The sequence below is a fragment of the Fibrobacterota bacterium genome, assembly GCA_019509785.1.
GTDB lineage: Bacteria > Fibrobacterota > Fibrobacteria > UBA11236 > UBA11236 > Chersky-265.
Map to the genome: position 1 here is coordinate 173015 of JAEKLQ010000024.1, position 87232 is coordinate 260246.

The following is an 87232-nucleotide window of genomic DNA, read 5'->3' on the forward strand; positions in this document are numbered from 1 at the left end:
GAGCGGGAAGCGGGTTCGGGGGAGGGCATGGGGCCAATATAAAACCTATTATCCTGGTGCTGACTTATGCTTGCGCTTCAGCGAGTTCATCGCCCGATCCAATTGCATCAGGAATTCCCCGCGATCCTTGGGCTGGAAAGGCGGAGGGCCGCCGCGCATCCCCATTTCACGCAATTCCTGGGCGAGCTCGCGGGAAGCGAGCGCGTCCCCGATGTTCTCTTCGGTGAAGGGGCGGCCCGTATTCCCCAGCACGAAAGCCCCTTGCTTGAGGCTGCGTCCCGCCAGGGGAATGTCCGAGGTGACGACGATATCCCCCGGCCCGGCATGCTCGACGATCCAATCGTCGGCGGCGTCGAATCCGTCCGAAACCACTTCCAGGCGGATGGCGGGATCGTAAGGCATGCGCATGGCGGCATTGGCGACAACGATAACCGGCCAGGCGTGGCGTTTGGCGACTTTATAGCATTCGTCCTTGACGGGGCAGGCGTCGGCGTCGATGTAAAGCGTTAGCAAAGGGAATCCGCCTTTAAAATCCGAATCTCATCCCAAGGTAATTCATTACAAAGTCCCGGATTGTTTTCCGGGATCGGGCCTTCCCTCCGTTTTCCCCGTAGCCGAAAGTTCCGCGCGCAATCCTTCCAACTTGGCCTGGAACCCTCGGGTTTCACCGTAGTTCATGAACGAATCGTAGCGCGCGTGCGGGTCCTTGATTTTCGCCGCGTGTTTTATCGGGCACCAATATTGTTCCGTTCGCGCGAAGACTTCCCGGGTGAACGCGAGCAGCCCGTTGGCATACCCGCAAAAGTCGCAGTTGATTTTTTCCACGATGTTCAAGTATCCCAGCTTATGCCTTTTGACATGGAAGTAATCGGATCTTTTGACTCTTTGGATGCCATAGATGCGGAAGCAGAAGCCCTGGTAAATCGACATGCTGATATCCAGGAAGAGCAAAGGGAAAATCATGCCGTAGATAAAAGGCCAGGTCAGGACATTCTTGAATTCCCAGGATAAGAACCAGGTAATGAATTCCCGCACCGAACGGATCTCGCCGATATCGTCGGTCTTTATCTTCTGCTTATACTCCTGTTCGAACTTCGCGATGATATCGTCGCCCATAGCACCTCGCAAAACGACTCATCTAGAATTTTATCGGGGATTTCCGGGGAACTCAATCAGGCGCTCCGTCGGTAGCGCGCGCCGCCCCAAAGCGTCGGTGCCACTGATTTCGGCTCGCGAATTCCCGGCTTCGATCCGGTCTCCGGAGGTACGCCCCAATGCGGTCGTCGTCGTCCCCAACCCGTAGTTCACGGCGGCATCGAACAACTGAATGCCCTCGGGTGTGAAAAGGGTGGCGGTGCCCGTTTTGTTGTCGTCCTCGACGAAAAAGCCGATGCGTAAGCCCGCCGCCGTGGTCCCATCGAAAAGCTTGCTGCCTTTTTCATAGGTGTAGATGGCGGCGCCGGAGGGATCCGAAGCGAGGGTGGCTATCACGTGGGCGGTTGCCGCGACCTTGCCCCAGTTGATCTCCTTCAACGCGCTGTACACATGTATCTGCCCATGCAGCCCGGCGGCCAGGGGATGGGAGGAATCCTTGATCACGATGTCGGCCGCGCTGTCCACGACGCCGTAAGGGCATTTCGAAGGCGGACCTGGATCGCACGAGGTCCCCGTGGCGGTCATGCCCATGTCGTCTTGGATCATGGCTTCGCAACTCATAATGGGGACGGGAGTGGTCTTCAGCTTGTCGGTCAGGTAGGCGGATGTCGTCGATTCCAGCACCATCACCAGATCGGAGCTGTCGGCGGCGGCCAGCATCTGCTCTTTCGAAGTCTGATCCCACATGAAGCGGACTTGGTGATGCAGAGAGGTTTCCAGGCGCTGTTTGACCCAGGCATCCCCGAGCGAATAGCTGCCTTCGTTCACCGTACCGTTGCTATTGCCGTATATGACGAGCACCTTCGCGGCCACGGAAGGGCGGGCCGTCCAGAGTACCAGACCCAACGCCATGGCCAAGTACGTGATCCGAATCGGTTGCTTGCGGGATCTGTCCATAAGTGCCTCCGGATATCTTTCCGAAACCTTCGCTTCGGAATGAATCTATATCGAAGGGCGCGGTTCGGACCGGAGAATCGCGCTTGGGAGGATCAACGCGCCAGCTTAAAACCGAAATCCGCCCGTCCCGGGCCTTCCAAGGAAGACAGCGACACCTTGGCCAGAGAGAATCCCAAGGGAATCTTCTCCCCATCCCAGCTGGCCGAGCCAAGCCCCGGATTGAAGCGGGCGCTTCGCGTCAGCAAGGTTTTTCCCGCCACCGAATAAATCTCCACCTTGACCTCGGTGCGACCCCATGCCGAGGGAATCGCATATGGCAGACGTAACGTTCCCGCTACCCCGATGGGCCGCCCCGCCCAGGCCCGCGTTTTCGCCGCCCCGGATTGGCCATTTCCGTTGATCCCCAAGGTGCCGCCGCCCAATTCCACTTCATACCAGAGGGTGGTTCCGGGCAAATCCGCATAGAGCCGGTCCCCTTGCGAACGCAAAGGCAGGGCCGCGCGGCGGTTTCCGCGCGGGTCCAGCGGATAGAGGGCGAACTTCCCGGGTTCGCTGGGGGCGAAACTTATTTGGCCCGTCACCGGTTCGCAAATGGCCGTATCCCCGGGCAGGTCCCAGGTAGCCAGCGAGGTGGCGGAGGCGTTCCATGCCGTGGATCGGTTCTCGACCCGGCCGGAGGTGAGCAAAACCAAATGATGGCTGGCGCTGATGGGCAGGGAATCCAAGGCGATGAGATGCACGGCGGCGAAGTCGCGGTTGGCGGTGGTTTTGATATTGCTGAGCGCGTAGGCGGGAAAGACCGGCTTCGCCGATCCCAGGTAACCGGTGATCCCCTGCCAGGACGGAGAGCTCACCTTAAAGAGGCCGTCGGCGCCATCCCAATCCAATTCGCCCGTGGAAGAGGTCACCTTGTCGGTGAATTGCGGCCAGGCCGCCGTAACCGTGGTGGCGGGAGCATGGAAATCGCGGTAGGCGATGGGATGGTGCATGGGATACAAAGGCGACATGCCGTCGGCGGTGTTGAGGACGTGGCTGTCCCCGAACTTCTTAGGCGACTTCAGGGTTTCGGAAAAGGTGAAATCGACGGGGGTGGGATCTTTGGCGGGTGCGATGTCCCCTTTCAGGAAAGCCTTGCCCAACAGCATCTGGGTCATGAGCACGGGATTGGTGCCGACCGTGAAGAAATCCCCTTGATAGGTTTGCTGGTAATGTAGGGAATAGTCGTTGTAGGCATGCCAATAGGCGCCGTCCGCATCGAAGAATCCCAGGTAGCCGAAGAAGAAGGCGGGGGCTTCGCAGAGATAGGAGTTGGGGAAGGGATGGTTGTACTCGCTGACCACGAAGGGCTTGCCGGCCACACGGCTCAAGGCCATTTCCAGGATGGTGCCGGCGGCCGGGCTTTTGACCATGGGCTGATTGCGGATGGTGAAATCCGATGCCGACCAGCCGTGCGGAAAGTTGGGATGATCCCAGTAACTATGGGCATCCATATAGTCGGCGCGGGATTGGGACACGATGGAAGCGAGACCATAATAATTGTTGGTGAAGGTGACGGGGACCTTGACGCCCAAGGTGTCCTTGAGAAAGGCGGTGAGGCCCGCGATATAGCGGCCCTCCACATCGTAGTAGAACTCGGCTTGATCGGAGACGCGGGCATCGGTAAAGCCGCCCACATCCGTCTTCTCTAAGCGCTTGACCTGAGTGGACAACGATTCGCCCGCCAATAGGCCGTCCCCTTGGTATTCCCGCATTTCCACCGAGTCCACCCAATAGGTGACGTTGGCGGCATAGCTCAAATCGAAATTGAAACGCAAGCTGTCCTTAAGCGTTTCCGTGGCGCTGAAGAAAACGCGATAGGCCTTCCAGCCCGTATCGGCTTGCAGCACCTTGTTCCCGTACCAGGTCCACACCGACTCCTTCAGGAATTCGACGGCGAAGGTGGCCGGCGCGGAAGCGCGCAGGTGGAAGGTGAGCGCGTAGCTTTTGCCTTTGGCGACCGTCAGCCCCAGGCAGGCGAGCTGCACCATATACGGGTCCTTCCCCGCGCTAAGGACCTCCACGCGGGCGGAGCGCTTTCCGGATACGGAGACGGTGGAATCGACATCGCTCCGCATGTCGGCCCCATCGGCCTTACTGGCCCAAGCGAACCAGCCGGAAAGACCGGTTTCGAAGGACGGATTGCTGACCAGGTTGGCGGCGGAGTCGGCGCTCCCGTTCCCCGCGCCGGACCAAGCCCGGCCCAATGCGGAGTCGGTCGCGTACCTGGTCTTCAGCCAGTCCCGCCACAGCGAATCCAGGTAGGTTCCGTAATAGGGATCCATGGAGCCCGCGGCGCCCGGCTTGAATTGGTCCGCTCCCCAGGAAAGCCAGCCCAGGAACAGGGAATTTTCGTTGGTGAGTTCGGTGAAGGCGATGAAGGGATCCGCCTTGTAAGCCAAGCCCGTATACGGGTTCACGTGGTTGAACAGGGTGCGGGCATAGTCCTTTTGCAAGGCGATGAGGCGGGGATGGAATATCGTCGCGAACTTGCTCTGCGCATTGGTAATGGGCGCGGGAAGGCTATCGCCAGGGGCGAAGACGCGGCCCACGTGCAGTCCCAAGTCGACGTAGATGCCGCGTTGCTTAAGGCAGTTGAAGAAGAAGTCCATCTTATCCCACCGATCCGGATCGATGTCGCGCGTATTGACGGTCCCATGGCTGAAGAGGCCATAGCCGTCCACCACGTCGAGCAGGTGGATGCGCAGGATGTTGACGCCGAACCGGGCGAGGCGCGCGGCGACGGCGGGGGCATCCTGATGGGAGGGGAAATTGGCCTGCGCCACGCTGACGAATCCGGTGAAGCGGGCCCGCTCGCCGTTGTCGTGGAATTTGAAGTGGCCCCCGGCTATGTCCAGAAAGCCGTACTTGCCTGCGGGCGCATCCAGATTGGCGGAAAGATCAGTGACGTTCTTGCTGGAGTCGTCCCAGGGCATGTAGAACGGGAACCAGCCGGCATGGTCGGAAGTCTGGCCGGAAAGCCGTGCGGCAAATATCAGAACGAGGAAAAAGTACGGGCGGATCGGGCTAAACCGCATTAAGCCTCCGACGCTTTATACGCATGATGCTTTGTGGTGTTTGATCGCAAAGGCGTTTGAAACGGCATCCATGAAACGGCCGGAGCTCCGGGCAAATGCGGGGGCGAGTCCTCGGCCCCCGCCGCGCGAGGGGGACGCCGCCGCCCCCGGTATCGAGACCCGCTGGATGCGGATGCTCGAACCCGGAAAATCGCGTAACGGATTATTCCGAGGTGAACGCGGGCTTACTGCAGGACCTGGACCCCGGGATTGGGAATGTTCACCAGGGTGTTGTATTGGTTACTCGCGTTCGTTTTCCACACCAGCGGATCGCCGCTGCAGGTTCCGAAAAACCAATCGCCATCGCTGCCCGAGTTCAGCTTACATGGCATGTAACCGTCCTCATCGATCATTTTCTGGGTGACCAGCATTCCGATGGTGTAGGGCCAGAGCAGCTTGTTCGGCGCGGGGTGGGGCGATTGAAGATCCGAGGTCGTCATGCCCGCGTTGCAGAAGGTGTCGCTGGTCGGGAGCGCGGTGCCGCCATCCACGGTCTTGTTGTAGAAAACCGCGCAACGGCCTACGAAATTCCCGGAAAGCGAACCGATCGCGCCCGCGCGGGCCGGCCCGCTGGTAGAGGCGACGTCGCCGATATAGACGCCTTTGTGGAACTCGGTGGGTAGGTAACTCGGGTCGTCGTTGACCACGCGGCCTACGATGCCCCCGGGCCAGCCGCGGCCCTTGACCGGGCCTACCGCGTAGATATTCTTGATCACCGTGCCTTGGGCCAGCCCGACGACGCCGCCGGTGGGCACATTGGAGTTGTTGTAAGAGGGGTCCGGCGGGGTGGCGTTCACGTTCACGTTGGTGTAGACCTCGGTTATGGTCACCCTCGGTTCCGTGCCTGTCGTTCCGTAACCGTTGGCTTCTCCGACGAAGCCGCCCATGGACAGGGCTACGCCGTTGATGCTCCCGGTCGCATAGCATTTGCGGATTTCGGACGAGGTCCCGGCGACGCCAACGGCCATTCCCAAACCGTACCCCGAGCTGAAGGTGCTGGTGGACCCGGAAACCGTCCCCCCGTCAATGTAGCTGTCGGTCAACAAGGTATTGATCATGGACCCGACGATGGCTCCCGTCTGCGCTTCGCCCGCGACGTTGACATTGGTCAGGTGGATCTTCCTCAGGATGGCGCCGTTCGCGATTCCGAACAGGCCCCGGTAATAGCCCGAATTGCCCGAATAATTCACGGTGCGGAAATTTTTGATGGCGAACCCGTTGCCATCGAAGGTCCCGCTGAAATAATCGAAGGGCCCTCCGATCGGGGTGAATCCCGCATCGCTGGAGGTCATGGTGATATCCTTGATCAACCGGTAATTCCCGGTCAGGGACATGGCGCGGAGCTGGGCCAGGGTGCTGATATCCGTCGGGGTGGCGATCGTCGATCCCCGCGCCGCGACAGCGACCTGGGCATGGTCGGATCGGGTTTCCGCGCCACCGGTCACTTCAGTACAAGATGTGCCCATGAGCGCGGCGGTCGCCAGGATCCCGGTCGGTACCGTAACGCTCCAAATCTTTTCCCATGCGCCTTTGGCTTTTCCCTTGCTATTCGGCATCGTCGCTCCTCGCTGTGGATGGATTAGAAGGTCGCGATCGAAGGGACCGGCCTACCAGAACCATTGGACGCGGGTCTGGAAGGGATTGTGTCTTTTAATATGAAGGGCTCTCGACGAGGTCGCGATCAGCAGAATTCCTTACGAACCAAGGAGGCCGCTCCCTCGGTTCTTTCGGTCACTTGCGCACGAGCGGGGCCTTTGGTCCGTGCCCTATCGCGGCTACTTACGGACCAATGGCTTATACTTGATCCGATGCGGCGTCTCCGCATCGATCCCCAAGCGCTTCTTCCGGCTCTCCTCATAGCTCGCGTAATTCCCTTCGTACCACACCACCTGGCTATCGCCTTCGAAGGCCAGCATATGCGTCGCGATGCGATCAAGGAACCAGCGATCATGCGAGATCACCACCACGCAACCGGAGAAATTCAGGATGCCCTGCTCCAGCGCCTGCAAGGTTTCCACGTCCAAATCGTTGGTCGGCTCATCGAGCAGGATCACGTTGCCTTGCGACAAAAGCAACTTGGCCAGATGCACGCGGTTGCGCTGCCCGCCCGATAGGGTTTTCACTTGCTGTTGTTGGTCGCTGCCGCTGAAGTTGAACTTGCCCACGTAGGCGCGCGCGTTAATTTCCAGCCCGCCCACCTTGATGGTGTCCACGTCGCCGGTGATTTCCTTGAACACCGTGTTCTCGCCGTTCAACGAATCGCGGCTCTGATCCACGTAGGACAGCTTCACCGACTCACCGACCGAGAGCTTGCCCGCATCGGGCTTTTCCTGACCGGTAATCATCCGGAAGAGGGTGGTCTTGCCCGCGCCGTTGGGCCCGATGATGCCCACGATGCCGGCCTTGGGAAGATCGAAGACGAGGTTTTCGAATAAAAGCTTGTCGCCATAAGCCTTGGTCAGTCCCTCGGCCTTGATCACGTTGTCGCCCAGGCGCGGGCCGTTGGGGATGGCGATGCTGGTGCTGCCCAGCTTCTCCGGGGCGGTCATCTCTTGCAGCTTCTCGTAGGCGGCGAGACGCGCCTTGCCCTTGGCCTGGCGGGCCTTCGCGCTCGTCCGGACCCACTCCAATTCCTGCTTGAGCTGCTTCTGCCGGCGGCTTTCCTCTTTCTCTTCCTGCCCCATGCGCTGGGTCTTCTGATCCAGCCAGCTCGAATAATTGCCTTCCCAGGGGATCCCGCGGCCGCGATCCAGTTCCAGGATCCAGCCCACCACGGTGTCCAGGAAATAGCGATCATGCGTCACCAGGATCACGGAGCCGGCGTATTCCTTAAGATGCCGTTCCAGCCAGGCCACCGATTCGGCGTCCAGATGATTGGTAGGCTCATCGAGCAGGAGCAGGTCGGGCTTCTCCAAAAGCAGCCGGCACAGGGCCACGCGGCGCTTTTCGCCTCCGGAGAGGTTCTTCACGCTGGCGTCCGGGGGCGGCAGGCGCAGGGCGTCCATGGCGATCTCCAGGAGGCGATCCAGATTCCAGCCGTCCACGGCGTCGATCTTGTCTTGCAGCTTGGCTTGCTTCTCCATCAGCTTGTTCATCTCGTCGTCGCCCATGGGCTCGGCGAACTTCAGCGAGAGGGCGTTGAACTCGTCCATCAGGTTCTTCACGTCCTTCACCGCCAACTCGACATTGCCCTTCACGTCCAAGGTCTCGTCCAGCTTGGGCTCCTGGGGCAGATAGCCCACGGTGCGGCCGCTTTCCAGCCAGGCTTCCCCCTGGTAATCCTTGTCGATGCCGGCCATGATGCGCATCAGGGTGGATTTGCCCGAGCCGTTGTAGCCAATGATGCCGATCTTGGCCCCGTAATAGAAGGAAAGGGAGATTTGCTTCAAGACTTCCTTTTGGGGGGGATAGGTCTTGTTCAGGCGGTGCATGTAGTAGACGAACTTCTCAGCCATGGAATGTCCTCTTAAGGATAGGAGAGGGGTAGGAGAGCGATAAGGTAGCTATCGGGGCGAGGAGAAGCCCAAAAAACGCCGATTTGGCCGATTCGGATTGGCGACGGAGGAATTGCTCTCATTTTCTACACTACACTTATTCCGTTTTAATCATAAAATCGCTTTGATTTGTCCTAAGTCTAGGCTATAATTCCTTATCAGTACACTACACCGGCTGGCCAGTTCGGCTGAGCTTGGAGGAGGCCCCAAATGCATGCGCGCGCCGCTCTCATACCCTCGTTCTTGGCCCTGGGTCTCACTGCCGTTCTGGCTTCGGCACAGACGCTTACGACCTTATCCGTCACGCCCAATCCCGCGCCGGCGGGCAAGTCCTTCATCCTCTACCTGCAAGGCGTTACCCCGGCCGATTGCCATACCACCTTCGCACGCGAGACCGTGACGGTGATCGGGACGCGCATCAACCTGCGCTACACCACCCAAACCCTGGTGTACGCGACCAATCCCCCTCCCCTCGGAACCTGCCCATTGCCCGTGGACACTACGGCAGGAGGGACCTCGGTCGTTCCCATCCCCATCGTCGCCACCGTCCCGACCTTCACCATGCCTGTCCTGGCCGCGGGGAAATACGAAGTGTGGGCCTCTAACGTGCCGGCGTGCCTTCTCTCTCAGCCTTCGTGCCTGATAGCGGAGCCCGCTCCCGTCAGCGCGGGCACCCTCGATGTACAAGCCTCCACGGAACCCGCCTATACCTTCACTCCCACGTTCGCTCCCGCGGGCCAAGGTTTCGGTTTGCATCTGTTGAGCTACGGCTTCACATGCGCCACCACCTACCAGAACCTTGCGGTAAACGTGATCGACAAGGTGATTACCCTGTCCTTTTCCACCACCGAGCCGACGGGGGTAGCCTGCCCGGCCGTATACATGCCCTACGGTCCCACTTTCACTATTCCCGCGCTGGCGGCCGGAACCTACCAGGTCCGCGTCAATGTCAATGCGAAGAACGCGGAGGCAGCCGCCGGCACTCTGCAGATCACGGGAACGGTCGCGCGCAAGGGCTGGTATCTGAAAGAGAAAACCGCGCTGTCGGATGCGCCTTTCCAAATGCAGTTGCTCAAGGACAGCCTGGCGGCCTGCACCAATTTCTCCAATTTGAGCACGGTGGTCTACGCTTCCGGCATCACCGCCTCCTTCTTGGTGCAAACCGGGAAGTGCGCCCTGATTTCGCAGGAACCCATCGGGCCGCTCTTCAGCATGCCGGCCCTGCAACCGGGCATTTATCCGGTCCACGCCAACGAATTGCTGCCCTGCGAGGTGTCACAACCCGTGTGCGTCCTCGAAAAGGTGATGCCTATGGCGAGCGACACCCTCGTGGTGACCAAAAGCCTGGCGGTGCGGATGTCCGTCTTGCGCGCGGGCGCGCCCAAGGTGGATGTGCTCGGGAATACGGCCTTCTTCGCCCTGCCGGAAGGCGATGCCGGGATTTGGCGCGCCGAACTGATGACCTTGGACGGGCGCCTGCTGGCGGGGAAATCCCTGTCGGGAGCGACGGGAGACCGCGTGTCCGTGCCGGTGGACCGGGCGCGCGCCAACGCGGTGAGCCTGTTACGGCTGACCTCGCCCGCGGGGACGCAACGCTTCCTACCCATAGTACGATAAGGGATGCGGATCAATGAGCTACCGGAAAGCATCGAAAGAAAACCTGCCAGGAGGAACGCCATGATCGCCCTTACCCTGACCCGACCCGTCTTACTCGCTCTCGGCCTGGCCGCCGCGCTCGGCGCGCAAACGACCCCGGTCCTGTCGGTGACTCCCAATCCGGCCCCGGCCAATAAGGCTTTCCAATTGCTTCTGCAGGGCGTCGCCGCCAATTGCAATACGACTTTCACCCGCGAGTCGGTGACGGTGAGCGACGCCCGCATCGATCTGCGCTATACGGCCTTCTCTTCCGGGATCGTGATGGACCCGGCCTCGGGGAACGTCGTTTGCCCTATGGCCGCCACGGGACCCAGCGCCGCGAGCCTGCTGGCATCCATGCCCGTATTCGCCATGCCCGCGCTCAAGGCGGGGAAATACCAGGTCTGGGCCACCTCCATGCCGGAATGCCTTTACTCCGAACCCTCGTGCAAGATCGCCGTGCGCCCCGATAGCGTGGGAATCCTGGTGGTCCAAGGCGACGTGCCCATGAGCTACATGCTCAACCCTTCCGCGACGCCGGAGGGCCAGGCCTTCGCCTTGCAACTCCTGAGCTACGGTTTCACCTGCGCCACCGCGTTCGACAGGCTCTCGGCGGTCGTCTCCGACGGTGTCATCACCCTTTCGTTCAGCGATCAGGAGCTGCCCAAGGGCTGCATGGATGCGTACAATCCCTACGGTCCCACCTTCCAGATGCCGGCCTTGAAAGCGGGATCCTACAAGGTTAGGGTCAATCGCCTGCAACTGAATGCCGTGGTGGACGCGGGGATATTGCTGGTCACGGGCGCGACGGCGCATACGGATTGGTATTTGAAGGAGCACTCGGTGGCGCCGGACAAGGCATTCAGCATGCAGCTCTTGCGCGACGACATCGGCAATTGCCAGACCTCCTTCTCCAATGAAAGCGTATCCGTCCTCTCCGGCAGCATCTATGCCTCCTTCGTGCTGGAAAGCCATCCGGATCGCGTCTGCGTCATGGACCTGCGGCCCTTCGGCCCTTCCTTTTCGGTGCCGGCCCTGAAGGCGGGCATTTATCCGGTCCTTCCCGAACAACTCGCGCTCTGCCAGGTGACCCAACCCATGTGCCTCCTCCCGGTCAAGGCGCCGGTGGCGACGGATACTTTGGTCGTGACCAAGACCGCCGCCCTCTTGCTTTCCGAATTGCGGTCCCGAGGCCCCAAGGTGGAACTGCGCGGCCAGACGGCCTTCTTTACCTTGCCGGCCGGAAGTGCCGGGAGCTGGCGCGCCGTCTTGACTACTTTAGATGGCCGGATCTTGGCCGCTGCCCGCATCGCGGGTTCGCCGGGGGACCGGGTGTCCATTCCGGTTTCCCGGGCCCCGGCCCATTCCCTGAGCTTGCTGCGCTTGATCTCTCCGGACGGCGGGCAGAATCTGTTGCCCATTTTACGGTGAGGAGGACGCCATGAAGATCCGCACCCGCCTGGCTCTGCTCCTTCCCATCTTGGTCCTGGCGGCCGGCCCGGTCTCCGCCCAGACGTCCGGCTACTCCTTCACGCCCGCCACGGTCTTGGCCGGCCGCGGTTTCGATCTGCATCTGTCGAGCAGGGAATTCAACTGCGCCACCGGCTTCAGCAACTTGAAGTCGACCGTGACCGGAACCGTCATCCTGCTGGAATTCCTGCCCCAGCAAAGGCCCGCCATCTGCGTGGATACGACCACCCCTTATGGTCCTTCATTTTCGATCTCCGGTTTGCCCGCAGGCACTTATTCGGTCCAGGTCGGACGCCTGGACATGAACGGGATCATATCGGCGGGTTCCCTGACGGTGGTTCCGGCGACGCATCCCGATTGGTATTTGAAGGAGCATTCGGTCGCATCGGGGCGTCCGTTCACCCTCCAGCTTTTGCGCGACGACATCGGAAATTGCCAGACCGGGTTTTCGTACGATAGCCTGCGCGTCTACGGCAACTCCATCTTCGTTACCTTTCTCAGGGAGACCGATCCCAATCGGGTCTGCGTCATGGACATCCGCCCGTTCGGGCCGAGCTTCGCCGCGCCCGCCCTCGATCCGGGAATCTATCCCGTCCTGCCGCAAGAGCTGGCGGCATGCCAAGTGGCCCAACCCCCATGCGTGCTTCCGGTCCTGGCGCCGTTCCCCACCGATACCCTGGTGGTGACCCACACCCTCGCCGTCTCGCTGTCCGCCTTGCGGGCCGCCGCGCCGAAGGTGGAACTGCTCGGGAAGAGCGCCTCCTTCGCCCTGCCGGAAGGGAAGGCGGGGATCTGGCGGACCGATCTGATGTCCTTGGACGGTCGCATTCTCGCGACGGAATCCTTCCCCGGAGCGCCCGGGGAGCGCGTGTCCGTGCCGGTGGGGGATGCGCCCGCGAACGCAGTGAGCCTTTTGCGTCTGACCTCTCCGGACGGCCTGCGGAGCCTAATGCCTGTCATAAGATAAAGGAATCCCCTTATGCGAATCCAAACAGCAAGCAAAGTCTTGGGATGGGCCGTGGTCGCGGCCGGCATGGCCGCCTTGCCTGCGCGCGCGGCGGCCACCGGGTCCATCACGCCCACCTGGGCGGAAAGCCATCATCCCTTCACTTTGGCCCTTTCCGGCCAAAGCGATAAGTGCGCGCCGGTGTTCTCCCATCAGTCGTACCGTCTAAACGCAGGGAAATTGGTGTTTTCGGTTTTGGAACAACAGCGTCCCGGCGTCCTCTGCACCACCGATACCGCATGGGCCTACCGGACCGAATTCGATGCGCCGGCTTTGGATTCGGGCGAATACCCGGTGCAAGTGCGCTGGGCCCAGGCCTGCGAGTTCGACGCGACGCCCTGCCCCGTGGCCTACATGCCCCAGGACGTGGGTAACCTGCGCGTTACCGATTCGGCCGCCCTTCCCTATTCCTTCACGCCCCGTTCCGTACGCGCCGGCCAGGATTTCCATATCCGCCTACGCGGCACCTTCAATTGCGGCGACCTCATCAAATCCGCCACGGTGGATACGGCCCGCCCCACTCTCCGCCTGAACTTCCTGATCGAACCGCATCCCGAGGATCTTTGCATCGCCCCTTTCCCCGGCATCGACTTCGCCGTGCCCGCCTTGGGGGCCGGGGGATGGGAAGTGTACGCCTCCCGCGCGCCTTATTGCCCGCCCTCGAACATTTGCCCGTTAGCCCTGATGGCTCCGCAATTGGCCGGGGCCCTGGAGGTTTCGCCCGTGGTCGAAACGGTGGTTCCGCTGCGTCCGGAAACCCGCGCGGGGCCCGCCGGCGCGGGCCATCCCGGCTTCCGATCGAAGTGGAACGGCTTCTATTACGATGCGGCCGGCAAGGCCATGCTGCCTTAATCCCCAGGAGAGGAAGATGCCCGGTCAAACGAATAAGCGCATTTCCATCGGCCTGATCCTCGCCTGCGTTTCCGCGCATGCGGCCACGGTGTCCTTGGATCCGCCGGTGGTGGAAGCCGAACTCCGATCCGTGATAACCGTATCGGGCCATAGCCAATACTGCGCTCCCATCATCAGCCATGTCCAGGCGACGGTCGCGGGAACGACCCTCAACCTTTCCGCCGCCTTCGAGGACAATCCCGCCGCCGATTGCCTGCCCGGTCCCGTGCCCTATGCCGCCGACTTCCCCTTGCCGCCCTTGGATTCCGGCGCCTACACCGTCCTCATGCGCATCCTGCCGGCCTGTTCTTATTCGGCCACGCCTTGCCCCTTCGCCGCCCCCATCCCGGATACCGGCCGGCTTTACGTCCAGGATCCCGCGGCCTCGCATTACCATGTCGATCCCAATCGCTCCGAGGCGGGCCATGCCCTCCACGTGAAGATCACGGCGGCGGAATTCCAATGCGGGTCGGGCTTCGATTCCCTCAGCGTGGAAGCGCGGGGCGGGCGCCTTTCCCTCGGGTTCCAGCACCACCCGCATCCCGAGGCCTTGTGCCCCGGGGGCGCGGGGTTCGGCCCCGTCTTCGACCTGACCGGACTGAACCCGGGAATCTACCAGGTGTTCGCGACCGAGAAGATTCCTTGCGACCGCGGCCTCTGCGCGATGGTCCCGGGGCCGGCGACCTTCGCGGGGGCCCTGGTCGCCGACACCTTCTCCACCCGGCCGCTATGGGTTTCCCCGCGCTTCGTAGGCGCCGGCACCCCTTCCGACATAGGGCTAGGCGGCGTCGGCTTCGCCTGCGATGACTCCCTTATGGAAAAGCGGGCGGAGGTGAAAGACGGAGCCATCCATCTGCATTATACACTGACCCGGATGCCCCACAAGCCGGAGCGATGCATGGTGGATACCCTCTTCTCCGGGTATGCCGCGTTTTCCCTGCCGGCCTTGCCCGAAGGGACTTTCCCTGTCTTCCTCGATGCGGGGAATTGCGGCTATGCGAGCGCCCTCTGCGCGTCCAGCCTCGCTACCCTTCCCGTGGATACCCTGGTCTCGACCGCCTCTTCGGGCCTGCGTCCGCAGGGCGTTAGGATAGGCGCCCGCCGCCTTCAGGGGCCGGGAGCGGCGCGGGTCATCTTGCCATGGGAAGGCCGGAAGGTGGATTTTTCGGGACGCGCGGTGGATCCGAAAGCCCGCTGAAAGCGCGAATCATCCGGTCCTTTGAGGGGAGGCCCGCGGGTGGTATCTTGGATCCATGCGCAAGCTCTTCGTCACCCTGGGGGATCCCGCCGGCATCGGCCCCGAAGTCATCGTCAAATGCCTGGCGGGCATTTCCCTCGAAGGCGAGGTGGAGCCCGTGGTGGTGGGCGAACGCGAAATCCTGGAAGAGACCGCCAAGGCGCTGGGCCTCCACGTGCGCTTCTGCCCGGACGATTCGCCCCGCCATGGCCGCATCAAGGTGCGCAGCTTGGGGCTGCTCGGCCCCCGCGACTTCGAACTCGGCAAGCTCTCGGCCCCGTGCGGGAACGCGGCCTACCATTACTTCGCCCATGCCGTGGAAGCCTGCCTGGCCGGCGAGGCCCAAGGTATCGTCACCGCTCCGCTCAACAAAGAGGCCATGAACCTGGCCGGCCACCATTACGTGGGGCATACCGACATCCTCGAGAAGATGACGGGGGCGGAAACCGTCATCATGGCCTTGGTACATCCCAAGCTCATCGTCAGCCACGTCACCGATCATCTGCCGCTCCGTAAGGCCTTGGACCATATCACCGTCCCGCGCATCAAGGAAGTGGTGAAGCTGACCTGGCGCACCTTGGTGGCCACGCGAACGCCCACGCCGCGCATCGCCCTGGCCGGGGTGAACCCGCATGCGGGCGAGAACGGCCTGTTCGGGCGCGAAGAGATCGAGGTGCTCAAGCCGGCGATGGAAGAATTGAAGGCGGAGGGCTTTCCCGTGCACGGGCCTTTTCCCGGCGATACCGTGTTCCTGCAAGCCTTGCAGGGCCGCTTCGACGCGGTGCTGGCCATGTACCACGACCAGGGTTTCGGGCCCATGAAGACGGTGGACATGGCCAACGGGGTGAACTGCACCTTGGGACTGCCCTTCGTGCGCACCTCGCCCGATCACGGGACCGCCTTCGAGATCGCGGGGAGCGGATTAGCCGAGCCCGATTCCATGCGGGCGGCGTGGGAGCTGGCGGTGAAGCTGCTTCCGCCGGCTATTTGATCAGCAGCATCTTGCGCGACTTCACGTAGCGCCCCGCCGTGAAGCGGTAGAAGTACTGGCCCGAAGGCGCTTCGATGCCGCCCTCGTTGCGGGCATCCCACATGACGCTGTACTTGCCAGCCGCCAAAGCCTTATCGGGCCGCACCAAGGTCCGCACCACGCGGCCGCGGGAATCGTAGATGATGAGGCTCACCTTCAGCTTCTCGCGTAGGGAGAAGCGTAAGGTGGTGATGGGATTGAAGGGATTCGGGTAGTTGGGCAAGAGCTCGGTGGTGAACGGATTGCCGGGGCGCCCGGCGCGCGGGCCGTAGAAGACGCTCCCGCCGTTGAAGTCCACCGCTTCCAGAAGGTACTGGTACGCGCTCCCGAACGTCGCCGTCCGGTCCAGGAAGACGTAGTCCCGCGTGCTCGCCGAAGATCCGCCTTGGGCCCCGGGAATGGGCTTAGGCGTGATGCGGACATAGCCCAGGCCGGCCAGCTCCTTCGAGCTCAGCGAGGCCGAAGGCAGGGTATCCGGCGCGTTACCCTCGGCCGAGGCCTTCCCTGCGGGCGCTTGGGCCGGCCCGGCAGATGCCTTGGCCGCCGCCAGCCGTCCCGCGTAGGCGAGGCTATCCTTGGCCACGATGGAATCGGCGGCCCCGGAAGGGACATAGCGGCGCCAAACATAGAAGCCGAGATTCTCGAATTCGCTTTCCGTGGTCCAGGCCAGGGAATCCACGCCATCGCCACCGGTGGCTTCGAAGCGGTTGAGCTTGACCGCCAAGCCCGACTTCTGGCTGATGAAGAAGACGTGTGTGCCGGGGGCCAGGGTTTTGTTGAATTGCATGACCACTTCGTTGCTGGCCGTATTCAGATAAGCGTTGTAATGGTATCCCCTAGTCAAAACCTGATTATCGAGCACGACGAAATCGGGCAGGGTGCCCTGCGTCCACGAGCTGATGCGGAAGGCGGGATAGAAAGAGGTTACCGTGTTCACGAACCTGAAACTGGCGATTCCGCTGGAGGCTGCATAGGTGTAGGCCCCGTCGCCTTCGGCGAAATTGTCGGCGTTGAAATCGAGGGCATCGTTGGTGACGCGGGTGCCGGTGATGGCGGTGAGGACGGCGGGGATCTGGGAGTCCTTCAAGAGGCTGTCGGCTGTGGCCGAGTCGGCGAATTTCTTGGAGAAATCCATCATGTAGTTGACCGTAACCGGCTTGTTGGCCGAGGTCCATTGCGAGAGCGGCATGTAGAATTGCAGCGCGCTCTGTTCGCTGGAGCCGGTCTGTTGGGAGTAGAAGGTGCTGCCGCCCGTCAAAGCCGCCGAAGTCGAATAGGTGGAAGTGGCGTTCTTGACGCTCAGGATGGCCATGCCGATGGGGTGGAAATTGAGGTCTCCGCCGAGCAAAGCCCAACGGGCATTGGCCGTGGCCGTGGTGGTCGACCACGATGCGGTCGCATTGTTTCCATCGTAGCCCGCGCTGAGATCCAGCCGCGGCGTGTCGAAATTGATGGATTGATTCCTGACCTGGTAGCTCACGAATACACGTCCTGTTGGGTAGAAGGTGAAGCGCTTGGTCACCGCCGCGGTGCCCTCGCCGGTGAGCGAGTCGGTGCTGAGGGTCAGGGATAGGCGGGTGGAAGAGCTGTCCACTAAGGTATAGGTGTTGGTCGCCGGCGATAAGTATCCCAGGCCGCTGGCGAACATTTCCGGAGAGGTCGCATCCAGCTTCAGTGATGACAAAACACGACCCGATTTGTACGAGTATCCGGCCAACTGAAAGGCCGAAGAGACGGCCACGTTGGGGCTCACGGCCGCGGCCTTCCATTTCATGATTTCTCCGAAGCCGGAGTCGAGTGTGGTTGACGGCGTGCCGGTAGGCGTGGTCCATCCCTTCAACCCGAGCTCCATATACCACTGCCCGCTGGACGCGCCGGAAAAGACGGTGTCGGTAAAGTTCTTGATGGCGATCTTGCCTGATGTCGACGTGATGGTCAGCGACTTCATGGCCGTGGCCGTGCCCATGAACCCGGTCGAATCGTCGTCGTCGATGAACAAGGTCTGATCGGCGCCGGTCAGGATCTTGTTCAACTGCAATGTCAGGTAGTTCCCGGAGTAGGCGGTGGAAATCGAATCGACCACGTAATCGACATTGGTCTTAAGCTTGGTTCCGTTGAGGAAGACGTACTTGGGGTCGCGCGGCCCGAACCAGTTGGAGATGTAGAAGGCCGGCTGGACGCGCGTTTGCGCCGCGCCCCCGTTGATCAAGGCCACCACGCGGTTGTTGTTGTCGGCCCGCAGGGCGTAATGGCCGTAGCGCGACGAGAAGCCGAAATCGTAAACGGATTGCACGTCCGAACCCGGCAGTTCGCGGTTGTAGATACGCACGTCGTCCAAGGTCCCCTTGAATTTGGCATTCGCAATCGCTCCGGATGCGTAGCCGAACACCAGGTTGGCGGAATTGCTGGTGGCCGTAGCGGCAGCGGTAGACGCGGCGGTCTGAACCCCGTTGACGTACATCTCCAACTGCCGATTGCTTCCCGCATCGGCCACCACCGCGATATGCGTCCATGCTCCGTCCGTTAATGTCGGGCTGGTGACCGTGGCCGCGCCCATGGTGAAGATCACCTTGTTGACGCCGGTAACCTTGCGGCAATACCAGCCGTTGGCATTTGAGAGGCCCTTACTGAGAATAAGCGCCGTATCCCCCATGGTGAAGTCGGGCTTGAGCCAGAACATCACCGTGAATCCGTTGGCCGGATTCAGCACGCTGGTGCTGGCTACGTAGGCCGAATCGGTGGTCGTGAAGAGCACGCCCCCGCCCACCTTGCCGGTGGTCCATTTGTAATTGGCCCCGCCCAAGGTGGCGTTGTTCAGGTTATTCACCGACTTGTCGCGCGCGGTCGATCCCGCCCCGTCGTCGAAGGTCCAATGCCCTTGGATGAGATCCTGCCAGGAACGCTCGCCGATGAGGGTGCCGGCGCTCATGGAAAGGGTGCTGGGCGTATAGGCGTCGGCGTTGATGGCCGCGGCCTTGTCGAAGGTGAGGGAATTGTCGCCGACGTAGAGCAGGAAGTCGTGCCGGCGCACGGTGTTCTGCGACAGGTTGGCCAGGTCGGTGGTGTTGAAGAGGACGGTGCCAGGCGAGCCCGAGGCGGCTGTGGAAGTCGCCCAGGTTTCGCTCCCCGAAGCTCCCCCGTCGAGGTTGCGGGTCACCGAGAGCAAGGCGCCGCGCGAAGAGGTGGTCAGGTAGCCGAAGCCGTTATTTGTCCCCGCCGAAGTATAGGCCGCCGTGGTCGTGCCCAGTTTCAACGTGTAGTCGACCGTGCCCACCGTCGTGGTCGAAGCCGCCAGGTTCGACAGTTCCGATTCGATATACACGTGGCCGGAGGAGTAGACGCTGTAATAGATGTTCAGGTCGAGGGAGGCGGAAACGGGCAGGCGCTGGCGTATGACCGCCCGGGCGCGGGTGCCTTCGATCAAGGAGAGGACCGGTCCGGCGGTGGTCTGCGATGAAGCCGTGTAGGAATCGATCTTGGCGTCGAAAAGCAGGCTGTTGCTCGCGAGCAGGTTGGCCGAACTCGTGACCTTGTCGAAGAACTGGGTGATGCCGGCGCCGCGGGCCTGGTCCCAGATCAGCTTCCATTTCGAATTCTGTACCGTGATCGTCGTCGCGGTGCTTGTAACGGCCAAGGTGTCGAATTCGCCGGAAGGATTGGGCGTGTAACCGGTGCCTTCGTAGAGGCCGATATCGGGGGCCGTCCCGAGGGGCCGGGCGGTGCCGAAGTAATCGGCGGGAGTGCGGCGGGTGCACGCCCCCGCCCCCGAGCCGTAAGTCGTAGTGCCCGCATCGATGGCGGGCGAACCGGGAAGGAGCTTGAAGGCGTTGCGATCCGTAGGCGTGGTGTTCGCGAAAAGGGGGTCCGCCGTGACCGAACCCGTACAGGTGGTCGTGGTAGTATTCTGTCCCGTGGTCACGCCGAAGAACAGGTTGTTCGAGCAAGAGCCGATATTGGCCAAGAAGGATGTGATCCCGGTACCCCAGTTGTAGAAGATATTGTTCGACACGGTCGCATCGGTGGCGGAGGCGTTGACGAACTGAGAGAATCCGACGGTGGTGCCGCCCGACCCCACGAATACGTTGTTCACCACGTTGAAGGAATTGTCGTTCTCGGTCAGGATGCCATAGTAGATTGGCTGGTAAATGAGATTGTTGGCGATATGGTGCTGGTTGTTCGTGCCGCGCAACTCGATTGCGTCACCGTGCTTGTTATTGCTGGCGGTGTTATAGATGCGGCAACCTTCGACAAAGACATTGTCCGCGCCGGTGACATAGACCCCCACATCGCTGTTGATGAGGCATTTGACGTCCAGATTGCGGATCCCCATGTTGCCATAGAGCACCAAAGTCCATAGACGGGCCCCGCCGTCCAAGGTCCCGGACCCATGGCCAAACATCACGGCGCGCGAATTGTTGTCGAAGGAAGTGACGATGGACGGCTTGGTGGTGATGGAGAAGACGCTGTCGGTATAAGTTCCCGGCATGACGCGCACCACCAGGGTATCCGTCGCACTGGCCCCGCAGGCTAGCGCATCCTTGATCGTCTTCTTCGGCGTGGAGGGGTTCTGGGCGCTCGCGCAACTGTTCGCCGCTAAACCGGTTGCGGAGTCTACATAGATGGTATCGGGCATGGTGACGCCGACCAAGGTGGCCGAATCCGATGACGCGGAAGTGAAGGGACTCCATTTCCCGGAGGTATCCCGCACGGCCAGGGCGAAGTAATAGGTCGTGGGATAGGTCGCGGGGTAGTTATAGGTGGTATCGGTTTTGATGAGCTTGGCCACGAAAGTAGAGCCGCTGCCCACGCTGTCGGGATAACCCGAATACTTCACCCATATGCCCACCGAATCGGCCTTGGAGGAGTCGGAAACGGCCGAGGACCAGGACAAGCTGATGTTGCTCGACGAAGTGGCCGTGGCGGTGAGAGTGGCTTTATTGTTCGGGCCCGCGCGGCTGTTCCAGAATTTGTTGCCGGTGGCCCGCTGGGTTTCGTAATCGAGCTTGATCCAATCCGCCGAGCGGACCGTCTGGCTCCAACGGACTTCGTCGAAATAGCCGTTCCAAGGGTTTATGTTATTGGTCGACCGGATCCCGATGCGTGCGGTGGACGTATTTCCCGCGAATGACAGGGTTTGACTGCTATAGGTGGAATCGAGCGATCCATTGACGTACAGCTTGTAGGTGCCCGACCCGTCCCAGGTCCATGCGGCATGGTACCAGGTGGCAGTGGAGAGGACGGTGTTTCCCCGGACCGTGTTTCCGTTGATGTAGGGTTCCACGCGGTTGGAGCTGCTCACTCCGCTGGCGGCGAGACCGAAGGCGGTCGCCGAAGAATCGGATTTGGTGATGGTAAACATACGATTCCCTCCGGCGGATCCCGAGAAGGAGGTGGCGTTGAACCAGGTGCTCAGCGTGACCGGGGTGGAGGTGGCGGGTAGGAAATTACTCGACGCCACGAGTTCGACATAATCATTGCCAGAGCCGAACTGATGGCCCCGTCCGATGACCCCGTTCCGCCCGGTCGCGCTGATCATGTCCGTACCATGGTAGGCGTCGCCGGTGGCGTCCTTATAGACGCTCGCCGTACCCGTTCCGGCGGTTTCTTCGCTCAAGTGCCAGACTCCGGTATGCGAATCCGAGGTCGAAAACACGCAGCTCCCGCATTGCCCGTCGGCGACGGTCACCCCGTTGGCCTGGTAATACAGGGTGATGAAATCATGATCGCTATTGCCGTCCACCTGGGGCACGAGCACCCAGATTTCGGCGGAATCGATCCCTCCGGTGCGGTCCCATCTCTCCACCTGGTAGTTGAGCCACGTCGTGCCATCGCCGTCCAGGAAACGGATATCGGTCGGAGCGGTGGTGCCGCTTCCGTTCACTCCATACGCGGCCAGTCCCGTCAGCCGGACCAGCATCGGATAATTGGCTACGTTGCCCGTTACGTTCGCGCCCGTCTTGGTCGTGTTGAAAACCAGCTTCTGGGTGTATTTGAAATCGGAGGGCGAAGGATTGAACAAGGGGGTGGAATCGCGGCGCTGGTTCTGGTAGCAGAGTTTGATCCAATTGGAATCGCGCGCGACATTGGCGATGGCGATCTCGTCGTATTTCCCCTGGTAATACAAGTCGGTACCATAGTTGGATTTGCCCAGGTAATTGTTGGTGCGCGTGACGTTGCGTAGGCTTTGGGAGGAGGTTCCGCTCCCCGCCAGCACGCCGTTCTTGTAAAGTTTGAGCGCGGTCCCGTTTATGGTGAGGGCGAAATGGCCCCATACCCCTGTGGCTATGGCTCCGGTGGCCGTCTTCACGCCTCCCGCGGTCGTGTTGTTCACGATTTCCGCGTAGGAAGTCGTCGAGGTTCCCTGGCGACCATAATAGAGGTTGTCCACCCCGGAGCCGTTGCCGAAATCGAACAGGCGGGCGCCGGTGGCCGTGCTGGACCAATAGGCCCAGCCCGTATAGGTGAATCCGTTGGACCAATCGGCAAGCCCCGAAGCGATGCTCAGGTACTGGTTGCTGCCGTTGAGGCTGTCTGCCCCCGCGATTACCCCTCCCTTGAATTCGCTGCCGCTATAGTTGTTAGTGGTCAAGGAACCCGCGCTGCCCACCGCATCGGGGCGCGCCCCGGTCCCGCTGGTATTCAAATGCCAATCCCCGATGAAATTGTTCGAGGTTTGGAAAACGCAGCTGGCGCATTGCCCATCGGCCATGGTCCCGCTCACGCTCGCCGCCTGCTTGTAATACATCGTGATGCTATGGCCCGCGTAATTGCCTTCCACGGTGGGCACCCTGACCCACACCTCCCCCGAATCGATCCCGCCCGTTCGATCCCAGCGCTCGATCTGGTAATCCAGCCAGGTGACCCCATCGCCGTCCAGGAAGCGGACATCCGTCGGAACGGTTGTGCCCGAATTGTTCGCGGCGAGCGCGGTCACGCCCGAAAGGCGGATCAATACTGGAAAATTGGTGACATCGGCCGCGATGTTGGCGCCCGAGGCCGTGGTATTGAGCTTAAAGGTCTTCGAGTTTTGGAAAGATGCCGTGGTATAGGCGGTCAGAAAGGTGCTGGTCGTTTTCTGGGTTTCGTAGGAAAGCTTGATGAAGTCGGAAGAGAGCGCGGTGGCGGTATTGCCGATGCGCACCTCGCTGATGTCCCCGTTGAAACCGGTTCCGAGGCCCCCCGCATTTTCCCCGATGTAGAGATCGGTATCATTGGTGGTGATGCTGGGGGTCAGGACGGAGGCGGTTCCGTCCCGGGCTCCGTCCACGTATAACCGCGTGCTATCGCCCGCGAAAGTGCCCACCACGAGATGCCAGCTTCCGTCATTGACGTTCACCGCCCCCCCTGACGCTAAGGTCGCGCCGGTCTTGTTGCAGGCGAAATACATGAAGTTGGTGGTATTATGGCGGGTCAGCCGAAAGGTGCCGCCTCCCTTGGTCACGATGGCCTGGTAAGCCTTGTTGAAGGTGCCCACCTTGATCCAAGCCCATACCGATATGTTCGTGGTCAAATCGTAATTCGATTCATTGGGCACGTCGATATAGCTGCTCGCGCTTCCATCGAAGACGGCCGCGTTCTTGCTGACGATACCTCCATTGGCCAGATTGGGCAGGTTGGAGACGAAGGTTCCGTGGTTGGCGAGGGTGGTGGCATCGTACGCCTTGGCCTCGGGCGCGTTCAGGTGGAACACGCTTTTGAAGACTCCGAACACCGAGTCGGAGCGCGCGTATGCGTTGGTGGTGCAGGAATCGCAGCCATAATACAGCGTGATGTAGTCGGTGGCGGAGTTGCCATCCACCTGGGGCACCTTCACCCAGACCTTGCCCGTTTGGTTGGGCTTATCCCACTCCACCACCTGGTGTTTCAGGGTGGTGCCATCCTTGTCCACGAAAATGAGGTCGGTACCGCTGTCACTGGTCGCGCTGAAGGTCAGGTTCGACGATGTGAAGCGGAGGAAGAGGGGAAAATTGACGACATTGCCCGACACGTTCGCGCCCGATGAGGTCGTATTGAAGTTGAGCCGAACCGATTTGGTGAGATTGGACAGGGTGGCCGGCACGCTGAAAAGCCAATTGGTATTGCTTTTGGCGTTATAGCTATGGGTGGCGACGCCTTTTGAACCCCCCGAGGCATCGCTACCATAAATCGTGGCGTAATCGGCCGTGAGCGTCCCCGCCGTCGTGATGGTCCATGCCCCCAGGTTCAGATCGACCAGGTTCCCGGCCGATCCCGCGAAGCTGGCGTTTCCGCCCACCGTAAGGGTGCGCCCCGTGAGATTGGTGAATGCCGATGCGTTTCCGTTGGTGAGGGTGAAATTGCCCGTGGTAGTGACGTCTTCGCCGTTGAAATCCAGGACGCCGGCGGTTTGCGCGTAGGAAAGGCAATTCAAGGTATTGGTGGAAAGCTGCAAGGTCGCGGCGCCGGTACTAGTGATAGCGGGAAGCGAGATTCCCGAGGGAGGGGTAAGCACCTGGATGCCGGAGCTTCCGGTCATGGCCAAGGTTCCCGTTCCCGGCGTCACCGCGGTCAGGCTGCGGAGGTTGGCGTCCCCTGTGGTAACTTGCACGGTACTGGAGCCGAAATCCATGGATCCCCCCGAAGTCGAGATGGAGGCGATCGAATGAGTAAGCCCGGTCCCCCATTGCCACGTGCCGGCGCTCTGGGTGAACGCGCCTGTCGTGAGACCGTTGGTATTCACCAGAACGGTTCCCCCGGTTCCGGATTCCGTGATGGTGGGTAAAGTGGCTCCGCTCTTGGGCGTAAAATTCTGGGTGCCCGAGGTGCCGGTGAAGGCCAAGGTGCCGGTCCCCGCGGTGACGGTCATCCCGGAATAGAAGGTGGCATCGCCGGTGCTGATTGAAAGGGTTGAGGACCCGAAGTTGAACGTCCCCGTGTAATTGGTGAAATCGATGGAGGCGGCGGTATAGGCCGCGCTCATGGTCGAGTTGGCATCGTCGTTGGCGCTCGTTCCGTTGAAGGACAAGTTGAGGCCGGAGGACAGGGTGGTGCCACCTTGGAATTCGTCGAATACCACGGTAGACGTGACGCTGGACGTATGCGATGTAACGAACAGGGCGATTTGCGAATTGGCTCCGGTGCTTTGCGGAGTTTGGGCGGTCCCGACTTGCGTCCAGGCGCTCGTGGTGGCGGTTCGGTAATACGCGGTGACCGAGGTACCGCTTTTGACCATGCGTAGCCAGCAGGGGAAGGTTACGGAACCGGTCGAGGTAAAAGTTTCGAGTTCGCCCACATTGCCGGAAATGTCGTATTGGAAGTGAAAACCATTCGAAGGCGTTACCGACAATGCGGCATAGCCGCCATTGGTCAGGGTTGCGATATTATCGGCCATCATGATGCCCGCCTTGGACCAGGGGTCGGCGGCGCTCTGGGATACCATCTTCACGGAAACATCGAAATCGCCCGTGATGTCGCTTCGGTAGGCGGCCACGAATTGGTTGGTCGCCCCCGAAATGTCCGAGCCCCGGCCGCGAAGGGTGAGCTGGTCGGCATTATCCGTCAGACTGTAGTAAGGGGTTTGGGTATCGGCATAGCCATCGTTATCGTACATCGTCCAAGCCGCGTTCTTGGTATCGGAGGTGAAATCGTCATCCGTTCCCGATGCGGCCATGCTGCCCGTTCCGTCGGCCTTGGTGGTCCAATTGTATGCCTTGTTGAAATCGGTACTCGAGGTGAGTACGGCATTCCGGTTCCAATAAACGGTAGGAGCGGCGGTGGCGCTGTAGGTGACGGCGGTTTGGCTGCTTTTCTGGGTCTGATAGTTGAGCTTGATCCAGTCCGCCGACCGGGCGGCATTGGAGATTTCCAACTCGTCCATCTTGCCGTTGAAATCGTTATTGGATTCTCCCGCGATCTTACGGCCGATGAATAAGAGATCGCCGGTGTTGTCGGTGCCGCCGGTAAAGTTGCTGAACGTAAGGGTCTGCGAGGTGCCGTCGATATAGACCTGCTTGACCGGTCCGGTGCTGTTGTAGACGTAGGTGACCTGGTGCCAGGCATCGGTTCCCACCGCGGTGTTGCCAGCGATGTACGCCCGGGTGTGGCCGACAAACGCCGGATAGCGTCCTTGCTCGTTCGAATTCGTGGTATTGTCGCCGAAATAGAAATTCGATTCCTGGCTGGACCAGGTGCCGTCGTTCCCCTTGGAGAATAGGGTTCCCGGACTGGCCACGCCGCTGGACAAGTAGACCCAGGCCGAAGCGGTGAAGAGGGTTCCGAAGCCGACCTGATTGAAGGCGCCGGTCTGGAAATAATCCCCGGTTCCATCGAAGGTCTGCCCCGTCCCGATGGCGCCGGTCGTGCTGGCGGCATTGCCGTTGCGCGTGCCGCTCAGCCCGTTCGAGGTGGCATCCGTGATGCTGCCCGAGGTTTCGCCGAGATGCCATACGCCTTGGAAATTATTCCCGGTCGTGAACACGGAGGATGCGCTGGAAGCATCGGTCTGCCCGCTCTTGCCCCAGTATATCCGGATGTCCGTGCTGGCATTGCCCGCTATCGAGGGCACCAGCACCCAGATGTCCGCCTCCGTCGCGCCCCAAGACTCGATCTGGTAGGGAAGCGCCGTAGCCCCGTCCGAGCTGGAGAAGCGCACGTCGGCCCCGTTCGCCAAGGCGTCGCTCAAGACGTCGCTGGCATTGGCCGTCAGCAACCGTATGAGGATGGGATAGGTGGTCTGCGTGCTGGTTACGTTGGCGCCGCCGCCCGAGTTCGTCGTATTGATGGTGATGGTCTTGTACGTGGCCCAGGTGTCGTAGGGACCTGCGTGGGCGGTGGCGGCCAGCAGCAGCAGAGCCGCGCAAAGCCTAAGCCCGGCGCGGATCGCCAGCGGCGGTCTCATTCCGGATATGGGTCGCGGCGCGGATGCCGGATCGAAGTGGCGGTCCATCGTTTAAGCGGATTCCTCTCGGGGCGGGCCCCGTAAAACGCTTTACGATTATAGGACTCGGCCGGGTCCGGCGACCCGGATGATGGGCTTTAATGCTTTGGGGGATTTGGAGTATTGGAGGCGGGCGCTTCCTTCGGCATGAGCCCGGGCTCGAGGATCCTGCCGTCGGCGGAATGAAGGGCTCCCCCTTCACCGGTGAAGAGACCGGCGGGCAAGATTTGCGTCGGGGGGTCGCGATCGGACCGTGAACGCGGGCGCAGCGAAACCGGTTCGGGATCCAGCGTTAAGGACAAGTAGCCGATGGGATCGGGCTTGGCCGGGTCCATGACCGGACGATCGCCGAGCAGGAACGGCGCCATGGTATTGCCCAGATCCTTTACCCCTTTGGCCACGCAACGGGCCAGCTCGTAGCCGCCGATCTCGGTGAAATGGGTGCCGTCCATATAGCACTTGTCGGCATCGGCCGCGCCGTAGGCCTGCATGACTTGCATGGTCATCTTGTTCAAGTCGATGCTGGCCACGCCCAGGGCTTTCGCCTGGTTGCGCATCGCCTCCGCGAGCCCGCCGATGGAGGTCTTGGGATCGGTGTCGCCCTCGCGCGCCGTCGGAAGGACGAAGATGGGCACGCATTGCTTGGCCCGGATCTGATCGGCGAAGGTCTTGAGGTTGGCCGGGTAGCCCTCGCTGTCGGCCGGGGTCTTCTGATCGTTGTGCCCGAATTCCACCGCCACGTAATCGCCGGGCTTGGAGTCGGCCAAAAGCTTGGTCAACCGTTTCATCGCCAGGAAAGCCCCGGCGGTGAGGCCCGACTCGGCATAGTTGGCGATGGCCAGGCCGGGCTTGAAGAAGCGGCCGATGTCCTGCCCCCATGCGGTCCAGCCTTCGTTGGCCGAATCGAGTTGGTCCACCACGGTGGAATTGCCGCACAGAAACCAGGTGATCGCTTTATCGTTCCGGACCAGCTCCAGGCCCGCGATGGCCGGCTTGCGGCCCGAGAATCGCAAGGTCAACTTCTCGTCCCAGGTATAATAACCCAGTTCGCGATCCTTCAAGGTCATGGTCACGGTGCCGTCCACGCTCTTGGCCTCGCGCCGGTTCACCGTGATGGTCCTGGCCGCCAGCTGACCAGATACGGTGGTCACGCGATCGAAAAGCAGGCGGCGGTTCTCGGCCTTGACGGTCGTCTCGGAAGCGCCCGCGGGATCGCCCAGGTAGACGGTCAGGTCATAATTGCCTTGCGGAAGCTTCACGGAGAAAAGCAGTTCGCCGTTAGCGGTACAGAAGTCGCCGGTGAGCGGATCCCCGCCTTGGTCCTGGCAGGTGGCGGCCGCGCCCGTTTTTTCGAAGCCGTATCCCGAGGCGGAGGTGTAAAAGGTGGCGGGTCCGACCGGAAGGTAGCCGGCGGGCGCCGCCTTGCCCGCCGGGCCGAAATCGTATTTATAGGTTTGCGCGCCGACCGGGAGCATTCCCATCAGCGCCAGTCCGAGGACCGCCCTCGCCGCCGTTTCGAGCCATCCCCTGCGAAGCTTGTTCCGCTGCATCATATCTTGCATCGATTTCCCCTGGAATGGCACCGCGCTTTCCGGATCCTATAATACTCGCCTTGGTCTCGCCTTAGTCGATCGGATCGGTCACCGCCTCCACCGGCGCGGGCGGCGTTTCGGTTTCTTCCACGTCCCGCCACCAAGGGTCGATCGACTGGACATGGCCCGGCTCGATGGGCTGGCCGAGCCGAGGCATGAGGAGCGGCGCATCGGTCGGCGCCAGCTTCACGAGCATCTCGGCGGGCTCATCCCACGCATGCATGGCGAGATTGAACGTTCCCCAGTGGACGGGCAGGAAAGCGCCGCCGCCCAGCAGTGCATGGGCCTTAAGGCCATTCTCCGGCCCGAGATGGATTTCGCCCCAGGCGGGATGCCAGGCGCCGACCTCCAGCATGACCAGATCGAAGGGGCCGAGCTTGTTCTTGATCTCGCCGTATTCTTCCGTCAAGCCGGTATCGCCGCTGAAGAAGACGGAGTGGCGCGGTCCGCGCATCGCCAGCGAGGACCAGGAGGTGCGGTTCCGATCCGCGACGCCGCGGCCGGAAAAATGCTGGGACGGGGCCGCCGTGATGGTGAGATCCCCGATCCGATGCGACTCCCACCAATCGAGTTCGGTGATGCGATGCGCGGGAACGCCCCAAGCCTCGAGGTGGGCGCCCACGCCCAACGACGTCACGAACGGGACGTCCAGCGGAACCAGCCGCAGGATGCTCGGATAGTCGAGATGATCGTAGTGGTCGTGGGAGATCACGACGGCGTCGAGGCGCGGCAGTTTCCCGATCTCGACCGGCGCGGGGTGGAAGCGCTTCGGTCCCGCGAAGGAGATGGGGGAAACGCGATCGCCCCAAACCGGATCGGTCAAAACCCGCATGCCATCGATCTCCAACACAACGGTGGAGTGGCCGAGCCAGGTCGCCCGCAGCCCGCTCTGCGCGGGCCTAAGCCAAGTCTCGAGCGGATCGACGATGGGCAGGACGCCCGCGGGAACGCGCCGCCGGCCTCCGCACATGTATTCCTTCACCGTCGCGAGCGCCGTTCCCTTCTTCAACCCCGCGCCCACGGGGAAGGTGTTCCGGAAGACGCCATCGCGGAACCGCGACGAGGCTTGCATGCGCTCCAGACGCGCTCCCTGCGCCTTGCTGCCTAATGCCTGCATGAATCTCCTTCCCGAAGGTAGGCGGTGATACGAAGAAGGGATCCCCGCAGGAATCCCCTCTTGTCGCAAGGACCGCGCTAATCCCGCACGGATCGGCGCGTCCGGATTTCGCTTCGAGAGGCCTTAAGCCGCGGCTCCCACGGCTTCCCGCTTCGCGCTTTGCGGCGCATGCTCGCGCAGCCAGCCCATCACTTCGCGGTAGAAGCCGGGATGATCCTGCCAGGTACGGGAGGTGATTAGATTGCCGTCGCGCACGACCTCGCGATCCTCGTACTTGCCGCCGGCGGCGATGGCTTCCCAGCGCACGTGCTCATAGCAGGTGACGCGCTTGCCCTTGGCCAAGCCGGCCGCGGCCGCGATCTGCACGCCATGGCAAATGGGAAAGACGCCCTTGCCGGCCTTGTCGAACTCGCGCAGGATGTTCAAGACTTGTTCGTTGTTCCGCAGATACTCCGGGGAGCGGCCGCCGATCACGATAACGCCTTCGTACTCCGCCACTTTCACCTCGGAAAAGGTGATGTCCGAGCTCCACTTGTAGCCCGGCTTCTCGATGTAGGTATCCCAGCCGGGTTCGAAATCGTGGATAACCAGGTTCAAGGCGCGTTTGGATGGCGCTGCCACCACGGGCACGAAGCCTTCTTCCATGAAACGGTGATTGGCGTAGAGCGTTTCGTAGCTTTCGCCGCCATCGCCGACAATGATGAGGATCTTGCGAGCCATCCTTCCCCCTATATGAATGCAGAAACGGTTCAGTGTTCCGGGGTTTTTCCCCGAGCTACTTCAAGTTAGCCAGGATTCCCCTTTTCCGGGTGGAAGAATTCCGCATTTAGTCGCCATATTTCGACAACCCGCCCCGGGGAAGGGCCCAAAATATTGCGCGGAAAGGTGTTTGGCTCCGGGAATCGGCCTTCCGAAGCGGAAGGGGCCTTCCGAAGCGGAAAGGGCCTTCCAGGGTGGAAGGGGCTAGCCGGGAGGCTTTTTAAGGATTGGAGGGCAGGGTGCGCTGAGGAGCCGGCTGGCGCGCCCGGAAAGCCCGCGGCGAATAGCCGGAGTGCTTTTGGAATTGGCGGGAGAAGTGGCTGGTGTCGTAGAAGCCGGTTTCCCGGGCGATGCGGCCGATAGGGTGGCGGGTGACCACCAGCAATTGCTGGGCTGCCTCCAGGCGGATGCGCTGGATATAGCGCAGGGGCGGCTCGCCGTACTCCTTCTTGAAGTTGCGCTCGAATTGCTTTACCGAAAGCATCGCCATCCTGGCCAGGGCGGGAATCTCGATCTTCTCGGAATAGTTCTCCATGATATAGTCGACCACCGGCGGCAATCGTTGCTCTGAGTCGGGAGGAGCGTTCGCCTTCTTGAGATGGCGGCAAACCCCTTCCAGGCCGGAAACGGTCCCGTCGCCGTCGCGCAGGGGAACCTTGGTGGTGGTGAACCAATCCGCCGTGCGATCGCGTCCCAGCACCAGCTCCACGCGGTTGACGACCGGCTCGGCCATATCCAAGACCCGGGAATCGTCCTTGATGTAATGCTCGGCCAGGAAACGCGGCCAGATATCGTAATCGGTCCTATCCAACAGCTCGGACTCTTGCTTTAAGCCGGCCATGCGGACGAAAGCGGCATTGGCGGCGACGAAACGGCCCTCGCGATCCTTGGCGAAATACCCCGTATCCGGGATATACCGGAACAATGCCAGCCCGCCGCCGCTCAAGGTGTTCGCCATACGGCGAAAGGTACGCTCAGAATCACTTGAAGAATCGGCGTTTCCGGAAGGTAGCAGACAAATTCCCCTCTCTTTTGGATTTTTCCGGGTCCATCGAGGGGGGGCGCCTTGGCGATTCAGACCCATGTAGACATTGATCGCTTGCGCATCGAAGAGTCCGGGACGGGACCGGCCATTTTGTGCCTGCACGGAGTGGGCGGCTGCGGCGCTTGGTTTACCGGCCTGGCCCGGCGCCTGGAGGACCGTTTCCGGATACTCAGCTTGGATCTGCCCGGCACGGGGCAGAACCGCCAGGCCTTCGCACCCTTCTCCATCGAGCGTTGCGCCCGGGTTCTGGCCGAATACCTCGAAAAGCGGGAAACCGGTCCGGTGGCCGTGCTGGGCCATTCCATGGGGGCGATCCTCGGACTGCACCTGGCGGCCGCCGTACCCGCGCGAATGCGCGCCTTGATTTCGGTCGGAGGACTGCCTTCCATTACCGCCGGCACGCGCGCGCGCCTCACCGAGCGTAAACCGCTGATCGAGAAAAACGGGATGGGCGGCCTGGGATGGAAGGTCGCGACCGCCAACTTCTCCAAGGCCAGCTTGGCGCGTAGCCCGGAAACCCTGGCCCTCTTCTCCCGCTTATGGGAGTCGCAGGACCCTTCCGCTTATCTGGAAGCCATGGACTCCTTGATGGCGGCCGAGGCCGAAAGCCTGGCGGCGCATGCGAAGATGCCCTGCCTGGTGCTGCGCGGGAAGGAAGACGGCTATGCGCCGGCGGAGGAATCGCGCCGCTTCGCGGCTTCGCTTCCGGGAACCATGCGCTTCTTCGAACTGGAGGGCTGCGCGCATATGCCCTTCCTGGAAGATCCGCAGGCCTTCGCCGAAGCCATCGCCGCTTTCCCGCGGACCTGACGCGGAACTTAAAGTAATCCCGCGGCTTTTACGCCAATCCTACTAGTTAAGAAATTTCAGCGAATCCTTCCGGCATCCGATATCCGTTAGGCGGGGAATATCCCCGGCCGGGCCGGAAGCCCGCGCGAAAGGAGAAAAGATGATAAACAGTATTCAAGGCGGAAGCCCAGGCGCGAGCACTCCGCTCAAGCATAACCGGCGCTTCGCGAAGATGGATAAGAACGGGGACGGGGGCCTTGACGAAAGCGAATTGGCCGGCATGGCCAAGCGCACGGGCAAAAGCGCTTCCCAGCTCCTATCCGAGATGGATACCAATCAAGATGGTAAAGTCGATTCCGGCGAGATGCGGACCGCCATGGAAAAGCGGAGGGCGGCCTCGGGCCAGGCTCCGGACGCGGCGGGGCAATTCACCACCGCGCTGATGAACATCCTCAAGCAGTTGCAAGGCGGATCGACCGGCGGTAGCGACGGAAGCAGCGATGCCTTTTCCAAAATGGATACCGACGGGGACGGCAAATTGACCCCGGCGGAATTCGCGGCGGGATCGGCGAAGCAGAAGAGCGACGGGGACCAGGGCATGGCATCGGCCGCCAAGGAATTCACCTCGTCCCTGATGAACCTGTTCAATCAATTGCAGGGATCGGGCCAGGGCGGCGGAGCCGCGAATCCGGCCGCAACCGCATCCGCGGGAACGACCGGGCAGGGCGACATGGTGGCCCAATTCCAACAGGCCCTGAAGAACGGCTTCTCCTTCACCCAGACCACCACCACGGAGATGACGACGCTCCAGTCCATCGGCTAACGGCGCCGTCTGGCCGCTTTGCAAGTACCCTCTCGACTCAGGGAAGAGTCGGGATTGTCCGCGAGCCCCATTCACGGCCCTGATTCACGGACACCATCCACCGGACTTAATCGCGAACCAGCTTGAGCGTCCGGCTGCCTTCCGGCCCCGCCACCTGCAAGAGATAGACTCCCGCCACGCGCGCTTCCTTTAGGGTAACCTGCATGCTACCGGACCCGTTCCGCGTGGCCAAAGGCCTTCCGGACAAATCGTACAGGCGGATGACGAAGGCCCCGGCGCTTCTCACGGCCACGGACAATTCCCGGCCCGGCAATACGCCGATTTCCGGACCGCCGCCCGCGCCGCGGGAGGCATGCGCGATCGAAACGGGGAGTTCCAACTTGGGGAGGGCAGGCCGGCAAGTTCCGTTATACTCGATCCGGATGATGCTCGTGCTCGAAGTCACGGACCGGTAACCCGAATAGCTGACGACATAGAAGGCGCCGTCGGGTCCGGTTTGGAAATCCAAGGGCGCGTTTAATTGGATTTTGGTGAAAATGGGATCGTTGGCCGTTATGCTTTTGCCGTCGTCGGTGACGGTGAAGGCATACGCCTTGTTGGCCCCATTGAAATCCGTGACCAGCCATTTGCGATTGAAATGCGGCGGCATCTTGATGGAGGAATTCAGATCGCCGTCATAGCGGTAAATGGGACCGGTGATGGCGCAGGCCCGCGCATAAGCATAAATGGGCGCGATGGCCGGAGGCAAGGTGTCCAAGCCGAGGGTGTAGCCGTTCAAATTGGCTCCGGCAGGGATAACGGGGTGGGCCGGGTCGATTCCCGATTTCGTCGCTTTGGCGCCGGCGAAAAAGGGATAGCCGAAATTTCCGGGCGCGGTGGCCAAGTCGTACTCCTCGGTTTTATCGGTGCCGGCGTTGGATCCGTTCATGGGTTTGCCGTCCATATCGGCGTCATCGGGGCCGACATCGCCCCAGACCAGCCAGCGGCGGACGGGATCGAGGGACAAGGTATACGGATTCCGCGAGCCCATCACGTAGATTTCGGGACGCGTTTTCCCCGCCGGATATTTTCCCGCGGGAAACAGGTTGCCATCGGGAATGGAATAGGTGCCGTCCGGTTTGGGATGGATGCGCAGCACCTTGCCGCGCAGATCGTTGGTATTGGGGGAGCTCCACACGGGGTAAGCATCGCTGCCGATCATGTCGTTTCCGGTGCTGATCCAAAGATCGCCATAGGCGTCGAATTACAGAGCGCCCCCCGTATGCTGGCTGCCGATCTTGATCGGAACGCTGAGCACGACCTTCTCCGAGGCCATATCCATATGCGCGTTGGCCGCATCGAGCGTGAAGCGCGATACCCGCCAACTCGTCTCGCTGGCGCTTTTAAAGGTGTAGTACAGGTAAACCCAATGGTTGGATTTGAAAGCCGGATCCAGGGCGATGCCCATCAGGCCGTCGGAGGAGGACCCATCGATCGTCAGGTTGAATTTGCCTAAGGTCAAGACCTTTCCCGTCTGCGAATCGAACTTGCGCAACTTGCCGAAGCGCTCGGTGAAATAAACGTCCACCTTGCCCTTGGCGTCTTCGCCCGGTTGGGCGAGGAGATCGAATGCCATTTTCATGGGTTCGTCTATCGTATCGGCCGAGCGCGAAACCAGGGTCGTGACCTTGAAATCCGCATCCGTCAAATCCGAACAGCCCGTCCAGGTCAAGGCGGAATGGGCGGGATACGCCGCCAGCCCGACAGCGAGAAAAATCCATCCAAGCGAATTACCAGTATCTCTCATGTTACCCCACCGTATCGGGTCCCGTTCCGCACCCTAGGGAAGCGGGCCCGACTAGGCTTTAATAGCCTGATAATCGCCTTAGGTCAAGCCGTTTCCGCGGGGCCCTGCCGGTTACGCCATATCCTGCATTTCCCAAAAGAAACCCATATCGCTTGCGCAACTATTCGGAATGCGTACGCAACTCACATACGGAGACGGAATCTAATGCAACGTGAACGATAGTTTTCTTCCTGGAACGGTGGTATTCTCAGATGAAAAATGGGCTAAACCGCACAACCTCTTTTCCCGGGTTTCTCATATATTGGCATAAGCCGAACGGGACCTCCCGCGGGGTTTCATCATCACGGGGATTTTCAAATGAATTTAATCTCAAGGGTTTGCCTGGCTTTGCCGCTGACGACGTTCGCATTGGCGATGGCGGATCAACCTGCCATCTCGATTCCCGTAACCAACGCGCCTTGCCAGGATGGCCCGAAGATGAACGGCACCAAGCCCGACACCGTCAACGCGGCGCCGGATTCGGAAGGCTTCGTCTCCATCTTCAACGGGACGGATCTCACGGGTTGGTGGGAAGACTGCCAAACGCATACGACCGATACCAAATCGGGCGGCGTCTGGATCGTCGATCCCAGCCAGCACATCCTCTATTCGCGGGAAGAGGGCGCCAACGGCGACATCCTCGCCACCAACAAGAAATACGACAATTACGAAATCATCATGGACGTCTGGCCCGTTTTCGGGAACGACGGCGGCGTTTTCAATCGCACCACCGCGTCCGGTTCCTGTTGGCAGTCCACCATCGACTACATCCAGGGAAGCAGCGTGGGCGGGAGCTACAACGAAAAATCCTGGATGCCCGGCAACCTGAACGATGATCCCTTCCTGTTCGGGGGCAGCCCCGCCAACCCGTCCATTTCGACCTGGACCACCTTTACCAAGGATTTGAACCCGACCAGCTTCGGCTGCGCCGCCGGAGGCTGCGTCGCGTCCGACTTCGAGAAGGTCTGGGACATAAACGGCTGGAACCAGTTCCGGGTTAAATTCTACGACGGCTTGACCGTGGGCCGCAGCGTCACCATGGAAAATTTCTTCCGCAAGGCGGGCGCGGCGAATTGGGTCCCCACCTATAAGAAAACGCAAGCCCAGGTTACGCCTGCCGGCCCCATCGCGCTGCAAATCCACGGCGCCGGCCGTTGGAAGGCCGGCACCTATAACCTGTACCGCAACATCAAGGTCCGCCCGCTCAATACCGATGGAACGCCGATCATCCCTCCCGTGAGCGCGATCAAGGCCACGGGAAGCGCGGCTCCTTCCCTCAAGCTGGCCAACGATATCCTTACCGGCAGCCTGGACGGCGATTACGAGATCACCTTGTCCGACGTGCGCGGACGGGTGGTGGAAAGATTCCATGGCGCCGCCGGGATTTTCCGGCACGCCCTAAGCAATGCGGCGCATGGCGTCCTGATCGCCGAGTTGAGAAGCAATCGTGGCGTGACCCACCTTCACTTCAGCCGTATTTAATCCCGGCCCCATCCTGATTATTATTACAGGAACGGGAAAATCCCCGCCGGAGCTCCGGATATGATTAAACCGTTACGCTTGCTGGCGGGCTTGGGCATTTATGTCCTGCCGTTCAGCGCTCATGCGGTTTCCCTGAAATTGCACTCCCAGGCCTGGACCGAGGCGGGCCGAATCATGCACTCGACCGACACCTTGCAGGCCAATTTTAATGGTAATTGGGAACAATCCATGGGCATGCAGGTGAACGGCGCCATAGACCTGGGGGAAAACCTGGAAGGCGGATTCGGGTTCGGCATGAACCAGGTTTACCATTCCCTGGGAGACCTGCAGCAGGAAAAATTCACCCTATCGAAGTTCATCAATTACGTCTCCGAGGCCAGGGTGACTTACTCCCTGGGAGAAAAAGCCAACCCGGTTTTCAGCGCCACCCTCGGCGACTTCGCGTACAATTACAATCCCGAAGTCAAGAATCTGGGCCTTTACCTGTTCCGGGGGCCGGTGTATCCGGGCTTCCTGGTCTCCGGCTTCGAGGATTTCCATACCGATACCACGCGCGCGGCCTTTCTGGGGTTGCATCTGCATCATGCGATGGGGCGGTTCCAGCAGGACCTGATCCTTTCCAGCGAAAGGGATTTGCCGCCTAGCTTCGATTGGAGCCTCGGCTACGTGGCCAAATTCCAGCCCGTGGACGGCCTGGAATTCGGGGCGGGCGTCAACTTCTACCACCTTATCCCGGACAATGCCGACATCACCACGCCGAACAACCGCAAGGTGGACGGCCTGTTCAGCAAGGACTCCAACCTGATTGCCGCAGGCGGCCCGGTGGATCCCTACCAACTCCAATACATGGAAGTGGTTTCTCCCGGCGACACCGTCGTGTATACGCATCAAGGCGCCAAGGTGATGGCCATGTTCGATTTCGATCTCAAAAAGGTTTTCGGCCTCTCGGAGGGCTTGGGGAAAAAGGATTTGATCCTCTACGGCGAAGGGGCCATCATCGGGGTGAAAAACCAGGGGACGATTTACTCCCGTATCGGCGACCGCATCCCGGTCATGATCGGGTTCAACCTGCCCACCCTGGGCTCGCTGGATTTCCTGTCCGTGGAAGTGGAACGCTACACCGCCAAATACAAGGCCGATTACAGCAAGCTGGGCTATGATCAATCCTTATACTTCAAGAACATCGCCCCACCGCCGTTGGGGGCCAAGAAGCAGCCCTCCGCGATCCCGATTTCCACCAAGGATTTGGCGGGCGATCGTTACAGCATCAATTCCGACGGCGATTTCGTGAACATCCAGACCGGCCAGGTGATCAAGGTCAAAGGCACGGCCCTGGACCCGGAAAACCTGACCGCGGACGATTGGAAGTGGTCGCTCAACGCCGAGAAAACCGTGGCCGGCCATGTCCGTTTCACCGGCCAGCTCGCCAACGATCATTTCGTGCCGCGGCCCATACGCGGCGGCCTGATCACGGAAACCTCCGGCCTTTCCCAGGTTTTTTCCTCGCTGAAGGACTGGTACGTCATGGGCAGGATCGGGTACTTCTTCTAAAGCCTGGATGAGAATTCGATCATGCGTTGGCAATTGAAATCCATACTTCCGCTTCTGGCGCTGGCCGCGTCGGTATGGACGCAGGGAAACCTGCGGGCGCAGGATTCCCTGGACGTGAAATACAAGGGCGCGGCCTGGCTTCAATTCGGGCGCGTCCAACACAGCACCTATTCCCTGGTCAATGGCGGCGAACCGAACAACATGAACGGCAACTGGGTGCAGGCGGCCGGGGTCCAGGTCGCTTCAACGGCCAAGTTCGGCGACGGCTGGGACGGGGCCATGGCAATGGGCGTCCTCCAATCCGAGAATGCCCGCGGGGACGTAAGCGTGGCGAATAACTGGTACCCCATCTGGAGCACCTTCATGGGCGAGGCCCGGGTTACCTTCACGGCCGAACTCCCGGCCTCGCAGAAAATCCAATTGAACCTGGGGTACTTCCCTTACGATTACAATCCCGATGCCAAGGATCTGGGGCTTTACCTGCTGCGCGGATACGTTTATCCGGGAACCCCGGTTTCCGGTTTCGAGGCCCGGGGGACGACGCCGGCGGCCAATATCTACGGGGGCATGTTCAGCTACGGGATCGGCGCCTGGAAGAACGATCTGCTCCTGATTTCGGAAACCGAAAACCGCCCCTACTTCGATCTGTCCGTCGCCGACGTCGCATCGTGGCAGCCGGTACCGGCCCTGCAACTGGGGGCCGGGGTGAATTTCTACCGCTTGCTGCCGCGCAACAAGAAAAGCGATTCGCCGCGCCAACCGTGCAACAACGTCGCCACCAACTACGTGCAAATCGATGAAATCGACAATGAAGTCTGCTTCATCCAGGACACCATATCCTTCGACCCGGCGACGCAAACCGCCAAGGTGGACACCGTTTACGGATCCCTGTCGGGGACCAAGCTCATGGGCCGCTTCCGCTTGGATCCCAAGCTTTTGCTTGATTTGTCCGCGCCCTTCGGAAAGCAGGATCTGGTCCTCTACGGCGAGGTCGGGATATTGGGCCTGAAGGATTATCCCAAGTACTACAACGATATCAAACGGCGCATGCCGGTGATGATGGGATTCAATCTTCCCGCCTTCGGCTGGCTGGACAAGTTTTCCATCGAGGTCGAATATTACGCTTCCAAGAACTTCGCCGATTACGGCAAGGCCGAAGCGGATTACTCCTGGGTCCCGCGGCCCGTGCCCGACGTGAACAATGCCCGGGACGATTGGAAATGGTCGCTCTATTTCTCCAAGGTTTTGCTCGGCCACCTCCGCCTTTCGGGCCAGGTCGCCAATGACCATCTCCGCATGTTCGGCCCTCCGGATATCGGATTCATGTCCTATGCCGAGACTTTGAATACGCAGAAGGATTGGTACTGGATGTTCAAGTCCACGTTTTTCTTCTAAGGGATGGCCGGAGCAGCATGAGAACCTTTGCTTTCCGAACCGTCGTTATGGCCATGGCGGCCGCGGGCGCTCTGCGCGCGCAACCCGCCTCGCCATCCGGTCCGCAAAAAGGATTGGACTTCCACGGAGGAGCGACCTTCGGGTACGGGGAACTCGTGCATTCGAGCGACACCTCCCAGCTCGACTACTCGGGCAACCGCATCCAAAACGTATCGGCGCGATTCTCCATGCGGGCCGGCTTCAGCGAAAACCTCTCCGTGACCGCCGGCATGGGCATCGTTGAGCGCCATTACCTTTCCGGGCGCATCAGCGATAACGGCGGCCGCACGCCGTTCGTCTGGTCGCCCTTCGTAACCGATGCCAGCCTGGAATACGCGTTTTGGAATGCGGGGGAAAACCGCGCCGCGATAACCGCCGGATATTTCCCGTACACCTACAATCCCGACATCAAGGACCTGGGGCTATACCTGTTGCGCGGGCCCGTCCACCCCGGCGTTCTCGTTTCCGGCTACGATTCCAAGTATACCCAACCCATCGCCAACACCATGGGCCTGCGCGTGCAGCTTGCCACGGGCCCTTTCGAACAGAACCTGATCATCGGAAGCGAAATCGAGAACTATCCGCTTTTCGACATTTCCCCCGCGTACATCGCCAGCGTGAAAATCGGCGCGGCCCTGCGGATCGCGGCGGGCGTGAATTTTTACCACCTCATTCCCATCGACAGAAAGCTCACTTCGCCGGACACCTTCGGAAGCAATGATCTACCCGACAATTTCAACGGGGATCCCAACTCCCGGACCCAGATTTACGTCGATCCCGATACCGCCGCCCACGACACCACCTTCCTATCCTTCGCGGGCACCAAGCTGATGGCCAGCGCCAGCTTCGATCCCAAGGCTTTCTTTTCCAGCGATGTATTCGGCCGCGAGGATTTGAAGCTGTACGGGGAAATCGCCGTCATCGGGCTCGATCACGGCAAAGCGTACGATGCCATATACGGGGACTTAATGCATCGCATGCCGGTGATGGTGGGTTTCAATTTCCCCGCCTTCGGCCTTCTGGATCATCTCTCCCTGGAAGTGGAATGGTACGGGTCCAAGGTGAAGGACGATTTGGGACGATTGCAAGCGACGACGGGCAATTACCAATCGCCCCTTCCGGTCGTGAACAGCGCGGGGTTGAACCTCAGGCGCGACGATTGGAAATGGTGCCTGCAGGCCGCCAAGACTTTCGGGCAATTGCGGATCAGCTTGCAGGCGGCCGACGATCATAGCCGTTCCGGGGGAACGCTCACCTCTCCGGGGTCCGAATGGGAAACTTATTTCGTCACCCCGAAAGATTTTTATTGGCTAGCGAGGCTGGGTTTCTTCTTCTAGCGGACTCCCCTGGAAGCGGATGTTAAATGCGCGCGCATGACGCCTCCCCTCAGGGCGTCAGCATACGCAGAACGGGCATGCCGCCCTTTTCTTCGGCCCCGATCAGATTGAAGTAGTCTCCCGAAAACCGGAACACCGGGGTCGGAAACCCGGAGTTTGCCGGCGAAACCCGAAGCCGCCGATCGGCGCGGGCGGGCGACAGGGATGTCGGTTCCGATAAGAAGGCGTACTTCATTCCCGTGTTGAAATCGGTGTAATGCGTATAATCGCCGTACATCCACAGCAGGGTCCGGCGCGGATTGGTTTGGCCCGGCTCGGTCCAAGGAATGATGGGACGCACGTTGTTCTTGGCCGATTTCGAGGTGATCCCCTCGATGTCCCAGGTGACGCCCATATCCTTGGTGTACCAACGCTCGATTTCGAAAATGCCGCCCACGGTTCCGTTCGGCGGACGCGAGAGAAACACTTCCGAAGGATCCTGGGGATTCAAGATGATGCCGCCGGAATACTGCGGTTCCCGCTCCGTGGTACCCGCGGGCGTTTGCGGGAACCAATGGGCGGCGGGGCACATCTGGTTGACGATCCATTTGGTCCCGTTCCAACGCGCGTAATAATAACGGTGGTCCGAATCCGATGGCATCACGGTGAAGACCATGACGGGCCGGTTTTGCGCATCCAGGGCGATGTCCCAAATCCAGGCCTTGCCCTTGGTGGCGCCGTCATAGACCTTATCCGCTTCGTTCGGCTCGACGGGAATCTGGGAGACGGTCTTGATCTGGGTCCCGTCCGCGTGGTGGAACGCGCCCGCTTCGTAATACATGTAGTAGATGCTGTTATTGGGCACGTCGCGGGGATGCCCATCGGTGAAGCCGAAGTGGATCTTCGAGACCCCGTCGCCGCGGTATCTCACGTAGGGACGCGCCGCGCCGCCGCCTATCCATTGCGCCGGCGTCCCCCAGGTCGCGCCGTCATCGTCCGAAGTCGTCGCCGTGGGATGCCAGTTGATCACGCGATTGAAGAAATAGACCCGGTCGTTTTCCTTGGAAAGGCGGATGGGATTGGCGTAGGTGGTATTGTCCGGAAAGACCCAGGTCCGCTCGGCGCCCCAGGTGCGGATATCCTCCGGATTCACCGTGGTGCGGATGTACACGTTATGATCGACGGTATGGCGCGAATAGAATGCCGTGATACGCCCGTCCTTACGCATGTAAAGCGCGGGCACGTCATGATCATCCTGCTCGAGCCCGACGTGCAGGCTGGCCGTGTCGACGGCGCCGGTCGCGTAATCGTAGGACCAGACGCGCGGGGTTCCCTGCTTGGTCATAAAGCCCAGATAGATTTTCTCGTGCAGGCCCTTGTAGTAGAGACAGCGGGGATCCGTGAAGAAAGTCCAGGCCCCGTTGGCGTCCGCCGTGGGATAGCTTTGCCCGGGTCCGGGCGGAACGGTTTGCGCGAATGCGGCGGAGAACAGAATGGGCAGTAATGGGATTTTCCAGTCCATTCCCCGAAAGTATCCCGGATTCGACTAATCCGCATTCGAGGATGATCTTTTTACTACTAGCCCCGGCCCCAATCCCCCATAATCCTCCACCGGTGAAACGAATTGTTGCGCTGACAGAACGTTATTCGGGGACGGCGGGGAACCGGAAACGGGTTAGATTCAAATCATGAGCCGGAATCCGATATGAGTTATTTGACATTCATTCCCATCGCCCTGCTGGCCGCGGCCCTGCCCGCGCTCGGGCAGCAGCGGTTGACCATCCTGGATTCCGCCTTGGTCTCCAAGGTTTGGTCGGGGCATCCCGTGGATTTCTCCCTCCTGGCGAGCCCGGGCGACTCGATTTACGCCGCCTACTACGATAGCGCCGAGGCCATGACCGTGGCGATGCGGCCCGCCGCCGCCGGGTCCGCCTGGAAGTACAAGAAGCTCCCGTCCCAATTGGGATGGGACAGCCATAATTACGTCACCGCCGCCCTGGACGAACGGAACACCCTGCACGTGAGCGGGAACATGCACGTGGCCGACCTGGTCTATTTCCGCGAGACCGCGCCCGGCGATATCGGGAGCCTGCAAAAGGTCGCCAGCATGGTCGGGACGCAGGAAAATTCCATGACCTACCCGGTCTTCTTCCAGGGCACCAAGAACGAATTGCTTTACATGTATCGCGACGGGGGCAGCGGCAACGGGAACGAATACATCAATCGCTGGAACCCGGATACGAAAGCCTGGACCCGGTTGCTGGGGACCGCCTTGTTCGACGGGCAGGGCCTGCGCAACGCCTATCTGGGGGCCCCCAACGCCGGCCCCGTCTCCGGCCCGGACGGATATTACCATCTTTTCTGGTTCTGGCGCGAGACTCCGGACGCCGCCACCACGCACGACGTCTCCTACATGCGGACCAAGAACCTGACGCAATGGGAGACTTCGTCCGGCGCGGGCCTGGCCTTGCCCATCAATTACGGTACGCCGGGAGTCATCCTGGATTCGGTTCCGCAGCACGGGGGAGTCATCAACCGCGGCCAGATCGGCTTCGACGCCCAGGGCCGGCCCATCGTTTCCTACCACAAGTTCGACTCCAGCCCCAACGGATACACCCAGATCTACAACGCGCGCCTGGAAGACGGGAAATGGCGCGTACGCCAAACCAGCAACTGGACCTACAAATGGAATTTCGGGGGCAACGGTACCTTGGTATTGGAAGTGCAATTCGGGCCGGTCACGCTGAACCCCGACGGAACCCTCACCCAATGGTTCTACCACTATCTTGGCGCCAACGGTCCGGTGGAAACGGGAGTGTGGGTGTTGGACCCCGCCACCTTGCAACCGTTGCGAACCCTTCCGGACGCCTATTGGCCGGCCAATCATGAGACCGCCCAGGTTCAGGGCATGCAGGTGAATTGGGCCCAGGCCCAGTCCAAAGCCGATCCTGCCGTCATCTATGCTTTGCGATGGGAAACCATGCCCAACAACCAGGATCTCCCGCGTTCGCCGATTCCCGCCGCCACGCCGTTGATGTGGTACAAGTTGCGGAACCCGAACGCGGTTACGGCCTTATTCCGATCCGGCGCGCATGCGAAGCGGCTCGTGAATTCCGCATCGCACTGCCCGCTTTGCCATTACTCGCTGACGGGACGGAACCGTACGGTCCGGGCCCGTCAGCCTACGTCGCCGGACCCATAGAGTCCCCAACATAATGATTGCTCGGCTGCGGCCGGCTGCGCGGCGCGTCCGAAGCCGGGTTCAAGGCATGGGAACGAGTCGGCTTCCCTCCGCGGACCGCACGATCAAAAGGCCATGCGGCAGGTTATCGAATTGCATCCAGCCCGGGTTCCTGGATCGCGCCAGGATGCGGCCCTGCAGATCGCTGACGGAAACCTCGGCGGGTTTGTCGCCCCCGAACACCCGCAAGCGGCCGGCGGTCGCTTCCATCCGGAACGGGGCCGCCTCGGTCGGCGCCGCGATCGACGTCGTATGCACGTTGCCCAGGGGATCGGCCGGCGGGGTAAGGTTTCCCGACCAGCCTTTTTTCGACAGGATCAACATCAAGTACCCGCCCGAGACCACGGCGTTGTTGGGAGTGAAATCGGCCATGTTCCCGTCGAAAGTCCAATTCCCGCGGGACCATCTTTGCGTGTCGAGGCTGTTGAAATCATCGACCCATTTCGGCGTGAAATTGGAACCGTTAGGGCCCTGTCCCGGGGTGTAAGCCGAATACGCGATCCAATTGACCGTTTGCGTAACCGGCAGCTTGGCCGGATCCATCGCGCCCGCCCAGTCCGCCGCCGTGCTCGCCCACAGGTTCATGCGATAGGTTTCCGGCATGTCGGAAAGGTCCTTCACCTGCGGGTCGGTAGCCAGGTTCTTACGGACGGTTTGGCCGTCCATGCGGTAGACGATGGAATCGGGGGTCCAGTCCAGCGTATAGGTATGGAATTCCTTGGAAACGTCGGAAGAGGTCTGGAAGGCCTCGGAGGTGGTTCTGGATGCCGCGTTCCCGGTGATCAGGTTCGATTGGAAGCCGTTCGGGTTCTTCCCGATCACTTCGATGTCGATCTCGCGCCAGGGTTCGGGCGAACCCTTGGAGGAATTGTTGTAGTAGGTGAAGAAGGAAGAGACGGAGCCCGGCGTCGCCGCCATGCGCATACGCATTTCCCAACGCCCGAACTTCACGGTTTCATTGGAATAGAATTCAGCCCCGTCCAAGGCGGCGGCGCCGGCGGCGCCCGCGGCCAGGGCGACCTGGCCCAGGGTCAAGCCGATGTAAAGCGTGCGAAGCATTTCTTCCTCCGATTTAATCTCCGGTCCGCGCCGCGAAGCGAGGATACCGGGTCATCCCATTAGTGGATGCCGGGCGCCGGCGGATTAAAAGCATATTTCCACTTTCAAAGCAACCGTACCAGCGTACTAATTCGTAACATAAGGGCGTGGAAGCCAAATTCCTCAACGACTTACGCGCCCTCATCCGGGCGGCCGGAAGCCGGCGCCTTCCCTCGGTGCGGGCGCTGGCGGCGCGTTGGAAATGCTCCCCCACCACGGTCCAAGGCGTATTGCGGAAGGCGCGGGCGCTAGTTTGGATCGAGACGAAGTCCGGCGGTGGGAGCTGGCCGGCCGGGCGGATGCCGGCCCCGGTCGCTCCGCGCGCGCGACGGACCGCCGAGTCCCTGGCCGCCGAACTCAGGGAAGAGATCCGTTCGGGAAGATGGGGAGGCGGGGAGCGGCTGCCCGCGCCTAAGCATATGGCCGCCCGGCATCAGATCCATCCCGCCACCGCGCGCAAGGCGTACGGACTGCTGTCCCATGACGGGACGGTGGAAAAGCAGGGACGCGCTTGGCAGGTTTCGCATCCGCGGCGGCGAAACGACGCGCAACCCGTCCTTTTATGCCTGGGAGCGGGGGAAAAGGACGGTAGCCTGCGCCTCGGCTCGGATCGCGAGTGGGATTTCTGGCGCGAGATCCAGATCGAGGCCGCGCGCAACAACCTGCTGGCCGAAATCCATCCCTGGTCGGGAAAGCTGCCCGAGCTAGGCATGCGGCCCGTGGGCGCGGTGGTTTCCACCTGGCATCTGCCCGACCCGTATCCTCTGCTATCGGCCCTGCACCGCGCCCGCCTTCCCGCCGCGGTGTGGTTGGAAAACCCCGTGCTTTCGCCCGCGCGGCTCTCCATCCGATCGCCGTGGCTCGGCTTCCACGACATGGCCTATGGCCTGGAATCGGGCGCGATCCTGGGGGATCATCCGCTTATCCGGAAGCATGGCCGTATCGCCTGGATCTCCCCCTTCCATGGAGCCGAATGGTCCCGCAATCGGCTGGAGGGAATGCGGAATAAGCTATCCGAGGGGACCGCCCTGCACGAGGCCCTGGGCCCGTGGGTCTCGGAATGGGATTTCCAGGAAGCGGTATGGCACGACCCCGAGGCATGGAAGAGGGTGCGCCTGGATGGCGTGGGAGGGGAGGCGCGTTTCTCCGACCTGGTGCGCCCGTTGATGGAGGCCCTCGGCCGGGATCGCTTGCTGGAAAGCTTTTCCCCTTACCTGGAAAAGGCGCTGGCCTCGCGCTCGAGCCTATGGGTGGCGGCTTCGGATTGGGTCGCCTTGGCCTGCCTGGATTGGTTGGAGGCCAAGGGGGTTCGGGTACCCGGAGATGTCGCCTTGGCCGGGTTCGATGATTCGCGCGAGGCCCTGCGCCGCGGCCTGACCAGCGTCCGCTTCGATGCCCCGATGATGGCGCGGGCGATGGTGCGCCAGGTCCTGACGCAGACCCGGGAGCGCAGGACCATCCATTATGAAGGAACCGTGGTGGCGCGCGGATCGACTCCTTAGGGCCCCCGACTTATACCGCCCTTCGCCGCGCCCGCATCGGCCGGGGGCCGGGCGCTCCCATGGTGCCGCGTGCGGAAAGCCGTGGGGGAAATCCCGGTGTACTTCTGGAATTGATGCGCGAAATGGCTGCTGTCGTAGAATCCGGTTTCGCGGCTGATTTCGGCGATGGGCAAGCGGGTCATGGCCAGCAGCTGGCGCGCGGCGTCCAAGCGGATGCGCTGGATGTAGCGCACGGGCACCTCGCCGTAATCCTGCTTGAACTTCCGTTCGAATTGCTTCACGGACAAGGAGACCTTGGCCGCCAAGGAGGGGATATCGATCTTGCCGGGATAATTTTCCATGATGTATTCGATCACGCTCGCCAGCTTGGGGGCGGGTTCGATGGGCGCCTTCGCCTTCTTCAAGTAGCGGCACACGCCTTCGATGCCGGTGATCTCGGCCGCGGCGTCGCGTAAGGGCACCTTGGTGGTCGTGAACCACTCCGCCGATCGGTCGCGGCCCAAAACCAGCTCGATGCGGTTCAGCAACGGTTCGCCCGAGGCCATTACCCGCGCGTCGTCCTTGGCGTAATGCTCGGCCAGGAAGCGCGGCCAAAGATCGAAATCGGTTTTCCCAAGCACGTCCGCCTCTTCGCGTACGCCTGCCATTTCCAGGAAAGGGGCATTGGCCGCCAGGAATCGGCCTTGAGAGTCTTTGGCGAAATAGGCCACGTCGGGCAGGAATTTGAAGAGGTCATACCCATGCGAAACGGTGGATCCCATATTTCCCGATCATATCCCCAAAAGGTGAAAACTACTTCCAGAGAGTCGGTAAAGAATCGTCACCCGCTTGGACCCTTTGGACGGGACCCCGATAACCCAATGTCCGGCGCCGAAGAAGGAAGGTAATCCGCAGGTTTCCCCCCTAGATTCCGCGAAGTCGAGGGAGGGTTTGAATATGATTCGTAAATCGCTTTTCGCCATCATGGCAATTCCGCTAATCGCAACATCCGTCCGGGCCCAGGCTACGAGCTTCAGGGACGCCGCGGCCAAGGCCGGCATCAACGTGGGCATGGCCAGCAGCGCCGGTTCGCTGAAAGGCACCGGCTCCTACGTCACGCTCGCGAAGACCTTGAATCTATTCGTGTGCGAGAACGATATGAAGTTCCAGCCTACCGAACCTTCCCAAGGGAAGTTCAGCTACAGCGGAGGGGACGGGCTCTACGACTTCGCCAAGGCGAATAACTCGCGCATGCGCGGGCATAATTTCATCTGGCATTCGCAATCGGGATGGGCCGCCACCGTGAACGGCACCCGCGACCAGATGCTCAGCATCATGCGGACGCATATCGATTCGGTAGCCGGCCATTTCAAGGGGAAGATCCTGGAGTGGGACGTGCTGAACGAAATCACCGACGACGGGAACGGGAACGCCCTGCGGAAATCCTTCTGGGACAAAGCCATCGGCGACGATTACCCCGATTCCGCCTTCTTCATCGCCCGTCGCGCCGATCCCTACGGGAAACTCTACTACAACGATTACGGCGCCGACGGCGTGAACGGTAAATCCACCGCCATGGTCAACCTGGCCAAGAAGTGGCTCACGAACAAGGTTCCCATCGACGGCATCGGGCTGCAGTGCCATCTCTCGAGCGGCTTCAAGAAGGAAGACATTTCGGCCAACATCAAACGCTTCGGGGACCTGGGACTGCGGGTTTCCCTGACCGAGATCGATATCAAGGGCAGCAACACGGCCGATTGGACCAATCTTTTAGGTGCTTGCCTGGAGAACTTCAATTGTACCTCCTTCGTGACCTGGGGGATTTACGACGGGGGCACCTGGCTCGGGAGCAGCTGTAACGGATGCCTGCCTTACGACGCCCAATACCAGCCGAAGGCCTGCGTGCAGGCGATGATCGATCTCATGAACAACGCCGATCCCGCCGTGGTGGCGAAGCGGAAGGATTTCACCAAGACCGATCTCGCCGTTCCCGTCATCGCCTTCCCGCGGGAAGTCATGCGGCAGAAGCATGCGGGCGGATACTTGGGCTTGGCTGCGGTCCCGGTCTTCTCCGACGCTTCGGGAATGGTCGATGGCTTGGGCCGGAACCGTTCCGTCGCACCCAATTCCCCTTGGGCCGCGGGCCTCAGCATCCAAAGCCGGTAAACATTTGGGAACCGGACGTCGGCGTCCCTAAAAGGTTAAACACCTCACAAGATTCTGGGCGAGCATGGCTCGCCCGCATCGACTTCTTAAGCCGATATCGACCCTGTAATCGCATACGATCGCGATTACGCGCGGCAAGAAGACGCTTCTTCCTATACATTGCGCAGAGCATGGGGATCATACCTCCGCCCGGGGGGGCGCGGGAAATCCATTACTGATGAAACTGTCGAAGGAGCGCTTATGATTCGCCGTCCTCTCATCGCAACCTTGGCCTTTCCGTTGCTTATCTCCTCGGCGTGGTCCCAGGCTGCCACGAAAATCCGGGACGCCGCGGATGCCGTCGGCCTCAACTTCGGCCTCGCCACCAGCGCCAACCAGGTCCGCGATACCACCAGCGCCTACGCCCAGGACGCGAAGACCCAGTTCAACTTCGCCGTGTGCGAGAACGACATGAAGTTCGACAACACCGAGGGGCCTATCGGCACCTTCAAGTACACGGGCGGCGACGGCCTCTCCGCGTTCTGCGTCGCGAACAAGATGAAGATGCGCGGGCATAACTTCATCTGGCATTCCCAATCCAACACCGCCTCGGGCGCCGTCCACGACCGCACGACGGGGCTTACCGTCATGCGCAACCACATCACCGCGGTGGGCGGGCATTTCAAGGAAAAGATCCTGGAGTGGGACGTATTGAACGAAACCCAATCCGCTGGCTCGGGTTCATTCTGGTATAAGGCGATCGGCGCGGATTACACCGACTCGGCCCTGGCCATCGCCCGTAGCGTCATCGGGACCAGCGGATATCTCTACTCCAACGATTACGGCGCCGACGGCGTCAATGGCAAGTCCACCTCCATCCTGACGCAGGCGAAGAAGTGGCAGACCAACAAGGTTCCCCTCGACGGGATCGGGTTCCAATGCCACCTTGGCCATGGCATCAACAAGGCCGACATCTCGGCGAACATCAAGCGTTTCGGCGACATCGGCCTGCGGGTTTCCTTGACGGAGATCGACATCACCCAGGCGACCGCGGCGGATTGGACCGCGCTGTTAGGGGCTTGCCTGGAGAATTTCAATTGCACCTCCTTCGTGACCTGGGGCCTTACCGATGCCTCGTCGTGGATCGGCTCCACCTGCGGTTGCCTCCTTTACAACGGGAATCCGCCAACTCCCAAGAACGATATGATCTCGGCGGTACTGGCCGCGCTGGCCGCCGCCGATCCTGCCGTGACCGCGAAGCGCAAGGCTTTCATCGCGCTTCCTCCGGGAAGCCTCGGGCCCAATGCCGTGCAGGTGTTGCAACGTCCTCTCGCCCAGCGCGGCCCGGAACTCTTCTTCGGCGCTTCCCCGGTTAAGATCTTCTCGACGCCGAACGGCAACGCCATCGACGTCTTGGGCCGGAACCGGGCGCTGATCCCGGTTTCTTCCAATCTCCCCGGTTTGAGCATCCAGCCTCAGTAACGACCCAACTCGCGGGCCGGCGAAGCGTACGACACATACGGCGCCAGGCCCGCTGACCAGCACAAGGAGCGACCATGAACCGCCATCTGCCTTCGGCCCTTCTCGCCCTCCCGCTTTTCATCTCGTGCCCGTGGGCGCAAACCGCGACGACCTTGCGCGACGCGGCCGATGCCATCGGCCTCAACTTCGGCCTGGCCACCAACAGCTACCAGGTCAGTAGTTCCACTTCCGCCTATGCGGTGGCCGCCGCGGCCCAATTCAACTTGGCGGTGTGCGAGAACGAGATGAAGTTCGAGAGCACCGAGAAACCCATCGGCACGTTCAATTACAGCGGCGGCGACGCCGTCTACAAATTCGTCAGCGCGAACAAGATGAAGATGCGCGGCCATAACTTCGTATGGGGCGGCCAATCCAGTTCGGCCCAGGCGGCCGTGCACGACCGCGCTTCAGGGCTCAGCATCCTCAAAACCCACATCGACTCGGTGGGCGGCCATTTCAAGACCAAGATCCTGGAATGGGACGTGCTGAACGAGATCACCAACGATGGCGGCTCGGGCGGCCTCAAGGGCATTTTCTGGAAAACCAACATCGGGGACGATTACGCGGATTCGGCGTTGGTCTTTTCCCGCCGCGCGATCGGGACCAACGGGTATTTGTATTCCAACGATTACAGCGCCGACGGCGTCAACGCGAAGTCGACCTCTATCCTCAACATGGCCAAGACGTGGATACAGAAAGGCGTGCCCATCGACGGCATCGGGTTCCAATGCCATTTGAGCACGGGCATCAACAAGGCCGACATCTCGGCGAACATCAAACGCTTCGGCGACCTGGGATTGCGCGTATCCCTGACCGAGATCGACATCAAGCAGGCGAAAACGGCGGATTGGACCGCCCTCATGGGCGCGTGCCTGGAGAACTACAATTGCGTGTCCTTCGTGACCTGGGGCCTCACCGACGCCTCCTCCTGGATCGGCAGCAGTTGCGGATGCCTCTTGTATAACGGCAGCACGCCCGCCCCCAAGACCGATTTCATCAACGCCCTCCTGGACGCCATGGCCCACGAGGACCCGGCCATCGCCGCCAAGCGGAAGGAGTTCATCCAAAGGACCCCGGGAACGACGGCCTTATACGCCCGCAGCGCCGCCTTCCGGACCCCGTCCAGCCGCTGGCTGGGAGCCGCCCCGGTACCGCTCTTCTCCAATGGCGCGAAGGGGCCCGTGGACATCCTCGGCCGTAGCCAACCGGTCGCTCCGCGCTCGCCGTGGGCGGCCGGACTCGGCATCTTGCCCCAATAGCCCGCTTAAGGACCCAGCAGGGCTTTGAGGGACCGGCAGGTGCCGGCCACATCGCCCGAACCGAAAATGGCCGTGCCCACCACGGCCACGTTCACCCCCGCCGCCCTCACTTCGCGGATGTTCTGGGGCCCGATTCCCCCGTCCATCTGGATGTCCAGTTCCAGCCCGCGGGCATCCGCCTGCGCCCGTAGCGCGCGCGCCTTATCCAAGACGTAAGGGATGAATTTCTGGCCGCCGAAACCGGGGTTCACGGACATCAGCAGGACCAGATCCAAAAGCGGAAGCACCTGTTCCAAGGCCCCGATGGGGGTGGCCGGGTTCAGGCTCGCCCCCACGCGCAAGGGGATGCCGGCCCTGCTCTTTTGGGCCTTCACCAGCCGCACCAGGGAATCCAAATGATGGGTCGCTTCCACATGTATGGTAATGGAGTCGGCGCCCGCCTTTGCGAAATCCGTCACGAATCGCTCCGGATGGGCGATCATAAGGTGGCAGTCGAGGGGCAGTTGCGAACATTTCCGGAAGGCTTCCACCAGGACCGGCCCGAAGGTGAGATTGGGAACGAAATGCCCGTCCATGACGTCCAAATGCAGCCAATCGGCCCCGCCCTGCGCCACCGCCGCGCATTGCCCCCGCATGTCGGACAAATCGGCATTTAAAATGCTGGGGGCCAGGATTCCGGTTCGAGCCATTTTTTTGCTCCTTATTGAGGGCTGAAAAATAGTTTAATGGGATAGCCATGGGATTTAAGCCATTCTGCTCCGCCTTTTTGAAGCGCATGTTCAGCCCCATGCGGACCCGCGCTATCAAGTCCATGCTCTTCTCGGGCACGCCGGTGCTCGAACGCATCCGCATGGATAGCGGACATGAGGGACCGGTATTCACGCTCTTCTACAGGAACGGCCTAATGCTCACCTTGGGCGAATCCGGCATTCTCGACTACCAGGATCGCAGCTTCGAGGGGTTCCTGGGCGGCGAGAGCCGGGCCACCCACGATCGCGATTTCCTGGCCTCGTTGCATCGGATCGTACTGCAAAGCCTATTGCGTTACATCACCGCGCCGCGCGTGGAAGTCCGCCAGCGCGAACGGGCCGCCGAAGCGGCCTCGAAATTGTACCTGGCCTGCGAGCAGCGTCCCGTCGCCCCGTCTCCGGACCAAGTTTCCTGGTCTCCCGGTTCGCCCCGCGAGCCGGCCCGCTCCCGCTAGCCTCGAATTCACTTCCGGAAGAATTCCGGATCGGCAGCCAGCACCACGTCCATGGCTTCGCGCGCCAGGCTTTCCGGGATCCCGAAGGTCGTTCCCAACGCCTGGAACAGTTCTTCGCGGCCCAGTTTGCGCATCACGCTTGCCTCGGCGGTCCGCACCAGCAGGCTGCGTTTTTGCAGGTAGTACTGCGCACCGTCCCGCACGCGGTTGAGTACGGGGTAGCGCATCATGGGCAGGCGATAGCTCGCTTCCCAATGGGCGAAGAACTCCTCCTCCCCCACCGCCCGCTTCCGGAAATCGAAGCGGTACTTCAAGCCGCCCCCTTCGGGGCGGCCGGTATCCCGGGGGCCGCTCCATAGCCGCCAGGCGCCGGCTTCCGCCTTATCCTCCAAGCGCACGGCATTGGGCGGGATCCACGCTTCCAGCGACAATCCGGCTCCCGGCAGGGGAAGGGGCTCGAAGATGAGATAGCCGGGATCGAGCAGGTAGGCGCGGCCCTCCCAATCCATGCGCAAGGCGCAGTGGATGTTTTGCGATCGGCCCTTGTCGCCCATCAGCAAGGCGTAACCGATGCCCGCCTCCCGGAGCCGGCCCGCCAGCCACCACGTGAGGGAAAAGCAAGTGCCGCCCGCGCCGGTCTCCCGATTGCGTTCGAGCCAGCCCTCCGCCAGGCCCAAGGTAGCTTCCATGTTACCCCCGGCCGCATGGGCGGCGATCTTGCTCAGGTTCTCGTAAGGCAGGATCGAAAGCTCGCGCAGGGCCGTCAGCACGGGGGCGGGGAAGGGGACGGGTTCGGGGGGCATGCGGTCGGCGTTTCCGTTAAGGGCTCTTAGGGACGGAAAAGGTAGTTCGCCCCGCCCCATTCATCGAACCGCAATCCTCCGGATGCAAGTCCGTAATCCCCAATCGGTAATTTGCCTGGCCGATCCCGGGCGGAGCGGGGCTTCACGGCCGCGTTCCGCCCGGGTCGCATCGATTCCCGATCGAACATTCCATTTCCGGAAGGATGACCATGAAGCCCGAAAATACCTTTTCCTTTCCCATCGGCCTGGCTTTGCTCGCCTCGCCCCTGTTGGCCCAAGTCCAAGGGCCCAGCAGCTCGGCCACTCCCTATCTCGTGCCCACGGCGCCGGGGGTGGAGATTACCTCCATCCTTACGGCCGGGGACACGGTCAAGCATTTCAACGGCGGCACCCAGCTTTACCGCATGAGCGGCATACCCGACGGCCTGGGCGCATTCGACAACGATCGCGACGACGAGGATGAATTTTCCGGCGAACGCGGCAACGGCCATGCGCGATGCCATCGCGACGAGGGGACCTTCACCGTGGTCATGAACCATGAGCTGACCAATTCCGATGGCGTGGCGCGCGATCATGGCGGCAGGGGCGCCTTCGTTTCCCGCTGGACCATCCGCAAGTCGGATCTGAAGGTGGTGGCCGGCGTGGATCAGATGCAGCACGTCAGGCTGTGGAACCCGGCCGCCTCGGCCTTTTACGATTCCACCGGCGTCACCTTCAGCCGCTTCTGTTCGGCCGATCTGGCCAAGCCTTCCGCCTACTACAATCCCGCCACCGGGATGGGAACGCGGGATCGCATTTTCCTGAACGGCGAGGAAGTCTCCGGCGGCCGCGCCTTGGCCCATATCGTCACGGGCCGGTATGACGGGACCACCTACGAGTTCACCGGCATCGGCCGCGCTTCCTGGGAAAACCTGCTCGCCAACCCTTATCCCCAGGATAAGACCGTCGTCCTCGGCGATGAAGACGCGACCCCGGGCGGCGTTTACATGTACGTGGGCATGAAGCGGTCGACGGGCAACAGCATCGAACGGGCCGGCCTGATTGGCGGAACCCGTTATGGCGTGGCCGTGCAGGGCATCGCCGCGGAAGATCGCTTCGCCGGCATCCCCGCCGGGACCCGCTTCTCCATGGCCGCCGCGACCGATCCTTCCGTGACGAAATTCTGGCGCCCCGAGGATGGCGCCTGGGATACGCGCAACCCCGATCGCTACTACTTCGTGACCACCGATCGCCTCGATCTTAAGAAGGACGGCCTGGGCGCCACCGAGGGCCGCTCCCGCCTGTGGCGCTTGACCTTCGACGATATCCGGAACCCCGAGGCCGGCGGCAAGATCGAAATGATGCTGGACGGCACCGAGGCGCAGAACATGCTGGACAATATCACCGTGGACGAGAAGGGCAAGCTGATCCTGCTGGAAGACGTCGGCAACGCCGCCCATAACGGCAAGGTGTTCAGCTTCGATCCGGATACCCGCGCGCTGGCGCAGATCGCCAAGCATGACCCCGCCCGTTTCGGCGACCTCACGGTGCCGGCCGGTCCCGGCTTCAATCAGGACGAGGAGACCTCCGGGGTAATCGACATCAGCGAGCTGGTGGAAAACACCCGCGGGTACAACACCCGGAAATACGACTACTTCCTCATCGTCGACCAGGCGCACGCCAACGTGGCGGCGACCGACCCATCCATCGTGGAGAAGGGCCAGTTCCTGATGATCAAGGCGCCTAAGTAAGGGCTCCCGGGCGGCCCGCGTTCAGCCGAACAGACCGACGCGGGCTCGAGGGCGAGGGAAGACTAGAACAGATTTTCCCTCGCCCTTTGCTCCAGGAACAAGTCGGCCAGGGTCAGGGCGGCCATGGCTTCCACGATGACGACCGCCCGCGGCAGGACGCAGGGATCGTGCCGCCCCTTGGCGGCCAGGGTGCGCGGCTTCCCGTGCTTGTCCACCGTCTGCTGGGGAAGCGATATTGTTGCCGTGGGCTTGAACGCGATACGGCACAGGATGGGCTCGCCGTTGGTGATGCCTCCCTGCACTCCGCCCGAACGGTTGCTGGAAGTGCCGATGGAGTCGAGGGGCGAAGCGTCCTTGGCCCGCTTACCGCCCTTCACGATGAAGGGATCGTTGTGTTGGCTGCCCTTGAGGCGAGTGCCGGCGAAGCCGCTCCCGATTTCGAAACCTTTGGTGGCCGGCAGGGAGAGGAAGGCGCGGGCCAGTTCAGCTTCGGCGCGGTGGAAGACGGGTTCTCCCACTCCCTTCGGCGGCCGCGTGACCACGAGTTGGATGACCCCGCCCAGGGAATCCTGGGATTTGCGGGCGGCCTCGATGGCGGCCGCCATCTTCTTCGCGGCCGCCGCGTCCGCGCAGCGCACGGGATTGGCCTCGACCATGGCGAGGGTGGCCTTAAGCGGATCGATGGCCGCGTCGATTTCCCCCACTTGCGATACGTAGGCGAGGATTTCCGTTCCGCAGGCTTCCTTCAGGAGCTTGCGCGCCAGCGCGCCCGCGGCCACGCGGCCGATGGTCTCGCGCGCCGAAGCGCGGCCGCCCCCGCGGTGATCCCGGAAACCGTATTTGAGATCGTAGGTGAAATCGGCATGGGAGGGGCGATACATCTCGGCCATGTCGCCGTAATCGTGCGAGCGCTGATCGGTATTGGCGACCAGCATGCCGATGGGCGTGCCGGTGGTCTTCCCGTCGAAAATGCCGGACAGGATCTCCACCTTGTCGGCCTCGTTGCGGGGCGTGGTCAGCTTGCTTTGGCCGGGACGGCGGCGATCGAGTTCGGCCTGCACCTCGGCCTCGCTGATGGAAAGGCCGGCCGGGCAGCCGTCCAGGACCACCCCGACGGCCTTGCCGTGGCTTTCGCCGAACGTGGAGATGCGGAACAGGTTGCCGTAGGAGGAGGACATGATCTCAAGTATAGGAATTCGCCGTTGCTGGGCTGGGTCTGGCGTGGCCGTGCCTCCGGGGCGGTTCGGATGACTCGCTTTCCCGGGTGGGCGGTCGATCGCCGGCCGGGGGAATGGGGACGCCCGCGCAATGGGGAGCGCGGGCTTTCTATGAGGGAAATCGATCCCCTTCCCCCGGCCGGCGACGCTCGTCAACTCACCGCCCCGGAGGCCCGGACACGCCTACTCCGTTCCGCCACGGCGAACGCCCATCCTTTTGACTGGCGCATGCGATCCTGGCAGTCGGTTTCGCGGAGGCTGGGGGAGAAAGAAGGGGGCTATAGAGACTTTGTGTAGACAATGATTGTCAATACAAAGTCTGTATGGGTGGCAATGCCTACCGCCCCTGGAGGGGCGGGGTGGTTTTTCGTGAGGCTCTGGGAGAGAGGGGGCGGACTAGGCCGGACTGGGGCCCCTTAGATAGGGGGCTCTGCTTTGGCGGTTGCGGGCCTGTCTATGCGAGGTAGGCGTGCTCTGGGGGCGGGCCCCTGCTAAGCGGGACCTTGGAGCTTGGGGTTGTTCTTGTGGCGGTCGGCGTCGCGGGCGGTTTTCTTCTCGAGGTTCTGGGCGAAGGCGGCGGTCAGGTCCACGCCGGTCTGGTTGGCCAGGCAGATGAGGACGAACAGGACGTCGGCCATCTCGTCTCCCAGGTCCTTGGCCAGGTCCGCTTTCTTGAAGCTCTGATCGCCGTAGGTGCGGGCCATGATGCGGGCCACTTCGCCCACCTCTTCCATGAGGATGGCGGTATTGGTCAGTTCGCTGAAGTAGCGCACCCCGATGGTCTTGATCCAGGAGTCCACCTGGGCTTGGGCTTCTTTAAGCGTCATGGCGGATTTCCCCGCCCGGTGGAACTATATGCGCCGGGCAACCGTCCAATCTAGCCAACAATCCGGGATCCGCAAACCGAGGCCGGGGCCGGCGACGGGGCCGGGGATTTTTACCTTAGGGGACCCATTTTGCCATCCGGCGTTGAACCCATGGACATCCTGATCGTCTCCCAAGACTTCCCGCCCGAGGAAGGCGGTATCCAGACTTACGTCCTGGAGCTGGCGCGTCGTTTCATCGCCCGCGGGCACGACGTGCGCGTCATTTGCCCCGGCCTCCCGGATGCGCCCGCCCCGCTTCCCGGCCTCAAGGAAGTCGTGCGCCTACGCATCGGCTCATCCTTCCTGTGGTCGCGCCTGCTAACGTATCTTCCCGGTTACCTCCGCTCCCGCCCTTCCCTCTCCCGCATCCTCTATGCCCAATGGCAAGGGGCCGCCGGCGCGTTCCTCTGTCCCAAGGGCGTCCGCAAGGAGTATGCCTTGGTCCATGGCCGCGAGTTGCTGACTTCCGTTTTCGGCCCCCTCCAGCCCGGCCTCATGCGCAAGGCCTTCGCCCGCCTCGACGGCGCCTTTCCCAACAGCAACGAGGTCCTGCGCCTTACCCGGGCGCATGCGCGGCCCGGCTGCCCCTTGCATCTCATCCATCCCGGCGTCGATCCTCAGGCGTTCCGCCCGGTTGACGCCGCCTTCCTGCGCGCCCGCTATGGCCTGGGGGACGCGCCCGTCATCGTTTCCCTGGGGCGCATGGTCGCGCGCAAGAACCTACGCATGCTCATCGAGTCCCTGCCCGCCGTGCGCCGCGCCTGGCCGGGAACGCGCCTGCTCTTGGGCGGGACCGGGCCCGAACGCGAAAGCCTGATGGCCCGCGCCGGCGAACTGGAATTGGCGACGGGACCGGAAGCGGCCGTGCTGTTCCCCGGCCGCATCGCCGACGGCGAGATGGCCGCCCATTACAGTCTTGCCGACGTGTTCTGCCTCCCGAGTCTCGCTTCCCCGAAGGACGTGGAAGGTTTCGGCATCGTCTATCTCGAAGCGGGCGCCTGCGAAGTGCCGGTGGTGGGAGGCCGCGCGGGCGGCGTGCCCGACGCCGTCGCGGACGGGGAGACGGGCCTCCTGATCGACCCCGCTTCCCGCGGCGAACTCGAAGGCGCGCTGATCGCCCTGCTTTCCGATCGCGAGCGGAGAAGGGCCATGGGCCGGCGCGCGCGGGAGCGCATCCTGAAGGACTTCACCTGGGACGCTTGCGCCGACCGTATGCTGGCATGCATGGCCTGACAATCTATCTTTAGGACCCTTGGCACTCATGGACGCAACCGAAACCGAACCCACCGCCCGCATCGCCACCGCTTTCGGGGCCATCACCGGCCGCGTGACCGCCCTCGACATGGCGTTTTTCCGGCTCTTGGCCGCCGTCAATCTGCCCAAGTCCGTGGCCTATTCCCTCATCCTGTTGGTGCGTAGCGGGGACGGGTGGATTTGGGCCCTCATCGCCTGCGCGCTTTGGCTCTTCCTGCCTTTCGCCGAGATGGAACGCGTGGTGTTGCATTGCATCCTGGCCTTCGCCATCAGCCTGGCCATCTACTTCCCGGTCAAGTTCATCGGGCGCAGGTTGCGACCATACGAAAAGGGACTGCCGATCAAACCGCTGGTGCCTCCGCTGGATAAATACAGCTTCCCCTCGGGCCATACCATGAACAACCTGGCGGTCGCCCTCACCTTGGCCGCCCATTTCCCGGTCTTGTTCCTGCCCGCCATCGCCATTCCCATCCTGTTGGGCGCCTTGCGCGTGCTCTTCGGGGTCCATTACTTGAGCGATATCATCGGCGGCAGCGTGCTGGGCGCGTTCGCTTTCGCGCTCGCGAAGGCTTTCTTCCCGCTTTCCGGCTCCTGATTGGCGTTCGCTTCCGTTTCCATCGGATTCCCCGCGGGATTCCCGCTTCCTTCCTTCGCCTCTGGATAGTAAAATCGGCCTCGGCATCGTTCATCCTGGCATTACCATGAGGGGACAGGTATCTTATACGCGTTCGCTTCCGCGCATAACATGATGACCTACCGCGAAGGATTCCGGGCGTGCAGACGCCTTAGGGCACGGTGGCCTTTTGGCCCCATGCTCGCGTTATGCCTATGCCTGGCCCATCCGCGCCTGGCCCATTCGGCCGCTCCCTCGCCGGATTCTTCCCGGTCCTCCGATTCCGGGAAAAGCAAGGCCGAGGTCGATTCCGATTTGGACGACTCGGACGCGACCGAGGCGGCGGGTCCCGATTCGATCGGCCACCGCCTCTACACTTACATCTCTTATCCCTTCCTCCAAATAGTCACCTTGCCGGTGGAAGTGGTGCTGGTGCCGGCCGTCAAGGCGGTGCTCTATCCCACCAAGCCCCCGCTCCGCTACATGCTCAACCAGAACGTCATCGATCGAACCATTAAGCTGATCAGCTTCGGGAATGAAGGCCAGATCATGGTTTATCCCACCATGAACCTGGCCCCGGGAACGGGATCGTCCACGGGCCTCACCTTGCGCGATCAAACCCTGTTCGGCCGGTCCAGCGAGCGGGCGGTGCTGATGACCAATTTCTTCGTGAACGGCGACTGGAAGATGCGTACCTACGCCACCGCAGCGGACATGGCCGGCAGCGGCTTGAACTCCAAGCTCTCGGTGACCCTCACCCACGCCAAGAACCAGTCCTTCAACATGCCGGGCACCCCCATCTTCTGGTCCTATGCGGACACTTCCACGGCGCTCTCCCTGGGCATCTCCCATCTCTTGTACGAAAGACTCGCCGTGCGCGGCCAATACGTGTTCCGCGACAACCATTACGGGAATTCCCCGACCGATAACAAACCGTTCGTAGAACGCGCGGGCTTCCTTAAGGATGCGAACGATAGCCTTGACGAACAGATGCGCGGCCTGCAATCCAATTGGCACGATCATATCGTGGCGGTGGGCCTCACCCGGGATACCCGCAACAACCAGAACATCGTGCTGGGCGGGAGCGATTTCGATGCGTCCTGGCAATACCATCTCACCGACGCCAACCATAACTTCCATGCCTGGGAGCTTTCGCTCTCCAATTATTTCAAGCTCGGGAAGGAAAAATACGAGATCTCCACGGACGAGGAGCGCAAGGCCGGCGGCCTTTCCATGCAAAAGGTCCTGAAGAAAATGGAATTGGAAAACCTCAAGAAGGAGCTTTTCAACCGCAAGGTCCTGGCGACGCACGTATACGCGGCGCAAAGCTTCGAGGTGCCCGGCAATCATATGCCGGTCTACGGCCTGCAGACCCTGGGCAACGACACCCCTTTGCGCGGCTACAGCGGCAGCCGGTTCCGCGACTACGCCGTCCTGTCGGCGGGGGCGGAGTACCGCTTCCCGGTCATGCGGCTGGTGGACGGGGTGATCTTCGACGAGTACGGCGTGTTCGGCCGCTCCTGGGACCAGATCGACTATTGGGACGGGCTGAAGAACTCCTGGGGCTTCGGCATCCGCGTGCGGCGCCCGGACATCTATCTCTTCCGCTGCCAGCTGGGCTTCCACGGCACTCAGGGCATCGTCCTGAACCTGTCCGTGGACGAACCCTATTAACCTCCTTAACCTCCGCGCGTCCAAAAGCCCGGCTCCGTGCCCGCCCCGGCTGTAGCTGGGCTCTTAGTACATTTCGCCAGGACATGCCGCCCTCCCAGGATCCCCCTCCCGCGGCCGGGCCGGCCGCTTCGGCCCAAGGCCATCGCGAATTCATCAATCGCGGCTCCCGCTTCATGCTTCTGGACAACGTGTCCAAGGCGGCCGAACCCTTGCTCGTGCTCCTCTGCGCCAGGGCCTATGCCGGCGGCGAATGGGGCATGTTCAAGTACTACGAATCTCTCATCCTTCTGCTTACGCGCCTGGGCTCGCTGGGGCTGGACCGCGGCGTAGTGTGGATCTACGCGCGCTGCGAGAACGACGGCGTCTTCGTGCGCCGTTTCAGCCGCTGCGTGAACCTGGTCTTCCTGCTGTCCGGGCTTCTCTTCTTCGGGGCCTTGGCCCAATACGCGGGCTACCTGCCCACCTTCGGATCGTGGACCGCCTCCATGCCGCACTCCCCGGCCTTAACCTTCGCCTTGTTCATGGCCAGCGTGCCGGTGCAGGCCTGCGCCCTCCTCTTCCTGCAATCCCTCCTCAACAAGCGCGTGCTCGTCTTCGGCCTGATGATCCGCAACCTGATCGTTCCCGTGCTCATCTATGGCCCGGCCCTGGCGCTGTCCTACACGCCGCTGAAATCGGTCGGGCTCGCCTTGCCTTACCTGGGCGGCAACCTGGCCGGCTTGGCGCTCGCGATGGTGGGCTTCCTCCGCAATTACCAGGTCAACTGGAAGGACTGGGCCTTCTCCGCCTTCCCTTCGCGGTCCTTGCTCCGCTTCTCCCTGCCCCTGGCCAGCACCGATTTCTTCATGAGCTTCGCCTACCGCTTCGACATCCTGCTCCTGGGCCGCTACTCCGGCATCCGCGAAGTGGAGATCTATTCCGTCATCGTGATGATCTCCAATACCCTGCGCTCGCTGCGCCAGTCCTTCGACGGGATCATGCTTTCGGTTTTCTCCACCGGCGCCGAGGGCGTGGACGCGGGACGCCGACGCAACTTCAATTACGCGACCTGGATGGTCACCACCGTACAGGTCCCCTTCGTGTTCCTCGCCCTCATCTTCGGGCGGGAAATACTGTGGCTCATCTCCCCCGTGTACGCCCCGGGCATGTGGGTATTGGCCATCGCCACCTTCTTCAACCTGGGGGCGACCTTGGGATCCTTCTCCGCGCAACTTTTGATCGGGCTCGGGCGCACCTTCATGATCCCCGTCTCCCAGGTCGCCTTCATCCTCTCCAGCCTGGCGCTCAACTACCTCATCATCCCCCATTACGGCGCCGAGGGCGCCGCCTTCGCCACCGGCGTGGCCACCTTGCTCGGCGGACTGGTCGCGTTCGGCGGGGTGTGGGCCTACGCGCGTTCGCCCGTCCTGCAATGGGAATACCTGAGCCCGCTCCTGACCGGCTCTCTTTTCTATCTCGCGGCGACGGCCCTGCACTTCCTGGCCAAGCCCGGCCTTCCCGCCGACATCGCCGCCTTCGCCGCCGCCAGCGCCGCCTTCGGCTGGCATGCGCGCGGCAAATGGAAGAAGTTCAATGCCCCGCGCCCCTGAAACCGTCTGCCTGCTTGGGCATCATGAGTTGGATTACCCGCGCAACCGTAGCCTCCGCGCGGCGCTGGAAGATGCGGGTTATCCCGTTCTGGACGTGCATTCGCGCGCGCCCTTCCCCTGGCGCCATCTCATCCTCGGGTTCGGTTACCTTAAGATCTTCCCCCGCGTGCGCCGGGTGCTTGTCACCGAAGGCGGCCATCGGCTGGTCCCGTTCATCAAGCTGCTGGCTTGGCTTACCGGGCGCGAGGTCGTTTTCGATCCTTTCCTTTCCCGCTACAATACGCGCATCGAGGATCGGAAGCTGTACCGCCCCGGCGGGTTGCAAGCCTGGATTTGCCGCTGGCAGGATTGGTCCTCCACCCATGCCGCCGATCGCCTCCTCTTCGATACCCAGGAGCATCGCGATTACTTCTTCGCCCAGTACCGGTTGCGCAAGCCTTCCCTGGTGCTTCCCGTAGGCGTCCCGGAAGCGCATTTCCATCCTCGCCCGCCCGGGTCCCTGCCTTCGCCCTATGCGGCCGGCGGCGCCGCGTTCCAAGTGCTCTTCTACGGATCTTATATCCCCTTGCAAGGGGCGGAATGGATCGTGGAGGCGGCGGCGCTCTTGCGCGGCAAGGACATCGCCTTCACCCTGATCGGGAGCGGGCAGACCCGGGCCGAAGTGGAAGCCCGGGCGCGGTCCCGGGACATTCCCGGCCTCCGCTTCCTCCCGAACGTTCCCGAAGCGGAGCTTCCCGCCTACCTGGCGCATGCCGACCTATGCCTGGGCATTTTCGGGGACACCCTGAAGGCGGCGAACGTGGTGCCGAACAAGGTGGTGCAGGCGGCGGCGATGGGCAAGCCCCTCCTCACCCGCGACTCGCCCGCCATCCGCCGTTATTTTTCCGATGGCGAAAACATCGCCCTGGCGCCGCCGGCCGATCCGCAAGCCCTGGCCGACCGCATCCTGGCCTTACGCGGCGACCCGGGACTCCGGGCCAGCCTGGGGGCGAACGCCCGCCAGGTCTTCGAAAACTCCTTTTCCACAAAGGCCCTTGGCCGGCTCCTGCGCGGTTTCCTCGGCTAATTCCGCCTCGCCCTTCGCCCGCCCTCCTTTGCGGGCTTTTTAGGCCCGCAAATCGGGGCCATCACCACGCCTTCTCCTCTTGATTCCCCCCGGAACCTGGCCCTATAATTTTTGAAAGGCGACGGCGAAGACGAGACCCGTCCCGCCGGCCCTGCAAGCGCTTTCGCCGATCGATCAAGGAGTGCCCCGTGCGCGTGCGTAAACTCCTCCTATGCTTAAGTCCCCGCATTCTGTTAGGGACCCTGGGCCTTTTCGGCGTCGCCCCGGTGGCCGCCCAGGTGTACGCTTCCCTTCCCGACAATCCCATCGCCTTCGGCAACTGCACGGCCCGCGTCAAGGTCGATATCGCGCGTTTGCGATCGGGCCCCTCGCTGGACTCCAAGATCCTCGGGGTGCGCAAGCAGGATGAACCGCTACACGTATTGAAGGTGGTGGGCAAATGGGTGCAGGTGGAAACCGTCACCGGCGACACCGCCTACATGGCCGCCTACCTGTTGGCTTTCCCGGCCAGCGATCTTTTGGAACAATGGAAGCGCGAAAGCCCGGCGCCCAGCGTGGGCAAGAAGGCAAGAGTGAAATGGGCCTCGGTGGAATTCCGCAAGTACCCCTCCCGGCTTTCCGCCAGCCTGGGCCATTTCGATCTCGGGGACGAAGTCGCGGTTTTGACCGACATGGGGAATGGCTGGAGTTTCGTCGAAAGCCGCAAGACGGATGGCAACGGCCCCTGCTACGGCTTCCTCGCCAACCGCGCCTTGGCCGCTCCGGACGTTCCCGATCCCCCGGATTGGGCCGCCCCGGTCTCCCAAGTACGCTTAAATCCGGGTCAGCAGCCGGAGGTCAAGCCGGTCCGGGAAAGCCCGAGCCAGTACTGCCTGCGCACCGCCTGGAGCCCGGAGCTTTTCAAGATGGAGTTGAGGGCCAAGACCTCGGAGGCGGAACAGAAAATGTTGGAACAGCGCGTAGCCGCGCGCTGAGGCGAGCGCGCCTTTAGTTGAACGATCCGTCCAGGCTCCCCGCCACGCGGAAGCGGACCGGATTCCCGTTGGGCTGCTCCCGGATATCCGCTCCGAAGGCATGCAGCGCCGCCACCGTCAGCTTCAGTTTTTCCGAAAACAGGCTTTGGGACAAGGAAAATTGGTTCTCCCAGTGCGAGGTTATCTTGAAGACCGGACCCCAATGGCGCACTTCCTTGGGGCCCACGTAGGCGACCTGCCCATCGATGCGGGTCTTGGCCCCTTTCCAGGTCAACCCATAGCCCGACCCGGCGGAAAGCCACCAAGGGCTGGGGAGGAACTCCAGGCTGTCGGCGTCATGGCCGCGGAACCGGCGCAGGCCCGCTTCGGCTTTCCAATTCCCCTGCGGCCCCAGCTCCCCGGACGCGAACAGCCTTCCGCCTGAATTGGCCACCCAGAAATCGCTGCCCACGTAGCCTCCCCGTCGTAGGAGAATGCCGTCTCCGCTATCGAACAGGGAGCCGTGGAACAGGGGCAACTCCCATTCCATGGCGTAATCGGCCGCTAGCCCCGCCTGGAAATGCTTCCGCACCTCGCGGTATTCGGCGCCGGCCACCACGCCCCGGTTCTGCTGACCCGGCTGGAAGCGGCCCACGGCCTGGGAGTCGGCGCTCAGGTACTCGGTGGGGACGGTATAGCCTTTGAAGGCGTAGTGGTAATATCCCTTGAGGAATTGGAGGGGTTGATGGGAACCGAAGGGCTCCCGGAACTCGGTGCCATGCTGGGCCTGGAACATGCCTTCGCGGTAACCCAGCGACCCTTGCGAGACCATGCGCAAAGGCATGGAATCGGGAGCGGTCCAATCCTGCTGGTAACGGAACCGGAAGGGATACTCCTTCTCTTCGAACTCCCCGAAGGCGCCTTGCGAGTTCATCGCCCTCCGCTCATAGCCGATATCGAACTGCCATTTCCAGGTTTCCTCCGAGGAGCCTAAAAAGCTCAAGTCGAGTTCGGAACGGCGCCAATGCGACTTGTCGAATTGGAACGGGCTAGGCGAATCCCATTGCTGCTCCACCAGGGACAAGGTGAAGCCCTCGCCATCCCGGTAATGGAAGTCGAAGTTGAATCCCTGCCAGGGGTACACCTGCCCCGTCACCGGCGAAGCGGTCCACCACCATCCTTGGTTGGCCTGCAGCCCCAGGGTGGCCCCGCGGCGGATGTAGGCCGCGCCCAAGGCGGCCTGGCTGCGGATGGGCCCGTCGCCGCCGAACCAGGCCCAATCGCCCTTGTTCTCCGCCGTGGACATGAACTTGCGCGCGGGCAAGGTGGCTTGGGAATAAAGGGCGTTCTGATCGAGGGCGGCGTGCAGGCGAAGCGCATCCATCGGCGACCAGGCCAGTTCGGATTGGACGAAGGGGGAAGCGCCTTCCCCGGGAGCATTGGCGCCGGTGGCCGAGTAGGAGAAAATGGAACTGTCCGCCTCCCAACGCCGGTCCGGGCCGTAATGCAGGTAGGGATGGGACGGCCACAAGAACGGGAGCACGTCGCCGGCGTTCTGGTAGAACTCCTTCCCGGCCACGAAACCTTCTTCGCCATTCAACAGGAAGTGGTTCTCGGGTTCACGATTCCGATCCAGGAGGAAGGTATTCTCGGCCGGCACGCCGCCCTGCTCCCAAGCCGGCGGCGCATCCGCGGCCAAAGCGGGGAAAGCGGCGCCGGCGGTCAGGCCAGCGATAAATCGGACGGCCATGAGGGCGGGAATGCTGCGGGATGCGGACCGATGCAAGGGCTTCACGAATCGCCTCCGTGCTGGGAGATCAAGAATAGAAAACACGAGGGAGGGGGGCGGCAATCCCTTCATCCGCGGCGGACCAGGCGGGCGGCGAAGAATCCGTCGTATTCCGATTCGCCGGGATGCAGCCATAGGCATCCGCGCTTGATCGCGAAGGCGGGCAGATAGGCGGACGCGTCGTCGAGGCGCCAATCGGGGTGCGCGGCGAGGAAGGCTTCCACCACCTCCAGGGACTCCTCCTCTTCCGGGCTGCAGGTGGCGTAGAGGATGCGCCCCCGCTCGGAGGCAAGGCGGGCGGCATCGGCGAGCAGGCCTTTTTGCAAGGCCGCCAGGCGGGCGAAATCCCCCGGCACATGGCGCCAACGGGCTTCGGGCCGGCGGCGGATCACGCCCAGGTTGCTGCACGGGGCGTCCACGATGATGCAATCGAATCGCCCGCGTAGGGCGGCGTGCGCGGGATCCATCACCACGGGCCGGAGCCGATCGTGCCCGAGGCGCTCGCGGGCATCCCGGATGCGGCGCAAGCGGCGGAAGGAAAGATCGTTGCAAACGATGGGAGCGGCGGATGCGGGCGTTCCGGAGGGAACCGCAGCGACAGCGGCCCGGCCGCCGGCTTTTTCCGCGGCGAGGGAATATTCCAACAGACAGGCGGCCTTGCCTCCGGGAGCGGCGCAGAGGTCCAGCAGGGATTCGGAAGGCCGCCAGGCGGCCAGGCGCGCGATGAGCCCGGCGGCGGGATCCTGGAACGCGAAGGCTCCGCGGGCGAAGAGGTCCGAATGCAAGGCGACCTCGCTCGATCCCATGAGACGCAGGAATAGGGGCGCGTCCGCTTCCGGTTCCGCCGAAAGACCCAAGACGGCGAGGCCGGCCCGGACTTCCGCCACCGCGGCGTCCGCCTTCGAAGCGCGGGCCGGATTTGCGCGGATGAACGCGGGGGCCTCTTCGTTGTTGCGAGCGAGGGTGGTCTTGAGGCGCTGGGCGCCGAGGCGCTTGAGCCAACGCCGCACCAACCATTCCGGATGAGAAAAATTCACGGCCAGGGAGCGGACGGATTCCCCCGGGGCCCGCTTAAGCCCTTGCGCGGCGATCTTCTTGAGGAGCGCGTTGGCGAAGCCGGCTTGATGCTTGCCGGCATGGCGTTTGGCCAGTTCTACCCCTAAGTTCACGGCCGCGAAAGCGGGCACGTCCAGGAAAAGCATCTGGTATGCGGAAAGCCGCAGGATCGACCGCAGGGTGCCGGGCCCCGGAGGCTTCGGCGCGTAAGCGTCGATATTGTAGTCGAGCAGGGAGCGGTTCCGCACGACCCCCAGGCAAAGGGTTCGGACCAAGCCGCGATCGGACTTGGGAAGGTCGTTGGTATGGAGCGGGAACAGATCCTTGAGGAAGGGGCCTTCCTTACTGGGGCCTTCCGATTCCTGCGCGCGCAGGATGCCTAAAGCGGCTTCGCGCGCCGCGTAGCCGGCTACGCTCATTCCGGCCCTCTCACTTCGGCCTTCTCACGACAACCGGAAGTTTTCGCGCTCGGCAGGTTGCAGTCCGTTGACGAAGTCGGGCCCGGACACCCGGGGCTTGCCTTCCCATTGCACTTCGCGCAACATCAGCCAGCCGCGCCCGGTCGCGACGTAAGGATAGCGATCGGTTCCAATGCGAACCGTTCCGGGTTCGGCGCTCTCCGTCGCCGCCGGCGGCTCGTCCACGGGCCGGGTCGCATGCACGCGGAGTACGCGGGCGGAGCCCGCCTGCGCCGCGTAACACACCGGATACGGGTTGAAGGCGCGCACGCGATCGTGCAAGGCTTGGGCGGGCAGGGCGAAATCGAGCTTGCCGTCCTCTTTCTTGAGCTTGGGCGCCGGAGTGCTGGCCGAATGATCCTGCGTTTCGGTCCGGGACCGTCCCGCTTCCAGATCGTCGAGGGCCTGAAGCAAGGTATCGCGGCCCAATTCGCGCAACCGCGCGAAGAGATCCGCCGAGGTTTCTTCCGGCCCGATGGGCGTTCTCGCCCGCGCCAGGACTTGGCCATGATCGATTTCCGCGTCCAGTTGGAACACGGTCACTCCCGTTTCCTTTTCCCCGTTGGCGATGGCCCATTGGATGGGCGCGGCCCCGCGGTACTTGGGTAAAAGGGAACCGTGCACGTTCACGGCCCCGAAGCGGGCCAAGGGAAACAGGGTCGCGGGCAGGATGCGGTAGGCGACCACGACCAGCAGATCGGCGGCTTGGGCCTTGATGAGGTCATGGAACTCCGGCGTCTTGAGCGATACGGGCTGCGCCACCGGGAGGCCCAGGGCGAGGGCCTTTTCCTTCACCGGCGGGGCCGCCAGCTTCATGCCCCGCCCTTTGGGTTTATCCGGCTGCGTGACCACCAGGGAGACTTGGTGGCGGGCCTGCAGGGCTTCCAGGAAGGGGACGGCGAATTCGGGCGTGCCCATGAAGACGAGTCGCATCCCCATAATGGAGTTAATCGCGCCCACATGCGCAAGGCGGGAAGAGGATTATCTTCCCGCACGGAAGGCAATTGACTTGTATGCATCCGGGAGGCATCTTTATGCATATGCGGACTACGATCAATATCGACGATGAATTGTTGCGGAAGGCCTCCGAGGCCACGGGGATCACCGAGAAAACCGCTTTGGTACGGAAAGCCTTGGAAAGCTTGGTCGTGGACGCGGCCTATAAGCGCCTGGCGGCCATGGGCGGGACCATGAAGAACCTTAAGCCCGTTTCCCGCAAGCGGCCCTGGTCGCGCAAGTGAAGGTGCTGGCGGATACCTCGGTGTGGATCCATTTCCTGAGCGCCGGCGAGCCCGGCATGTCCGATTTGCTCACCCAAAAAGCGGTGGACATGCATCCTTTCGTCATCGGCGAGTTGGCTTGCGGGAACCTCGCGGACCGAAAGCGGTTCTTAGCCGAGATTGGCAGGCTTCCGCGCGCTTTGCCCGCGCAAGACAACGAGGTCCTCGCATTCGTGGAATCGCATCGTCTCTACGGCACAGGGCTGAGCTGGACCGATGCCCATCTTCTCGCTTCGGCCCTGATTTCGGGAGATCAGCTATGGACCCGGGATAAAGCCCTTGGCAAGGCCGCTGTGAAGGTCGGGATCGCCTTTAACCCCGGCGCGCATTGATTCGATCCTGGTCGGGTCGGGCCGTCCCATGATTTCGGCTCCGCTTAGAGCCGGTCAGCCCTTCTTCAGGGGCCGCCACCATTTTTCGTTGGCCTTGTACCACTCCACCGTGGACTTGATGCCCGAGTCGAAATCGTGCTTCGGCTTCCACCCCAACTCCCGGCTGATCTTGGAGGCGTCGATGGCGTAGCGGCGATCATGGCCCAGGCGATCTTCCACGTAGCGGATGGAGGTTTCGTCCTTGCCCATCAGGGCGAGCAGCTTGCGGGCGATCTCGATGTTCTCGCGCTCGTTATTGCCGCCGATATTGTAGGCCTCGCCCGCGCGGCCCTTCTCCAGGGCCAGCAATATGCCGGTGCAATGATCTTCCACGTGCAGCCAATCGCGCACGTTCTTCCCATCGCCGTAGATGGGTATCTGCTTGCCTTCCATCAGATTGGAAATCAGCAAGGGGATGAGCTTCTCGGGGAATTGGTACGGGCCGTAATTGTTGGAGCAGCGGGTGAGGACGGTGTCCATCCCGAAGGTGTGGTGGTAGGCCTGCACCAGGAAATCCGAACCGGCCTTGCTGGCCGAGTAAGGGGAATTGGGCGTCAGGGGGGTGGTCTCGCTGAATAGCCCGGTGGGGCCGAGCGAACCGTAAACCTCATCGGTGGACACGTGCAGGAAGCGGCCCACCTTGGCCTTGCGCGCCGACTCCAGCAACACCTGGGTGCCCATCACGTTGGTCTGGACGAAAATCTCGGGCCCGGCGATGCTCCGATCCACGTGCGACTCGGCCGCGAAATGGACGACCGCATCCGGATTGGCCGAGAATATCTCGCTCATGAGGGCGCTGTCGCAGATATCGGCCTTGAAGAACTTGTAGTTGGGATTGCCGGCCAGATCCGACAAGTTGGCCGGATTCCCGGCATAGGTCAACTTATCGACATTGGTCACGCGCCAGCCAGGGCGGGAGGCGAGGACCAGGCGGATGAAATTGGATCCGATGAAACCGCAGCCGCCGGTGACGATGAGATGCATAAGGGTCCCTAACAGAATGCTGGCTTAGAGCGAGGCCGAGACCCCATTCTGTTAGGGACTCTGAAAGTCAAAGTTAGCAAACCGCGGAAATTAGGCAATCGGCCCGGCAAGGCCGGGGGCCCGGCAAGGCCGGCGGCACGGCAGGGCCGGGGCGCGGTTAGCCTGAGCTTACTTGCTGAACTCCCTGGACACGCGGATGAGATCCTCTTCGATGCGAAGGAAGGCTTGCACCAAATCGGGATCGAAGTGCCGGCCCGATTCCGCCAGGATCATTTCGCGCGCCTTTCCGTGCGGGATCGGTTCCTTATAACAGCGGCGCGAAACCAAGGCATCGTACACGTCCGCCAGCGCCACTATGCGGGCGGAGAGGGGAATGGCTTTTCCTTTCAGCGGCTTTCCGATCCCGGGCTCGACGAACATGGCCCGGGTGGACCCCAGCACGTTCGGGTAACCGGTGCCGTCGTAGCGCTGGTGGTGGTGGTAGGCGATCTCCTTGGACAAGGAGTAGAAGGTGCGCCATCCCAGCTTCAGCTCCAACTCGTGGAGCAGATCGCCGCCGATGATGGTGTGCATCTTCATGATCTCGAACTCATCGGCGGTAAGGCCCCCGCGCTTCTTGAGGATGTCGTCGCGGATGCCCACCTTGCCGATGTCGTGGAGCGGCGCCGCGATGAAGATCTCGTCGCAATAGCTGCGCGTGATGTAATCCGAGTACTCCGGGAACTTGGCCATTTCTTGCGCGAGCATGCGCGAGTAATGGCTCATGCGGATGATATGATCGCCGGTGTCGGGATCGCGCACCTCGGAAATCTTGGCGAAGCCGAGGATGGAAACCTTCTGGATCTCGTTGCCGCGCTCCAGGCCCTCCAGGATGCGATCATGCATCCCCTGGTTGGCCTTGCGGTAGGCGGAGGCGATGGCCCATAGCCCGCCGTAGGGCACCACGAATTCGGGCAGCCATGCGAGCCAGGGCAAGGGTTGGGCAGGCAGGAAACCCGCGGCCGTGCCATGCACGGCGACATGCATTCCGAAACGGGCCAGGTGGAAGACGGCCCCGAAGGCGAGGGCGGGAAGCAAAGGATTGTCGAGGATGGTTTCGAACAAGGCCAGGGTGCGGGGGGCCGGGGCGCGGGCCGTAAACGGCTTGACCGCTGGAAGGGCCGTAGGCTTGCCCTGGCCATGGATATCCAATAATGTCATAGGATCGATGGTCCCCTTCGATCGCGAACCTAGCTATAGTAAGGCCCACGAGGCCTTTCGCACAGCGCGATTCTCCCGACCGATAACGGGCGAACCGGTCCCGTTTCGCCATGGTCGCAAAGAGGGTGGTGAGCGTGGACGCATGATTTTGCTATGATTTTACCAGCGCGCGATGCGCTCCCCCCATGCCTCGTCCTAATTCACGGAAATCGGCTCCCCATGATCGCCTTGCCCGCGCTCGTATGCTGATCCGGTCGCGCCAATCCCTCAGCGAATCCCTGGCTGCAAAGAATTCCGACAGAGAGGAAAAAGTGGTCTTCGCCCGCCTCGATCATGGGCGCGAGGCCCGCAAGGGTTTTCCGGAAGTGGTTTTCGGGGAAGGCAAGACCCCGGAACAAATCGTGCTCTTGGCCGAGCGCATCCTGGCGCGCTCCGGACGGCTCCTGGTCACGCGCGCCCCGCCCGAGGTTTGGGAACGCCTACGGCCCCGCTTTCCGCGCCTTAGCTACGATGCGGCCGCGCGCGCGATCTGGTACGCGGGAACGCCGGCGTTACGCGCCCGCCATGCCTTGCGGCGCGGTAGCGTGCTGGTGGTGGCGGCCGGCACCGGCGATCTGCCCGTGGCGGAAGAGGCGGCGCTCACCGCCCGCCTGCTCGGCTGCCGGGTCAAGACCGTCTACGACGTGGGCGTGGCCGGCTTGCATCGGCTGCTGGCCCAGTTGCCCGCGCTCCGGAAGGCCACCGTCATCATCGCGGTGGCGGGCATGGAAGGGGCGCTCGCCAGCGTGGTCGCCGGGCTCGTGAAGGCGCCCGTCATCGGCGTGCCGACCAGCATCGGTTACGGATCGTCCCTGCAAGGCATGGCTGCGCTCTTGGCCATGCTCAACTCCTGCGCTTCCGGGCTCACCGTGGTCAATATCGATAACGGTTTCGGGGCCGGGTTCGCGGCGGCCCAGATGTTGCGTTTGGCCCAGAAAGCTTGATTGCAGGAGGCCGGACCGAATTCGTAGAATGAGCGGGATGATTTCCTCCCCGGTGCGTATCGGCGCGGCCGCCCTTGCCCTTTCTGTCCTCTGCGTTTCCGGTCTAAACGCGGACACGGAAGTATGCGGCACCTATGAGCTGGCCACCGAATGGAACGCCCACGATTCCCCCTATCTGGTCACCGGCGACATCTTCATCCCGGCCACCTCCCGCTTGCGCATCGGCCCGGGCGTCACCGTCCGCTTCGCCAAGCCCAGGCCCTGCGAGCTGCAGAAGAGGAAAATCGACCAGGTGGATTGGTCGGATTCGATGTATACCGGCATCAAGGCCGAAGGCACCCTGTACGTGCTCGGCAGCGAAGACAAGCCCGTGGTGTTCGAGCCGGAAAGCCCGAAAGCGGGCGCCATCGGCTGGGACGGCCTGCGGCTGACGGGGCAGAAAGAGGGCATGGCCGAGATCGGATTCGCCGTCTTTCGGGGGGCCAATCAGGCCATCGCCGCGGAGAAGGCGGGATTCTTCATCCATCATTGCCTGTTCGAAGGGAACAACACCGGCATCCTGGCGGGGCTGCGCGGCGACGTGGGCATCGTCAATTGCGACTTCATCGGGAACCTGAGCGCCGGCCTCGTGATCCGCAAGGCCGGCCCGCGCATCGCCAACAATCTCTTCGCCCAGAACCGCGCCTACGGGATCTGGGCCGACGGCCGCCCTGCCATCCAGGCCCGCTACAACGCCTTCTGGGGCAATCGGGAAGAGGCTTGCTACAAATGCCCCTATGCCCTGCTCGACTCGTCGGCGAAGAACGCCAACGGCGATGCCTGCGATGCCTTCGGCAACCTCGCCGCCGATCCCATCTTCGTGGGCTCGGCCGCTTACGACGCCGCGCGCGAGGCCGACGTGGCCGAAACCACTCCCGCCCATCTGGTGAAAGATCCCGAATTGGCCCAGCTCGAAGCCAAGGCCCGCGCCAAGGAAGAAGCCAAGGCCAAATCGAAAGCGAAGCGGAAGAAGGAGTACGAGCCGCTCGGAAAAGGCCCGTACGTCCTTTCCAAATACTCCAAGCTGATCGACGCGGGGCATCCCGGCAAGGACTTCCGCGATCGCGACGGCAGCCGCAACGATATCGGGCTGCACGGCGGGCCGATGGGCCGCATCGCCATCGATCCCTTCTAGGTCGGCTCTAAGGGCCCAAAAACGCCCCAAGCTCCGGCACCGGAGCGTCCGCCGCGCCGCCCCGCGCCCTGGACCCGGGAGTGCGGCGTCCTTATAATTTGGACATGGAAATCGGAAGCGTCTCCTCCTTGGATTCCACCTCCTCCATCCAGGGCATGCAAAAGGCCTTCGCCCGCAATGCCGAGCGGGCCAAGCGCCTCGCCGATCCGGAGGGCGATACCCAGCTCGATAAGGATATGGCCGAACTCCCTTCCGACAAGGAGGACGTGGCCATCCAGACCAAGGTCATCAAGACCAAGGATCAGATGCTGGGGGATTTGCTGGATATCCTCGCCTGACCGGCGCCCTCTGTCACCATTTTCGCTAGTGCTTGTCCGTTCCGGGGCCTTGGGCCCCGTCCTTCCGCGTCTGGACCTATTGTGGGCGGCGTAAGCGGGATATATATTCCAGGTCGCGCCCACGTCTCAGGAAAAAGGTCCGACCATGAAAGCTGTTCTGCTCTCCCTTGCCCCGCTCCTTTTTATGGGCTGCTTGCCCGGAGTCAATGACGTCGTCCTGAGCGCCCGCGTGCGGCCCTTCCAGGATAACTCCCATCCCAAGCCGAACCCTAAGCCCGTGAAAGATCCCGTCAGCCCATTCGCCCTGGATAGCGGCACGGTTTTCCTGGCCGATTTCGACTGCACACTCGTCAACCGGGTCACGGAAGCCCAAGGCTCCATGCAGGCCGGCGCTTTCGTGCCCGCGCTCTTCGGCTCCGGGGTGCATTTACAAGCGGATGCGGGGCAAAAATTCCTGGTCGCCTTCCCGAACACCCCGGCGCTCTCCTTGCGGTCGGGTACGCTGGAAGCGCTCGTTCGTTACGATGCGGTGCAGCCGGGCTTTTCCCATTTCATCGACAAGTCCTGGCAATACGGGGTCTCCGCCTTCGACGGGAAGCTGGCCGCCTGGTTCGGAAGCACTTGGTGGTATACCGACGTCGCCTTGCCCGTGGGGGAATGGTCCTATGTGGCCGTCACCTTCGATGGCCAAACCTTGAAGATGTACTTGAACGGGGGCCTGGCGGCTTCGACCGCGTATTCCGGGACGGGTAATCCTGAATACAGTTCGGTCTTCGATTTGGGCATCGGCAATGCCGACGATGCCGGATTCAATATCCCCTTCAAGGGAACGGTCGATGCCGTTCGCCTCTCGCGCCCGGTGCGCACCGCCGATCAGATCGCCGAGGCCTGGACGCGCATCGAACCCCGCAATTATTAGGCACAAAAAAAGACGGGACCCTCGCAGATCCCGTCTTTCCCTCGTGTGGTGCCCGTATCCTTGCGGAACGAGTACGCCCATATACCTCAGGAAGAAACGTGCCAAACGAGGTTGCATGGAGTTAAGGCTTTTTTAGAATATTTATGGGGGTGGCCCGGTTTCCGGCCGTTTCGGGCCTGTAAAGAAAAGCCCGCCTTGTCGGGATGCCTTACACCAAAAGCGAGGAACCTTGGAATTGCGATACGAACAACTCTCGCCGGTGCTGGCGAAATTCCTCGCCCGTTACGGCTTCGGTCCCGATGCGAAATTGGACCTCGCGGGCTCGGCAGGCTCGCGGCGCGAATATTACCGGATGGCCATGGGCTTGAGATCCTTCATCGTCCTGGTTTCCCCGCCCGACGATGCCGACTTCGGGCGCTTCCTCCGCATCACCCAATTCTATCGCCTGATGAATTTCCCCGTCCCCATGGTCTATTGCATCGACGATGCGGCCCACCAGGTGTTACTGGAAGATCTCGGCGATCGCCGGCTCTACGATCTGGTGAAGGACGGCGGGCCCGCCACCGAATTCTATAGCAAGGTGATCAACCAACTCATCGACCTGCAAACCCGTTGCTTCCAATGGCACCAGGAATGCCCGGACATCCGCTCGCGCCTGTTCGACGAGCATGATCTCCTCTGGGAGACCGATTATTACAAGACCCAATACCTGTTGGGACACCGGGGCATCGCCTATTCCGCCACGGACGACGCCCGTCTCGACGCCGTGTTCCATGAGTTGGCGCGGCGCGTGGACGGCCAACCCAAATCGATCATGCATCGCGATTTCCAATCGCAGAACCTGATGATCCAGTTCGACGGGACCGTGCGGGTGATCGATTACCAGGGGAGCCGCCTGGGCTCGGTTTATTACGATCTCGCGTCCTTGCTTCTCGATCCCTACGTGCTCTTGCCCGACGCGGACATCGACGAGCTCCTGCGCTATTACCATCAGAAGTCCCTCAACCCGCTCCCCTTCGACGAGATGTACCGGCAGTTCCTCTTGGCGGCCGCGCAGCGCATCATGCAGGCATTGGGGGCTTATTGCTTCCTGTCCCGGGTGAAAGGGCTGCCGCAATTCCGGGCCTACATCGACCCCGGCGAAAAACGCCTGGCCTGGATCGTGGAACGTTCCGGCTGGCCGGACCTCGAGCGGGTGCTGCCGCCGGCCTGATCCCTTTTTCCTACTTTCTTGGGCCTTAAATGGCGCCTCCAGCGCCGCGCGGATGGCCGCGGAGAGGGACATGATGGCGGGATTCATCAAGGAGAAAACGGCCTGGTTCAAGGAGGACTGGAAGGCGCTCCTCGGCGTCATCCTGCTGGGATTGATTCCCTTCGCCTTGCCGACCCAATCGGAAGGAGCTTTCCTTTTCTCGCCGGGCCAGGCCCTCTACGCTTCCGATCAATTGGGCTCGCCTTCGTGGCGTTTCTACTTCGAAGCCCTGAAGCACGGGATCATCCCGCAATGGCTTCCCTACGAGCTGGGCGGCATGCCCAGCTTCGACGCCGGCTTCGGCGATACCGCCTATCCCCTATTCATCCTGCTCGGCATGATCTTGCCCATCAAGACCTTGATCTCGTGGATGTTCGTCTTCCACGTGCTGATCGCGGGCTTGTGCGCCTACTATCTGGTGCGACGCTTCTTCCGGCTCGACAAGCTGTTGTCCGTGGCCCTGGCGGCCGCCTACATGCTCAATACCAATTTCATCTCCCACATCCACGCGGGGCATACGGGCAAGTTCTACATCATGACCTGGCTACCCTTGTCGCTGTACCTGCTGTTGCGCAGCCTCCAGCGCGAAGCCAAGCTGCGCCATTTCCTGGGACTGGCCCTGTCCGTCACCTTGATGATGCTGCCTTTCCATCCCCAATTCCTGTACTACGTCCTGATGGGCTACTTCGTGGTCTGGGCCTGGCGCACCTTCCAACTGGCGAAGGAAAAGGCCTACGGCTCCGCCGTCATGACCGCCGCCCGCTTCTGGGTCCCCATCCTGCTTGGCCTCGGGATGGCCTTCTTCGTGCTCTATCCCCCCACGCAATGGACCAAGTTCTATGGCGTACGCGGGTCGACGGAGAAGACGACCTATGAGCATGCCACCTCCTGGTCGATGCACCCCGAGGAGACGGCCTCGCTGATCGTTCCCGAGTTCGGAGGAATCAACGAGAAGTATTGGGGGCGCAACCCTTTCAAGCTGAATTCCGAGTATCCCGGTCTGTCGGTGCTGTTCCTGGGCATCCTCGGGCTGGTTCTGTACCGCAAGGAAAAGGGCTATTGGTTCTGGCTTTGGGGGAGCATAGGCCTTTTGGCCATCGTGTTCGGATTGGGCGCGCATACGCCCCTGTTCCGCCTCTTCTATTCCCTGGTGCCCGGCATCAAGAACTTCCGCGCCCCCAGCATGATGCTCTTTTGGCTGGCCACCGCGCTCTTGGTCATGAGCGCCGACGCCTTGTCGCGCCTCACGCGCGGGAACCTGCCTTCGGAGACGCGCGCGCGTTGGAGCAAGCGCTTGGCCCAGGTGGGCTTCGGCATCGCCGGCGTCCTCATCCTCTCCGGTCTCGCGCCGAGCATCGTATACGGGATGTGGGACGGGATTTTCGGCGGCGACGCGCTCCCCAACCTGGCCAATCGCGCGGCCTCGCAATCCGCCTTCTCCCTGGGCGCCATCCGCGCCGGCGCGCTGCTGGGCATGCTGGTCTTCGCGACGCGCAAATGGCTGCTGCAAAAGCCCGACTCCTTGCGTTTCGGCCTGGCCCTGTTGGCGGTGACATGCGTGGATCTGATCTGGGTGGACTCCAACTTCATCATGACCTACGATCCGGGACGCTTCCTGGCTTCCGAGCCCGCCATCGATTACCTCAAGGCGGACACGTCCTCCTTTCGCGTGTTCGACCTGCCGGGCGCCGAAGAACGTTCGGTGATGCACTTCCATGAGATAGAGACCGTGGACGGCTGGACCGACAACGAATACCGGCTCTACCGCGAGTACCGCGGCGGGGACTACCAGCAGAACCCGAACTTCATGGCCGGGCTTAAGCAGAATCCGGACGGAACGGTTTCGGGAAGCGTATTCCTGGACATGCTGAACGTGAAGTACCTGGGCTACCGGCTGCAAGGGGAAGGCGGACTGCGCTTGGCCCCGAATACTTCCGTGCTGCCGCGGGCGTGGTTCGTGCCCTATTGGGATACCGTGCCCGAAGCGGAGGCCATGGAACGCATGAAGGCGCCCGGCTTCGACCCGCGCAAGATCGCCTTCCTCTCCGGATCGGGCCTTACGCCGCGCCCTCAGCCCGAGGCCGCCGCGGCGGATACGGGTAAACCGGCCGCCGCCATCCGGCTCGAGCACAAGGACTATAACCATTCCTCCTGGTCGGTTACCGCCCCCAGCGAAGGGCTGTTGGTCTTGTCGGAGCTCTGGTTCCCCCATTGGCAGGTACAGGTGGACGGGAAGCCCGCGCCCTTGCTGCGCGCCGATTTCGCCTTCCGGGGCATCCAACTTCCCGCCGGCAACCACACGGTGTCGCTGACCTACCGTTCTCCCTGGCTCAGGAAAGGGATGGCCGTTTCCGCCCTATGCCTGCTCTTGCTCGCGGCGGGAGCGGGGGCGCTCTATTGGCTGGAGAAGCGCAAATCCGCCAGCGCCCCAGTAGCCTAACGGGCCAACAGGATTCCCGCGCCGGCTGGCGTCCCTTCCAAACGCCAGGTCCCGGCATCATCGGGTAGGCGACGGAAACGCGCCGGCATGCGATGGCCTGCCAGATCGTAAAGGGCGGGTTCGGTAAGGCTCCGGAAAAGCAAGCCCTTCTCCGCGCGCACCAGGCGCGGCTTCGGCCGGGAAAGCGCCGCCGCCGCCATGTCCAGGATAAGGGGCCGCGAGGGGCTCCATTCGGGAGCGGTGGTCGCCGAGTCCGCTGCCACCGCCTTCTTCGCTAAAGCCGCTTTGCCGGCCGCCAGCTTGGCCGCCCCACCCTTGGGAACCGCCGGTACCAAGCGGACGCGCCAATAGATCGGGCCGTTATACGCCGCCAGGGACCCCAATTCATCCGCGCCGAGTTCGAAGGACAGCATGGCGAAGCGGGCCCGGACTTCCACGGGATCGAAGGACGGGTTTTTCGACAGCTCGATCTCGACGCTGTCCCCGGACAGGAAGCCGGCGATGAAGCGGGTGTCGGTGCAGGCGCCGTGATTGGAGATCTTGATCGCCACCTTGATGCGGCCTTGGCATACCCTGCCCGCTTCCGGATAATCCGGCACGGCTACCCCCACGCAAAGGGAATCACGCCGCTCCGGGACGAAGGTATCCTTGTAACGCGCATGGATTTCCTCCGGGGTCAGGGCCCGGTCTTCCATCCGCACGAAGTCGATGTCCCCGTCGAAGCGGCGCGGGTCCCAGGACCGATCCTTGCGTCCGCCCACGAAAGCGGTTTCGACGCTGTCGATGCGAGGGGGGCGGCCGGCGCCTTGCAAGCGCAAGGTATCGGTGGCCTCCAGGCCGTTCAGGTAAAGACGCATGTTACTCCCGTCCCATACGGCCGCCATATGCGTCCACGCCCCCAATTGGACGCAGCCGTCGGAGGGGGCCTCTTTCCAATTGTCGGGATCGTCGCGGCGGGCGATGACGAAGTCGGCGAAGCATACCGAAAGCCTCCCGCGATCGATATTGGACCAGGCCCTTTGCGCTTCGGCCCATTCCGCCGAGGAGCCATATCTGCTCTCCGGGAGCACCGGGTAGAGATACCCGCCGCCCACCCGGAAGACGAAGCCTTGCGTCGGAGTGCCGTCGGTTTCGGGCGGGTCGCTATTCCACGTGCCCGTATTCAGGATATCGGAGACGAAGCGGCTATCCTCGGGCCCGTAACTGCGGATGCGGAAACGCGCCTCGATGGAGAACGGCCCCTGGGGCCCGGGGAAATCCGGCAGCTTCACCACCCCGCCGCGGAAGTCGGCGCTCCCGGCCGCACCGGAAGCCTGGACGAGCCCGATAAGGGTTCCGGCGGGCAGGCTTCCCGCCTGGATGCCGAGATGGGCGGTGTCGTTGAAGTCGAAATGAAGCAACTCCGTCGCGCCCGCGAAGCTGAGGGCGGCGCCAACGCAAATTACGCGAAGGGGAAGGGATCGGGGCATGTTCATGTCTCCTTCGGCGGGTGAGTACAAGTATAGCGCCCTGCGCGACGCGAAGCACATGGAAGAGGCGGGAAAAGCGTCGGCAGGTTCAGGAAATATAAATATTGGTTATTTCCGCCAGGGAAACCATCAACCCAGCTCCGCTTGGAGCCATTCCCGTTCCCGCGCGGCGATCCCCTCCCAGGAAAAACGCGCCGCCCAGGTCCGGGCGTTCCCGGCCAAACGATTGCGCAAGCCTTCATCCTGGATCAAGGTTTTCAAGCCTTCCGCGAAGGCGGCGGGATCGTCAACGGGCGCCAGTAGGGCCGAATAGCCGTCTTTCAGGCTGTCGCGGAAGCCGTCGGCTTGCGTCGCCAACACCGCCTTGCCGGCGGCGTTGGCCTCCAAGGCGGCGATGCCCCAGCCTTCGAAACGGGAGGGGCTGACGAAGAACAAGCAGGTGCGCAACAGCTCCCGCTTGCGCGCTTCGGGAACGTTCGGGATCAACTCGATGGGCAAGCCCGGCGCGCCGGCGACTAGCTTTTCCACGGCGGCCAGGGCTTGGGGGGAAGCGGCCCCCGCCAGCACCAAACGTAAATCGCCGCGCGATCCAGGCGGCAAGGCCGCGAAGGCGGCCACCAGATGATCGAGGCCCTTCATGTAGATGTCGAAGCGGCCCAGGTAGAGGAGGAACGGCGGCCGGGCCGTTTCGGATGCGAGGCGCAGAAGTTCGCTGTCGAAGCCGTTCTGCGTTTGCAACACCTTGATGCGCGGATTCAAGGCCCGGGCCCGCGCGGCCACTTCGCCGTTGCTGACGATGAGCCGGCGGCCGAACCGGTACAGGAGCCATTCGCTCAACCAGGCCAGGCGGCCCATCCAGGAATACTTCTCGCCCGAACGGCCGCCCACGTAATGATGGGCGACCATGAAGAAGCGCCGGGGCCTAAGGAGTCCCGCGAGCAAGGGGGCGTAGGCGGAAACGCTGTTGCCGATGGCGTCGGCGCGATCGAAAAGCACCCGCAGGTTGGCGGCCGCGGTGAAGACCAGGCGGGAAAGCAGGTAGGACCTGCCGAACCCGATCGCCCGGTACTCCAGGCCGTCGCGGAGGCCGGGCCGGAAGCCCGGGAAAGCGCCTACGAACAAGGTAACCCGCTCCCAGTCGGGGCGCTGGCGCTTGAGGATTTCGAAATCGCGCAAGGCGCCGCCGCCGGACAGCCAGGGATTGCCCGGGCTGTCGTAGGAGTAATAGGAAAGCCGGAGGCCCTTCGCGCTCACCGGCGGCAAGATAAAAAGATGCGGCAGGATTTACGTCCGGATGGATGAACAAGGGATGTTCCATCAACAAGCCCTTCCCGATTGGCTAGTTTTCTTTTGCCATGTACCGCTTCCGCATCTTCTCCAAGGGGAAAGTCCGCCTCTGGCCCCTCCCGGACTCCGTCGTCCTGATCGGATCCGGCGCCGACTGCGATCTCGTCCTCGAAGGCGCCGACATCCCCCCGCTCGCCTTGCGGCTCTCCTTGACCGGCGACTCTTTCCGGGCCGACTCCCTCGATCCCAAGGCCAAACCCATCTTCAACGCCAAGCGAGCCGATGCGGCCGAGGTGCGCACCGGCGATCTGATCGAGTTGGGCGCAACGCGGATCTTGATCGAGAAGGACGCGGACGGAGGGGATAAAAGCGTCGGCGCGGATCCGGCACTCTCCTCCGAAGGCGCGGTCCCGCCCGGTCTGGCGCGCCTTTGCGCCCTGGTGGCCGAAGAACGCGATCTCGAATCCTTGCTCCGCCAGGTCATGCGCCTCTCGCTGGAGGCTTTCCGGGGCGACGAGGCCCTTCTGTTCACCCTCGACGCCGGCGGGAAGCCCGCGGTGGCGGTCTCCACGCGCGATGCCGTCGAACCCTTGTTCAGCGATACCGTTGTGGCCAAAGTGCTGAGCGAGGGCAAGGGCATGTACCTGGCCAACGCCCTCGAAGATCCCGAATACGGCCGATCGCAAAGCGTGGTCGATCTTAAGCTACGCTCGGTAATGTGCTGCCCGCTTTTGACCGCCGGACGGCTCTCCGGCGTCGTCTATATCGGTTCCAACCGGCCTTCCGTTTCCTTCGGCCCGCAGGCCCTGGCCGAGCTCGAGGTCTTCGCCCTGGTGGCGGGCAGCTTGCTCGATCACGTGGCCGCCCTCGGGATGCAGGGCAAACTGCTCGCCGCCTTGGGCCCGCAAGGCGAGGACCCGGGGTTCATCTCCACCTGCCCGCCGATGCGCGCGGCCGTATCCGAAGCGCGCGCGGTCGCCGGCAGCGAGATCTCGGTGTTGATCGAAGGCGAAACCGGCACCGGCAAGGACTTGATCGCGCAGTACATCCACCGCCGTAGCGCGCGCGCCGGCAAACCCTTCCTGGTGGTCAATTGCAGTACCTTGCGAGGCGACATCCTGGCCAGCGAACTGTTCGGGCACAGAAAGGGCGCCTTCACCGGCGCCGTGAACGATCAACGCGGCATTTTCCAATCCGCGGACGGCGGGACCTTGTTCCTCGACGAGATCGGGGAGATGGATTTGCCCTTGCAATCCATGCTGTTGCGCGTTTTGGAAACGGGGATGGTGCGCCCCGTAGGGCAGTCCACCGAGACGCGCGTGGACGTGCGCATCCTCAGCGCGACCAACCGCAAGCTGAAGCAACGGGTGGCCGAAGGCGCCTTCCGCGAGGATCTCTACTACCGCATCAACCAACATCGCATCACCTTGCCGCCTTTGCGGGACCGCGGCGAGGATCTCGCTCTACTGGCGCATTTCTTCCTCGAGAAGGCCAAGGCCCGCTACCCGGAAAAGCGCCTGGCGGGATTCGATCCGGAAACCCTGTTCGCCCTGGCGCGTTACCGGTGGCCCGGCAACGTACGCGAGCTGGCCAATGCCGTCGCCAAGGCCGCGCTTTTCGCCGATGGATCCCGCTTACGCATGGAGCTTCCCGGGGGAGAGGATCAGTTTTTGGATTTGGAGGGGGCCACGCGCCGCTTCCAGAGGGATTATATGCAACGGGCTATGGACGTGTGCGGCGGGGACAAGGAAAAAGCCGCATCCCTGTTGGGGATCGGCCGTAGCACCTTTTTCCGTTATCTGGCCGAAGCCCGCGAAGGCGAAAACGGGCAACCGGGATAGGGCCTTCGCCCCGGCTCGGCTCAATAGGCGAGCATTAGCCGGGTGGCGTATGCCCCGTCGTTCACTTCCCTGCTGAGAATCCCGATTCGATCAGGGGCGTTTTCCGAGGTCACGAAAAACCCGAAATCCTGCGCCGGATCCGTCCGCTTTACGTAATCGGTCACGTCGATCTCGATGACCCGCAAATCCTTGGGTGGAGCCATGCTCATCGTTAAGGCATACGATGCATCAAAGCGTACCTGGACGGTTTGGGCGGCAATCAGGGACGCGTTCTGGGATTGCACGAGATCCTTGTCGTCGCCGGAGACTCCAGTGTATATGGCGGGATTGGTGGAATTATTTTTCGCCCAATCAGGCAAGAAATAATCCCTGAACCAGTCGTCCCCGGTATTCTCCCAAGCGCCATCAAAGTAGAACCAGTTTCCGGTGCCTTCCGTCCAGCTGCGCTTCATCGCCCAGATCTTGATGGAGTAGTCTTGCGCCTTCCCTGGCCAATTATAACTGCTACCCCGGGCCCAGGTGACGAAGCGGATTTTCGCCGACTTGAGCCCGGCCTTGTTCACCTTGGAAAGATCGAACTTGAATAGCGAAAAGTACTGATCCGAAGGGAGGGAAATGGCGAGCATGCCGGTGTACCCATTGTTCGTCGAATTGTAGAAGGTATCGATGGAGGCGTCTTGGGTGACCGGGATGTTCGGCGCGTACAATCCTGCCTTCACCACCCGGAAGGCCTCGGCGACGTTGCCCGACTTATCCGTGCAAGTATAACGGGCGCGGTAGATGCCGTCGGCGGCCCCCGTCGGCGGATCGAATCCCGCGAAGACCGCGGGCAAGGCGCCATCCTTGTCGTCGATGCAGTCGGCCCCCGGGTCGTCGAAGTAGGCCAGGGCCACCACCGGAATGCTGTCCGGGCCGCGCAGCGCGATCAACGGCCTGACCGAATCGGCGGGAGGCAGGACCGGAACGGGGGGCGTAAGCACGGTAACCATGCGGGTTACCGTATCGGCGGCGTTACCTGCGGAATCGGCGCAGCCGAATTTCAGGGGGTAGACCCCGGGCAGGGAGGGATCGACCGCCCCGGAGCGGGCCACCGGCAAGCTGCCGTCGCGGTCGTCCTGGCAGGTCGCCCCCGAATCGGCGTAGGCGAACCCCTTCGGGATGGACGCCGCGGCCGATCCTACCAGGACGATAACCGGTTTAACCCGATCGGGGACGCGGATGACGTTCACCTTGCGGAGGCGTTCCGGCGCGGCGTTCCCGGCCGAATCGGCGCAGCCGAAACGCAGGACTTGGGTCCCGCGTACGCGGACATCGATTACTCCCGCTATGGCCACCGGCAAGCTTCCATCCCGATCATCCTGGCAAGCCGCCCCCGAATCGACATAGGGCCGTCCCTCCCACGCATCCAAGGAGTCGGGACCGCGCAGGGTGATCGACGGCTTCACCGAATCGGGCATCCGCTGGACGAGCACCATGCGGATCTTCTCGGCCGAATTCCCGGCCGAATCCGCGCAGCGATAGGTTATCGGATAGCTGCCGCGCACCAAGGTATCGACCGACCCCGTTACGGTTAGGGACACTGCGCCGTCGCGCTCATCCTGGCAATCGGCGCCGGGATCGGAGAAGGGCCGATGATCGAAGATCACGAGGGAATCGGGCCCCCGCAACGAGATCACGGGCGGGATGGCATCCGGCCACCGAACCACCCGGACCACGCGGTGGGCTTCGGCGGCATTGCTCATCGAATCCGCGCAATGGAAGCGCAAGACCTGGGTCCCGCGCGAGCGGATATCGATTGTCCCGGCAACGGCAACCGGCAAGTTCCCGTCCCGATCGTCCTGGCAGGTCGCCCCCGAATCGACGTACGGCCGTCCCTCCCACGAATCCAGGGAATCCGGACCACGCAGGGTGATCGACGGCTTCACCGAATCGGGCATCCGCTGGACGAGCACACGGCGGATCTTCTCGGACGAGTTCCCGGCCGTATCCACGCATCGATAGGTGATGGGATAGCCGCCACGAAGTAAGGTATCGACTTTGCCGATTACGGATACGGGAAGCACTCCATCGCGATCATCCTGGCATACCGAACCCGGATCGATAAATGACCGATGATCGAAAATCACGAGGGTATCCGGGCCCCGCAACGAGAGCACGGGCGCGATGGCATCCGGGCGCCGCACCACCTGGACCACGCGCTCGGCCTCCGCGGCGTTGTTCATCGAATCCGCGCAATGGAAGCGAAGGACATACCTTCCCCGTACCGAGGTGTCCACTTGGCCGTCGATGGATACGGCTAAGGGACCGTCCCGATCGTCCTGACAAGCGCTCCCGGAATCGACATAGGCCTGATGGTCGAACGTGGCCACCGAATCGAGGCCCTTGAGGGTTAGGACGGGCTTTACGGAATCGGGCGCCCGCACAACGCGCACCACGCGCTTGAGCGTGGGAGAGTGGTTGCCCGCCGAATCCTCGCAGACGTAACTGAGAGGATACTCCCCCCGCTTGTTCACATCGACGGCGCCCGTGATGGTCGCCGGCAGCTTCCCGTCATGGGCGTCCTGGCAGGTCGCTCCGGGATCGGCCCAAGCCGTGCCTTCGATTACCGTCAGGCTCTCGGGCCCAGCCAAAGTGAGCTCGGGGGCGAGGATGTCGGGCCAGGGTAGGACCCGCACGTGCCAGATCCATTCCGGGGACCGGTTCCCGGACGAATCGGCGCATTGGTAGCCGAGCTTGAAACTCCCGGGCGAATGGGTATCCAGCGAGCCGGAACGGATGGGGACCAGGCCCGTATCGCGATCGTCGCGGCAGGCGAACCCCGTATCGGCGAAGGCCGCGCCCGCGGACAAAGTGAGGCTGTCGGCCGGATGGAGCAGTACGGGGGCCAGGGTATCCGGCCATCGCCGTATCGCGACGTATTGCACGCGACGGGAAACGTTACCGGCCCGGTCCCGGCACGCGTATTCCAGGGCATAGGCGCCGGCCCGAGAGCTGTCCACCTTTCCGCTCACGGTAAGGCGGGGCAACGCGATATGATCGTCCACGCAAGTCGCGCCAGTGTCGAGGACGGGTTGTCCCTCGAAGAAGAGCAAGGAATCATTTCCCTTCAGGCTGATGCGCGGCGGCTGGTTGTCCCAGGCCGGCGCGGAGTCGATGCGCGGCTGCCCGGAGCCGCGTATCTCCACCTTCAAGCCATAGCCCGCCCACCCGTCCCTAACGCCCAGGATGAGTACGTCCACCGGGCCGCCCTGGTAATGTTCGGCGCGCAGCTTGGACAACTCCGACACTTCCCGGACGGGAGCGTTCCAGAGGGTATCCAAAACGGAATCGGTGCCCGCGGCCATCGTCACCACCACCACCGTATCGAAGGTCAGCAAGGTATCGGGCGCCAGGATTGAGATATAGCGCGTGGCATCCTGGTTTTCCGCGACATTGCAAGAAGCCAGCAGCGCCAATAACGCGCCGATCGCCAGGCATGCCAGGATTCTCTTCATTGCTTGTTCCGGATATCGACGACGGTGACTTGGGGATGCGGCTGCGGGGTTTGTATTGCGTACCAATAGGCCCCGCCGCCCGCCGCGGTCATCGCCGCGGCCCCGATGCCCCACCAAAGCCAGGCACGGCTTTTCCCCGCCCGGGATCGGAGACGAGGGCCGTTTCCCGCTGGCGGCTTCGGCGTCGCATCCGCGCCGAATTCCCCTTCCCGATTTCGATGCCCCGCCTCCGTCTTAAGGGCCTGGAAATGGTCGGCGATGGCCGGAGACACGTAGAAACGATCGAGTTCGAGCCCGGGATCCAGCGCGAAGGCCGAATGCAATGTCGTATCGGCGCGATCGGTCCGGCCCTTGGCGTAATAGGCCACCCCCAGGTAAAGCAAGGACTTCGCATGATCCGCGGAATCGGCCCGGTTCGTCGCCTGGGAAAGGAAGCCCGGGTCGGCGACCATCGGTTCCAATGACCGGATGATGCTGTCGTACTCTCCCCATTTGAACAGCTCTTCGGTCGTGACGATGGGCCCGGCCGCGTCGGCCAATGCCGCGGACGCCGTCACGAGCATCAGGAGGATTATTCGCCGGGCGGACATCAAGGGACGTCCTCGATTCGATCCAGGCTCAGGCGAAG

64 protein-coding genes (1 of these 64 only partly in view) are annotated in these 87232 nt (G+C 62.3%); 34 read left to right on the forward strand and 30 right to left on the reverse strand.

The annotated features are described in order from the left end of the window. The 7 genes from JF616_03780 to ettA form a co-directional block, all read right to left on the reverse strand. Positions 1 to 29 carry the beginning of a GNAT family N-acetyltransferase gene (locus JF616_03780; GenBank protein MBW8886858.1) on the reverse strand. Its footprint begins 478 nt before the window's first position, so the window shows 29 of its 507 coding nt (coding positions 1-29); its start codon is at positions 27 to 29; its stop codon lies beyond the left edge, outside the window. A 19-nt stretch (positions 30 to 48) separates the two neighbouring features. After that, positions 49 to 513, reverse strand: a complete 465-nt coding sequence (locus JF616_03785) for a YaiI/YqxD family protein (protein ID MBW8886859.1) — start codon at positions 511 to 513, stop codon at positions 49 to 51. A 45-nt stretch (positions 514 to 558) separates the two neighbouring features. After that, complete coding sequence (locus JF616_03790) at positions 559 to 1116, reverse strand: hypothetical protein (GenBank protein ID MBW8886860.1); 558 nt, start codon at positions 1114 to 1116, stop codon at positions 559 to 561. Between the two features lie 30 nt (positions 1117 to 1146). Then, positions 1147 to 2052 (reverse strand): hypothetical protein, encoded by a 906-nt coding sequence (locus JF616_03795; GenBank protein ID MBW8886861.1) that lies wholly within the window; start codon positions 2050 to 2052, stop codon positions 1147 to 1149. A gap of 92 nt (positions 2053 to 2144) precedes the next feature. Then, a complete protein-coding gene (locus tag JF616_03800) occupies positions 2145 to 5126 on the reverse strand; it encodes a carbohydrate binding domain-containing protein (protein MBW8886862.1) in 2982 nt (993 codons plus the stop codon). A gap of 224 nt (positions 5127 to 5350) precedes the next feature. Then, complete coding sequence (locus JF616_03805) at positions 5351 to 6721, reverse strand: hypothetical protein (GenBank protein ID MBW8886863.1); 1371 nt, start codon at positions 6719 to 6721, stop codon at positions 5351 to 5353. Between the two features lie 219 nt (positions 6722 to 6940). Continuing rightward, complete coding sequence (ettA, locus tag JF616_03810) at positions 6941 to 8620, reverse strand: energy-dependent translational throttle protein EttA (GenBank protein MBW8886864.1); 1680 nt, start codon at positions 8618 to 8620, stop codon at positions 6941 to 6943. 249 nt (positions 8621 to 8869) lie between these two features. On the opposite strand from ettA, the gene JF616_03815 reads away from it, so the two are divergent. Genes JF616_03815 through pdxA form a run of 6 tightly spaced genes read left to right on the forward strand, consistent with a single transcriptional unit; the run spans position 8870 to position 15889 of the window. Further along, positions 8870 to 10276, forward strand: a complete 1407-nt coding sequence (locus JF616_03815; GenBank protein ID MBW8886865.1) for a hypothetical protein — start codon at positions 8870 to 8872, stop codon at positions 10274 to 10276. Between the two features lie 60 nt (positions 10277 to 10336). After that, positions 10337 to 11725 carry a hypothetical protein gene (locus JF616_03820; GenBank protein MBW8886866.1) on the forward strand — a complete coding sequence of 463 codons (1389 nt, stop codon included), beginning with the start codon at positions 10337 to 10339 and terminating at the stop codon, positions 11723 to 11725. A gap of 10 nt (positions 11726 to 11735) precedes the next feature. Further along, entirely contained in the window at positions 11736 to 12731 is a 996-nt protein-coding gene (locus JF616_03825) for a hypothetical protein (GenBank protein ID MBW8886867.1), read from the forward strand. Positions 12732 to 12743: 12 nt separating this feature from the next. Then, positions 12744 to 13622, forward strand: a complete 879-nt coding sequence (locus tag JF616_03830; GenBank protein MBW8886868.1) for a hypothetical protein — start codon at positions 12744 to 12746, stop codon at positions 13620 to 13622. Between the two features lie 16 nt (positions 13623 to 13638). Beyond that, positions 13639 to 14859, forward strand: a complete 1221-nt coding sequence (locus tag JF616_03835; GenBank protein ID MBW8886869.1) for a hypothetical protein — start codon at positions 13639 to 13641, stop codon at positions 14857 to 14859. A gap of 55 nt (positions 14860 to 14914) precedes the next feature. Then, positions 14915 to 15889, forward strand: a complete 975-nt coding sequence (gene pdxA, locus JF616_03840; GenBank protein ID MBW8886870.1) for a 4-hydroxythreonine-4-phosphate dehydrogenase PdxA — start codon at positions 14915 to 14917, stop codon at positions 15887 to 15889. Here pdxA and JF616_03845 read toward each other — a convergent pair. The 5 genes from JF616_03845 to JF616_03865 form a co-directional block, all read right to left on the reverse strand. After that, entirely contained in the window at positions 15882 to 26783 is a 10902-nt protein-coding gene (locus JF616_03845; protein MBW8886871.1) for a DUF2341 domain-containing protein, read from the reverse strand. The two genes, pdxA and JF616_03845, sit on opposite strands and share 8 nt — an antisense overlap. Before the next feature lie 137 nt (positions 26784 to 26920). Continuing rightward, positions 26921 to 28384, reverse strand: coding sequence for an esterase (locus tag JF616_03850; protein ID MBW8886872.1), 1464 nt, complete (start codon positions 28382 to 28384; stop codon positions 26921 to 26923). 61 nt (positions 28385 to 28445) lie between these two features. Then, positions 28446 to 29531: an MBL fold metallo-hydrolase gene (locus JF616_03855; protein MBW8886873.1), complete on the reverse strand. Its 1086-nt coding sequence runs from the start codon at positions 29529 to 29531 to the stop codon at positions 28446 to 28448. Positions 29532 to 29654: 123 nt separating this feature from the next. Further along, on the reverse strand, positions 29655 to 30251 hold the full coding sequence (locus JF616_03860; protein ID MBW8886874.1) for a DJ-1/PfpI family protein: 597 nt from the start codon (positions 30249 to 30251) through the stop codon (positions 29655 to 29657). A gap of 259 nt (positions 30252 to 30510) precedes the next feature. Next, the gene (locus tag JF616_03865; GenBank protein MBW8886875.1) at positions 30511 to 31248 is read right to left on the reverse strand and encodes an AraC family transcriptional regulator; all 738 of its coding nucleotides are present in this window, start codon (positions 31246 to 31248) and stop codon (positions 30511 to 30513) included. A gap of 108 nt (positions 31249 to 31356) precedes the next feature. Here JF616_03865 and JF616_03870 point away from each other — a divergent pair, with 108 nt between their 5' ends. Both JF616_03870 and JF616_03875 read left to right on the forward strand, forming a co-directional pair. After that, positions 31357 to 32145 (forward strand): alpha/beta hydrolase, encoded by a 789-nt coding sequence (locus JF616_03870; GenBank protein MBW8886876.1) that lies wholly within the window; start codon positions 31357 to 31359, stop codon positions 32143 to 32145. 139 nt (positions 32146 to 32284) lie between these two features. Beyond that, positions 32285 to 32947 carry an EF-hand domain-containing protein gene (locus JF616_03875; protein MBW8886877.1) on the forward strand — a complete coding sequence of 221 codons (663 nt, stop codon included), beginning with the start codon at positions 32285 to 32287 and terminating at the stop codon, positions 32945 to 32947. Between the two features lie 106 nt (positions 32948 to 33053). On the opposite strand, the gene JF616_03880 is transcribed toward JF616_03875, so the two are convergent. Then, positions 33054 to 34148: a PQQ-dependent sugar dehydrogenase gene (locus JF616_03880; protein MBW8886878.1), complete on the reverse strand. Its 1095-nt coding sequence runs from the start codon at positions 34146 to 34148 to the stop codon at positions 33054 to 33056. Positions 34149 to 34190: 42 nt separating this feature from the next. Further along, positions 34191 to 34733, reverse strand: a complete 543-nt coding sequence (locus JF616_03885; GenBank protein MBW8886879.1) for a PQQ-dependent sugar dehydrogenase — start codon at positions 34731 to 34733, stop codon at positions 34191 to 34193. Positions 34734 to 35090: 357 nt separating this feature from the next. Here JF616_03885 and JF616_03890 point away from each other — a divergent pair, with 357 nt between their 5' ends. From JF616_03890 to JF616_03905, 4 genes are read left to right on the forward strand one after another with little or no spacing between them, the layout of a single operon-like run. Next, positions 35091 to 36254, forward strand: a complete 1164-nt coding sequence (locus JF616_03890; GenBank protein MBW8886880.1) for a DUF1080 domain-containing protein — start codon at positions 35091 to 35093, stop codon at positions 36252 to 36254. A 60-nt stretch (positions 36255 to 36314) separates the two neighbouring features. Then, a complete protein-coding gene (locus JF616_03895; protein ID MBW8886881.1) occupies positions 36315 to 37805 on the forward strand; it encodes a hypothetical protein in 1491 nt (496 codons plus the stop codon). A gap of 21 nt (positions 37806 to 37826) precedes the next feature. Beyond that, positions 37827 to 39200: a hypothetical protein gene (locus JF616_03900; protein ID MBW8886882.1), complete on the forward strand. Its 1374-nt coding sequence runs from the start codon at positions 37827 to 37829 to the stop codon at positions 39198 to 39200. 17 nt (positions 39201 to 39217) lie between these two features. Next, positions 39218 to 40576 (forward strand): hypothetical protein, encoded by a 1359-nt coding sequence (locus JF616_03905; protein ID MBW8886883.1) that lies wholly within the window; start codon positions 39218 to 39220, stop codon positions 40574 to 40576. Positions 40577 to 40625: 49 nt separating this feature from the next. Here the strand turns inward: JF616_03905 and JF616_03910 are convergent, their stop codons facing one another. After that, the gene (locus JF616_03910; protein MBW8886884.1) at positions 40626 to 42077 is read right to left on the reverse strand and encodes a BNR-4 repeat-containing protein; all 1452 of its coding nucleotides are present in this window, start codon (positions 42075 to 42077) and stop codon (positions 40626 to 40628) included. 183 nt (positions 42078 to 42260) lie between these two features. Here JF616_03910 and JF616_03915 point away from each other — a divergent pair, with 183 nt between their 5' ends. Then, positions 42261 to 43757, forward strand: a complete 1497-nt coding sequence (locus JF616_03915) for a BNR repeat-containing protein (protein ID MBW8886885.1) — start codon at positions 42261 to 42263, stop codon at positions 43755 to 43757. A 60-nt stretch (positions 43758 to 43817) separates the two neighbouring features. Here the strand turns inward: JF616_03915 and JF616_03920 are convergent, their stop codons facing one another. Further along, the gene (locus tag JF616_03920; GenBank protein ID MBW8886886.1) at positions 43818 to 44855 is read right to left on the reverse strand and encodes a family 16 glycosylhydrolase; all 1038 of its coding nucleotides are present in this window, start codon (positions 44853 to 44855) and stop codon (positions 43818 to 43820) included. A 146-nt stretch (positions 44856 to 45001) separates the two neighbouring features. Here JF616_03920 and JF616_03925 point away from each other — a divergent pair, with 146 nt between their 5' ends. Further along, positions 45002 to 46396, forward strand: a complete 1395-nt coding sequence (locus JF616_03925) for a substrate-binding domain-containing protein (protein ID MBW8886887.1) — start codon at positions 45002 to 45004, stop codon at positions 46394 to 46396. On the opposite strand, the gene JF616_03930 is transcribed toward JF616_03925, so the two are convergent. Continuing rightward, positions 46393 to 47157 carry an AraC family transcriptional regulator gene (locus JF616_03930; GenBank protein MBW8886888.1) on the reverse strand — a complete coding sequence of 255 codons (765 nt, stop codon included), beginning with the start codon at positions 47155 to 47157 and terminating at the stop codon, positions 46393 to 46395. The two genes, JF616_03925 and JF616_03930, sit on opposite strands and share 4 nt — an antisense overlap. Before the next feature lie 175 nt (positions 47158 to 47332). Between JF616_03930 and JF616_03935 the strand changes: the two genes are divergently transcribed. From JF616_03935 to JF616_03945, 3 genes are all read left to right on the forward strand, one after another. Continuing rightward, positions 47333 to 48541: an endo-1,4-beta-xylanase gene (locus JF616_03935; protein ID MBW8886889.1), complete on the forward strand. Its 1209-nt coding sequence runs from the start codon at positions 47333 to 47335 to the stop codon at positions 48539 to 48541. 240 nt (positions 48542 to 48781) lie between these two features. Then, a complete protein-coding gene (locus JF616_03940) occupies positions 48782 to 50002 on the forward strand; it encodes an endo-1,4-beta-xylanase (GenBank protein MBW8886890.1) in 1221 nt (406 codons plus the stop codon). Between the two features lie 74 nt (positions 50003 to 50076). Next, the gene (locus JF616_03945) at positions 50077 to 51300 is read left to right on the forward strand and encodes an endo-1,4-beta-xylanase (protein ID MBW8886891.1); all 1224 of its coding nucleotides are present in this window, start codon (positions 50077 to 50079) and stop codon (positions 51298 to 51300) included. Between the two features lie 5 nt (positions 51301 to 51305). Here the strand turns inward: JF616_03945 and rpe are convergent, their stop codons facing one another. Beyond that, a complete protein-coding gene (rpe, locus tag JF616_03950) occupies positions 51306 to 51989 on the reverse strand; it encodes a ribulose-phosphate 3-epimerase (protein MBW8886892.1) in 684 nt (227 codons plus the stop codon). A gap of 47 nt (positions 51990 to 52036) precedes the next feature. On the opposite strand from rpe, the gene JF616_03955 reads away from it, so the two are divergent. Beyond that, on the forward strand, positions 52037 to 52504 hold the full coding sequence (locus JF616_03955; protein ID MBW8886893.1) for a hypothetical protein: 468 nt from the start codon (positions 52037 to 52039) through the stop codon (positions 52502 to 52504). 8 nt (positions 52505 to 52512) lie between these two features. On the opposite strand, the gene JF616_03960 is transcribed toward JF616_03955, so the two are convergent. Then, complete coding sequence (locus tag JF616_03960) at positions 52513 to 53307, reverse strand: arylamine N-acetyltransferase (GenBank protein ID MBW8886894.1); 795 nt, start codon at positions 53305 to 53307, stop codon at positions 52513 to 52515. A 209-nt stretch (positions 53308 to 53516) separates the two neighbouring features. Between JF616_03960 and JF616_03965 the strand changes: the two genes are divergently transcribed. Then, the gene (locus tag JF616_03965) at positions 53517 to 55037 is read left to right on the forward strand and encodes a hypothetical protein (GenBank protein ID MBW8886895.1); all 1521 of its coding nucleotides are present in this window, start codon (positions 53517 to 53519) and stop codon (positions 55035 to 55037) included. A 62-nt stretch (positions 55038 to 55099) separates the two neighbouring features. Here the strand turns inward: JF616_03965 and aroC are convergent, their stop codons facing one another. Next, positions 55100 to 56215, reverse strand: coding sequence for a chorismate synthase (gene aroC / locus JF616_03970; protein ID MBW8886896.1), 1116 nt, complete (start codon positions 56213 to 56215; stop codon positions 55100 to 55102). Positions 56216 to 56745: 530 nt separating this feature from the next. Then, positions 56746 to 57081, reverse strand: coding sequence for a nucleotide pyrophosphohydrolase (locus JF616_03975; protein ID MBW8886897.1), 336 nt, complete (start codon positions 57079 to 57081; stop codon positions 56746 to 56748). A 150-nt stretch (positions 57082 to 57231) separates the two neighbouring features. On the opposite strand from JF616_03975, the gene JF616_03980 reads away from it, so the two are divergent. From JF616_03980 to JF616_04005, 6 genes are all read left to right on the forward strand, one after another. Beyond that, complete coding sequence (locus tag JF616_03980) at positions 57232 to 58353, forward strand: glycosyltransferase family 4 protein (protein MBW8886898.1); 1122 nt, start codon at positions 57232 to 57234, stop codon at positions 58351 to 58353. Positions 58354 to 58381: 28 nt separating this feature from the next. Continuing rightward, positions 58382 to 58969: a phosphatase PAP2 family protein gene (locus JF616_03985; protein ID MBW8886899.1), complete on the forward strand. Its 588-nt coding sequence runs from the start codon at positions 58382 to 58384 to the stop codon at positions 58967 to 58969. 216 nt (positions 58970 to 59185) lie between these two features. Further along, positions 59186 to 60661, forward strand: coding sequence for a hypothetical protein (locus JF616_03990; protein ID MBW8886900.1), 1476 nt, complete (start codon positions 59186 to 59188; stop codon positions 60659 to 60661). 83 nt (positions 60662 to 60744) lie between these two features. Then, the gene (locus tag JF616_03995; GenBank protein ID MBW8886901.1) at positions 60745 to 62250 is read left to right on the forward strand and encodes a polysaccharide biosynthesis C-terminal domain-containing protein; all 1506 of its coding nucleotides are present in this window, start codon (positions 60745 to 60747) and stop codon (positions 62248 to 62250) included. Further along, positions 62234 to 63316, forward strand: a complete 1083-nt coding sequence (locus JF616_04000; protein ID MBW8886902.1) for a glycosyltransferase — start codon at positions 62234 to 62236, stop codon at positions 63314 to 63316. Before JF616_03995 ends, JF616_04000 begins: the two co-directional genes overlap by 17 nt. Positions 63317 to 63504: 188 nt before the next feature. Then, positions 63505 to 64290: an SH3 domain-containing protein gene (locus JF616_04005; GenBank protein ID MBW8886903.1), complete on the forward strand. Its 786-nt coding sequence runs from the start codon at positions 63505 to 63507 to the stop codon at positions 64288 to 64290. A 13-nt stretch (positions 64291 to 64303) separates the two neighbouring features. Here the strand turns inward: JF616_04005 and JF616_04010 are convergent, their stop codons facing one another. The 3 genes from JF616_04010 to JF616_04020 form a co-directional block, all read right to left on the reverse strand. Then, entirely contained in the window at positions 64304 to 66064 is a 1761-nt protein-coding gene (locus tag JF616_04010) for a hypothetical protein (protein ID MBW8886904.1), read from the reverse strand. A gap of 62 nt (positions 66065 to 66126) precedes the next feature. Next, on the reverse strand, positions 66127 to 67533 hold the full coding sequence (locus JF616_04015) for a hypothetical protein (GenBank protein MBW8886905.1): 1407 nt from the start codon (positions 67531 to 67533) through the stop codon (positions 66127 to 66129). Between the two features lie 24 nt (positions 67534 to 67557). Continuing rightward, on the reverse strand, positions 67558 to 68505 hold the full coding sequence (locus tag JF616_04020) for a methionyl-tRNA formyltransferase (GenBank protein MBW8886906.1): 948 nt from the start codon (positions 68503 to 68505) through the stop codon (positions 67558 to 67560). Between the two features lie 107 nt (positions 68506 to 68612). Between JF616_04020 and JF616_04025 the strand changes: the two genes are divergently transcribed. Further along, positions 68613 to 68813 carry a type II toxin-antitoxin system VapB family antitoxin gene (locus JF616_04025; protein MBW8886907.1) on the forward strand — a complete coding sequence of 67 codons (201 nt, stop codon included), beginning with the start codon at positions 68613 to 68615 and terminating at the stop codon, positions 68811 to 68813. A gap of 56 nt (positions 68814 to 68869) precedes the next feature. Beyond that, the gene (locus tag JF616_04030; GenBank protein MBW8886908.1) at positions 68870 to 69184 is read left to right on the forward strand and encodes a VapC toxin family PIN domain ribonuclease; all 315 of its coding nucleotides are present in this window, start codon (positions 68870 to 68872) and stop codon (positions 69182 to 69184) included. Positions 69185 to 69238: 54 nt separating this feature from the next. Here JF616_04030 and rfbB read toward each other — a convergent pair whose 3' ends face one another. Further along, positions 69239 to 70207, reverse strand: a complete 969-nt coding sequence (gene rfbB / locus JF616_04035; GenBank protein ID MBW8886909.1) for a dTDP-glucose 4,6-dehydratase — start codon at positions 70205 to 70207, stop codon at positions 69239 to 69241. A gap of 168 nt (positions 70208 to 70375) precedes the next feature. Next, positions 70376 to 71407, reverse strand: a complete 1032-nt coding sequence (locus tag JF616_04040) for an HD domain-containing protein (protein MBW8886910.1) — start codon at positions 71405 to 71407, stop codon at positions 70376 to 70378. A 242-nt stretch (positions 71408 to 71649) separates the two neighbouring features. Here JF616_04040 and larB point away from each other — a divergent pair, with 242 nt between their 5' ends. The 6 genes from larB (at position 71650) to JF616_04070 (ending at position 78513) form a co-directional block, all read left to right on the forward strand. Then, positions 71650 to 72390: a nickel pincer cofactor biosynthesis protein LarB gene (gene larB, locus JF616_04045; protein ID MBW8886911.1), complete on the forward strand. Its 741-nt coding sequence runs from the start codon at positions 71650 to 71652 to the stop codon at positions 72388 to 72390. 37 nt (positions 72391 to 72427) lie between these two features. Further along, entirely contained in the window at positions 72428 to 73564 is a 1137-nt protein-coding gene (locus JF616_04050; protein ID MBW8886912.1) for a right-handed parallel beta-helix repeat-containing protein, read from the forward strand. 104 nt (positions 73565 to 73668) lie between these two features. After that, positions 73669 to 73902, forward strand: coding sequence for a hypothetical protein (locus tag JF616_04055; GenBank protein MBW8886913.1), 234 nt, complete (start codon positions 73669 to 73671; stop codon positions 73900 to 73902). A gap of 145 nt (positions 73903 to 74047) precedes the next feature. After that, positions 74048 to 74821 carry a LamG domain-containing protein gene (locus JF616_04060; protein ID MBW8886914.1) on the forward strand — a complete coding sequence of 258 codons (774 nt, stop codon included), beginning with the start codon at positions 74048 to 74050 and terminating at the stop codon, positions 74819 to 74821. 235 nt (positions 74822 to 75056) lie between these two features. Beyond that, a complete protein-coding gene (locus tag JF616_04065) occupies positions 75057 to 76034 on the forward strand; it encodes a phosphotransferase (protein MBW8886915.1) in 978 nt (325 codons plus the stop codon). A 70-nt stretch (positions 76035 to 76104) separates the two neighbouring features. Next, positions 76105 to 78513 carry a YfhO family protein gene (locus JF616_04070; GenBank protein ID MBW8886916.1) on the forward strand — a complete coding sequence of 803 codons (2409 nt, stop codon included), beginning with the start codon at positions 76105 to 76107 and terminating at the stop codon, positions 78511 to 78513. Here the strand turns inward: JF616_04070 and JF616_04075 are convergent. Next, positions 78510 to 79982, reverse strand: coding sequence for a LamG domain-containing protein (locus tag JF616_04075; GenBank protein ID MBW8886917.1), 1473 nt, complete (start codon positions 79980 to 79982; stop codon positions 78510 to 78512). The genes JF616_04070 and JF616_04075 overlap by 4 nt on opposite strands. 129 nt (positions 79983 to 80111) lie before the next feature. Further along, the gene (locus JF616_04080) at positions 80112 to 81236 is read right to left on the reverse strand and encodes a glycosyltransferase family 4 protein (GenBank protein ID MBW8886918.1); all 1125 of its coding nucleotides are present in this window, start codon (positions 81234 to 81236) and stop codon (positions 80112 to 80114) included. Positions 81237 to 81337: 101 nt separating this feature from the next. Between JF616_04080 and JF616_04085 the strand changes: the two genes are divergently transcribed. Further along, entirely contained in the window at positions 81338 to 83110 is a 1773-nt protein-coding gene (locus JF616_04085; protein MBW8886919.1) for a sigma 54-interacting transcriptional regulator, read from the forward strand. Positions 83111 to 83130: 20 nt separating this feature from the next. Here the strand turns inward: JF616_04085 and JF616_04090 are convergent, their stop codons facing one another. Then, positions 83131 to 86604, reverse strand: coding sequence for a DUF5011 domain-containing protein (locus tag JF616_04090; protein MBW8886920.1), 3474 nt, complete (start codon positions 86602 to 86604; stop codon positions 83131 to 83133). Next, the gene (locus tag JF616_04095; protein ID MBW8886921.1) at positions 86601 to 87194 is read right to left on the reverse strand and encodes a hypothetical protein; all 594 of its coding nucleotides are present in this window, start codon (positions 87192 to 87194) and stop codon (positions 86601 to 86603) included. Before JF616_04095 ends, JF616_04090 begins: the two co-directional genes overlap by 4 nt. Positions 87195 to 87232 lie beyond the last annotated feature (38 nt).

Coding starts and splice junctions, on each gene's coding strand:
- JF616_03790 (MBW8886860.1), bottom strand. CDS start 1,116: ATGGGCGACGATATCATCGCGAAGTTCGAACAGGAGTATAAGCAGAAG.
- JF616_03795 (MBW8886861.1), bottom strand. CDS start 2,052: ATGGACAGATCCCGCAAGCAACCGATTCGGATCACGTACTTGGCCATG.
- JF616_03800 (MBW8886862.1), bottom strand. CDS start 5,126: ATGCGGTTTAGCCCGATCCGCCCGTACTTTTTCCTCGTTCTGATATTT.
- JF616_03805 (MBW8886863.1), bottom strand. CDS start 6,721: ATGCCGAATAGCAAGGGAAAAGCCAAAGGCGCATGGGAAAAGATTTGG.
- ettA (MBW8886864.1), bottom strand. CDS start 8,620: ATGGCTGAGAAGTTCGTCTACTACATGCACCGCCTGAACAAGACCTAT.
- JF616_03815 (MBW8886865.1), top strand. CDS start 8,870: ATGCATGCGCGCGCCGCTCTCATACCCTCGTTCTTGGCCCTGGGTCTC.
- JF616_03820 (MBW8886866.1), top strand. CDS start 10,337: ATGATCGCCCTTACCCTGACCCGACCCGTCTTACTCGCTCTCGGCCTG.
- JF616_03825 (MBW8886867.1), top strand. CDS start 11,736: ATGAAGATCCGCACCCGCCTGGCTCTGCTCCTTCCCATCTTGGTCCTG.
- JF616_03830 (MBW8886868.1), top strand. CDS start 12,744: ATGCGAATCCAAACAGCAAGCAAAGTCTTGGGATGGGCCGTGGTCGCG.
- JF616_03835 (MBW8886869.1), top strand. CDS start 13,639: ATGCCCGGTCAAACGAATAAGCGCATTTCCATCGGCCTGATCCTCGCC.
- pdxA (MBW8886870.1), top strand. CDS start 14,915: ATGCGCAAGCTCTTCGTCACCCTGGGGGATCCCGCCGGCATCGGCCCC.
- JF616_03845 (MBW8886871.1), bottom strand. CDS start 26,783: ATGAGACCGCCGCTGGCGATCCGCGCCGGGCTTAGGCTTTGCGCGGCT.
- JF616_03850 (MBW8886872.1), bottom strand. CDS start 28,384: ATGCAAGATATGATGCAGCGGAACAAGCTTCGCAGGGGATGGCTCGAA.
- JF616_03855 (MBW8886873.1), bottom strand. CDS start 29,531: ATGCAGGCATTAGGCAGCAAGGCGCAGGGAGCGCGTCTGGAGCGCATG.
- JF616_03860 (MBW8886874.1), bottom strand. CDS start 30,251: ATGGCTCGCAAGATCCTCATCATTGTCGGCGATGGCGGCGAAAGCTAC.
- JF616_03865 (MBW8886875.1), bottom strand. CDS start 31,248: ATGGCGAACACCTTGAGCGGCGGCGGGCTGGCATTGTTCCGGTATATC.
- JF616_03875 (MBW8886877.1), top strand. CDS start 32,285: ATGATAAACAGTATTCAAGGCGGAAGCCCAGGCGCGAGCACTCCGCTC.
- JF616_03880 (MBW8886878.1), bottom strand. CDS start 34,148: ATGATCGGCAGCGATGCTTACCCCGTGTGGAGCTCCCCCAATACCAAC.
- JF616_03885 (MBW8886879.1), bottom strand. CDS start 34,733: ATGAGAGATACTGGTAATTCGCTTGGATGGATTTTTCTCGCTGTCGGG.
- JF616_03890 (MBW8886880.1), top strand. CDS start 35,091: ATGAATTTAATCTCAAGGGTTTGCCTGGCTTTGCCGCTGACGACGTTC.
- JF616_03895 (MBW8886881.1), top strand. CDS start 36,315: ATGATTAAACCGTTACGCTTGCTGGCGGGCTTGGGCATTTATGTCCTG.
- JF616_03900 (MBW8886882.1), top strand. CDS start 37,827: ATGCGTTGGCAATTGAAATCCATACTTCCGCTTCTGGCGCTGGCCGCG.
- JF616_03905 (MBW8886883.1), top strand. CDS start 39,218: ATGAGAACCTTTGCTTTCCGAACCGTCGTTATGGCCATGGCGGCCGCG.
- JF616_03910 (MBW8886884.1), bottom strand. CDS start 42,077: ATGGACTGGAAAATCCCATTACTGCCCATTCTGTTCTCCGCCGCATTC.
- JF616_03915 (MBW8886885.1), top strand. CDS start 42,261: ATGAGTTATTTGACATTCATTCCCATCGCCCTGCTGGCCGCGGCCCTG.
- JF616_03920 (MBW8886886.1), bottom strand. CDS start 44,855: ATGCTTCGCACGCTTTACATCGGCTTGACCCTGGGCCAGGTCGCCCTG.
- JF616_03930 (MBW8886888.1), bottom strand. CDS start 47,157: ATGGGATCCACCGTTTCGCATGGGTATGACCTCTTCAAATTCCTGCCC.
- JF616_03935 (MBW8886889.1), top strand. CDS start 47,333: ATGATTCGTAAATCGCTTTTCGCCATCATGGCAATTCCGCTAATCGCA.
- JF616_03940 (MBW8886890.1), top strand. CDS start 48,782: ATGATTCGCCGTCCTCTCATCGCAACCTTGGCCTTTCCGTTGCTTATC.
- JF616_03945 (MBW8886891.1), top strand. CDS start 50,077: ATGAACCGCCATCTGCCTTCGGCCCTTCTCGCCCTCCCGCTTTTCATC.
- rpe (MBW8886892.1), bottom strand. CDS start 51,989: ATGGCTCGAACCGGAATCCTGGCCCCCAGCATTTTAAATGCCGATTTG.
- JF616_03955 (MBW8886893.1), top strand. CDS start 52,037: ATGGGATTTAAGCCATTCTGCTCCGCCTTTTTGAAGCGCATGTTCAGC.
- JF616_03960 (MBW8886894.1), bottom strand. CDS start 53,307: ATGCCCCCCGAACCCGTCCCCTTCCCCGCCCCCGTGCTGACGGCCCTG.
- JF616_03965 (MBW8886895.1), top strand. CDS start 53,517: ATGAAGCCCGAAAATACCTTTTCCTTTCCCATCGGCCTGGCTTTGCTC.
- aroC (MBW8886896.1), bottom strand. CDS start 56,215: ATGTCCTCCTCCTACGGCAACCTGTTCCGCATCTCCACGTTCGGCGAA.
- JF616_03975 (MBW8886897.1), bottom strand. CDS start 57,081: ATGACGCTTAAAGAAGCCCAAGCCCAGGTGGACTCCTGGATCAAGACC.
- JF616_03980 (MBW8886898.1), top strand. CDS start 57,232: ATGGACATCCTGATCGTCTCCCAAGACTTCCCGCCCGAGGAAGGCGGT.
- JF616_03985 (MBW8886899.1), top strand. CDS start 58,382: ATGGACGCAACCGAAACCGAACCCACCGCCCGCATCGCCACCGCTTTC.
- JF616_03990 (MBW8886900.1), top strand. CDS start 59,186: ATGCTCGCGTTATGCCTATGCCTGGCCCATCCGCGCCTGGCCCATTCG.
- JF616_03995 (MBW8886901.1), top strand. CDS start 60,745: ATGCCGCCCTCCCAGGATCCCCCTCCCGCGGCCGGGCCGGCCGCTTCG.
- JF616_04000 (MBW8886902.1), top strand. CDS start 62,234: ATGCCCCGCGCCCCTGAAACCGTCTGCCTGCTTGGGCATCATGAGTTG.
- JF616_04015 (MBW8886905.1), bottom strand. CDS start 67,533: ATGAGCGTAGCCGGCTACGCGGCGCGCGAAGCCGCTTTAGGCATCCTG.
- JF616_04020 (MBW8886906.1), bottom strand. CDS start 68,505: ATGCGACTCGTCTTCATGGGCACGCCCGAATTCGCCGTCCCCTTCCTG.
- JF616_04025 (MBW8886907.1), top strand. CDS start 68,613: ATGCGGACTACGATCAATATCGACGATGAATTGTTGCGGAAGGCCTCC.
- JF616_04030 (MBW8886908.1), top strand. CDS start 68,870: ATGTCCGATTTGCTCACCCAAAAAGCGGTGGACATGCATCCTTTCGTC.
- rfbB (MBW8886909.1), bottom strand. CDS start 70,207: ATGCATCTCATCGTCACCGGCGGCTGCGGTTTCATCGGATCCAATTTC.
- JF616_04040 (MBW8886910.1), bottom strand. CDS start 71,407: ATGACATTATTGGATATCCATGGCCAGGGCAAGCCTACGGCCCTTCCA.
- larB (MBW8886911.1), top strand. CDS start 71,650: ATGCTGATCCGGTCGCGCCAATCCCTCAGCGAATCCCTGGCTGCAAAG.
- JF616_04050 (MBW8886912.1), top strand. CDS start 72,428: ATGATTTCCTCCCCGGTGCGTATCGGCGCGGCCGCCCTTGCCCTTTCT.
- JF616_04055 (MBW8886913.1), top strand. CDS start 73,669: ATGGAAATCGGAAGCGTCTCCTCCTTGGATTCCACCTCCTCCATCCAG.
- JF616_04060 (MBW8886914.1), top strand. CDS start 74,048: ATGAAAGCTGTTCTGCTCTCCCTTGCCCCGCTCCTTTTTATGGGCTGC.
- JF616_04070 (MBW8886916.1), top strand. CDS start 76,105: ATGATGGCGGGATTCATCAAGGAGAAAACGGCCTGGTTCAAGGAGGAC.
- JF616_04075 (MBW8886917.1), bottom strand. CDS start 79,982: ATGCCCCGATCCCTTCCCCTTCGCGTAATTTGCGTTGGCGCCGCCCTC.
- JF616_04085 (MBW8886919.1), top strand. CDS start 81,338: ATGTACCGCTTCCGCATCTTCTCCAAGGGGAAAGTCCGCCTCTGGCCC.
- JF616_04090 (MBW8886920.1), bottom strand. CDS start 86,604: ATGAAGAGAATCCTGGCATGCCTGGCGATCGGCGCGTTATTGGCGCTG.
- JF616_04095 (MBW8886921.1), bottom strand. CDS start 87,194: ATGTCCGCCCGGCGAATAATCCTCCTGATGCTCGTGACGGCGTCCGCG.